This window comes from Leptolyngbya sp. FACHB-8 (assembly GCF_014695575.1).
Taxonomy (GTDB): Bacteria; Cyanobacteriota; Cyanobacteriia; order Elainellales; family Elainellaceae; genus Vacuolonema.
The window spans coordinates 1-115343 of record NZ_JACJOO010000019.1 but is presented as its reverse complement, the minus strand read 5'-3'; the positions used below and the strand labels follow the sequence as shown (position 1 = coordinate 115343).

The following is a 115343-nucleotide window of genomic DNA, read 5'->3' as shown; positions in this document are numbered from 1 at the left end:
CGAACGCGTGATCACCTCGCCAATGAACGCACCTATTTAGCCTGGATGCGAAGTGCGATCGCCCTCACCGGCCTCGGCGTCGTCATTGTACGCCTCCGCATTCTACGTCCGCCGATAGCTCCCCAACCTCCGGGTACTGGCTGGAAACTGGGCCTCGCGTTTAGCGTCGTTGGGCTGCTTGGTATTCTATTCTCCATCCAGCACTACTTCAGCGTACGCAACAGCATTGAATCCGATACCTACACCCCACCTGATCGAGAAGTCATTTTATCTGGGTTAGCCATTCTACTGCTTGCCATTGGGGTCATTTATTACGTCTTCACCGTTCCTCTCGCCTCTTTAGAAACTCTCCTCATTGATTGACCTCAACTTATCGCTTTGCTTGAGAATAAAGTACCTGTTTTTGAAAGGGAAGGCGGACTTCGTCCGCCTTCCCTTTCAAAAACAGGTACTTTATTCTGGGTACATCCCACTTTTGCAGGTGAGGTGGGCGATGGCCGCCTCACCTGCAAAAGTGGGATGTACCCCCTTTATTCCCTTGTGAATCCCTTAGCAAAAATTAGGTTTCTATTTTTTGTGCAAGATCTGGATTTATTTAACCTCAGTTCGGGTGAAGGGCTTTTTCGAGTGCCGCGCTTCGTGCGGCACTCGAAAAAGCCCATTATTGCGTGAGCGACGCGCACGCAATAATGGACGGTTCGGCTTATTCCGAACTGACGTTATTTACATCCCAGGCATATTACCCATCAACAACGATGGATTTAACATTCCAAAAATCATGGCGATGTGAGCCACCAGCAGGAAAAGCCCTACAAATACTGCATGAGCTCCCAGTTTCCATTCCTCGCTCTTCTTCCGCCAGATCGCCCCGATTTCTAACAATGCGATTCCCAGTAATGGAACAACCCCTAGCAAGTAAAAGCTAACTGCGATCACATCAATAATAGTTCGCCATTCACCCGCCATCGTAATAGGAATGACCGCTTTGGAGAACAGGTGCAGGAAAATGACCAGGAAGTAGAAACCAACAAAGATTCCCGCCAGTTTATTCACAGTGCGGACAGGGCTTTTATAATTTCGCGTAAACAGAATGTAGAGTTCGGAGATAGCGACTGTCTCTGCCAGAATAACGGGAATCGCCATGAAAACAATGAGGTTCCAGGGCTGATTAGAAGCGATCAGCTCCATGTAATGGGTCATATCCATGAGATTGGTTCCTTCATCAACAATGGCACCGTTGAGGGAAGCGCAGTTTACTAGCCTCTCGTAATAGATTCGGGGAACCGCTCTACCTCTGAACAGCGCTATCTTGACCTTAACCAAGGATCTTGAGGAACTTGTGAGGATTATTCTGATACCAATTCCATCTGAAGCGGTGCCCCTGAGGCTTTGTACCATGCTTAGGCATAGCACAGAGCATTAGGCACCGCTTCAGATGGAGAAGATATAAATGTCACCAAATCGGAGTAAGCTCAGGATCTCAGTGTAGTTCTCACAGAGTGCTTCAAATTCCCTTGCTTACCTTATGACTCCGCTAGAAATTCTTCTCCTCGCATCCATTTTTCTGGCCGCTAGCATCATCAGTGTCATTGCCGGAAGCACATCTCTGGTGACCGTTCCCATAATGTTTGTTTTTGGAGTTGAGCCTTCGACGGCGATCGCCACCAATATGTTCGCCCTCACCTTCATGAGCATCGGCGGCACACTCCCCTTTATAGGCAAAGGAGTCATCAATACAAAACGCCTTCCTTTATTAATCGGCTTAACCCTCATCAGTTCCATTCTGGGGGCATTATTGGTACTGATTATCCCTTCAACATCGATTCCCCTCGTTGTATCGATATCGATGATTGCGGTGTCAATTTTATCGGTCATCAATCAGAAAGCCGGACTCGTAACCGTTGAAGGGCAAACACCTTGTATTGCCGCCATTGCGGGCTATGTCGTCACATTTCTTCTGGGGATTTATGGCGGCTTCTTCAGTGGAGGCTATGTCACGTTATTGACAGCCGCCTACGTCATGTTATTTCGAATGAGATTTGTAGAGGCGATCGCTACCACCAAACTCATCAACGTTTTCTCCTCTCTGATCGCGACCCTTATCTTCATGCATCAAGGCATGGTTGACTACCCGTTAGGCGTTATTCTGGGAGCATCCATGTTTGTTGGTGGCCTCATTGGAGCCAATCTCACTCTCAAACTGAGTAACGCCTGGATTCAACGGATCTATCTAACCGTTATTGCCATCCTAATATGCGTCACTCTGCGCAATTACCAGAGACAAGCTGCAAGCTAAGGAGATTTCTGAGAAACAATATCCCCATTATTGGGGAAGTTCTTATCTGGAAATCTCCTAAGACAAAGACACCCGGCATTTTTAGAAACACCGGGTGTCTAATAATTAAGTGAAAGAAGAAACAACCCTTGCGTAGTCCGCTAATTTATTAAATTAGATCACCCACGAGTAACCTAAAACTTTAACAACTCAACATTCTACGCAAAGAGTTGGACGCGTTCGCCACTTGAAATCCGAGATGCGATTAGCTCAATGCATTGATCACATAATCAATGTAAGAGTTCAGCTCAACCGCTGCATCTCCAGACAAACCGTGATTGCCTTTGATGTACTTGAGCGCTTCGACATACCAGCTAGGAGACAGTTCAAAAGCGCTGTTGATTTCTGACAGACCCGCTACTAGGTAATCATCGATGGGGCCGGTACCGCCTGCCACCAGAGCGTAGGTGATGATCCGCAGGTAGTAACCGATGTCCCGCACGCACTTCGCGCGGCCCCGCTCATCCGAAGCGTAGTTTGGTCCCTGCAACTGGGTGGTGTAAGGGAACTTCTGGTATACCGCGTTGGCAGCTGCCTCCGCTAGGCTTTGGGCCTTACCGGAAAGCGCCTTTGCCGCTTCCAGCGAAACGGCCGCCTGCCGAAACCGACCAAATGCAACTTGAAACTCCGTGCTGCTCAGGAAGCGACCCTGGGAATCTGCAGAGGTTACAGCTTCGGTCAAAGGGGTCTTAGCCATTGGTCAACGATCTCCTAAAACGAGTTAATGGTGTGTAAATGAGGAATTAAAAGGAATTAGCCAACGGATGAAGATGCGCGATCAAAATAGGTTGCTAACTCAGAAACAATAGAGCTGCAATCGCCGCGCGTGATGTTATTGGTATCATTCACAATGGCAATGGAGGCTTCCTTCAGCTTTTGGATACCCGCTGCAACGGAACCACCCGGAACACCAAGGGCCAGGTAGGTTTCCCGTAAGCCATTGAGGGCGCGATCGTCCAGAACGCTGGCATCACCTGTGAACAGAGCATACGTAACGTAGCGCAGGATAATTTCCAGGTCACGCAGGCAAGCGGCTGCACGGCGGTTGGTGTAAGCATTGCCACCGGGTGCAATCAACTGGGGTTGCTCAGCAAACAGGCTGCGAGCAGCGTTCGCAACAATGGCTGCGGAGTTGCTGGAAATACGGTTTACCGCGTCAATCCGCTTGTTACCATCCCGTACCAGGTTAATCAGCCCGTCTAACTGCTCGTTGCTCAAATATGCGCCACGAACATCGGCTTGAGCAATAACCTTAGTAAACGCATCTTGAACCATGATTGTAATCTCCTAACGTTTTTTTGGTTAGTAATGGTGCATTTAAACCAATACTTTTGCAGGGGAGGGGATCGCCTTTCTGCCATTAAGAAACAAGGGGTTTATTAATCCCATGAATCTTTCCACATCAAATCGCCAGAAGTACTAATCCAACTTCTGAAAATAAGGTTTTAAGGAATGGGAAAAGGCTTAATAACGATTAAACAAAGCAGAGATTAGTGATGTCTAACTTGTTTCTGATCCCCACAAGCTATTTTTACAATGCTGACCCATTTCTTTCTATTAAAAAATGTTTAGAAGGCTTCGCTAATTTAAATTCTGTTTCAATTCAAAAGATTAATACAACTAATGAGCTTCCCTCCCTCCAATTAGTGAACCGGAATGTTTTGGTACACCGTATACAAATCATCAATTTTTCTGGTGAAAAAACTCCAATAGGCTAGATCATGACTCAATAAAATATAAGCTTGCACTAAGATATAGATTGAATTAATAAGAAAAACTATTCGAGTTATCTCATCATTAAAAGGGCGATCGCTCCCCACTTTCAACTTTATGTAACCATTGTGACTGCAAATACAAAAGCTTATAATCACAGCGTTTTAAGCTGTGAGACTTTGGATTTTCAATCCGTCTGAATGTTCTTTAGAGAAACATTTTGGCGATCGCCGTTAATAAAATAAACATTACAATTGTGCCTCTGAAAACATTTGTGATTTGAATAACCAATTTAGTTTAATCACTAACTGTCATAAGGCATTCTTTCCCCAACTTTTAAGTTTCCATGTCAATCTTATAAGTAGAAAACAAGGAAGCTTTATGGAAAAGGCCCAATCCTCTCTGGAGAGATCTCAGACTGATTCGCAAATTCAACCTTCCAGGGAAATACCCGGTGCAAAATCTACACGGAACCGAGCTAAAGATTCTTTTTTCACCGTTCTACAAGCAGATTTTCGAGCTATTTTCCAACGAGATCCTGTGGCTCGAAACTGGCTAGAAGTCCTTCTTTGTTATCCAGGCTTCCATGCCCTCTGTTTTCATCGCATTGCTCATAAATTACATAGAGCTCATATTCCGCTCGTGCCTCGCCTTATTTCTCAGTTAAGCCGATGGCTGACAGGGGTTGAAATCCATCCCGGCGCAACTATTGGGAAAGGCATGGTCATCGACCATGGCATGGGCATTGTTATTGGCGAAACTGCCATCATTGGTGACTACGGCTTGATCTATCAAGGAGCCACTCTGGGTGGTACGGGTAAAGAGAGGGGCAAACGCCATCCAACTTTAGGCAATCATGTTGTTGTAGGAGCGGGTGCAAAAGTTCTTGGGAATATCGATATCGGAAGCCATGTTCGAATTGGTGCTGGCTCAGTGGTGTTGCGCGACACACCCGACTACAGCACAGTCGTAGGGGTACCCGGCCGCATCGTGCGGCATAGCGGCCTGCACACCGAAGATTCCGACTACCCATACAAGCGTGACTTAGAAGCAGAAGTAATCGGGTTACTGTTTGAGCGGGTGAAGCAACTCGAAAAGCAGATTAACCAGCTACAACAATCTACGGCGATGACTGATCAAGTTTTGGATGGGAAGGGGGCGATCGCCAACTCTGATCACCTCATTCAAGACTTTCTGGACGGTGCTGGAATTTAGCCTTTCATGCACCATGAAATTATCTGTATCATTCATCAAAATCGTATATGCTGCAACTCTGATAGGACATTGCATGCAATGTCCTATCAGAGTTGCAGCGATCACCTGTTAGGATAAGCTTTCCAAAAATTGTTTGAGATGCGGCTGATCGAGACTAATCTCCAATTCTTTTGCCTTTTCAATAACGGCTTCACGGCCTAATTGTTGCTGAGTTGCCAGGGCAATCAGCGCTAAAGCTCCGCCCCGTGCTCCTGCTCCGCAATGGAAATAGATGGGAGTTGGTAATTCGTCGACCACTGACAGTACTTTTTCGGTCAGGCTCTCATCCGCTTCGTTTGGATTTAAGGGGATATTGGCATATTGCAAATTGTTAGCTTCAGCCTGTTCTTGCTCGTCGGGTAAACTACCGGTTTCACCCGGCGATCGCAAATTTACCACGGACTTATATCCCTGATTCGCCAGTTGTTTCAAAGCCTCAACACTTGGCTGACTGCCTGAGGAAAACTGATCACTGACCTTCTTGATCTCGCCCATAAATATCCTTCAACCAAGAATGTGCTTTAATTTCAACCGCATATTATCAGGGATAATCTTAACTGTATAGATATTCGTTATCGAAAACCGATACCATTTTTTAATGAGTAAACTTATTAGCTACAACCTCTGTGGGTGAGCATCTTGCTCGCCTAAAATCAGGGCGGGTAAGATGCTTACCTTACAAGATGACTACCTAAATACAGCAAGGGCTTTCGAAGTAGACTCCCTACAACACTTCCTGATGTAACTCTGGAAAGACTTTTGATACCTTACTCAACACATAATCCCCATAGGTGCCATGAAACTCATGCACACTGGTCTTATCCCAACGTTCTTCCTTATCCGCGTTGATCAGGTGCTCGTCCACCTCAATTGCATGGAGTTCAGCATCAAAACTGGGATCAAAGAAAAAGGGGAAAGATAGGCGATCGCGCCCTGACACATTTTTCACTCGATGCGGCGTCGAGCGATAGATTCCTCCTGTCAACCGTTCCAACATATCGCCGATGTTGCAGACAAAGGAATTGGAAATGGGAGGGGCATCAATCCAACCTCGCTTAGATTTGACCTGTAAGCCACCTGAATCATCCTGCTTGAGAATTGTGAGCAACCCATAGTCCGTATGCTCCCCAACGCCCCAAGATTGGCCTTGTGCTGCATCAGGAGGGTAGTTGAAGATGCGGAAAAGGATAAGGGGATCAGTGGTGTAGCGATCGCGAAAATAAGATGCTTCTAAACCCAGGCTCAGAGCAATTCCCCGCATCAATGTATGTCCCAATTCTGTCATCACATCCAGGTATTCTAAAATCGTTTCCCGAAACCCTGGAATGCCTGGAAACAAATTAGCCCCATGCATTGGTAAATCCTGCTGGACAGCCGGATGTGTGGTATCCAATTCTGAGCCAAAGTAAATCCCCTCTTTAAGGTCAGGCTTCCCAGAGGTCAGCTCACCACCTACGGGAAAAAAGCCCCGCCATGCACGCCCTCCAAGAGCCATACGGATTTGCATTTTTGCATCCAAATCTTGAGCAAAAAATTGATGGCTCAAATCCTCTAGGCGCTGTTGCAGTTGTGTATCAATACCATGCCCAACAATATAAAAGAATCCTGTATCACAGCACGCTTGCCGAATTTGTTCAGCCACTTCCCCGGATTCCTGTCCTGAAACCAGAGAAGCTATATCAATGATGGGAATTTGCGAAACTTCTATTGTTGACTTCACTTCCATAAATGCCACCCAGAATAACTCTATACACATACCTGTTTACGGTACAAGACAGTCAAATATAAGCAATCCCTCGAAGACTTTTCTTGAGTCTTCTACGACATAATCAACTAGTTAGAACCCTCGACAAAATGTTGATGAAATAGACACAAAATGAGCGCAAAATGAATAACTATTATGAACTTAGATTTTATCAGACTCAGTGTTCAGTGAAACTTCAAGAATAGCTAGAAAATAACTCAAAAAATATCCACTAAATGTTTTCCGGATCACTTGTATTTAAATTCTGAATCCGTTACCTTTAGCTCTACAAATTCATTCCCACATAAGCCGATTGGCTTATCGACCTTTCGGTAATACACATTTCACTAGCCCGGTTCTAAGCACATCAGCTTGCCTAGCAGCCCTGAAGGCTTTGGATATTCAGCCTTAGGCGAGCTTAGGCTTTTAACTGCTAAACACACTCAAGTTTTGATGTGGCTGTGATTCTGTGTCCTTTGGAGAAACCGCATCCTGGAGGATTTAACCATGGTAGATGTCAAGTTTGCATATTGGGTTCCCAATGTCAGTGGCGGCTTAGTCGTCAGCAAAATTCCACAAAATACAGATTGGACTTACGACTACAATGCCTGGTTGGCACAGACCGCTGAAGAGGTGGGCTTTGAGTATGCTCTCGCCCAAGCACGATTCATCGCCAGCTATGGAGCCGAGTATCAACTGGAAGCACTCACTACCGTTTCCGCTCTAGCTCCTGTCACCCAAAAACTTAAGCTCATTGCCGCCGTTCACCCCGGTCTGTGGCACCCCGGTGTTGTCGCTAAAATTGGCGCTTCCATCGATTTCCTGTCAAAGGGTCGGTTCGCCCTGAATGTGGTGAGTGGCTGGTTTAAGGGCGAATTTACCATTTATGGTGAGCCATGGTTGGAGCATGACGAGCGTTATCGCCGTTCCGAAGAATTTATTCGGGTGCTGAAAGGCTTGTGGACAGAAGATGAGTTCCACTTCAAAGGCGATTTTTATCGCATTAATGGTGGTTGGGTGAAGCCCCGCCCTGTCAACCAGAATCCCCACCCCGAAATCTTCCAGGGAGGTAACTCCAAAGCTGCTCGCCGCATGGCTGCCCGCGTTTCTGATTGGTATTTCATGAATGGCAACACGCTGGAAGGCGCACGGGAGCAGATTGAGGACATCAAAGCTCTATCCCGACTGGAAGGCCGTGCAGTGCCACCAAAGTTTGGATTGAACGCCTTCATCATTGTGCGCGATACCGAGAAAGAAGCCCACGATGTCCTGCGAGAAATTATCGCTCAGGCCGATCGTGAAGCGGTTGAAGGCTTTGGACAAGCCGTAAAGGAAGCAGGCGCATCCACCAGCGACAAAACCGGGATGTGGGCCAACTCTAGCTTTGAAGACTTGGTGCAATACAACGACGGTTTCCGCTCCGGTCTTATCGGTACGAAGGAACAGGTAGCCGAGAAGATCCAGCAGTTTCATGAAGCAGGCGTAGACCTGATCCTGGGTGGCTTCCTGCACTACACCGAGGACCTGCCTGCCTTTGGTCGCGATGTTATTCCGCTGGTGCATCAGCTCGAAAATCGCCGTCAGCCTGCACCTGAGTTGGTAACTGTGTAAGCCCAACTAATCCATCTTTTGCTATCGAATCCTCTACATAAGGACAATTCACCTATGACAACAACTTTGCCTATTGATGTCAGTGCCGAGCCAAAAGCGCATGTAATCCAGAGCGATGAAGAAGCGATCGCCATTGCCAAAGAACTCGCCGCTGAGTTTGCGAAGGAGGATTCGGTGCGCGATCGCGATCGCCGCCTTCCCGTCGAAGAAGTGAAGAAGTTTTCTCAGAGCGGTCTTTGGGGCATCATCGTACCCAAAGAATATGGTGGAGCAGGAGTTTCCAATGCCACCCTGGCCGAGGTGATCAAAATTATCGCTGAAGCTGATTCCAGCCTGGGTCAAATTCCCCAAAACCACCTCTACATGGTGGAAGCTATTCGTCTGGATGGTACTGAGGAACAAAAGCAGTTCTTCTTCGACCTGGTTCTTCAGGGCAAGCGGTTTGGTAATGCCTTTTCAGAAATTGGCACCAAGTCAGTAACCGATGTGCAAACCAAGCTGACCCCATCAGGCGACGGCTATGTATTGAATGGCCGAAAGTATTACTCTGCTGGTGCGCTGCTGGCCCACTGGATTCCCACCATTGCAGCCAATGAGGACGGCAATACCGTCGTTGCCTTCGTCGAGCGAGGTGCTGAAGGATTGACGCTGTTAGACGACTGGACAAGCTTTGGGCAACGCACTACCGCCAGCGGCACTACCATTCTCGAAAATGTAAAGGTGCAGGCAGACCATGTGATTCCCCACTACCTTGCCTTTGAGCGGGCGACGCCAATGGGTGCCGTCGCTCAAATTATTCAGGCTGCAGTTGATGTGGGCATTGCGAAAGCAGCACTGCGCGATACGCTCTATTTCGTCCGCAATCACACTCGCCCCTGGGTCGACAGCAACCAGGAGCATGGCTACGAAGATCACCTCACCCTCTACAACCTGGGTAACATTATTATCCAGGTCCATGCAGCGGAAGCTTTGCTAACCCGTGCTGGATTGGCGATTGATGCTGCCTATGAGTCTGGATTGGAAGAGGCCAAAGTGGTCGAATCCTCCATTGCGGTGGCAGAAGCGAAAGCTCTAGCAACCGAAGCATCCTTGCTGGCAACCAACAAGCTGTTTGAACTGGCTGGTACAAAATCGACTCTACAACAGTTCAACTACGATCGCCATTGGCGGAATGCCCGTGCCCACACCCTACACGACCCTGTGCGTTGGAAATACTATGCCATCGGCAACTACTACCTCAACGGCACCAATCCGCCTCGGCATCCCTGGTTATAGGCATTAGTAGCACAATCCATTCGGTGAGGGTATTTAAGCATGACACTCCCCCAGCATTCATCTACCGTAACGAGTAACGCAACCCAACTAACAGAAAATAGCTCGGTCATCAAAACAGCAACTCCCGTTCCCGAACTCCATCCCCAATGGCATAACGTTAACCTGGCAGAACTGTTGGCACAGCCCACAGCATTTCTCTCCATTAGCCAGAACAACAGCCTTTACAGCCCTCAGGGAGCGCAAGCTCGAGAAAAACAGTGGGAACGCCCCACCCTGGAAAATACCATTAAAGTTGCGACTGCCGCTCGTCGTGCAGGGGCAAAGTTTTTTTGGATTGGTTATGACATATTTCGGCAAAGTTATCCGAAAACCCCACTGGATGAGGCACAATACCGCACTTGGTATGAGCCCTACAAAGATTGGAGCGAGGAGAAAAAGCAGTGGGATGGGGCTCTGGTGGATGAGCTGAAAGCGCTCCAGCAACCTGAAGATGTAGAGTTCTTTGAAACTGCCCATCAGTCCTCTTTTATCGGCACAACCCTTCCGCTTTACCTCAACCGTTGGGGAATTCGTACACTAATCATCACCGGTATTCATTTGGATTGGTGCATTGAAGGTAATGCCCGTTCTGCACGAGATCACGGGCTAAATCCAATTGTGATTGGAGATGCGTCGGCTTGCCAGTTTCAGGAAGATGAACCAGCAGCATTACGGCGGATTAATACTTTCTTCGCTCCAGTCATTTCTGCGGATTATGCAGTGACATTGTTGGATCGGGCGATCGCCATCCGTAACTCTCGCACCAAACAAACTGAATTAAGCCTGACCAGTAACCAGTAGCCTTCCCCCTTTTGGAGAACTGCGGTGTACACCAGCCTCCTCCAGACACCAAAGGCAAACCCACACCCCCTAGCCCCCTCTCCTGGGGGAGGGGGAAACGGAAAAGCAGCTTACTGGTTACCAGAAAAGTTTTTCTGCGTGATCTCCCCCTGCTGAAAAAGGGCGGGAGGGCGGGTTTGAGCGCGATCGCTAGAACCAAATAACTTTTCCCTGGAGAAAGCCATGAGTATTGGAAACACAACCCTTCGGCAAAGCCTTTGGAAAAGCCAACCTTACAAAGGGATTCTATTCATTGGGCTCATTGCTGTTATTAGTTTGTTGTTTGAATTACTTTTAGGTCAAATTTTTCAACTGGATACTACATCTAAATTAATCTACATCACCATCTTTTTTGTATGGTGGTGGCATTTAGGGTTTTCATTAAATGGGTATCCGGGCGATCGCTTCTCCACCACTCGCCTCGGTCGCGGTACCATCAACTTAGTCATATTGCTGGTGTTGTCCTATTTGACTGGCGAAGCCTGGAAATACATTGCAGGTACTCCTATTCTGGCCGATACTCAAGTGGGGCAATGGGGACAAACCGCAATTGTTACCGCTGCTGCCAGTTTGTTCTTCTTTGATAATACGATTGTGACGAGCGATCGCACCCGTCATTGGGATCCCGTTAGTGGTTTTCTCAATATCTTTCTGGCTGTATTTTTTATTGCACCAGCCCTTACATTTCTTCCACAACTGTGGGGATTAGATCCGTTCTACATTCCCTGGTATTGGTATCCTACCTCTACTGTTTTTGGTAGCTTCTTTGAACGCTGGCCTTTGAATAACCTAAGTTTCAAGCAACCTCAGTTAGGCTTTGTTCACACAGGTGCTGTACTTTTGTTGACGTTAATCATGGCATTAGTCCTGAAGAAAATAGGGATTGATCTATTCACCACGACAACTGGCCCTACGTTTGCGGCAATCTGGACAACGGTCGGTTTAGGCTTACTCTGGCAATTTAATTTATGGCCGTTTACGCAACTCGTGCAACCCGCAAAAGGTATCATTACGTCATTGGCTAGTTTGTTTATTAGCATCGCCTTTTACGTGCTGACACTTTCGATATTTGGCGAAGCCAACATTATTGAAGGATTGTACTGGTGGTTCAATATTCTCTGGGTTCAAGTCTTTTTGATGGCTCCAGGGTTATATGACGGTATTGGCCTCTGGCAAGAACGCCGCTCCTAGCATACCTCCATAAAGGTGAATGCCATTTGGCTCTAGCATCAACCTACTCATGAACGGCATCCCCATGGAAGGGTGATTACCAGTGTTCGGGGTTCAACCGTTCTTTACGAAATCCATTCCTGCATCGCCTGAGCACCACTTTGAGCGGCCTCGTGTAATCTCTCTCACCCCCTTATTCCTTCTGCAATCCCCTGAACCTATGTTTGAGCAATTCATCCCAAGTACGGACTTAACGACAACAGTGGCTGAGTCCTCCTTTCTCCCAGGCACAAACCCGGTATTTGATCCCATCCCTGAAGCGATCGCCGCCCTCAGAGCAGGCCAAGCCGTTGTCGTTGTGGACGATGAAGACCGCGAAAACGAAGGAGACGTGATTTGCGCCGCAGAATTTGCGACTCCCGCCATGATCAACTTTATGGCGACCCATGCAAGGGGATTGATTTGTCTGGCAATGACGGGTGATCGACTGGATCAACTGCAACTTCCTCTGATGGTCAATCACAACACCGATACCCATCAGACAGCTTTCACCGTCAGCATTGACGCTGCGGGGGGCGGTACAGGGATTTCTGCACAGGATCGAGCACAGACGATTCAGGCAGCGATCGCCCCCCAAACCCGTCCCCAAGATCTGCGCCGCCCTGGACACATCTTTCCCTTGCGCGCCCAAGCAGGAGGTGTATTGAAGCGGGTTGGACATACAGAAGCCGCTGTAGATTTGGCACGGTTAGCGGGATTATATCCAGCCGGAGTCATCTGCGAGATTCAGAATCCAAATGGCTCCATGGCGCGGCTACCGGAGTTGGTTCGTTATGCCAAAACCCATGGGTTAAAGCTAATCAGCATTGCAGATTTGGTGCGTTATCGGCTGAAGACTGATCGATTTGTCGTGCGGGAGGCAATCGCCGCGCTTCCCAGTCAATTCGGTCAGTTCCAGGTCTATGGTTATCGAAACGCTCTGGATGGGACAGAGTCTACGGCGATCGTCAAAGGTGATCCCAGACAGTTTGCAGACAAGCCGGTTCTGGTGCGCATCCACTCTGAGTGTCTAACAGGGGATTCCTTTGGTTCTCTCCGGTGCGATTGTCGCCCACAACTACAAACCGCATTGCAAATGATTGAGGCAGAAGGCGAAGGCATTGTTGTGTACCTCCGCCAGGAGGGTCGCGGAATCGGGCTGATCAATAAGCTCAAAGCCTACTCCCTTCAAGATCAGGGTTTTGATACTGTCGTTGCGAATGAAAAGTTAGGCTTCAAACCTGATCAGCGAAGTTATGGTGTTGGTGCACAAATTCTCAAAGATCTGAACGTGCGAAATATTCGCTTACTCACGAACAATCCTCAAAAAATTATTGGCTTGCATGGTTGGGATTTGAACATTGTGGATCGTGTTCCCCTGGTGATCCCCGCCAATGATTTTAATGCACCTTACTTAGCTACCAAGGCTGAGAAGATGGGGCATCTTTTGCACGCCCAATAAATAACCAGGCTGGTTCCTAAAGCAGCTTTATGGACTTGCAGTATTACCTCCATAAAGCTGCTTTCTTATGTACGCTCTTATGTACATTCAGTCAGGTCTAATTAACCTCGGCTCGGGATAAGCTGAAGTGCCCATTTTGGCGTGCGCAAAGCATACGCCAAAATGGGACTTTCGAAGTGTTGCGTGTTGCGCAGCGCCCAAAACGATCTTTACCCGAACACAGCCTAAATTAACCCGATCGGTTACTCCTTCTCACCCAAAAGTGGGATTTCAACGGTTGTATTTGCCTCGTATGGTGGGCTGCACACCCTTGCTTAACACACAGCAATGTGAATTGTTACAGCGGCAACGCAGGATTACCGACATCAGGTCATAAACTATGGTTTTCCGGTAGGATTAGGGGAGATTCGGCGATCGCCTACCCCATTTCCCAGTAAAACTCTTTCTCGCCCCCAGACAATACGCCATCAAAGTCAGCCTCATATACTGGCAGGTCAGGTTTCTGCACCGCTTTAGTGGATTGGTTTGTCAGGAGTTCGTGCCTCACCGCAATGGCCAACCCCAAAAACACAAGATTGAGGATTATGAAACCACCATCTCACAGCCCTATTTCGACTCATCTGAACCGCCGCTTTTTCCTGGTTGCAGCAGGTTCCTTCGCTGCAACGACTCTGTTTGCCGGATGCGGCACCAACACTTCTGAATCTGCCTCCTCCGAAACCTCTTCAGGTGCCTCTTCAGCATCGGCAAAGCTGACGGTGGGAGCGACGCCCGTACCCCATGCTGAAATCCTTCGTTTTGTGAAAGACAACCTGGCCGCTAACGAAGGGCTAGACCTGGAAATTGTTGAGTTTACCGACTATGTGCAGCCCAATCTAGCACTCAATGACAAACAATTGGATGCCAACTTCTTCCAGCATGTTCCTTATATGGAAGACTTTGCGAAGGAACGGGGATTAGATTTGGTAGCTGTTGTGCCCGTTCACATTGAACCATTGGGCCTATACTCTCGTAAAATTAAGTCCCTGAGTGAAGTAAGTGACGGGGCACAGTTAGCGGTTCCCAATGATGCGACAAATTTGGGGCGATCGCTCAAACTCCTTCAAGACAACCAACTCGTGCAACTCAAGAGCGGTGTTGGCGTCGAAGCGACTTCCCAGGATGTTGAAGCTAACCCTAAAAACATCAAACTGGTAGAGTTAGAAGCCGCGCAGCTACCCCGCGCCCTCGATGATGTTGAACTAGCCATCATCAACGGCAACTATGCCATTGAAACAGGCTTAAATCCTACAAAAGATGCCCTTGCGTTAGAAAAGGCTGAAGGCAATCCCTATGCGAATATTCTGGCAGTAATCAAGGGACGAGAAACAGATCCCAATATCCAGAAGTTAGCAACATTGTTGACATCGCCTGAGACCAAAAAGTTTATTCAGGACAAATATCAAGGGGCTGTTATTCCCGCTTAAGCAAGCATTGAAAGAGTTGATTTTTCGTGTGCATCACACACGAAAAATCAACAACTATCATCATTTCACCGTTAATTCTATGAATAGGTGATTAGCTTCAGGGGTTCTAATCTTATGGGTTGGGCGTCTTACCTGCCCTGTTTGTAGACGGGCAAGATGCCCATCCCACAAGCCTCATATCCATCAAATAAGAAGCGTTGAAAAATCAATCTCTTGCAAGTCTTTTCCAGTGGAAAAAGCGATGATTTCAATCCGCGAGTTGCGTAAACAATATGGTTCCTTTGTCGCCCTGGAGAGTTTCAGTGAAGACATCGTTAAGGGTGAGATTTTTGGCGTGATCGGTCAGAGTGGTGCGGGAAAAAGTACCCTGATTCGCTGCATCAACCGCTTAGAAAAACCCACCTCGGGAAGCATTGTGGTCGATGGGCAGGATATTACCGCGCTTTCGGGGCCTGACTTACGGCGAGCGCGGCGACGCATTGGCATGATTTTTCAACATTTCAATTTGCTGAGTAGTCGCACTGCTGCTGAAAACATTGCTTTGCCGCTGGAGGTGATGGGATACAGTCGGCTCAAGCGGAAAGCACGGGTTGAGGAGCTACTTTCCCTGGTGGATTTAGAGGGAAAGGGGGATAACTACCCAGCACAACTTTCTGGTGGACAAAAGCAACGGGTGGGGATTGCGCGTGCGCTAGCCGCGAATCCTAAAGTGCTCCTATCCGATGAAGCGACCTCCGCACTTGATCCCCAAACAACGCGTTCGATTTTAGATTTGCTGAAGAACTTGAACCAGCAGATGGGGTTGACGATTCTGCTGATTACTCACGATATGGGGGTCGTGAAACATATTTGCGATCGCGTTGCCATCCTAGAACGCGGCAAAGTGGTTGAACAGGGGCGCGTTGTAGATCTTGCAGCCCAACCCAGTTCACGGCTCGCTCAAGACTTTTTTCCACGCCGGCAATATCACCCTCACCCCGGCACCGTGCTCGCGACCATCGCCTTCAATGGCACCACTGCAAATCAACCCATCATTAATACATTGATTCGCCAATATGACATAGAAGTCAACATTCTCAATGGTAGCGTCGAGACCATTGGAGGCGAATCGGTGGGGCAATTACAACTAGAACTTTCGGGGGCCGATGTTGCTTCAGCTCTGGAATATTTGCATCGTTTAGATATCGCCGTTGAGGTAGAAGATGGACGCTCAGCTTCTGAACAGCTTGTGGACAGCAACACTTGAAACTCTTTACATGGTGAGCATATCAGCCGTGCTGGCGGCAATTTTTGGCTTGCCCCTGGGGTTGCTGTTGGTGATGACAGCGCCACGCGGTTTTTTGCCAAACGCGACGATCAATCAAGCGTTGGGCTCGGTCGTGAATGCAGGGCGATCGCTCCCCTTCATCATCCTGCTAGTCGCCATCATTCCCCTGACCCGCCTCATCGTAGGAACCACCATTGGCAGCACAGCCGCCCTGGTTCCCCTGACCCTTTCTGCCATTCCGTTCTATGCCCGTGTCGCGGAGACATCCTTATTGGAGGTTGATCGTGGCCTCGTGGAAGCAGCAGAGTCGATGGGCTGCAACCACTGGCAAATCATCTACAAAGTGCTGATTCCTGAGGCGTTACCCTCCCTCGCATTGGGACTCACCATCATGGTCATCAGCTTAATTGGTTACTCGGCAATGGCCGGAGTTGTGGGTGGCGGTGGCTTAGGAGATCTGGCGATTCGCTACGGCTATCAACGGTTTGATACACGGGTCATGATCATTACCGTGGTGCTGTTGATCGTGCTGGTGCAAGTTGTGCAATGGATAGGGGATGCGATCGCTCATAACCTTCGCAAGCGTTAGTTATAGCTCTAGTAGGCTACGGCCTAAGTCCGTAACCTATTTTTCTGTGGGGGTGCTTCGCACCCCCACAGAAAAATAGGTTATCTATTTACGCCTCAGCGTACTAGAAGTCTTAAAAGTCAGCATACTGTGGAGGGCTGGCTCCAATCCGCTGAGTAATGCGCGGATATTTCACCTTCGGTTGAGGTTCTGCGATCGCTGTAATCTCCAGTTGATGCCACCAGTCATCCCCAAAATCAAACCAATAACCAAAGGGTTCTTCAATTTCCAAACCTAATGCTCCAATTTGAGCTTTAGAAGCATCCTCCGCAGGGGGGATACCCATGTCATCGTCGCCATCCATTACAAGCCCATACCGCTCAGCATTGGGGTCATTGGGTCGCTCTCCCCTGAGCTGAAACTCATACAGATGTTCTTCTTCTCGGTTGAATGCTTTAAAGATAATGGCATGGAGATCTGCCAATGTCTGATCACCCCGAATTTCAATCGTGCGAATCACCTGCGGGTTCTTATTGAGAAACTTATCCGTAACCGGGCCATCAATTAATATGACATCTATAACATAGAGAGCCTGAAGCGCTTCTGGAGAAGTGGCTTGCTTCTTCTTGGTAGCCTTGGTCTTGGTAGTCTTACGCGATGCAGGGCTACCCTGGGAAGAGATGCCTAGCACTTGAGCGGCGATCGCCTCACTATCCTCCTTATGCCCTGGAATATAAGGAATCAGCCCCTTGCGATAGGCCTCAACCTGTGCCCCCAACGGAGCACGCCGAATATCCATAATCAACCCATTCACTGACAGCATCCAAACCAAAGGATTATCGTCAATGCGACTGGGCAAACACCATTCAGGGTCAAACTGCTGCATCTTCAACGTGTCTCGCACCAGTTTCGACTTTCCCTGTCCTGTACTGGCCCCAATGCCAAACCATTTGTAGAGGTCCGCTGACGTGATGTGGGGGTTTTGAGAGCTGTCATAGAGGAAGTTAACCATGCCAATGGCATGGGCAATACCTCCCGCCCAGGTCTTGGCCTGTCCACTTTCGAGGGGGGAAGGCCGCTTACGGCACAGAGCTGCTGTGGCCTTACGAAAGAGCTGAGCATACTCATCATTGAGGCGTTGACGAGCAAATTCATCGGTCAGTGCAACAATGCTGTTGAACTTCTCTTCCATAGCCTTAGGCACATTTTCAGACTTCTGGGATTTTGCCATAACGCTGGTTTTCAGAAGGAACTTGGATACAGGAAGGTCAAAGACACAACTCCATTCATCCTAGTACGCTGAGGCGGAAATCCATCACCTATGTTTTGTGTGGGGTGCGAAGCACCCCACACAAAACATAGGTTGTGAACTTAGGCCGCAGCCTACTAGTGTTATATCAAATTCAGTTAGCAACCTATATTTATTCCATGATGGTCTTCCGTAGGGGACAGGTTTGTCGTTATTTCAACCACACAACCTACCCCATCATGCAAACGCGTTCTTGCCTGAGGGTGCGATCGCCCATCGCCTGTGAGGGCAGGTTTTGCCAAAGAGTTAATGACACAAGCAAGGATAGTCTGCTAGACCCGCCCCTACAGTTCATGATGGCGCTCGATCCTAAACGGATCCTACCAAAAGGAGAACTGCTGCGATTACAACCAGCGGTTCTCGTTATGAGCTTCAAAGCCAAGATTGCGCGCCCGACGGGCGCGCAATCTTGGCTTTGAAACCCGAAAACCGCTTGCCGAAGGCAAGCGGTTTTCGGGCCTAATTCCATACTGAGAATTGCTGGATTACAACATCCATGCATGGGAACACAGGTGCTTGTGCGTTATGATGCAGGGTTATATGGAAACCCGCGTTCTTAGCAAGTATGGTTCTGGAAACGCCAGATCAAATCACCCAACGCAACATTAGTTCTCGTTCAAAACGTGATTTTAATGCTGCCAGAAATATTTTTTTTACATTACTAGCGCTGCTGTTTCTCTCTAGCTTTTTTGTCATCGTCAGTGCCGGAGAACGTGGCGTTTGGATGCGATTCGGGAAGGTGCAGGAGCCGGTTCTTGATGAAGGTATCCATGTCATCATCCCACTCGTAGATACGGTGCAGAAGCTTAGCGTGCGGGTGCAAAGCCAGGAGATCTCTGCAGAAGCATCCTCTAAAGATTTGCAGGAGGTCTACACCGATGTTGCCCTGAACTGGCATATCAACCCGCCGCAGGCGAACCGGGTATTTCAAGAGGTGGGGGATGAGCAGGCGATCGTGTTGCGCATCATCAATCCGGCTGTTGAGGAAGTGCTGAAAGCCGTGATGGCAAAATACACCGCAGAAGAAATCATTACCCGGCGCGGAGAAGTGAAATCTGGAGTGGATGAATTGCTCACAACCCGCTTAAAACCCTATTACATAGACGTAGATGATATTTCCCTTGTCCATGTTCATTTTACGAACCGCTTTAGTGATGCCGTTGAAGCCAAACAAATTGCTGAGCAGGATGCAAAACGCGCGGAATTTGTCGCTCTGAAAGCATCCAAAGAAGCAGAAGCCAAGGTCAATTTAGCGCGGGGCGAAGCCGAAGCCCAGCGTTTGCTCAAAGAAACCCTCACTTCCGAATTACTACAAAAGCAGGCCATCGACAAGTGGAATGGCAGCCTCCCTCTGGTGATGGGCAATGACACCAACAAAGTGTTAGACATCAACGCGCTACTTCAGCAAGCCGCAGATGTGTCCGGTTCTCCCCGGCGTTGATGGTTGTCCCGTAGCAGAAGTTCTTGGAAGGCGATCGCCGCCCGGCTCTGAAACCGTTCCCGATGCCACACCATCAGTACGGGTTGGATAATATCCAGCACGCGATTACCGCGCTCGGCTGGTAGATGCAACACCTTAATAGCTCGCAACGTACCCAGTTTCAGTTCCTTTTGCAGCATCAACTCAGACACAGCAGCAGCACCCAGGCCTCCCTCTACGACAGATTTCACCATCTCACTGCTGTTCAAGATGAGTTCTACCTGAAGTTTAGAAGGTTCAATGCCCAGGTGTCTGAGCATGTCCTCAAATACCTGCTGCACACCAGAACCCGACTCCCGCATCACCCAGGAAGTTTCGCGCAACTCATCAACAACAATGGTGCCGCGTTTGTACCAGGGGTGAGAACGGCCTACGACAATCTGGATGCGATCGCTCCCTACCTCATCCTGCTTGAGCGTGCTTTGTAGCGACGCTTTGACACTACCCGTTACCAGGCCCAGGTCAAACCTCCCTGACACAGTACCCTCACCAATCTCCTCGGCATTCCCCAAAGTACATGTCACTGCAATACCAGGATGTTTTTGCTTAAACTGGCTAATCCAATTGGGTAGCCAGTAATTGCCAATGGTCAAGCTGGAGCCTAAGCGCACTTCTCCTCGCTTCAGGTTGTTTAGTTCCCGTAGACCCCGCTCCGTCAAAATCACTTGATCCAGGATCTTTTGGGCCTCCAGTTCCAGAAACTTCCCAGCTTCGGTAATTTCAATATGCCGACCAATACGGTGAAAGAGCTTGACTCCATACTCTTTCTCCAGAGTATTGATAGCTGCACTCACCGCTGGCTGTGTAATATAAAGCTCTTCCGCCGCACGGGTAAAGTGACGATGTTTAACCACCGCCAAAAAAATTCGGAGTTGTTCAAGGGTCATTCGTTACGGTTCCACGACGCTTAAGCCTTTCGAGTAAGGCTCCTTAACCACTGGGATAAATGTGATGAGGACCGCTATAGGTGTTGTATACGTACAACATCTATGCCAAATCTTTGCCAAACCAAGCTCAGCAAAAAACCGCCATAGCTGTACACATCTTTGTGGTTCAACCCGGAGCGACTCAGGGCCAAGGTTTGATCCTCTTTCACCGGATGAACATAATTTTGCTCATCCCATTAACGCTGGAACTTCATTGAGGAGATTATAGACGGACATTCAGTCTCTTGCAAAACTTAAATTTGAATTACAGCAATTCTCATTTTGAAATTAGGCCCGAAAACCGCGCGCCTTTGGCGCGCGGTTTTCGGGCATCAAAGCCAAGAGTTCACGCCCTACGGGCGTGAACTCTTGGCTTTGATGCCCATACTGAGAATTGCTGTTTGAATTACACTATACTTGCTCTACAGAAAAGATTATTTTCTCGTGTGTTTCACCTACGAGAAAATAATCTTTTCTGTAGCTACCAACATTAAAATTAGGCACAAGAGATAAATATAGAGCTCTGCTACACACCCATTTCTTGTATCTATCAACTCGAAAAAATGTTGTAATGAATTTCAAGTTTTTTGGCAAACCCTTTAAACATTTAAGTTAATTTCTATAGGGTATCCATAAAACAATCTGTGCTTCTTTTTGTAGGAGTGGTGGTCTCACTGCTACTCCCACAAAAAGAAGCACAGATTATTGAATAAACGATTCCTATGGAGCTAAATTCAAACAGCAATTGCTGCGGTTGTAGAACTCAGGAAGTAATTTTTCTACTTCCTGAAAGCTAAGAATTAACGTCATACAGAATGAATAAGGGTATGAAATAGAACTTTAGATTATAGTTTTACATTCTGTTTCATCCTCCTATTCCTTAACACCAAAGTAGTTTTCTTGGAAAGACATAGAAAAGCCATTTTTCAGACTCTACAACTACAATTTAATAGCGCTTTAACTTTGTCATTAAAAAAACACATTTAATAATACAGTTTTCCGGTGGGAGAATGCGGAAATCTCAGAAGCCTTGCTGGTGCGCCTTTGATGATTTCCTCATGACTTGAAAAGCTCATTAAATTTTGGTTTCTAAGGCTTGAATAAATTCAATTTATCATCTCGACAAGAAAGAGTATTTGATTCTATCGGTATGTCTCCATAGATTGAAATTGTGCTCTTTGCAAAATCCTTGCCGAGCAACTAACCCGCGTGCTTTGGGGCGGCCTATTTAAGGCGGTAAAGCCATTCGCGCTCCGCACGACGTTCCATTAACTGAGATTTGCCTGATGTCTAGTGATTTACCGATAACAGCAACTCGCAGTGCCCATGGCTTAAAACCAGAATGCCTTCCCTTTGGTGAAGTTTTGGCGCAATCGTTTGCAGTGATTGCACCCACCACAATTCCCGCCTCTAACATCGGCCTGGTTGTGGCTCTGGCGGGCAATGGCACCTGGCTTAGCTTTTTAATAGGGCTAGTGGGATTGCTGTTTGTCAGCATTAATATCAATCAATTTGCTAGCCGTTCGGCTTCGCCAGGTTCTCTCTACTCCTATATTGCCAAAGGGTTGGGACCAACCGCCGGAGTGATGTGCGGCTGGAGTTTGGTCCTGGCCTATTTATTTACGGGAATGTCAGTGCTCTGCGGCTTTGCCAATTTCAGTGATGTGTTGCTGAGCTACCTGGGAATCCACTTAGCTCCCATTACCTGGCTCACCATTGGCGCTGTTATTGCCTGGTACGCCGCCTACAAAGATGTGCAGCTTTCAGCCATAGCCATGCTATGGATGGAAGGCCTATCCATTGCACTCATTCTAGGACTGGGCTTTCTGATTTGGGCACACACCGGGTTTGCCCTGGATTGGTCCCAGTTGGCATTACATGACGTAACACCCGGTGGGATCGCTATGGGATTGGTACTCGTGCTCTTTGCCTTTTCAGGCTTTGAAAGCCCAACTTCCTTGGGAGATGAAGCAAAGGATCCATTGCGAACCATTCCTCGAGCCGTCATGGGCAGTGCCATTATGGCCGGGTTGTTCTTCATGTCGACTGCCTATATCGAAGTTCTCGGATTTCATAAGGCCGGTGTGGATATTGCTACAACTGAGGAACCTTTAGGCTTCTTGGCACACCACATCGGCCTGGGTTTCCTGGGCGATTTAGTCACCATCAGTGCCTTGTTCAGCTTCTTTGCCTGTGTCCTGGGAAGCATTAATCCAGCAGCTCGGATCTGTTTTACGATGGCACGCCACGGGTTGTTTCCCTCCATGTTAGGGGAATCCCATACCTTTAATCGCACACCTCATGTAGCCGTTACAGTTTGTTCCGTGCTGATGTTTTTGGTACCTGCGGTGTTGGCAATGGCTCATGTGCCCTTGTTTGCCACTATGGGATATTTGGGAGCGATCGCCAGCTACGGCTTCCTCACCGTTTATGTCTTGATCTCGATTGCAGCTCCAGTTTATCTACTGCGGTTGAACGTGTTGCGATCGCGCGATGTCCTATTTTCAGTGTTGGGGATTGCCTTCATGGGATTGCCCATTTTGGGAAGCATTGGCATTCCCGGTAGCCGCCTATTCCCCGTTCCAGAAGCCCCCTACAACTTATTCCCTTACCTGTTTCTGAGCTATCTCGCAGTGACCTGTGGATGGTTCATGATCCAACGGATCCGTTACCCACGGCTGGTGGGTATAATCGCAAGCCGCATTGACGAGATCCACGAGCGATTTGCCTTTGAGGCGGTAACCGTACCCTCCGTTATGGGCGAATCCACCTCTTTTCCAACACCGCACGATGATTGAGAAGTGAAACGATGCCTGACTTACTAAAAGCCATCTCAACAGGTTTTACAGCCTTTACGGCTACGAATCTAGACGACATCTTAATCCTGCTTCTGTTTTTCTCCCAGGTAAACAGTCTGTTTCGGCGGCGACACATCGTTGCTGGGCAGTATCTCGGCTTCGCGGCTCTGGTTGCCATCAGCCTTCCCGGTTTTTTTGGTAGCATGCTGCTGCCACGTCCCTGGATTGGCATGTTAGGCATCGTCCCTATCGCGATTGGGGCCAGCCGTCTGATATGCGCTGACGTTGAGGAAGACGAGGAAGACATTTTTCCCACCACCCAAAACTCGTGGATGGGCAGCCTGCTCTCACCCCAGTCCTACAGCGTTGCAGCCGTGACCTTTGCTAATGGTGGAGACAACATTGGCATTTATGTTCCACTCTTTGCCAGTAGCCAGGGAGCTAGCCTCATGGTAATTCTGGCAGTCTTCTTCACTCTGGTAGGTGTATGGTGTTTCACCGCCTATCGGTTAACCCAAGTGCCTGCGATCGCCGAGTCTCTCACCTATTACGGTAATCAGCTCGTCCCCTTCGTCCTCATTGGCTTGGGCATCCTCATTCTGCTTGATAGCCACACCCTGGAAAATCGCGGCTTAGCAGTACTAACCCTGGTTATTAGCGGGTTCTGCATTTTGCACCTGTTTCGCAGTGCAGGACGAACTCTGGCGCTTTCAGTACCCAAAGTCAAGGAAAATTAAGGAGATGTTATGACGCGTTAGATTTAATCATGGGCTGGATTGCTCAAGCTATCATCACCGCTGCCGCTGCATTTGTTGCCACAAATATCGATGACATTCTAATTTTGATGTTGTTTTTCGCGCAGGCTAATACAACCTTTCGCCCCCATCACATCGTCATCGGCCAATATCTCGGATTTGTGGCACTCATCCTGGCAAGCCTCCCCGGATTCTTCGGTGGGATGTTAATTTCTCAGGAATGGATCGGACTGTTGGGAATTCTCCCCATCATCATTGGCACCAAGCAGTTGCTGAGCTCTGAGGACGATGAGGCAGATGTACAGGGAGTGGCCTGTGAGCTAGAACCGGCCCTTATCAAACGCTCATTTCTAGGGAGATTAGTCAACCTCATTGACCCCCAGACCTACGGTGTCGCCGCTGTCACCGTAGCCAATGGAGGAGACAACATTGGCATTTATGTTCCACTCTTCGCCAGTTCAAATCTGGTGACTCTAGGCATAACCCTGAGCGTGTTTTTTGCATTAATTGCCGTGTGGTGTGGAATTGCTTATCGCCTAGCCCGTTTTCCAGCGATCGCCCATGTACTTACCCGTTATAGCCATTGGCTCGTTCCCTTCATACTCATTGGTCTGGGCTTGTATATTTTGATTGAAAACCAGACCTATCGGCTATTCGGTTTTGCATAGTTATTCTGTTCTGTTGTAGTGAAGGAAACTGTGATGAAAGTTCTCAAAGTTTTACTGATTGCCCTTCTCTGTTTCGTCAACTTACTGGTAGTGCGTCCGGCCCTCGCCGATCGCCCTCCTCTGACGGAAAATCCAGACTACGTTGAGATCACCAACGCCCTCACCAATCTGCTCCAGGCCAAGGAAACGAATACCCTTCCCAAAGGCATAACCCTGGCAGATGCAGATCAAAAAATTACTACCTTGCAATACCAGAAATACATCATGGAAACCGGCAAAGATACCATTTGCCGGAATGATACGACCCAACCCGTTGCCGTCTACGGCACTCCTGGCAAGAAATCCACCTCCCAATTTGAGCAGGTTCTCTATCTCCTGCCCGCAGGCGAAGAAACGGATGATGATTGGGCTTGCAGTGGCCTGTACGTGCCTAACGATGCCAAAGTGGATGGTTTAGATGCAGGCCGTGCTGCCGCCGTCAAAGTCCTCAGTGGTACTCAGCTGGTTTTAAACGAAAATCCTGATACGGGCGTCATTGAACTGAATGTTCCCCCGGCTGGTGTTTTCAAGGCTGGTGATGTGAATTGGGAAATTCCCGATCTGGCACAGGCTGATTTGGCTACGATTCCTGCAGCACCGTTAGATTAAAAACGAAGCCACCGGGTGTCTGCAAGACACCCGGTGGCTAAAACCGTCTACAGACTGTTAAAGAGTGTTGTCAAACATACCCATTTCGGCAATCCTCCAAGAAAATTAGATTTATTACCCAGGAGTTGGCATCTGAACGTTCTAGAGTTCTCTTTATTAGTATGGGTGGGGTCGTTCCTGGCAGGGTTTCTGGGAGCCCTCACCGGATTGGGGGGCGGCGTGGTAATCGTGCCATTGTTGACCTCTGTATTTGGGGTAGATATTCGCTATGCCATAGGTGCATCCTTGGTTTCCGTCATTGCCACCTCCTGTGGAGCTGCAGCAACTTACATTCGGCAAGGGTATACCAACTTGCGGTTGGGCATGTTTCTGGAAGTCGCAACAACCATCGGCGCGATCGTTGGGGCCATGCTAGCCACGATGATATCCGTTAAGCTCTTGACCCTGGTGTTAGCGATCGTGCTGCTGTACTCTGCTTATCTGGCCCAACAGTCGCGTGAGGAAGCGATCGCGGATCAGGCTGCGGATCCCCTCACTGATGAGTTGCAGCTTAGTAGTACCTATCCAACGCCAGATGGGCAAATGGCTTATCAAGTGTATTCTGTTCCTCTGGGCTTCAGTCTCATGTCTGTGGCAGGGGTACTATCGGGGCTGCTGGGTATCGGCTCCGGTGCGCTCAAAGTTTTGGCCATGGATCAGGTCATGCGGCTCCCCTTCAAGGTATCGACGACCACCAGTAGCTTCACCATTGGGGTCACCGCTGCCGTATCTGCTGGAGTTTACCTGTCTCGGGGCTATATTGATCCGGGTCTTGCAATGCCCGTCATGCTAGGGGTATTTCCGGGAGCCCTGTTGGGAGCGAAAGTATTGATGGGGACGAAGGTAAGTGTATTGCGGGTCGTCTTTAGTGTTGTTTTGGTTGTGATGTCCTTCAAGATGGTTTATAACGCGTTCGGAGGAGTGTGACGATGAATCCCCCCCTAGATCAAGTTCAGAGCATTTCCGTAGCACTCAAGCCTTCCTCCTCCGACGTGATTGCGGACCTGTCAGTAAGCTGTCAGGATTACCCAGCCGTACCAGTGGAAGGGCGATCGCGCGACCAAAAATTGGGGTTGTGGATTAGTAACCTATTGCGCTATGGCGTATGGCTCGCCAGTATTACTGTCTTCCTGGGTGGCATTCTCTACTTAATCCGCCATGGAATGGAACCCGTTGATTATCAAATTTTTCATGGTGAACCTGCAGCATTTTGCAACCCTTCCGGCATTGTAGACGCCGTTTTATCCGGTCGGGGACGAGGGATGATTCAGTTTGGGTTACTCATTCTAATCGCGACCCCTGTTCTTCGCGTTGTCTTGTCACTGCTATTTTTTATCTCAAAGCGCGACTTCAAATATCTTCTGATCACGTCTCTAGTGATGAGTGGCCTCATCTATAGCTTATTAGGGGCATATATTTAGGCAACGTTTTGAATAGCGTTTAACATGGCACAATTGTTAGCCTCCAACATGAATTGCAGGTCGCAATTCAGGATCGGGTTCAGCTTTTCGCAGCACTTCGCGGGTCACAACCGCAATATCTCCTTCTCCAAACAAAATGAAGCGCAACAAGTATTGAATGGGATTGCCTTCTACCCAACCAAAATAGGCATGAGGCAATTGACCAGTTTGGTCGCGAGCATAGAGGAGAATGGCGGCGATCGCATTGGGAACCGAAGCACTCTCAGCTCGCAAAATACGATATTCTCCAACCGTAACACCCCTAACCCGGATAACCTCTGCAAAATCGGATGCGTCAGCAATCTGAATTTCTAGAAATAGAACAGGCTCTGTGGCTGGAATATGATTGTCTTCCCGTACTTCCTTCTCCTTAAAGGAATATTCATCCTCATCCCCAGCATTCAGGCGATTAGCAATCAACCGTATTGTGTTTTGGCTTGCTTCGGCAATAAAGCAGCGAGCCGTTTCATCCATATCGACCTGTTCCACCCGCAACTCGGTTGATCGCCATACCCGTGAAACCAGAGAGGTAACAACAATCGTTCCAATGAAAAAGCCCGCAATTCTAATCCCTTCAGGTCGCTCAATAATATTGGTAATCGTTGTATAAACAAAAACTAAGGTAATTGCACTATAAGTCAAGGCCGCTCGTCGTGCATTCTGGCGACGAGATGATAACGTTACCGCTAATGCCGCAGAAGTCATGAGTACCAATACTCCTGTAGCGTAAGCTCCTCCCTGTGCTTCTACGTTTGCCTTGAAAAGGATGGTGACAACAAAAGCAATAGTAGTGTAGACCAAAACGAGCGGTCGCGTTGCTCGTGTCCAGTTTGGTGCCATGCCATATCGAGGTAAGTAGCGGGGCACAATGTTTAACAATCCCGCCATCGCAGAAGCGCCTGCAAACCATAGAATGGCGATCGTGCTCAAGTCATAGATTGTACCAAAAGCGCTTCCCAGGTAATGGTGGGCAATATAGGCTAGAGCACGACCACTGGCCTCACCACCTGTTTTAAATTCTGCGGGTGGAATCAGTAGTGTAGTCACCAGGCTACTGCTCAGCAGGAAAAAACTCATAATGAGTGCCGCTGTAGTCAGTAACTTTCGAGTATTGCGGATACGTCCTGTTGGGTATTCCTCCGTATCACTGCCGCTTCCTCTAACCAACGGCATCACGACAACCCCCGTTTCGAAACCCGACAAGCCAAGAGCCAGTTTTGGAAATAGCAGAACAGCTATCCCTATCATGGTTAACGGATTACTATGGCTGGTCAGCAGAGCATGCTGCCAGTCTGTAATGACAGCAGGTTGTGACAGGATGTGGGACACACCCACCCCGATTGTGATGAGATTGAGCAATAAGTACACACCGACCAGGAAAACGGCCAAGCCGATCGCCTCCTGAAATCCTTTGAGAAATACAGCTCCCAGTAAGGTAATGAGAACGAGGGTGATGGCGATCGCCTGCCCCTCCAGAAAGCTTGGTGCCAGAGGATTTTCAAGAATATGAGCGGTAGCATCCGCGGCTGAAAGCGTCATGGTAATAATGAAATCTGTCGCAACAAACCCCAATAAACACAGGACAAAAAACTTCCCTTGCCACCAGGGAAGGAGATGCTCCAGCATGGCAATTGAACCTTCCCCACGAGGACTTTGAGCCGCGATCTGCCGATAGATCGGGAGTGCGCCAAATAGGGTCAAGAGCACCAGAATTAAAGTCGCTAGTGGGGAAAGAGAACCTGCCGCCAGGGCTGCAATACCAGGCTGATAGCCCAATGTTGAAAAATAATCAACCCCTGTCAGGCACATGACCTGCCACCAAATATGAGTTGGATGTGAATGCTCTTTGGGGTAGGGGCCTTCCTTGGTATGCCTATCTTCCTCAAACAACCAACGCATCAATTTACGGTAGTTACTATTTGAGTTGATCGTGCGACCCATACCCCTACTCCTCATTGAGAGAGCTTATAGCTAGAACACAGCTCTATTACTGTAAATGGTCTAATCAGTAAGTGGGCGAAATTAAGCATAAAATCTCCAAAAGCTGTGCCGCCTGCAAAACAGGTGGCACAGCCTTTGAGGATTTTATGCTTAATTGAGTTGATCTACTTATCGCTTTTGACAGCTAATATCAAATCTCCAAGAACCCGGTTGAAAGGCTAATCTTTGAGCCAGAAAAACGTTTTACAACGAGATGAGACGGTTGTATTTATTTAGCTCTGTTCTTTTTATTAGTTTAGACGTATTTCTTAAGTGTGCACAAAGTAATTTCAGTGTCAGGATATTTTACATAATCACAGCAGTTCTCATTATGAGCTTCAAAGCCAAGATTGCGCGCCCGACGGGTGCGCAATCTTGGCTTTGAAGCCCAAAAGCCGCTTGCCTTCGGTAAGCGGCTTTTGGACCTGATTCCATACTGAGAATTGCTGACATTATCAAAAGCATCTACGTGCTAGGCAAAAAATGTCATGCTTCATCCAATACAGCCATTAACATCCCTAATTAATGATGGGGTGCCTCCCCCTTGACTTTAGAAGGAGACAGCATCGGTTTTACCAGCACACTAATACCGATCGCCCATGCCAGAGCCAGCATCCAACCCGCCACAATATCGCTGGGGTAATGCACCCCAAGGTAAACCCGAGTCCACGCAATCGTCACTACGTAAACCACCCCTAAAATGATGACCAACGGGTTCCAACGAGTCTTCCAGGTCAAAATTGTCAGAGCTGTGACCAGAAGAAAGCTCGTCATAGCATGGCCGCTAGGAAAAGAAAAATCAGAGGGTATCGGATAGCTTCCTTCCCAGAGACTCGGGCGGGCACGTCGCCATATCGTTTTGGCAACCACATTCAAAGCACCTCCGCCTCCCAAGGTCATGACGAGGTAGATGAGCGATCGCCACCGCTTCTGCACCACCAAGATAGGCACCAGGGTTAGGGTAAACGGTGCAACAATTTTTGCCGATCCCAAATGAGTGAGCCATGAAGCCGCCCGATCTAGACTTGCATCAGCGGATTGATGGATAGCCGTAATCAATGTCACATCCCAGGATAATCCACCTTCAAGACCCCATATTTTAAGGGCCAGTACCGCGAAGATTTGCAGCGGAATGTAGACTCCCAAAATCAGGTAGAGGAGCGATCGCCCGTTCGCCTGAAACCAGAGCTTGAGAAATTTGGAGAAACTTGTCAAACGAGTCATGCGGTATGGGCCAGTTTCCAACTCACCATTACTAAAATGACGTAAATCGCAAATCGTAACACCCTCTGAGGAGCGATTTGGCATAGCTTTGCTCCTAAAAGCACACCGGGGATAGAGCCAACCCAAATCGGAATGACAATGTTCCAATCCACAGTACCCAGAGTCAGATGCCCCAGAGAGGTCACGCTCAGCAAGATAGCGGCCTGGGTCAAATCGGTACCGACCAACTTCTGAGCATTCAACTGGAACAGGGCAATCAGCACGAGGGCAAACATGGAACCCGATGAAACACTGGTCATGCCCACAATACAGCCGAGGATGGCTCCAATGAAGATAGCGATCACCCGACCCTTACCAGTCTGCAAATCTAGCTTGGGTAAAGTGGGGAGCCGTAGAGACGGAGCTATCATCTTCAGAATTAACTGCACCAGGGCCACCAGAGTAATCATTAAAATGGCGAAGCCAAGTAAGCGCAGTAAAATCGCATCCAGATTAAAGCCTGACTGCCGTAACCTATGCAACAGCCCAACCCCTATCAAAGAACCAGGTACACTCCCAAAAGCCAACCATTTAACCGAGGGGATATCCAGAGTCTGCTGCCGCCAGTGCTTGATGCCTCCAACCACCTTCATTAAGGTTGCAGCTACCACGTCAGAGCTAATGGCAACAGAGGGCGGTACCTGAAACACCAGAATTAGCATGGGTGTAATGAGAGAGGCTCCGCCAATACCGGTCAGCCCAACCACGATACCAACGATAAAACTGAGTGAGGAAAGGAGCAGATAGTTCATGGGGTGGGAAGGGTGAACGGTTGATGACCAACTCCTACTAACGCGATATTCAACGGCTTACAGGAATTGGCACATTACGAAGAGAAAGCTAGAGGCACAAACAAGAAGTAGAGATAGAAGTTATCGATCGCCCCAAAACGGTAGCCATGCCTTTAGATCCAACCCGCCATTCTCAAAAGCGAACTGTGGGGTTTCCAAAATGTGGAAGTGGATGAGGCCCAAAATAAAAAGGGTGTAGACCGTCGAAGAGGCTACACCCGTCAGCAATTCCTTCTTAAAATTGCGTTCTTTTGCCTCCCCTTGCACCACATCGATAAGGCCCATTTGCATTAATAGGATGCCTAAAACATTGGAGAGCCAGTAGCCTGCGATCGCCGCTGGCAAGAATAGATGAGGGAAAAAGATGCTCACTAAGCAACCCACTCCATAAGCGACCGGCAGATTGAAAAAAATGTCATTCCACCAGGAGAGGGGCGAAAGCAAATACCCTACCACAAAGAAGAAGCTACCCCGCAAGCGTTTTAGCAGGGAAGGATAACCGACGCTAAGGGAATTAGGCTCAGTTGAGCCTAATTTACCAATTTTGGGCAACTCATTCATTAAATCTACGACAACTCGACGTATTTACCGGATTTTATCATTCCAGGCATCAAAATAGAGCAGATATAGATTTGCATTGCTTTAAATTTTATGCAAAATTGCATTGTAAATCATTTGAAATTTGCATCAAAAGCAAGAAATCTTACGATGGAGTCTAGACTTTGTCCGCAAGTCTCAGTTCGTTGTCGGAGCGATCGCTCTTTCGGTCAACAACTCTAAACATCCGGAGGGGGAGGTATAAGCTTTACTCACATCTCCCTCTCTTGAAGTGAGGCGGAGTTTAACATAGAGGTTCTTTTCCAAATCCCAGGAGCAGTAGATCACAAACGGGTGCTTTGAGCGCTTTGCAGCTTAAAGCACCCAAAACCCAAAGAAGAGGCGTGTGAAGCGTGCCTTTTTGTTGGATTTTGAGAGAATTTGCGATCTACTGAGGATAGATGTTTGTTGTAAGAGGGGAACTGAGCACCCTTCTTACAACAAACACCTACACACCCAAAACAGCACTCATGTGTTTTAGGAGGTTTCTGCATAAGAATCTACCCAGGATGTTGGTGCTTTGCCCGCTTCGCGGGCAAAGCACCAACATCCTGGGGGTAATTTCATTGTTGGAAACCTCCTTAGAACTTTTTAGAGAAGTTGATGTTCCGTACGCTTTGCCCACGGAACATCAATATCCAGGACAAGGTGAATTATGTTGCAACAGATGGAGTATAAGCCGCAGAGTTGCCTTTGATAGCATGGCTACGCTTGCCATCAATGCCAAACGGAACGTCGCCTGCAATGGTCACCCGTTGTACCCGCCGCAATTGCCCGTCATAATCATAGGTAGCATAATGCTGCGTCGAGCGGTTATCCCAGAAAGCTACATCCCCCAGTTGCCAATGCCAGCGCACTGTATTTTCAGGGCGCGTCACATAGCTTTGAAACATCCGAAGCAGGTCTGCTGATTCACTACTTGAGAAACCCTGAATTTTCTGGGCAAACCCACCAATAAACAGGCCACGCTCACCCGACTCTGGATGCACCCGCACGACCGGATGAAGGGTTTCATAAAGGGTTGAAATAAATGTTTTGTGATACTCGCTGGCTTCTGCTTCTGAGAGCGTACTGGCAGTCTCTATATAGTCGTAGTCATTGGTATGAACAGCCCAAAGTTGATCGGCCAGTGCCCGTAGGGGAGCAGGCAAATCTTGATAAGCGGCAACAGTATTCGCCCACAAGGTATCGCCTCCGGTAGACGGAAGCTCAAGGGTACGCAAGATAGAACCTAGGGGCGGCCGATCCACAAAGGTCACGTCTGTATGCCAATTGTTGGCGCGGGTTGCGGTACGCCCATAGTCAAGGTCAAGGATCTCGGGTTGATCCGTAACCGTGGGCAGAGTGGGATGGCCTTTCGTCAATTCACCAAATCGACGAGCAAAGGCAATTTGCCCTGGCCCATCTAGGGTTTGGTTACGAAAGAAAATCACCTTGTAACGGACCAGAGCCTCACGAATTTCAGCAATGACTTCATCACTAAGGTTAGCGCTCAGATTCAGCCCTAAAATTTCGGCTCCGATACGACCGGTCAATTGCTTAGTATCGAAGGATGAAAAGCTCATAAGTACACAGCCTCCAAAGGAAAAAGCTAGCCAAACTCTGGCTAAACTGATTAACCAAATGTTTTGGTTAACTAGCGGGTCTGGCTCATTAAGGCAATAGGTTGCAGCCGAAGAAACGAGTACCCAATACTTCCACTTCTGAAAAAAGTTGCTTTACCCCGTATATCACTGCTTCGCCATGAGCCTCACCATTCCAGGCAGTTCTACTCCACCAGATTTCTATAACCAGACAACTTTCTAGCCAGTTTGAGAATGGTGAGTAGCGTAAGCGGCGAGCTAGATTGCCATCGTTAATACGCGCTTGCGCATAAAAGTATGGCTGGAGCAAGAGATGTCATTTAGGTTTTTACTGAGCATCCTAGAAAGTTTACAGCTATCAGAAGAAACCTGGAAAAACCTGAATCCCCTATAAGTCGATTGACTTTCAGTATTTAGAGGATTCCTGTGCAAATTATCACACTGATTTAAGAAAAGCAAGAAATAGTTTTACGACCATTTTAGAAAAACCAGAGATCCAAGTCTTTTACGCCAGGCCTATTTAGCTAAACGTATTGTTTTTGCGCACAAAGTGCGCCAGGCCGCTTATTTACGATCATCTTAATTTCAGTTGCATTGCAATTCAATTTGAATACAATCTTGATTGAACTTTGTTTTGTTATATGCCATCATAGGCAGAAATAGGCTTACCCCAACCAGATATAGGCTAACCAGAATGAGCGCATTGACTGAAACACAAGCCAACCCAATTCTTTCGTTGCCCGTCGCTGCGCCAAGCAAGATGTTCTCTAGCCGAACATCGTTGCCCCTTAAGAAGGATCTGTACTGGTTGATCAAGTCAGGTGTCGTTCGGTCTATCTGTTATTTAGAGGATGGCAGCGTTGTTACCCTGGGTATTTGGGGCGCGGGTGACGTAGTCGGTGAGCCACTCTCGATGGCGCAACCGTTGATTATCGAAACAATCTCCAGCGTTCAGGTAGAACCCATTACTGCAACAGAATGGCAACCTCCAGCAGATGTACTGCTGAGTTATTGGCAGCAAACTGAAGCATTGCTACTCATTCGTGCCAATCGACGGGCTGATGCAGTGCTACAAGGAGTTTTGAAGTGGTTGGCCTGTCGCTTTGGTCAGCAAATCGAGCGGGGTTGCTTGATCAATGTGCGGTTGACCCATCAAGATTTAGCCGACCTCTGCGGCTTGACCCGGGTTACGGTTACCCGCCTACTAGGGCGCTTTGAAGAGGAAGGTTTGATTTACCGTTTATCCCGTCAGTTAGTATTAGCGCAAGAGTCGAAGCACTGGCACTACGAGATTTAAGAATTTCATCGGATGCTTGTGCAGGAGCGGTTCTAAAGACCCTCTCCTGCACATTCTTGTGTGTAATACTCGAATCTTTGATTTCACATGCCTAACTGACCTTTAAAGCAGACCCTAGCGGTACAGAAGTTTGTGATGCATGAATGTAAACAAATGCGGCTCGTTTCCTACCTGGCTCCAAATCTATTCTGGTTCTATAAGGCTGTCAGCGATGCTTTGCAGCGTAGCTTGAGGGTGGATGTACACATTGCCCAGGGGGAGTTTGATCCGTTAGATGATCCCGATTTGGAGAGCGATCGCTACGACCTTCTCTTCATTTGTGGCCTGCCTCTGATGCGCTTTGGGCAAACTGCCCCCCATCAACTAAAACCTCTGGTTGCCCCTGTGATGCAAGCAGAACGGTATGAGAACAATCCAATTTATTTTTCCGATGTGGTTGTGCGAGCCGACTGTGCATTGCACACATGGGAAGATCTGGCAGGAACTACTTTCTGCTACAACGATTTAGGATCGAACAGTGGTTATAACTTGATGCGTTATGAGTTACTAAAACAGGGGCAGGTGCAGGGCTTTTTCCGGCAGGTAATACAGTCCGGTTCTCATGGGCGATCGCTTCAATGGATTGTTGAAGGAAAAGCAGATTGTGCAGCCATTGATAGTACCGTTCTGGAACAAGCCATTCAAGATAAACCCGAACTTGCAAAACAATTGCGTGTGATTACCTCCCTTGGCCCTTCACCAATGCCACCGATCGCCGTTTCACAAAGGCTTGGGGAGCAAGTCATCCAAGCTATTCAAACAGTTCTTTTAGAACCCGATGTCATTCTCCGAGAACAGATAGAGCAAGCTAAAATTCAACGCTTTGTGCCCGTAGATTCGAATTTCTATAAGCCAATTTTGGAAATATACACAACCGCACATGAAATGGAAAGTTACCTGATTCAATCATCAGTATCTTGAAAGCATTAGTTCGGACAGTTTTTGTGAAACCCTTGATTTTGCGTGCGCTTCACGCACGCAAAATCAAGGGTTTCACAAAAACTGTCCAGAATATTGTTGAAAGGTGAAACCAAATTAATTCACAACAGATACACGCTATCAGCAGATGAGCTACGCCACCCACGATATGAGCGGCGTAGCCTTTTGGATTTTATGTTTCATTGAGTTGAGCGACTAACCATTGCAGTGATCAGCCGATGAGAACGATCGCCTTCATCGCTTCGCTGCAATTAAATGATTGGATACTTGAATTCTTGGATTACCGCTATTTTGCTGCATTAAAGCATGTTGGTAAAGCTGCTGGAAAAGAAGCCGTTGGGTATGACTGCCACCCAATTGATAGAGGTGGGGTAGTACGGGTTGAAGATAGGCGATCGCTCGTCCCCAATTACGCTTAGCGTAAAACAGAATTCCTTGAGCGGCAGGAAGGGCCAGGGTAAGCCAGAGATGTTTATGCGCTGGATTAAGGGTTTGAGCATAGCGTGCCATATCTTGCACCATTGTTTCTGCCAGAGCAAGTTCATTTCCCCGAGCCAGACCATAAACGTAATGCAAATCTTGAAATGGCAATGCATGCTCCGAGACACGGGCGCGGAGATGCTGTGCCAGGGCATCCCAGCGATCGCCCACATCTGCTCCAAGCAATTCCAGCCGCAACAGGAGGGAAACAGCACCTACCTGATCTTTCGGTGAATGTTGACGCGCACCACCCCAAACATGCTGGTCGTAAAGTTTTAGAACAGTTTGAGCATCACCCTGAGCTAGATAAAACAGGGCAACATGCCACCAATTATGGGTGTACAGCATCGAGTTGCAATGCTTCCAACTCTCCGCCACAGACTCCATCCAGGCAGCACCCTCGGAGTGGCGACCCTGGGCTTCGAGTACATGAGCGACGGCGTGGTGGGCCCAGGGATTCTGAGCGTGTAGTTGGGTTGCAAACCGCCCCATGGCTTCTGCCTGTTCCATCTGGTGGCATTGCTCTAAACCAAAGGCGATCATTCCGTAAAGATAGGGCAGTAACGGCTGGGTTTCGTAAAAGGGTAACGCTGCTTCAGCAATGCGCAGGAGGCGATCGCTATCTCCCTGATAAAAGTAGTGATACTGCCCCTGTTGCACTGACAACAAATCTTGGGGGAAAGCCTGGGCCAGGGCTTCATGGTAGGCGATCGCCTGCTCAATATTACCGTTCGACCAGGCCGTAATTGCTCCAATAAACAATTGCTCCCGTCGGGAAAGTTTGTGTAAATGACGCTGAGCCTGCCGGATATGGAGAATGGCCTGCACCCGATCCAGATGATTCTCCTGGCTGAGGTAGTAAGCGGCTGCATAGGCATGCGCGATCGCACACTGCGGATCAGCCTCAATGCCTTTAAGGATAACCGTTTCTGCGTCACGGCCATACTGAAGCGATTGCTCGATGTATGCATTGACAGCGGCGATCGCTTCAGGAGAATCCGTTGAGACTGGAAGTCCCTGAATATCATTCAGCATGTCTTTATTCCATGTGTTTACGACGATGAGGCGCTCACCGCTTGGCACTAACCCAGCGCTCCAGGGAGCTAGTCCACTGCTGGCCCAGTGAGTGTAGATGAACCATCAAAAGACTTATCAGAACAAAAGGGGCGATCGCTGCAATGACGACATAACCTCGCCCATAATGCCAGCGAGTTTTTAAGGGACGACGAGTTTTTTGACTAACAGGTGAATGAATATCCCCCAGGTCTTGGGCCAACAGTTGCAGGGATGTCATAGAGGCTCTCGTGGATAATTGTATTTTCCGGTAACTCGGTCGGCTTACCGTATTTATCTACTTATTACGATCTCACAACCTGAATTTTGTTACAAGTGTTTCAAAAAACATTTGAAAACTTTTTAAACAACAAACTTTTGCATCAAGCTAAAAGATGAGAGGTGCACAACACACCTCCCATCTTTGGATATATCTGAAAGTTGCCTGTGAGTTTTTTGGGCGCTTCACGCCCAAAAAACTCACCTTCAGAGCAGACCCTAGTAGGCTACAGCCTAGTCCGTGACCTATTTGTCTGTGGGGGTGCGAAGCATCCCCACAGACAAATAGGTTATATATTTACGCCTCAGCGTACTAGCCTATTTTGTTCCAGCGGCGATCGCAGATATGCCACTCAGCATCAATCCAATGCCAAGCCAATGAACGGTTGCAACCTTTTCGCCCAGCAGGAAAGCCCCAGTTACCGTTGTTGATAGAACCGTTAATCCGATAATGATGGGATAGGCAACGGACAAATTGAATTTGCCTAAAACAGCGATATAAAAAACTGTACTCAACCCATAGGCTAGAATGCCACCCAATAAGTAGGGGTTTACAGGATTTTGTCCTGAACCCAGTTTCAACAAGGCTTGAGCCAGGGTATTCAGTGCAACGGTAATGAGAACGAGTAATCCTGATAAAAGATAGAAAGGCATTATGGGTGAGAACCTTCGTAATAGCGAGGCTAAACGTCCAAAGTAGATAGTTCGAATAGAGAGTATTGCTACTCAGAAGCAGGGGAATACGAAACCTGTTCTAAATTCTGTAGAAGTCGCTGTATGACTATCACTCGCTAAACCTCCCTAATATCCTGCATGATCGCGATACCAGGCAACCGTTTGTGCCAAACCATCTGTTAGAGACGTAGCAGGTTTCCAATCTAGCTTTGCATAAGCAAAGGCAGTATCTGCGGTTCGCACCGTTTCGACGGGGCGATCGGGCAATGCACCAAACTGTGGCTGGATACGAGGGTCGACGTGTGCCACCAACTGTTCCACAACAGCACGGATGGAGACTAAATCCCCAGAGCCCAGATCAAAGGTTAAGCCTTCGATGCCGGGGGTGTGGGCGATCGCCAAAAAACCATCAATCACGTCATCAACATAAATCCAATCCACCAGGCGCAAGCCACTACCCAGCCGGGGTGCTTCGCCTCGTAGAAGGGACAGTGTGACTGAGGGGATAATCTTATTGGCGTTTTGCCGGGGACCGTAAGTCATAAAGGGACGGGCCAGCACAACGGGGGTCTGATAGAGCTTATGGAACATCCGGGAGTAAGCACCCCCAGCCCATTTCGATGCGGCATAGGGAGAAGCGGGTGTGATCTCCCCTGCTTCGGATTGTGGCTCCTCTAAGGAAGCTGTAAAAACGAGCCGCTGGCACCCCAATTCCGTAGCTGCCATTAAAAGATTGATTTTACTGACAAGCTGGCTGTGGAACGTGGGAAGCACCTGCTTCAGATCTGCCGCGCCCGTTGCATATCCGGATAGGTGAAATACGAGATCGGGTTTGAGGGTCCGGAAGAGTTGCTGGACCTCCTCCAGGCTTTCCAGGTTGGACTGCCACCAACGCAGAGAGCCACTATCCTGCTTCGGGGTGCGGGATAGAGCATGAACTTCAGCCCCTAACTGACTGAGGCGATCGCACAGGTGAGATCCCAAAAAACCACTGGCTCCTGTCACCAAAATGCGTTGTTGTGACAGGGAATCCAATGTGTTCGTCATAGAGGCATCCTTTTTAACCACTTAAAACCCGTTGAATCTGTTTGATGAAAAGGTTGAATTTTTGGGCGCTGCGAGCGTGAAAACTCAACCTTCTACCAGGGGTTCTTACACCTCAACCAGCAGACCCACCTGGAGCAAAGCATCTGCCGCCTGCTTGATGGTGTCAAAGGGCAGTTGCGATCGCTGTGCAATATCCAACAAGCTATAGCTTCCGTCGGATAAGTTCAGTACCCACAACAACGCCATCTCATTCAGTTGGGCTTCTGCCTGCCCTGCGACATTACGATAGAGACCGCGTTTACCCAACCGAGGTTCACACTTGGGATTCTGGTTCAGATAAATCCGGTCCTGATCGAGCACTTGCAAAACCGTAGCGCAAACCGAAAAAGAGGTGGCCAAATTCTCGGGGGTGACAAACTGTAGATTGTCAGCGGACGTATGGTATTCAGGGAAAGTGGCGTGAGGCGATCGCATCATGCAACCGACCGCTAAGTTGAACCCAGGTGAACAATACTGCCGCTCATCATAACCGTAGGGAATGAAATCAGTGATTTCGAAAGGATGCCCCGATTGCTCAAGCACATAAGCTGCAATCTGATCAATCGTCGTCTCTCCACGGCGGCTCTTTTTATAGGTGAACTTGCCTGAATCTCCAATACAGGTCAACACCAACCCATGTTTGATATTGGCAACTTTAGCTTCATTGAGCGCTAACCAGGTGATGGAGCCAATGGTTCCTGGGATAAAGAGAAAACGGTAGGAATAGTGGGGCGGTCGCTGGCTCAGCTGTTGTGCCAGAAATACCGCAATGGAAATACCCGAAAGATTATCATTCACCAGGGAAGGGTGGCAGGTGTGGCAGGAAATCAGCACCTCTTCGCGGCTTTCCCCAGGGATGTAGTATTCCCCATAGGTTAAATGACCATCCTCCAAGGATGAATCAATATAGACCTCATAGCTATCATCTTGTAATGACAAATACTGATTATGACTTAAACAAAAACCCCAATTTTCCTTGTAATAAGACGTTCTATAAGGAATCCACTCCGGGTAATCCGGAAGCGTAAATAAGTGGGGCCTGAGTTCATCCAGACTGACGGTTTGATGAATGGGTACGCTGTAGTTTAAGACGTGCAAATTGCAATTCTTAAAATCAACGACCTTCTCTCCCTTGGAGTTCTTGATATAGGCATCACGAATGTTCCATTCCTTCGGAACTGTCCAGTCAAACACCTCTGTTCCACTGGGCACTTCGTGTACCGTCAGTGGAATAGATTCCTGAAGAATGGATAGGGTTTCTCGTACCCCGTTTCCCGTAATGCTGCGGCAGATGGGATAAAGCCGAGTCATTAATTGATGCAGGGCTTGTCCTACATCCGAGGAGCTAAGCTGTCGCTCCAACTCGGAAACATCAAGACTGGGAAGGCTATTGGTTGGCGTCATGGTGCAATTCTAATTGGAACTGGAGGGTATGGAGGAGGTTTGTGGCAAGACAGGAGTAGCCGATTGCTCTGGGGCAGGCTGGGCATAATCCCGCACCGCACGCATTAAATCATTGGGCGTGCCAATATCGAGATAACCCGGACCTGGCAGGATTTCAGCTTCAACGCGGAGATCGTGGGCGATCGCTGCATGAATCACATCCCCCATGGGAATTTCAAACTTGGGTAATGCCTTTGTCTGGTGGCCTTCCTGTCGTACCTGTTCTAAGAGGGTGCGATCGCCCCCCAGTTGTTGGAGCAGTCGCGTTTCCAGATACTCATGCATAAACTCCGTGAAGGCAGGCGTCCAGACCGCAATGCACCAGCTATAGCAGGAATCACTTTGCTCAGGCTTTTCAATAATGGAGCGAACCCGGCCTGCTTCGTCAAAATCCACCATGCCGCCTTTGCGAGGATTTTCAAAGGGTAAAACGCCAACTACGACATCTGCCTCCGTCGCAGACTGACGGGCCAGCAAGCGAGAGAAGGCGTCATCGGGCTGAAACAGAATATCGGGAAAACCAATTGCCACCCGCGCATGCTTCACAAAGGGATAGGCCTGATCCAGCGTAAAGGGTGCACCATAGGGCAACCCCTGCGTCAGGTATCCCAGATTCATCCCCACCAAACTGCCATCTCCCAGATAGGCAGGAATATCCCACTTACCGGGACGCACGATCACATAACCTTTGCTGATGCCTGCCAATTGCATCTTTTCCAGTAAATAGTGGCAAACTACTTTGGGCCGCGTGGTGGGCGGGTTTCCCACAGTACGGAAGCCAATAGGATATAACTCTTTACTGCATGGCAGAGGGCTAATGCGCGTCGCCTGTCCCCCTGCGGGTAATAATCCGATAACTTCGTTTGTAGTCGACAAAGGATGGTTCATATCAACTTTTATACAGATTTCAAGAACGTTAGAAGGGGTTAATTTTTTATGGAATTAACCCACAAAAACCAACCCCTTCAACCTGTGTTTAGGCTGTTGTTAATTCAGGGGGTTGGTAAACCAAAACCCCATCCTTCTCAGTGCCATCATCATAGAGGGCAATCACATCATCAGGAACATTCGACAGGTCATCGGCTCGCAGGAAGTCACGCAATGGATGCCCTGTGCAAGAGGAATCAACATTGGGCGCACCTTGTTTGGCGATCAGATCGTCAAGGTGTACGGTCCTAAAATCAATGCTAAAGCGGGTATAACCCGAGGTATTCGGTACCGTTGAGTGCAGTTGTGCCGCCGAGAAAATGGTGACACCACCAGGCTTACTGACCACGCGGATTTGTGGATCAATTTCTACGGGTTCCTCGGGGTAGGGCTGAACCCGTGTATCTTTTTTGATGTGCTTGACCGCGCTCTGGCGACTGTTCTGATTCCACTGGTAGTAGTTGTAGCAGCTAGAGCTGTTCTTCACGGCCTGATCCCAATAGCGGGGATGAAATGCCATGACGTTATCAGGCTCCACGTCATAAATGGGAAACCACCAGTTCAACTGGTTAAGGGTTGCAGAATACCAGGTATCACGATGGGGGTGAAACGCAAAGGCAATCCCTGATGTCAGGTATCCATCGCTGGTGGCACTGCGCATTCGGGGCACATCGAAATAGGTTTTGGTGACATCACAGCCCAGGTCTTTCAGAACGCCCTGGACATACTTCTTGGAAGTGGGATGGTTAATAAAGAGAGGCTTTACCTTAGACAAGATAGCAGCGTATTCCTCGACGGATAGTTCATGCTGAGCCGTACGAGGGTCGTATGGATGGAAAGCTTCCTTGAGTAACTCGCGGGCAAACTCACAGAGAGCGATCGCACTCGCACAAGGGGCGTAGACAAAAATTTCCCCTTTGAAAAGGTGCGATCGTCTCGCATCATCATTCAGGGTTGAATCAAAGAAAACACTGGTCATGTTAGTAAATTCCAGGCGCTTTAAACAACAGGTAATAGAGCCAATAGATATTCGCTAGCGCGAATATCTATTGGCTCAGAGCAACTTTTATTCGTAAACCTGTACTTCAGGGATAGGCACTACGAATTTTCCACCCCAGTCCCGAATACCGGACATCTGTGTAATGATTTCCTCCTTGAGGTTCCAGGGCAGAATCAACACGTAGTCAGGTCTTGTTTCGTTAATCTTATCGGGGGCATAAATGGGAATATGGGTGCCGGGAAGGAACATTCCCTGTTTGTGGGGGTTACGGTCGACGGTGTAATCAATGGCGTCTGCTCCAACGCCGCAGTAGTTTAACAGCGTGTTGCCCTTTGCTGGGGCACCGTAGCCCACAATCGTCTTACCGGCCGTCTTAGCTTCAACCAGGAATTTTTGCAGCTTCCACTTCGTTGCCTTGACCTTTTCGCCAAAGGTCAGGTAAGTTTCTACCTTGTCTAGCCCTGCCTCAATTTCTTTCGCTTTAAGTTGGGTGACGCGATCGCTTACCTCTAAGCCAGGAGCATCACTATGCTTCCCATAAATTCGTAACGATCCACCGTGAGTGGGAATTTCTTCAACATCGAACAGGGTTAAGCCATGCTTTGCAAACACCTGTTCAACGGCCAGGAACGAGAAGTAGGAGAAATGCTCGTGATAAATGGTGTCAAATTGGTTCTGTTCAATGAGTTGTAACAGATGTGGAAACTCCATCGTCAAGGTGCCGTTTGGCTTCAAGACGATCTTCATCCCTGCCACAAAGTCATTCAGGTCGGGTACGTGGGCCAGCACATTGTTGCCCAATAGCAAATCTGCTTGCTTTCCCTTTGATACCAACTCTTTAGCGGTTTCAACGCCGAAGAATCTGACCAGGCTTGGAACTCCTTTCTCAAGGGCAACCTGAGCCACATTCGAGGCAGGTTCAATTCCTAGCACTGGAATACCCTTTTCTACAAAATACTGGAGTAAATAGCCATCATTGCTGGCGATCTCAATGACCTGACTGTTCTCGTTAAAGCCAAAACGTTGAACCATCAGATCCGTGTAGGCTTTGGCATGGCGTAACCAACTGTCAGAGTAGGAAGAAAAGTAGGAGTAATCGCCATCCCCAAAAATATGCTCGTGGGATTCAAACACATCCAACTGAACCAGTAGGCATTTCTCACAGATGTAGGTGTGCAGAGGGTAGAACTTTTCGGCTCGATTTAACTGTTCTACGCTCAAAATGTCATTAGAAATAGGAGAAATGCCCAGGTTAACAAACGTGTGTTGCAAAGGAAGTTCACAGAATCGGCAGCTGCATTGCGTCATGGTGGGTTAACTCCTACTTCAAGATTGCTACGGGTTTCACGGCTACGGGTATCAACGGTACTCACGAAATAGCTCGGAATGTAATGAAGGTAAAATGGGGGTGGAATGAGAAAAACTTCCATAGGTTAGACCTCAGTTTGTACGACTTCATAGGTTATGTAGACGTCTACAGAAACTGAAAGAAAAGTAGTTTACTGGTGCGAAGATTTCAGACTTAAAGCCACACCCAGTACAAATCAAAACAACAGCTAGAAGACAAACGCTGATCTCTTGGGAAAAAGTAGTCAACGATGTCCTTGCTATTAGCAAACGCTAGATGGCAAGAACGGCTCACAAAAACGGGGTCAACAAGGTACTCCAGAATTCTATGAACAACCTTGTGGCATTTTTTCCAGTAACTATTGGAGAAGTATGGATTGACTGGCACAAGTCTTTCAGAGATTCCAGCTACTTTCTGAAAAGCTGTATGAATAGCCAATGGGAAAGATTTCGAAGGCAAAAGTTATCAAAAGCCTGAATCCCTCCGGGTTAGGAGACTCACCATATAAGGGTGAAAGGGGATGAGTGCAGGTTATTCATCGAAATACCATGTCTCCATGATTTCCTAAAGGTGTATGCAGCACGTACATTACAAAAACGGAAACTCACCAGGATCAGAGAAACTTTAATCTGCGAGGATTGTTGCACAAGAGAATTCAGACAGCTATTGGAATAGGATCAGCTTTACTGGAGCTTTAAATTTTTGCACTGCATCAACCGTATTTCTACTCAAATAGACGTAGTTTTTAATCAACCCTCGGATAGAGATTGATAATGACTACGACACAGAAATTGAGTGAACGCATCCAGAAATAGGGTGAGTTTGGTTTTGACATGCACGCTATCCTGCAAGTTTTAGGATATTCAGAAACCGTTCATTCAAGGAAAGCTATTCTCAACTTCCCTGAGGAGGATTCTGGGATGGAGAAACGTACGGATTGATTTGAGGAAGTGAATTGAGTGTTGCAGCAGCTGATTCGAATTGCTGAATGTTATTCGCTGCGAGTGTGGCAACCAACAAACCAGCGAGCACAAGCGCTACAACACGAGCCCGGGTAAATACACTCCATGCCGCTACCAAGATCAATAACGGCAAAAAGTGGAGGGAATAGAGAAATGTTTCCTCTCCATAGATAAGATGCAACAATACCTGGCCCGCTAAAGATAAACCCAGAACAAGACGAAACTTGGTATGCTCTCGGCTCCTAAAGAACCCCCAAAATCCCAAACCCAGCAATGCCATCCACAGGCCTACGGCGATCGCCCCCCAACTACTCCCTGAACCCGCTGCAGACATCTGCGTCAGCAACAGCAGTAGCCCGGTTTCTGGATGCCAGGAATTAATCAAGAGTTGAGGAGCAGGCATCACAATCGTGTGGGCAAAGATAGACCGGAGAATAATAAACGGCCCTCCCGCAAACACAGGAAAAATGTATTGCAGCTCCTGGCCCAGTTCTTCGACTAAATAGCCCCGAATCGAAGGAATTACCATGATAACGGTGATGGCTGCAATGCCTAGAATAGCGGCCAGGGCTAGTGCCAAACGGAATAATTTTTGAAAGGTTGCAGATCCTTCTAACTGGCCTGCAATCCGTTCAATCCTGGGTAGGCAGAGACGAAACGCAATGTAAAGGGCGATCGCAAATCCAATATAAGTGAAAGGATGCAGTTGGAGAATTACCATAACCGCCACCGTAGCTGCCAGCACCAGGCCAGCACCTAAAATAAAGATGGCTCTCTGCCAGGAAAAATTAGCCAGGGTTGCAAAGATAGCAACCATAAAGTTTGTTAATGTGATCCCGACATTGAAAGCTCCACTCAGAGCAAACCAAACCCAGGAACGAACGTGCTGCTCTGATTGCAATACCAACCCCAGGGTCAATAAGTAAGCTAAGGAACCAAAGGGATACGTTTCTGGAACGGTATACCAGAAGATAAAGGATGCACTGCTAGCGCCCAGCAAAGTAAATAGGACAGCATCCAATAATCGAGCTCCAAGCCCCCGGAGTACCAGGAACATGGTCACGACCCATAACCCAGCGAGGGACGACATAACGGTTCTGGCAGCATGAATTGCATCCAGGCCTAGCAGACGCAGCAGTGTTGTTGGAACAAAGCCTAGGGGCGAGAAGGCAGGGTGGCTTTTGTCGTGGGCATAATGGCCTGTGTAATCGGTGATCATCTCAAACCGATAGGGCAAATCTCCTTGAAACCAGGCATCGACCCGTTTCTCATAAAAATATGGATCGATCAGGTTAGCACCCTGGTAGACCAAAACACCTAGGGCGATCGCCATGAGAACTCCAACAGCAATATCTACTCGTCGAGGGGTAGACGCTTCGGGTAGGGATAAGTTGGTGAGCTTAAGAAATGTCAAATTCATATCAGTACCTTGGTTAGATGCAGCTCTAGCTCTTAGGGGGGCTATTACCAAGCGACGGTAGAGACGATCTTTCGGGGGTCAGGGAGTCAGAAGATATGAAAACTTGGTGCAGTAAATGCGTTGGACAAGCGTGGACAAGTTAGGCGATCTGCAATTCAACAAAACCTTAGTAGCTTTGCTACTTACAGCTCAATAGCGAGAAGAGATGGGTAATTCCTAGAGGATTTCCATTTATATGGATTCCAACTCATCGTTCTGTCGTCTTAGAAGGAAACGAAGGCGATGCACTCTCTAACCAGGAAAAAACGAAATCAAGAAAAGTTAGGTATAAATCCTGATTCGTAACAAATAGTATTCACCAAGTATCCCGAGATAGTACTGACTTCACCAAAACTTTATACTTATAAAATCCGTATCTGCCGCACTTTATCTAAGTATTGACGTATAAATTTTTTCCTATTCATAAAGACTTACGGAAGAAAGGCTAGATAGCTGAATTCCTTGATTTTCTAATTCCAGCTCATGTTTACATTCTGTGCCTTACCTAACGTCAGTTCGGGATAAGCCGAACCGCCCATTATTGCGTGCGCGGCGCGCACGCAATAATGGGTTTTTTCGAGTGCCGCGCTTCGCGCGGCACTCGAAAAAACCCTTAACCCGAACTGAGGTTACCTAAACTCAGTTTCGGATAAGCTAAAGTACTCGTTTTGGCGTGCGCTGCGTGGCATTCGAAAATGCCCTTAACTCAAACTCAGGTTATCTAAAACCAAAACCCAGAATTGTTGTTTTTTCGTTGCTTCACAGCAAAAAACAACATCTGGGTTTTGGTAAAAGACGTGAACACATTTTGATCGTTACGTTAAAGTAACCAAAATTACCGAAGAAGATTTAAGCCAGTCAAGAAGAGGAGCACCAGCACAACCTTGCGGAAAAGAGCAGGGTTTAGCTGGCGAGCGATCGCTGCTCCCATACCCAGCCCCAAGATAAAAAGCGGTGTGGAATAGAGCGCATAGCGCCAGACTTCAGCCGTGTAGTTTCCCTGCAACAGGTGCACCACGATCGCCATCGCTGAATTAATCAGAAAGAAAGCAGGCAGGTTGCTGCGAAACATCTGAGGCGTCCATTTCTGACAATTCCCATAAAGCACTACAGGTGGCCCACCAACATTGTAGGCCCCTGTCAAGAGGCCAGCTAAAAAGCCAATGCCATAAACCCACGCCTGCGCTTTCAGTGGCGGCAGTGCCAGATTGCAGAAGTCGTACAGAACATAGGCAACAATGACGACTCCAAGCACCTGAATCGCCAGATGTTGTGGAACATGGCGGAGAGCCAAAACCCCTAATGGCATAGCAACCATACCTGCCAGAGAAAGCCGCAAAACCATCGGGCGATCAAACTCATGGCGGTAAAAGTACCACAGAATCCCATTGCTGAAGAGCGACATCACTGACACCAGAGGAACCGTGGTCTGCAAACCCAGTACAGTCGTGAGTAGTGATACTGCTATTAATGCAAAACCAAAACCGGTAATACTTTGGGCGATCGCCGCCAGGAAAATAATACCAACCACCAGAACACCATCAGGCATGATGGCTCCCAGGTAAATCATGAATCATAGTGATCCCGCTACAACTTTAGACTCCTGATTGTGCCATGGAACAGCGATGACAAAACCAGTCGCTGAACGAGCAATAATATTGACTTAACCTGTTTTTAACCTATCCTTAATAAGCGGTAGTTTTATGAAATTGCTGGAATTGTGATGTCTGGCAACGGGAGGGATGCCAATGCTCAAAACGCACGATCCGACCCATTTACTGGTTTTATTGGTGGGTGGGTCCATGCTGCTCCTCTATGGAGTAAAGCTTGTGACGGATGCCATGGAACGGGCATTGGGTGCACGGTTGCAGTTGACTATGATGGCCTTAGCAAGACGTCCCTTGGCGGCGTTTGGATCGGGTATTGTCGCTACCCTACTCACCCAAAGTTCTACGGCAACCGCATCCGTGATGATTGGGCTGGTCAGTGCCCAACTGGTTCCGTTATCGGCGGCTGTCGTGATGTTGTTAGGAGCCGCGGTTGGTTCAACGCTTGTTGTACAACTGCTGGCCTTTCACATTACAGACTATGCCCTTGAGTTTTTAGGATTGGCGGCTGCCCTGGCCCTATTGTCTCGGCGCACTAAATTGCAAGATGTCGGGCGGGGGGTGTTTAGCTTTGGGCTGGTGCTGGTCGGTCTAGCCATGATTGGCGAAAGCAGTACGCCGATCGCCGATAATGCCATCACTAATGCCATCATGCAATCCCTGGCGCAATCGCCGATCGTGCTCTTATTACTGGGGATATTGCTGGCAGCGGTATTTGTTTCGAGTATTGCAGCCATTAGTATCGTCATCGTATTAACGGCAGGAGGTGCACTGCCCCTGACAGGTGCGCTGGCGGTTATCCTGGGAGCTAACATCGGAACGACTCTTACACCATTACTGAGTGCGCTCAGTCAAAGCAACGTTGCAGGACGACGACTGGGGATCATTTATACCGGAACTCGATTGATAGGAGTGGCGATCGCCCTCCCTCTTCTGCACCCAATTGCTACGCTGCTCACCCATTTCATTCCACAGCCAGCCGCTCAACTATCCCTGGCCCATCTGGGTTTTAACCTTATCCTGGCGATTGTCTTTGCTCCATTGGCCAACAAGTTGGCCGATTGGTCAATTCAACTACTACCAGAACTCGGAGGAAGCAAAAAGCATGGGCCTCGTTACTTAGACCCCAATGCCTTAACCTTGCCTGCAGTTGCCTTGGGACAGGCGATGCGAGAAGTCTTACGGATGGCGGACCTCGCGACGGAAATGTTGCAACTCAGCATTCAGGCCTTTGATGAGAGCACAGAGAATTTACCCAAACGCATTGGCAAACTGGATGATCAACTCGACGACTTAGAAACTGCAATCAAAAACTATCTCATTCAATTAAATGATGAGACGTTGACCGATGAGCAAGCACAACGGGAATTATCCCTGCTGCATATCAGTACAGAACTCGAAGCCATTGGCGATATTATCGATCGCCAACTTATGCGGCTTGCTCGACGCAAACGACGAAAGCAAATTGCCTTTGCTCAACCCGAATGGAGCGATGTAGTGGCTTACCATCGTGAGGTGGTAGGGTTACTGCAACAGGTCTTAGCCGGGCTGGCTACCCAGGATGTAGCGATCGCCAATGAAGTTCTTTCCCATCGACAGCACCTCAACGAAATTAAACGGGATATTCATCTACGCCATCTACAAAATCTGACTTCTGGCACTCCTATCAGCCTCGATGCCAGCGCCATTCATTTAGAAACGGTGAATGCAATAGGGCGGATTCTTTCTCATACGTGCAGTATTGCTCGTGCTGTACAGGGCAACCTTTAATATTCAATAGCCGTTCCCATCTTCGATCAAGAGGCTGTCGCACAGATTGGAATTTCAATGATAAATTCTGTGCCCTGCTCAGGAATAGAAACACAGTGAAGGGTTCCCTTATGTTTTTCAACGATAATCTGGTAGCTGATGGAGAGGCCTAACCCAGTACCCTTACCTACGGGTTTAGTGGTGTAGAAGGGATCGAAGATGTGCGATCGTATTTCCTCACTCATCCCCGGTCCATTATCGGCAATGCGAATGGCAACCCATCCATCTCGGCTGACTTCTGTGCGAATGCGCACTTCACCGGGGTGGATGGCAGGCTGATCAACCGATCGCTCGTAGGCTTCATCCAGAGCATCCAAAGCATTCACCAAAATATTCATAAACACCTGATTGATCTGCCCCGCCAGGCATTCTACTTTGGGTAGCTCAGCATACTCTTTTACGAGCTGAATACCCGTAAGGGTAAATTGAGGACGGAATCGATGTTGCAAAATCAGCAATGTGCTATCCAACCCTTCATGGATATCGACAGGCTTCATTGCAGATTCTTCCAGGCGGGAGAAGTTACGCAATGACAGCACAATCTGACGAATGCGATCGGCTCCTACTTTCATGGATGTCAGGGTTTTGGGTAAGTCTTCCTGAAGAAACCCAAAATCAATATCCTTTAGATAATTCGCCACGAGAGGCGCAGGCTGAGGGTAGGATTGCTGATAATAACTGACTAACTTTAATAAATTGTCGACATAGTCATTCATGTAAACGATGTTGCCGTAGATGAAATTAACCGGATTATTAATTTCATGGGCAACCCCTGCCACCAATTGCCCTAAGCTCGACATCTTCTCAGTTTGGATGAGCTGGGTTTGGGTCAGCTGAAGCTCTCGCAGGGCTTGTTCTAGAGCTAAGGCCTTCTGGCGTTCTTTCTCTTCTACGCGTTTGCGATCGCTAATGTCTCGCACAATCACCAGAACCTCATCCTCCCCGCACACGGCAATCCGCGTTTCTTCTGCTTGCAGTTCTCCGGCGACTAAAAACTGATGTTCGTAAACCTGAGTTTCTCCCGTCTGAAGCGCTTTTTCAACATATTCCATCCGCTGCTGCGCCAGTGCAGGAGGCAGCACATCAAAGACTTTTTTGCCGATCACATCCAAGCCACCGAGAATGTGTCTGAAACTTTTAGCCGGAATAAAATCTAAATACACCCCATCTCGGCTCATCCGAATCATCAGATCGGGAAGTGCGTTGATTAAAGCTCGATTTCGTACTTCACTCTGGTATAAGGCATTCTCCACTTGTTTCAGGTTAGTAATATCCCGAACAATAATGAGTACCTCATCTTCACCACTTACGACCACCCGCACTTCTTCGTCCTGCACCTGGCCATTCGTGTTAAATCGTTGTTCATAGCGTTGAACTTCACCCGTTTCTAGCGCATTGTGAATGTGCTGCATCCGGGCCTGGGCTAGCTGGGGAGGCAAAGAATCATAGACATTCGTATTTTCTAAAAACTGTTCATTATTATGAACGGTGAAGCGATCGCGCCCCAGAATATTGAGATACGTCCCATCATTGCGAGTACGAATCAGCATATCGGGAATTGCCGCAATTAACGCACGATTTGTAGCTTCGCTCTGACGGAGGGCCGCTTCAGCTTGTTTGCGCTCGTTAATCTCCTGATGCAAGCGCCCCACTAGAGCAGACAACTCTCGGGTACGCTCAGCCACCCGCAGTTCCAGCACATTGTTTGCGTCTTCCAGGGCTTGGGCAGCTCTCTGAGCCTTTACCTCAGCTCGATGCTTTTCAATGGCAACACGGGCCAAATGGGTAGCCTGAGAAATGAGGTATCCATGATGTTGAGTTGGTCGACGGGGGTAGGGGTGGTAAATCGCAAAGGTTGCCAAAGGCTGCCCTTCCATACTCAGGATGGGGGTAGACCAGCAGGCTCGTAACCCATAGTTCAAGGCAACCTCACGCAGGTGAGGCCAGCGAAAGTCGGTACGAATATCGTCTGCGATGATGGAAGCTTTCCAGTAGACAGCAGCACCGCATGGCCCCGTCGCTGGAGCAACCGATATACTACCAATTTCCTCCCAGTAACGTTCTGGAAAACTGGGGGCCGCGCCCAGGTGTAATCGCTGGCCATCTTCATCGACCAACGCAAAGGAACAATACAAATCCTGCCCCTGGGATTCAACAAGCTGAGCAATCGATGCAAGGACTGCGGGCAGAATCGCCCCCTGGGCGATCATCTCTAGAACTTGGCTTTGTCCAGCCATGCCGCTCCCCTCCCTCATATCACGACACCCTTACGCGCTGTTATGCATGATATAGCGGCATGCATCACCATTAGGGACAAAACCGACAGCATGGATGATTTCACACCTCCCGTTTTCGTACCAAAGCAGCACATGCAGCCTGAACATGTTTCCTCACAATACCGACGATGGCTTGTATCCAACCTGCTCAGGGACAAACATGATCGTCTTACAGGATGCCCAGTTCGTGATGGAGAAACGCATTTTCTCAGTATGCTTCATGCGAAAAATATAATCTGCCAACATTTTTAGTGATACGAACAGAACCGTACAGAACACCTGTTGAATTTCGTTGCTCATTCAACAGGTGCTTTTCTTGGTGAAGTAGTGCCCGTGGAGCTAGCGAAGGAAGCTAGCTCTACGGACACTACAATGAACACTTTAGATTGGTTCGAAAGTGGGTTACTGGGCACTCTCCACCTTCAAATATGGTTTGATTTTCCCCGCGTAGGACATGAAACTATATGCCTGGAGGAGATGGCTACACGCTGATTCGCCAGGTGCGAGCCATGGAGTTGAAACAAGGCAGACCTATTCCTGCTGCCGCGATTACAGCATATTTGGGAGAGGATCGGGAAAAGGCTTTGGCTGCTGGATTCGAAGCTCATCTACACAAGCTGGCTCAACCCGATGAGTGGGTTGAGATAGTGGCGCAATTAGCTACAGCAATGTGCGGGTTGATTAAGTACGGTGGTGTGGGGCACTTCGTGCCCCACACCACCGTTGCTGTACTTAACGCACTCGCACGTTGCTATAGACGTAGTGGTAGGGATAAGGCTGAAGACTAAGAAAAGGGAACCTCTATCGGGCCCTCGCCACTGGTCAAATAATGATTGGACATTTCCCTCTCATAAAGGGCTGTTTTAGCAGTTATTTTTTATACGTTCACACGGGAAAAATAACTTCTACATACAGAGAAGCGAGTGGGGATAGGCGATCGCGCTTAGTATAACTTCACAACGAAACAATTTAGCTTGAACGTGCGGAAGAAGGCCAAGGGGGCGACATCGGGCTTTCTGTATACGTCGCTGCACGGGTTCGCGGCGCAGCGATCCATGTCCTCAGAAGAACGACTGATGCAGAAAATCTATTCCTGATCTGGCGGCTCGATCCGGAGGAACAGGAGGGGTACATCCCACTTTTGCAGATTGAAAACTCGGTTTTGTTAATGTGGCGGGCGAAGCCCGCCACATTAACAAAACTGGGATGCACCCAGCAGGAGGAAAGAAAGGGGAGTGATACAGTAAGAAGAAAAGAAGAAGTGGACAAAGACGTAGGAGGAAGCGCTCGCCCATTAAGGAGTTTACGTTACATTTTCCTTTGACTGACACCCATCAAACGTATCGTCCACACATCCGATTCGCTCATCAGCAATAACTGCCCGGTTCGGCACTATTTTGGCAACTCAAACACCCGTATCAGGACATCAGCCCATTCATTACCTCACGACCTTCCATGGCTCCCCCGGAAACCAATTCTGAATTTGAAGCCTTATTAGACTACCTCAAGCACAACCGGGGATGTGACTTGACGGGCTATAAACACTCGACTCTGATGCGGCGATTTCAGCATCGGATGCAGAGCCTCAAGATTGAGAGCTATAACAATTACTTACAGTATTTGCAACGCCATCCAGAAGAATACCGGGATCTTCTCAACGACGTTCTCATCAACGTCACCGGCTTTTTTCGCGATCACGATGCTTGGACATATTTAGCTGACGAAGTTATCCCAAAAATTATTGGTAGCAAAGAACCGGATGAACCTATTCGTATCTGGAGCGCAGGCTGTGCCGCAGGACATGAAATTTATAGCCTCCTGATCCTGCTGGCAGAAGCCCTGGGGATTGAGAATTGCCTGAAGCGTGTCCAATGTTATGCCACAGATGCCGATGAAGAAGCCATTCAACAAGCACGGCGGGCTACCTACAAGGAACTAGAACTGGCCAGTATTCCACCAGAGTGGCTCCAAAAATACTTCCATCCCACGCCCCAGGGTTATACCTTTCATCCAGCTTTACAGCACACAGTCATTTTTGCTTACCATGACTTGACTCAAGATGCGCCTATCTCCAAGCTTGACTTATTAATGTGTCGCAATGTACTGATCTATTTCAAACCAGAAATTCAAGCTAGGGTGCTAGTGCGCTTTCATTTTGGCCTGAAACATACAGGCTTCTTGTTTCTGGGTAAAACCGAGACTCTAGTACACCGCAGGCCAATTTTTACCTCATTTCACCATCAACATCGCATTTATACCAAGGCATCAAAGCTAGAAATTTCTGATTATCTATCAATTGCTCAAAAATCTTCCCCACAGAAGGCGCTCACGCCACCTACTCAAGAGCATGACTTCTGGCGTACTCTCTTCGAAACCAATCCTGCTGCCCAGCTTGCGATCGATCTCAATGGATGGTTAATCGGAGCTAACGAGCAAGCGAGCCACCTGTTTGACTTAACCCCGGAAGATTGGAACCGACCATTTCAAGAACTCGTTCCCGGGAAAATACTCCGCTCCCATATTTCAATTCAGGCCTTCTACCGCGCTCGATCTACCGTCTCACTGAAACACGTTGAGGGAGTCACCGCGAAAGGAATCAAATATTTTGATATTACAATAGCCCCCGTTTTCAACGCCCAAAGACAATTTCTGGGTGTTGCTATAACCTTTGCGGATAGAAGCGATTACCAACAACTGACGGAGAAACTGAGCAGCACCGAGGCCGAGCTGGACAAGCTCCGTGAAGCAATGCACACCACCCAGATGGAACTGGAAGCCGCACATCAAGAAATGCATCTTCTGGATCAAGACCCAACCTATTAGAACTCCTGCATCAATCATTGTGCAGCGAAGCGGTGCAACGATTGACGCAGGGGGTCTGTTGAATCGGAACGTGAGATGCCCCAGGGAGGCTAATAAGATAAGAAGATCGGTACTGCACACCCACCGATTCTTCAATGGCTGTAGCGATAGGGCTGATCAACCAGCGTTGATATAGCATCCACAGTCTTTTGCATGTTGGTGATGGGAAGTAGGTGGAAATTCACAACAGGAATGCCCATATAGCTGTAGTTGTTTTGGGTAGAGTGCAAGGAGAAGAGTCGTGCCACCTCCTGCCTCTCTTCTTGCTTCTAACAGCAATGACAAAGAGTATGGTTTGTACCGGAATGCAGGTTTCAATGCCGTGTCATAGCATTAGAACCTGCATTCCAGATTGGGATTGATTAGGGGTAGGCTATGAGAATGGTGATCGCCATAACCATAGGAACAGAAAATTGATCGCTTACTGACAAAAAAATTGTTAATTATTTTAGAATTTACGCTACAAGTAAGAAAGTACTCATTACATCAATTGCAAGATCAAGCAGACGTAAGGAGTCAACTATCCACCTATTGGACCCGCGAGAACAAATCTATGGCAGCCAGAAAAGGACGTGCACCTGTCGCCGCAAGTATCACTCAACAGTCCCTTGAGCAAGCGTCGACCGCATTGAGCCAGTTACCCGAAAAGCCCAAAACTCACTGGTCTTTGCGAGAAGCTATTAAGCAATTGCAGGGAACAATCAGTAGCGCGCTGTCCCGCGGCTATTCGCACCAAGAAGTTGCGGCAATGCTGGGTGAGCAAGGCATTCGTATTAGCCCAGCATCTCTCAAGTCCTATCTGGCAGCCAGCAGCCGTGAGGCAGGGATAGCACCCAGACGGCAACGGGTAGCCGCCAAAACAGCCAAAACCGAGGCCGTAACAACCGCCACCATTCCCGTTCCCGAAAGCACCCCCGAGGAAGCTCCCGCTCCCAAAAAGACGCGCAGCCCACGGACTGCCAGTAAGGCCCCCGCAAAGGCGAAAACCACAACATCCCCGAAAGCGAAAACTGCAACGCCTGCTAAATCCAAAACTGCAGATTCTGCAAAAGCAAAAACCACGACATCGACAAAAGCGAAAAAAACCACGACCGAAGCTAAGACCTCTCGCCCAGGGCGCAGGAAGGCCTCAACGGCCGCTTCTTGATTACCCATACGGTTAAAGTGAAAGGGCGATGTCGGACGATCGCCGTTCGTGATCCGATCTCCTGAAATTATTGACATCGCCATCCTTCATAGCATCTCGAAAAAAGCCTGCCACCTTCCGCGGTAGGCTTTTTTCTTGCAACACGATAGTAAAAAGAGGAGTAGGTTTTGGTTCAGAATTATGAGTAATATGTAGGTTTAAAGTGCTTTCCAGTCTCTTTCTATAGAAGCTTTGAGAGCATTTTCTCTTCCACTTTAATTCTCTTTGGGTAGCCGCATCATGTCAGAAGGAGCCAACCCGTGAACGTTCTTACTTTCAGTACGACCATCTACACGGGCGATACAATCCAGGGTATACCTGTCATCAGCCAGTTAGATGTAAGTGAACTGGAACCGGGAAAGAAGCATCGCTTCTATTTCCAGGGCGTACAAATGGGAACCGGCCAGCACTGGTATGTGCCCATTGTTGTCGCCAAAGGCATACATAGCGGCAAGCGCGTTGCTATGGTCACCGGCGTGCACGGTGATGAACTCAGCTCCATCGACGCTGTACAGCGCGTGATGGAACAGATTGACCCCTTGGAGATGTCTGGCACAGCGATCGCTCTCTACGGTGTTTCCCGTGCGGCTATTGAGTACACCCGTAGCCAATGGGCGATCGCTCAATGTGGAGGGTTACTCGTCGATTTTAATCGTGTATGGCCGGGGGATGAATTGGGTATTGATGCTCCGACCCGCCATGCCGGGCTGCTATGGAATCGGCTCTTCACCAACAATGTAGATATCGCGATCGATTATCACACCGTATCTACGGGCAGCGAGTTTTCTCTATTCATCTATGCCAATTTGCAACAACCCGAAATTCGACAAATGGCAGAACTGTTTCCAGTAGAGCAAATTAAAGATGACCCCGGTGAAGGCGGCACACTGGAACTCGCCTTTATCAATGCGGGGATCCCAGCGATGACAGTCGAAATTGGTGGCCCACGCTATTTTGATACTCACAAAATTGCGCTGACAGTCGAAGGAACCCTAAACGTCCTGAAACATCACGGGATTGTTGATGGGCCGATTGGCCGCACGTCCCAGGACGTTGGAACCTTCGTTGGGGATTCTTTTGAAACCATCCGCTCCGGCCATGGAGGCTTCCTGGAAATGCTAGTGGACGTAGGGGAACGGGTTGCCCCAGGGCAGAAAGTCGCTGTACAGCGCAATGCCTTTGGCGACATCGTTGCCGAATATCAAACAAGCGTGACTGGCCAAGTAGCGACCATTGCCCGAGATGCCATTAGCGAGCCCGGTGCACGTATCATGCAGATTCTATATAACAGTATGGAAAACCAATGGGGCAGTCCCCGGCTTGAGAAGTACTGTTAATATCAAATGTTTCGAGCGCTTGGCGCTCAAAACATTTGATAACGCCCTTCCATGCTACTCAGGCATCCTCAGTCAAGAAGGAACTGAGCACCTCTGATAGGGAGACGGCCTCTTCTTCGTGCATTCCCAAAGTTCCGGGTAACCTGACCGTTTGAATATTGGGTAGTGCTGCGAGGGCCTCCATTTCTGCTCTCGATTGGGGAGGAGATTGCTCACCAATGACCACCAGGGTTGGAATCGTCAGCGATCGCCCCGCTGCCAGAAACTCTTCCCGATGAGCCATCGGATCGAGGGTTCCGGTGACAAAAGCGGCAGGGGCAAACCGTCCGCCAGGCTGCTGAGTACTCTGGTATTTCTGCTGGATAAATTCGGGCGTTAGTTTGGCCTCGTTCACAAATACATGGCGACGGTACATGAACTTGAGGAAACCAGGAGTCGTATTTAAGCCGTAGAGTAACTGGCCCAGGCCAGGCGATCGCACTAACTCCCGCACGCCATCCCGCAGGGGAGATGGGGCACCCATGGCACATAATGGCCCCTTCCAGGTCGGAGCCACAAGTACCATTTTTGACCAGGAATTCGGCTGCTGCTGAGCTATGTGCATGGCATACCCAGCAGCATGCCCAGCGGCTACAACGCTAATGGGTTGGCTGAAATGAACACGAAGAAAATCGTGAAGCAGCTGATGATAGAGATCAGGGCGATAATCCAGTGCTGGCCGAGCAGATTGCCCGAACCCCAACCAATCCAGAGCAACCACCTGAAAATCTAAGGACAGTCGCGTAGCTAACCCCTGCATCTCAGAGCGGCTGGAAACCGTACTAAAGGCCGGTAGAAGGAGAACGGGTAGCCCTTCGCCACGAACTTCATAGGAAATACGATAGGGCTGTTCTTTCCACACCCACTCATAAATCTGCGGCGTCCCCCCAATTAGGGGGTCTTGAGTATTTTGTGTAGGACTTGTCAACAACATGATTTATCCAGAACTCTACAGAGTGGAGGTGATTGACAGCAGACCAAGGCACCTCCCAGACATACGACAGCCTTATAACCTAATCTACTCCACTCATCCTAAACGCTTATATGTGTACTTAGAAGTTGGGTGATCGCCCGCTCAATAACGACCCAATTGATGAAGAATGAACATACAAATCAGCACTTCATAAAATGGTGTAAGTTTAGTGTAAGAATATATTCAAGAAGCAAATATTCTCCCAATAAATTTGCTTTCTTGAAGAAATATATGAGAATCAGCAGGGTTTACAACTTGCCACTACGCCTGATATCAATAGACCATCTATAAAAGGGTTGCATAAGCTATGGTCAAAATATTCCAAACAAGAAATATTTTTTATCTTCTAATTCTATTGACAGAGAATGGGCTGACTAAGATTTAACTGACTCCTTTTGCCTGTAACGTTCATTGTCTAAAAAAACTATCATTGTCGCTCGTCCTGACTTCAGGCAAGGGCAAACTTAGACGATACCTTAAGGCGTAAAGTTGAGACAACAAATAACCCAATCTTACAAAGGGTTATTGTCATTTGAGCCTCAAAGTTTTATATGATTTTTGCTTTAAATTAGTTTCTAAAATATCTGCCAATTCTAGCAAGGCATGTATTATGTTTTAGACAGCGAGTTAAACTACTGACAAACTAAGCCAGTTTCAAAAAATGGAAACGTTAGCAAGCGAGTATAAACGGATTTAGCCGTGACCTCTTAGCTTCGCAGGTAGATTGAAGGGTAACCTGTCCCTACAGGTAGGTAAAAGAACCTCTGTTTAAAGTGGTATAAGGTTCTTTTACCGTTCTGGGCCAAATGATTCTTGCCTATCTACACAATTAGAGGCTGCTACGGTTGCATGAAGTAAGCACTTTGCCAAACAATTACTTCCCTAAAGACAACCGTGCCATGCAAACTGGTTCAGCAAAAAAGGGATAGGATATTGAGTGTTTCACACCTCATATCCCATCCCTTTTAGATTTAGCGTACTTGCATATTGCTATATTGTCTTATTTATCACCATTAGAACAGACATGACTGGGCTGTAAAAGAAGTACACCATTCCTAATCACGCCTGTTCTAAACAATTTTCCAGGCCTAAATCATTGCACAATAATTGCCTCGAGTTGCTCCAATAACTGTTCTATTTGCCGAGTTTTGTTCGGGTCTCTCCACAGTTTTTTGTTACCTCTGGCCTGTTTTACTGTAAGTGCAAGCCTTTGCTTAAGATCCATAGAAGCAACAGGTGGCCGAGTTTCGCTCTGGGTATCTTTAATGCGTTGCTTGATCTCAGAAAGGCTGAGGGAACGTTGTGCAGCCTCTTCTAATAGGACTTGGCGAGCTTCGTTATCTTTAATGCTGGCCAGTAAGATGCCTTTTGTATAATGGATTTTGCCGTGACGAATAGCGTCGAGAACTTCAGGGGGCTTCTTAAGCAGTGGCAGCCGCGTTGAGACAAAGGATTGCCAGGTAATACGGCCAAATGCATCAAAAATTTGTTTGACCACCTCAGCTTCTTCACTAACCAAAACGTTTTGGTTAGTGGTTCCCTTTGCCGCGTTGTTCATCCGGTAGAGTAGACTTACCACTTCTTCAGTATCGCACCCTAACTGAATTTCGATCATTCGTAGAGTGTTATCGAGTTCCTCAAGGGCGCTAAAATCCCGACGATTCGAGTTTTCCGAAATAGCTGCCTGAAATGCAGTACGGTCGTCCCAATCAAAAATTTTAACTGGGACGTTCTCTAACTGAAGAATCTCAGCTGCTTTGTAGCGGCGCAATCCGGCGACTAATTCGTACTTACTTTTCTGATAGGGATGGGGGCGTATCCATAAAGGAGAACAGATACCGTTTGGCTTAATATCGTTCAAAGCCCAACGATTTAACTCATCCAGGTCGTAATAGTGACGAACAGGCTTTCCATCAGGCACAAAGGTGAACGAGCAGAGAATCTCTTGCAAAGATATAGTCTTCTCGCTTACATCCTGAACTGCCTGAGTAATTTTTTGAACAGTCGTGTTACCAAAGACGAAGCTTAGTTCTTCGTTACTGGCGATCGCATCTTTTAGCTTTCGTCGAGTCATCATGATTCCGCTTCAAACAATTTCAAGGCTTCTATCAATAATTGCGAGTAAACATCCGAAACTATTCTGGGAGACTCACCCTTCATCCGAAAAACCGTACTGGCCTGGCCTGGAGCATCCTTAATGCACTGGCGATCGGGCAAGGAGGTGCTCAGTAAAGGCAGCAAACCATCTTGTAGAGCCTCTCTCGCTTCTCGCAGTAGAATGGTGTTGTCCTTCACAGCATTCAAATAAATCGCTGCTACAGGCAATCCTCCACGGATTTCCTTGGCCTGCCGTACGAATTGTACAATCTTGCCAGTGCTAGCCAGGTCTATCATGGAATCCCGGCACGGAATAAGCACGAGATCAGAGCGAATTAGAACAGCTTTCGTTACTTCACTCGCATTTCCGGGTCCATCAACAATCACAACATCATGAGACTTAGCTAATTTAGGCAGTTCGTCAAATAATGCTTCTGGATTGCTGATAACTTCATAGTTAAGCTTTAGCTCATTCATCCATTCTGAAGAACTTTGCTGGCCATCTGCATCTACAAGAACTGTTGAGTAGCCCTGTTTAGCAAACCAATCTGCGGCATGTACGGCTCCCGTCGATTTACCTGCACCACCCTTTTGATTTGCGAAAGCAACAATCTTAGGTAGTTTCGTAGGAAGGGCCACCGCCTTTTTTGTCTTTAGACGAGGCATAGGTTAAATAACCAAAAGATTTAGTTTGATATTAGCACTCCTCCGATCAAATGAATCATCTTTTTAACCAAAATGTTTTGGTTAAAAAGTGCCCAGCTACCGGGTAGCTTTTTAGTAGAATAGTTCACAAAAACGAGAAACCATCACTCTCAAGCTCGAACTCCTTTGGAAGCGTGAACGATGCTGTTTAACGTAATGATAGATTTATGCGCTCAGTAAAAGGGCAAGAGCTCTAAAATGCAGATTTTTTAGTGAGGTACAAGGCATCACGTTAAAAAATTCATGTTTTAGAAGTAATTTTATTTTTATCCATACTGAGCATGCGCAATAAAAAAGCTTCTGAAAGCAAGTTCATTCAAGCAAAGTTTTCACGACACACTCAGTCTCAATTGATTGGCGTACATTGGGCGATCGCACTCTAATGCCAACTCAATTTCAAGTTGTAGCTCATGTTGTGCGTTGGAAGACCGGAACATAAAGCGCTTTTCAAACGCTTAAAATCTGGTTGTTTTTGTGAGAGCTACGCAGAGTGCGTAGCTCTCACAAAAACAACCATGGTTAATTCAAGTGCAAAACGCTGTAAGTTACAGTTTTATACTGAGAAGCGATAGGATAACCAAGCGTCTTGAATAACACTTTAAAAGCACTGTTTGGGAAATATTTGAGACTTTAATACATTGCTCTATTCCAATCTCTTTTGTTGCTGTTCATACGCTTCCAATCAAGCTTTTAAGGAAGGCTTTGAACTTCGTTAGCAAAACACAAGATGCAACCTCCTTATGCGGAGCTAGAGATAAAGAGGTTCCAAGCAATGAATAGAAAAAGATATATTTTTATAGATTAAGTTGAAACGCTATTATTCCTAGAGGAGCAAAACTCTTCGATCAAGCGAACTATCATAGCAGTTTAAATAGGGGTCTTTGCACGTACTATACAAGTTTTGCCACCAAGGTTTCTGCGAAGTCAGGAAAGTGATGCTAAACCCGTTCCTACGAGTACTGGCTTACGTTCTCATTTGTTGTGGAGCCAAACTAGTTTAGTATTATTAGCCATCACCATCAAGGAATATTTTTAGACCTCTAAGAAATAACGCTAAAATTCTTCTCATTAATTGCTTCGTTATTTAGTAGGCTGTGGCCTAAGTTCGCAACCTATGTTTTTGTGTAGGATGCGAAGCAACCTACACAAAAACATAGGTGATGGATTGCCGCCTCAGCGTACTAGTAGCAGACAAAGCTGGCTACAGAAAACCACAGAAGCTACAACTCTAGCACTGAGCAAAATTTCGGAAGATTTTTAGCAACAAAATTCCTCTGTTATGTATGCCACCCTTGCTATGTGGGTAAACCATCCACATAGCAGGTGAATTATGCACAAATTTTCTCAGTAGAATTTTTAAGCTAACCCAGAGTATGTCTTATCAGATATAGTCTCATTAGACTCAAAAAGTACTTACACTATAATTACACTAAATAAACTCTATTGGAGCAGGCTTGGGCTGTAGCGGCCAATAAACCATAAACCAATACATTCGGCTGTAGATAACATCAGATCTTGAGCTAAAACGCAGAAGGGTGATTTCTTCGTCTCTCAGCAACGGAGAAATCACCCTTCTGCATCTCGGTTTTAGAAAAGTGCAAGATGTGAGTTCCTCACCGGGTAGAGCTGTGAGGGTTCCACCCAGCGAAATATCAAGGACACACGTGTGTTTCCTAAGAGCAAATGAGGTAATGGAGGGTGATCACCCTCCATTACCTCATAGACAAGAGAAACTGTGAGTTTCTTGGGAGTGGCTGATGAAGGATTAAACCTTCTGGCTCAATGCGTGGCAAGGCAGAAAACAGAAAAGGGCCTCCTAATGGAAGCTCTTTTTCTATGTCATTTATTGATTGCGATCGCCCAACAATTCTGCTTTAGTCTGCTGGATCTTCTCACCAAGCTCCTGACGGGTGTTTGCCTTCAGCAAATAACGCCAGACAAACCAGCTTGTGTAGGTCAGCCCAACAAGCTCAAGGAAAGGCGCAATGAGTGGAAGATGGTTAACCACATCCAGAATCGTGAAGACCAGTTGTAAGCCAATCAGGGCCAGGAAAACCCATCCCAAGTTAACCAAAACGGGTTGGTTTTTATTGAAGAAAGAACGGGCGGATTCCAGAGCATTCTCTAAATAGGCAGCAGGCTGGTTCTGGAAGGAACCCCAACTGTTGCTCGGAGCTCCAAAAGAAGGTTCATCAGAAACCCCAGGCTTCGCAGCGGGGGTGATGGGAGTAGGAGCCGTGCTGGAAAGCGGGGAAGTTTCGTAGTGGCGCAGTAAGTCAGCGGGGTCATCATAGATAGCGATCGCCCCCTGAAGCTGTTGATCATCAAAGCCACCAGAGCGCAGAGCAATCACACTGACGCCTGCTTTGTTAGCAGCCTCGATGTCATAAGGAGTATCCCCTAACATGACGGTGCGATCGGGTTGCAGATGAGCCTTGTTTAAAGCAGCCTCTACAATGTCCGGAGCAGGTTTCGTAGCATCCGCATCACTAGAGTTAGTAATCTCAGGAACCAAATCCTTTACCTGCGCAACATCAAGTAAAACATCCATTTCCTGATCACTGGCAGAGCTGGCAATGATCAAGTGCAAGCCATTATCCCGCAGCTTTTGAACCAGATCCCGAGCCCCCTGGGTTGGAGCCAGGGCATTGCTATATTCGTTTACGATCAACTCTCTGCGGTGCTGAGTAATCTGTTGGCCAACCCCTTCCTTGCTGGTCAGACCGGGTACTAAACGCGGGATAATTTGATCCCCCCCCATACCCATCATGGGGCGCACCTGTTCAAAAGGAATTTCGTAGCCAAAGGCAGCAAACGCTGCGACCCACGCCTGAGCGTGGGTGTCGTTACTTGCAACGAGAGTGCCGTCTACGTCTAAAATGACCCCTTCAATTGCCATAATTCAGACTCCTATTCACTATCCTCTAATGTGCGTTTGAATGTGTGCTAATCCAATCGCTAAAAGGTAAAGTTGTTTCCTCTAAAGGGGTCTTTCAATGGATGGATGTTTGACAGTATTTAATTAGCCAATTTTTACGGAAAGCTTTGATGCAGTCTATGTTTCACACGCGCCCGATGAATGAAAAAGGATTAACCATTAATCCAAAAGTCTTGAGAGTAAAAATCATCGCCGACGGGCTCAACAGCAAATCCTCCAAGCAGTAAGCCAAGCCAAACAGTAACCAGGCTCATGTGAGGATTCGTTTGTTGTAGATCCCATGCCAATGCGCTGAAATTAGCACCTGTGTGATGCTTTTGTAGCCAGGTGCGGATCAGCTGAATCCATTCGCTTACGTTTTCATCATGGGCAACTGATAACGCTTGTTCCTTCTCTTGTTGCGCCTTGGTTTCTTGCTCCAGCCAGTTTAGTACAGCCTGCTTTTCAACTTCACCGACAATTGGATCCTCGGGTTCGCGACGAGTGCGGGTTTGAGTGAAGCTTTCCAGGATGTCGTCCAGGTTGAGACTCATGGTTTGCCGCAAGAAGCCAGCTAACATATCGTCTGTCAGTAGCGGTTCCTCATCAAATTCGGGGCGATCGCTCCATCGCTCCTCCCAATTATTGAGTAACCACTGAGCCCGGGCGAAGTGTAGTTCAGCCAGTAGAGCGATCGCCTCCCCCGCAGCCCGGAGTTTTTCATCTCGCTCTAAACCCGCCAATTGCTGCTCCACCTCGCGCCACAACTGGGCCAGATTGGCGGATTCTGGATCGGCGATCGCAGCTTGAAGGCGGGGGAACTGAACCATCGCCGTTTCTTTATCACCTCGGCAACGTGGGGTTAGATGTGAAGAGCTTGCATTTACACCATGATATAGCGATCGCCCAGGGTAAGCGCATCGTCCTCTTGCGCCCAGCAATTCTCAGTATGGGCTTCAAAGCTGATTCGTGCCCTTCGGGCACGAATCAGCTTTGAAGCCCGAATAATAGCCCGTCTTAGCGGGCTATTTTCGGGTTGGATTCCAAAATGAGCATTGCTGTCTTGCGCCAGGCGTCAGGAGGGAAGATGTATGCCCCTCACGTTTCTAGGGCTTCATAGGGCAGGGAGTGAGCGGGCAGTCTGCCACAGGTAACTCCTTGGGTTCCGACTCAAAGCGAGAAACTTTGAACCTTTCGTGGAGTTGCGTTAACAACTGCTCGATGTAGTCGGCCACTTCGTTGCCCCGCATCCCGAGACAGTGAACCGCTTTAATGGTGTGTATCTTGGTGTCTCCTTGCCAAATTTCGGCGGCGATCGCATGCACAGGTGAATCTTTGCGATTGCGGTATAGCACCAGGACCGCTGCGTAATGTGTCGTGGGTGGGGGCAGCAATTCTAGAGGAGTGTCAGGATCACCTATCGGAGCGATCGCAACACCTCCCGGGTTGAGCTTGGCGGCTCTGCGCAGCCTGCGGCGAGTGCGATTGTCATCGTCTCGATGGCGATAATGGGAGCGGCGGCGATGACAATCGTACCCCCAGCCATTACGGTTCTCAGGGTTCCAGCAATTGTCACCCTCAGGACCATGAAGGGCGATCGCCTCCTCAACGGCGAGGGCAGCACACTGTTGACACTTTTGGTTGACGTGACGAGCCATGGCCTTGGAGCTAACTTTTTAGCGTAAGACTATTGTATTCGTGCCTGAAGCTTTCATTCGGGTCTGTTTTGAACAGGACTTACGCATTTGTGTTGTGGATGGGGTGCGAAGCACCCCATCCACAACACAAATACACTACGGATAGAGGACTCGCGTAAGTCCTATTGAAATGAAAAACCGATGGTTTTCTATGCGAAAACAAACCTGGCGCAGCAATATAGGGAGGGTGCTTTCTCACAACAACCAGCCACATGTTTGAAACGTGCTTCTATAGGCTTTGATGCAAGATTCGGTATAAAGAGAAGCAGTAGGAATCCTATCAGGGGTTACAAACCATAGCAAAAACCACCGTGCCACGACTTTTATTTTTGTGCGATCGCTATCCTCCCGATATGGGTGGCCTGGCTGCCAGTGCCGGGCGTATCAGTGCATCTCTATGCGATTTGGGGTTTGCGGTGGATGTCGTGGTGTGGAGCCGCCAACTGCCGGCAGGGGAAGTGCTGCCCCCCGATCCAGAATTAGCCCGCCGCCCTGACCGCCCGCAAATTTATCGCATCGGACGCTATCGTCAGTGGGATGCCACCCTTCCCCATACCTTAAATTTTTTGGAGGGGCTGCATAGACAGCATTCCTATGATGGGGTTTGGGGCCATTACCTGTTTCCTGGAGGATTTGTTGCAGCCTGGTTTGCCGAATTGCATCAATGCCTGAGTTTCGTCAGTGTACGGGGTAATGACCTGGATCGAGACTTGTTTCCCCCCGGAGACTTTGCCCGGTTGCAGTGGACGTTGGAACGGGCTCACCATGTAACGGCTGTAAGTGCAGATCTGGCCCACAAGGTGAAGTGTCTGACTCGCCGTGAAGATGTGAGGGTTCTGCCCAACGCCGTTGACACCGAGCGATTCGCTCCACCCAACGATGCCGTAAGGGTAGATTTGTCTAACTTACGAGCTGCACTGGGCATTTTGTCCAACGAGGTAGTGCTGGGCTTCGCCGGGGAATTGCGAGAGAAGAAGGGACAGTCATTTCTATTGCAGGCATTGACGGTAGTCAGGCAACATTACCCCGCTTGTCTATTGGTAATTGGTGATGTGCGGTCTTCCCAAGAAGCGGATTTATCCCTTTACCGAATGCATCAACCCAATAATGCAGACCGGGTGATTGTGACAGGACACCTGCCCGATGCGACAGCGGTAGCCCGCCATCTACAACTCTGTGATGTGTACTTACAACCTTCTCTGTGGGAGGGGATGCCCAATGCGCTGCTAGAGGCGATGGCCTGTGGCCGTTGTTGTATTGCCAGCGATGCCGGAGGCATTACCGATGTGCTGAAGCACGGGAAAAACGGTTTTGTGCTGCCCCGATCGCACCTCCCCCAGTTGGGAGAAGCCGTGCTGGAGTGGTTAATGCTGGATCGCGCCATTCAGCAGCAAGTACAGCAATCGGCCCGTGAGTACGTGTTGCGCTGTCATACTTTAGAGCGGGAGCGATCGCACTTACACGACCTGCTGACCCCACTCCTGTGATATATGGCATAAATCCTATCTTTCTACCGGTTTTTGAGGGCGTGAACTGTTGAAAGGCGAAGCCTTTCAACAGTTCACGCCAGAGGTCTTATGTTCCCAGCAACTCCTGGTAAAGCTGAATCAAGGGTTGGGTTGTTTGCGCCCAAGTGTAGTGAGCTTCAATGCGTTGACGGGCTGAGCTCGCCAATCGTCGGCGCAACTCCGGTTCCACCCGCAAACGGAGAAGAGCATCCTTAATCGCTTTGGGAGAACCCGGGCGCACAGCGAGAAAATGTTCATCGGGGTTACCCAGATCACGGATCACGGGCAAATCACTGGTAATAATGGGAGTACCTGAAGCCATTCCCTCCAGTACCTTGAGTGGGCAACATCCCTGCACCAGATTGCGGTCATTCAGAATCAGAGGAGCCAGAATTACGTCAGATTCGTGCATCCAGGTTACAACGCCCGATTGGGAAACCGGTTCGCGAAAGTGGACGGCATCCTCCAAGTCGAGCTTGTGGATTAAATGCTGCAAGTCTCGCCGTTGCCACGGGCGGATCAAGGCCAGAATATTGAGATCAGCAGGGTAATCTCGGCGATACAAGCTAAGGGCCTGGAGGGCGATCGCCAACCCCTGCCAGGCAGCGGCTGTTCCAAAATACAGCAAGTGTAGAGGAGACAACTCTGGAGTTGATTGGGGCGGTTGGTAATGAAAAATGTCTAAATCTACACCATTGGGGATCACCTGAATTTTTTCAGCAGGGGTGCCACGCCGCTGTAGATACGTGTGAGTGACGGAACTGGGGGTTATTACCCGATCTGCCGCTTCCAGGCAAAAGGCTTCCTGTTGCCGTAATTTCTGTTGAAGATCGCGATCGCCCGCAATTCGTGGATACCGATATTTCAGCTCAATGGAGGGTAACCCATTCACCTCAAAGACCAGATGTTGGGCCAGTTTTGCCTTACGCACCGCAATCGGAAACCCCTCATAGATAGAGCGGAAATGCACTACATCAAAAAACTGCCCCTGCCACCAGTCCAGCAGGTGCTTACGGAAGGTCATCACGCGGTCAATCAGGGTTGGGCCGGTGGCCGGGAGGGCAATATGCTGCACGCCAGGCCACCGTTCTGGATAGGTGATGACCTCTGCTTTCGGTGATATGGTCACCAGCTGCACCTCCCCAAAAGCAGCAGCCAGAGCCTGTACCAGGGCTTGAATATGAATAGCGGCTCCCTTTGGTGCCGGAACTATATCAAAGGAAATGTACGCAATCTGAGGAGCCATACTCTCTGCCACTGAATGGCCGATATGAACAATTATTACTCTGGATAACCGGAAAATACCGGTGGGTTATGAAGGAAGGGAAGTGGCGTTTTCAGGGGACGGAGGGTGGGGGTCTACAGAGGTACTGTAAAGGCAAAGGTGACTTCTGTTAACCCGGATTTAACCCCATGGGGGAATTTTGAGTATTGGGAGGTTGATCCGAAGGACAACAGGCTGTTTTTGTGACAGGGTTCTCGACCGCTCCACTGAAATTGTGGATTTTGCAAGGCATCGTGACCTGCATTCACCGTTTCAGCAAAACGGTCGTATTGATGTTGTGAGTGGGTTGCATGGCTAAGACAACAGAGGTGCAGGACCATGATCTGGTTGGCCTGCGAGAAACACCCGTATATCAAGCCGAAGCATCGGTACAGCACATTGTCTCGGATCTGAAACGAGTGGTGGCGCTGGATCAAACCATTGAACAGAAGCAACGAGAAATGACCCAATGGATGATTGGGTGTATTTTGGGGGCGATCGCCGTATTCATCGCCCTAATAGTGGCTTCTGGCCTTAGCTCAGCCATGACAATTGCCTTAGTCATCGTGCTGATTGGGCTGATCGGCGGCATCATCGTCACCAGCCGAAAACGCGGCCAATACGTTGCCATCAACATCCCCAACTACCGCTATCAGTTACTCCCTAAACTTCTCACCATGTTGGTGCGAGATATGGACAAGCAGGCTCCCGTCTCTACCCATCTTGTCCTCAACCCTCCACTCCGTATTCAGAAATGTACATTCGATGGACCCCATCCCCATCGCTCCGGATGGAATCTGAAACGCTATGACGATCAATGGCTCACGCTAGAAGGAGAGCTATTGGATCGAACCCGGTTTCAGCTGCTCTGTACAGAAAGTTGGGTGACGGCCGCAGGCTGGAAACGTGGACGCAGCGGTAAGCGAAAATACAAAACGAAATCAAAATCTAAGGGGTTTGAGCTGGCCCTGGCCTTGCGAGTACCCCGGAAAAAATATGGAGCCTTACCCGTACTTACCCCTGCCGCTCGAGAGGCAATCCAATTACCCAAAACTTGCAGCTTGAAGCGTCTAGAAGTGGAGGATAACAGCCTATATCTTCGGGTAAAAATGCTTCCCCCTCCGGAGAACCCTGACGTACAAGTGGAGCAACTTTATCAGGCCATCACCCTGATGTTTTTGAGCCTTTATCACATCCTGAATCTTGCCAAAGTTTTATCTGATGACAAGACGGAAGCCTCGTGAATCCGGTTCATTCGTCCAATGCCAAGGAGTTTTTGATGCGTTCGATGTTACGGGTATTGCTATATAGCCTGTTGGGTCTGATGCTGACGCTATTTTTGGGATGCAGTAGCGGTCAGAATGTCTCCCCACAGCCAGCTCCTACAACAGAGGTTTCCAGCGAAGCAGTTGCACCTCAAGCCAGCAAAGTAAAAGTAAAGTTTAAGCGCGAGGATGGCACGGAAGCCTTCTCGTTGGAGTTTCGGAGCGATGGAGCCAAACTCGAAGGAGCCAATGGTGATGAACTGGCACGATTTACTGTAGATGACAACCAAAAGGTAAAGGTCAAAAACGCCACTGATACGGCTTTGGCCTACATTGTCAGCGATTCTGACAAGTGGAAGGTAGAGAATGCAGACCAAACTAAAGAACTTTATATTCTGCGCCGCCAAAGTGATGGAGATTACAAGTTCGAAACCGGCTCTGATCAGGACATTTATCGGGTCAAACAACGGGATTACGGATTTGAGATTGAGACACCGGATAAGGTTTCTGTATACAAAGTGAAGCTGAAGGAAGGCAAACTCTCCCTGCGAGATGCCAGTGACCAGACCGTGCTATATACCAAAGACCCGTTAACGCCGATCGCCCTGGCCCCCTTTGGCTTCAAGGAGCTTACCCCAGAGCAGCAAGCGGGTTTGGCCTACGCTCTCCATCGTGCAGGGAGTTAACGGCTGTGCGAATTCAATTGCGCTGGGACGACCCCACTACTGGGCAACGCCAGCAACCATTCCTGGAAACTCCGATCGCGCTGGGGCGAGAATTTACGATGATGCCCGGAATGGTGGACGGGCAGCGCGTTTCGCGAGCGGTCATCGGCCATCCTCAAGTAGCCGAGTATCATGCCCTGATCACCGAGCAAGATGGGCAATTGCTGATTACGGATCAGAGTGGTATTGGGGTACAGCTTAAGAGTGGCTCCGTAACGGTGGGCAGGTTGGCCGATCAAAGCTCCTTTCAATTGGGGCCTGTTACGCTGCATGTAACCTTACCCGATGGAGCCGCTTCACCAGAGACAGCTTCTCTGGCAGCTTCAGAAAACCCTCTAGCCACGGGTGCCGCCCCCCTGAGTGCCGGTACAGATCCCACAGCAGAGAAGGGGTGCGATCGCAAAATCGGTTTTCTCTTTCAACGCCGTTGTGGCCGCACCGATCCCACAGGTTGTTCCTATTGTCAGGGAGGATTAGCGGGTCCAGATCATGATCCCTTTCAGGTTGAACATGGCTACTACCCAAGCTATGGCTATTACGGCAGGGGTTACTGGGGGCACACTTACTACAGTGACCGCGATCTCTACTCCTACAACCCCTACACCCGTAGCATTGATTTCAACGAATCCGATGTTTCCAGCTTTGAAGAAGAAGGCGACATGGATTTTGAGAATCGGCTGGATGCGAGTTGATGCTGGAGCAAGACGCTTCCTTTTAGTACTGGTTTGAAAAGTCCTGAAAAGGGTTGATGTTGCGTACGCAACATCAACCCTTTTCAGGACTTTTCAAACGGATTCTTAGATTTTTCGGGCGCTGTGTGTCTGAAAAATCCAACCTTTACGTTAAGGGGTGCCGATGCAAGCAGGATGGCTGATTTACGCGATGGGTGGCGGCTGGGGACATTTGAATCGGGCGATCGCCATTGCCCGTCCCCTTGCTCAGCATCACTCTGTTCACATCCTGACCAACAGCCCCTATGCCCCCTTCATGCAGTCTTACCTGTCTGTCCTTCCGAATCTGCAGTTTCATACCCTGGCACCAGATATTCCCCTAAGTGAGGCTTGTTACCAGATTTGGCGATGGCTCAAGACGTTACCTTACACCGGGTTATTGGTCGATACCTTTCCACGGGGGTTAGTGGGAGAACTGGCAGACCTGTTGCCTAAGTTGAGCGATCGCTCCCGCATCCTGATCCATCGGGATCTAAATCCCCGATATGTTGCATCTCACCATCTGACGGACTTTGTGCGATGCCATTACGAACGGTTATGGATTCCTGGGGAAGGAACGGCTGTTCCTTTCGCCACCTTGCCACAGGTGCGACAGAGTGCCCCCTGGCTGGTACGGCAACCCGGAGAGCTGGGCGATCGCTCCACCGCCTGTACCCTTCTGAATGTAGAACCACACGATCCATCGCCATTGGTGCTGGTGCTACTGGCAGGACAACCTGAGGAACAAGCATTCTTTGTGGCGTTGAGCGAGGCGATCGCTCATACCTTTCCTCAAGTCACCCTAAGGCTGCTAGCCCCTGAGCCACCCAAGGGAACACTGCCCTATCCATGGATTGCTCATTACCCTGCCATGGATGTGCTGTGGATGGCAGACGTAGTAATCGGCAGTGGGGGCTATAACACGGTCCATGAATGCATCGCTCTTAAAGTTCCTCTGATTGCGGTTCCCTGGAAGCGGCTGTACGATCGCCAGGCAATGCGGCTGAAGCGCCTGCAAAACAATAATCAAGACATGCATATTGCCTATTCCCTACCCGAGGTCATGAGTGTTTTGGAGTGGGTCTTGGCGACTGCACCAGCATCGCAACGGCAGATGCCACCAGACTTTGTAAATGGAGCGATCGCCCCCGAAGTCCTTCAAGATTTGTCCTCTTATATAACCTGAACAGGACTTATGCATCGTTGTTGTGGGTGGGGTGCAGAGCACCCCACCCACAACAACGATGCACTAGATATAGGGACTGAGTACACCTCACTTTTGCAGATTGAAAACCCAGTTTTATTAATGTGGCGGGCTTCGCCCGCCACATCAATAAAACTGGGATGCACCCTAGCGGACTTGGGTGAGTCCTACTAGTTCGGGTTAAAGGCTTATCTCAAATTGCGGTTAATACAACATAGAAACCGTGACTCATTCCTCAACCTTTAACCGCTTTCCCACATATCGGCTCTTCAGCTTGCCTGCATCTCGCCAATAGACATACCAGTAAGGGCCATGTAGCTTGCCATTTTCCCCAGCGCACTTACAACCCGCTTTGCCACAACGAATCCGCTCTAGCTGATAAAGACGAGCAGATGGCCCGATCCCTAGATGGCGAACCTCTATAATCTCGCGGCCCCTTGTTTTAACCGGAGGAGCGGGAGGCGATCGCTCTTCCAGGGTTTGAATTACAACACTCAGCTCATCCCGAAGTTGCCTGGCCTGCTCCAAGTCAAGAGCATAGAGAGTACGCCGCAGGCTATCAAAATTCAAGTCGAGGTTCATAGCTTCTTATGTACAGAAACTCTTCTTATGTACAAATTCAGATCTAGTGTTCATCGCTGATGCATGATGCGGTTGTGCTTCGGCTCATTTCCCTGTCATTCACTCTGCGAACTTAACCACGACAACCATTGACTTAACTCCTCATCACTTAATTGGGTCAGGCAATCTTTATGGAATTGTTGATGCAAACAGTCACACACCCGGGTATCCGCCCATCTCAAACGGGTGATTTGCGATTGAATAGCCGTCATCAGAGCTGAACGATTACCAGGCTCAGGAGGTAGGGATGACAACGAAGGATGACCTGGATCTGTGGGGAGAACACCCGGATTACGCTCCGCCCAAGCTAAAGCTTCAGCCACCAGAATTGGGTCACCAGAGTTCAGAAACTGCTGCATTCGAGCAATTTGCTGTTGCCTCGCCTGCTGAGATTGATGGTGACGATGCTGTTTCTGAGTCGACCGTAAGGTTTCTTGCAGGGATTGCTGTGTTGCTTTGATCTGAGACAACACTCTACGAATAAACGGAATGCCGTGTTGGGAAGAAGGAGCTCTATCACCTATATCACTCCCATTTTTAGGAGATTTAGGAGAAGTGCGATCGCTGAAACCCTTGCCCTGTAAGTTATCACCATCTCCCGTAGCTAATAAGTTTGTAGAACTGTGGCAGTTAGGTGCGCCTTTAGCGCAATCTAACTGCCCATCTCTATGAAGAGCCGGGGGGTTCGGGGGGTTTTCCACAGGTGTATTGCCAGATGCATTATCACCAGATGCATTGTCACCATGAGCTGGGTCTTGAGTGGGCTCAACTCCTAAATAATTGGGATGCCATAAATCTCGATGACGATACAGAGAAGCACCGCCGATTCCATATTGCAGTAATGCCTGAAACCGAGCGGTTGCTTTAGCTGGGAGTTTGTCTTGTTCGAGTAAGTCAGCGATGGCTCGTCGAATGCGATCGCGTGTTGCAGCTGATTGGCGCTGATTCCAGGAGGGCGATTGGTCAATCGCAGCCGTTAATTCGGGACCTCGTTCTTCGGGTTTTGGTTTTTGCGATTGGCTTCCGAAAGGAAAGTAGTGGCTATGTTCAATGCATCGAGCCCATTCCTCAGCCCGCTGTTCAATTTCATGTTGATGCCGACACCACTCTTGATAGCCCGGTAGTGCTTGAGCAGTTTCAACAATCTCCGCTACAAGCGCATCGCCCTGTAGTGGTTCTCCACCGGAAAGTAGGTGATGAAAGATATAGCACCGCATAGTAATACGGCCCAATAAACGATTGGTCTGTCCATATCCTGTCCAGCCCACCTCGATCTCAGCATTCAAATCGTTGATAAACTTTTCTGCTTTTCCAGAAATACCAAAGTGCTTCCGTTTAGCTTGTTTAATGATCCGTTTCAACGCATGACTATCAATGTCGTTGCGTTGTTGAGCCAGTTTCCAACGATTGACAAAGGTTTGCGTATCACTCCAAATAGGTTCCCAGGACTCATTGAGCAGGTAGGAACCGCTTTGTAGCGGTAATCGGTGGGCATTAAACAAACTGAGGTTCCCTCCCACTCCATAGGGTTTAGGATTTGGAAAAATCTCAAGTTGTCCGGCCTGGATTTTAAATCCAGCATTTTCTAAGAGGCAAGCGAGGGCGATCGCTAGCTGCCACGAGCTTTGCGCATTCTGAAACGGAAAGTACAAATGCAAGCCACCGCTGTAGCTAGAGGTGCAGGCAACATAATGAACCAAACCTATGGGTTCTAACGCAGCTGCAATCCGTGAGATAGCCAACGGGTCGTGTTTGGGGTGATAGCGACTCCCAGAGTCAATATCTAAAAGGCCATAGTTGGTTTCTGCACCAAAGCGAACACCATAGAGATAAGCCCCTTGTTGAATAAGGCGATCGCTCAATGGATGGCGGCTTTCAGTTCGCCATGCAGGCGTTTCACCTGGATTGGCATGGGGCGCAAAAATATAGTCAAACCTATGGGGAAACAGAGATAGAAATGCATCTCCCCATTCACGAACACTTTCAAACCGAATTGTATGGGTCTGTTTCATAGGGTTTATAGCAATCAGGATGCCTCCCAACCAGGGACTCGAAGCTAAAGCACGACAAACATACCCAGACAAAATTCCAAAGGGTGAGTTGCTGCATAGGCTATGCAGAACCAACCCCCTAGAAATTGAGGGGTCGCGCAAAAGTACAGACCAGCGGATACTATGCTGGCTGATGATTATGTTTGATCATTAAACAACCTGTTTTTGGCAAAGCTGAGTTAGTCAACCATCGGTATCTAAATAGTTCTTAGATTTGGCAATTAGAGCTACAACCCTTGATTTTGCGTAAGTTGCCAGATCTCTTTGTTGGCAGATCCTAGCGGCGAAAATTCAGTACTAAATTTTTTCGTAGCGCTATTCTAGACCTCTAGCAAGGCTTCCAGGGCTTTTGTTGTAGCATCCTAGAGCTCGATGGCAGCAGCCAACTTAATGTTTAGTGGCGTAGGGTGCTTTGCACCTTACACCACTAAACATAGGCAAATCCAGGTTGTCCAGTATTAGAGCTTTGAGCAAGAAGGAAGACTCTCGGAAATTTTTGTTATGGCATTCTAGAGCCTTGGTCAAATCTGTCAACGCAATGTTTTAGGATACTAGAGAACCTGTCAACTTTGTCAACGCTAGAAAAATAGGGTGTGTTGCAAGATTCTAGAGTGGCTTGTCAATTTGTCAATTCGAACCCTTAAGAGGCAGCAATTCTCAGTATGAGCTTCAAAGCTGAGAGTTCCTGCCCGAAGGGCAGGAACTCTCAGCTTTGAAGCCCGAAAATAGCCCGCCGAAGACGGGCTATTTTCGGGTTGGATTCCAAAATGAGAATTGCTAGGATTATCCTAAACGTTGCAAGATTCTAGAGTGGCCTGTCAATTTGTCAATCCGGTTCTACTGACCTGAAACCCATGATTGATCGAGCTGAGCGAGGTCAACAAAGCCAGAGCACAGGCACTCCATGTTGCTTGATACTAGAACAACAAGTCAATTTGTCAATCGACCTGTAGCTGCCGGTAAAATTGACAGATGTTGCTGGACTCTAGAACGACAAGTCAATTTGTCAATTTAGGAAAACGCTCGATTTCCCTAACCACCATATCGAGGCGAATGAGTGTTTGGATCGATAGTTGAGTGGGTTGGCGAGGGCATAGATGATCCCTTTCAACGCATCCAACTACAGGCTCAAAGTACTCCATCCTGTGGATAAAACCATAGAAGGACTTTTGGCCAATGCCTTGTAAATGAGGGAGAGTTGCCAGTTACTGAAAAGGGTTCCGGCACGTTGCCCATTCAAGAATTGACAAATGTAATAGGATTCTAGAATCCAGGTCAATTGTGTCAATTGTTAAGAAAGTTAAACTTTTGCCAAATTCTAGCTTTTATTGAGTCCTGAATTGACAACTAGAAAAATTACCAATTATTCAGTGTTTCAAGCGGTACTTGGGTCCCTCTCTGAGAGGGTATATCAGTCACTTGTCTAATATGTTTATCGATCCTAGTCAGAAAGTTACACGATCCTAGTCTTTAAAAGCAATGAGAAAGAGTAGGCGCGATCGCTAAAACCCATGCTAGTGAAGCTATCTAATTTTTTTAGGAAGTGGATGAAGGCGATCGCTCAGTCAAGTCTATTGACATTTATCTGGAAGATGATCCAGATCTTTCGATCTCGGAAGTATACTATGCCGATGTGGATAAGCTTTGCGTAAAACCCGTGACTCAGTTTAACAATCTCACTCTCGACTCAACATCCGTTCTGACTGAGCCGCTTGCCTCTGACCTTGCATCCATTGCGTTGAACCAACAACAGATGCAACAGTACGCGGCAAAGTTAAAAGCGGGTAAGTCTTTCCTCAATTTAGTGTTGGTCAACGTTGCCACCGGAATCAATCAGTTTCGATTGCATTTGGCAAATGCGCGATTACAGAACGATGCCGATGTTATCAACCTCTACGACGAAACTGAAAAAATCGGTGCTCTACAAAAAGAGACGATGATGCGGCTGGAACGTCGATTTCGTTCAGTCTTAAAAACCGATGAGTTCTGGGAACAATCTGCAAACTGGATATTAGTGCGGCTTGAACAATGGCGTCGCGAAGATTTAATGCCTGCTGACTGTGCTGTGGTCGGCATGTTGTCCCTGGAGTCTGGTGCTGATTTAACCGACAGTGATGAATGGCGTGAATCCCTCGTTGTTAGTGCTTGTGCCTTCCACACGGCCAGTCAGTGGTTACGCCACCTAAATTTGTCCGGCCACAGTGCAGCGGAAATTGACAAATTGTTGGGGCTAAAGTCCAGCCATGGAACAACGAGCCGTGAACCACTGTTTCAGGATACGGAAATGGAACGGGTTGCAACAGGGTATCCCATCCTGACAGGAGCTCAGGCACTCATCAATTCCCAATGGGAGGATGGAGAGTATCCCTACTGGAAAAAGCTGGTAGGGGAAGGCTTCATCCAGCACCAGATTGTACGCCAGAGCCCGTCTAGTCAACAGATTGAGTTAGTTCCTGGCAAAGCGGCCTGGGAAATTATTCAACAGTTTGGTCCAGAAGCAGCCTATGTATTTCTGATCTTTTCCTCTTACGCGACCGATTCAGAGGAGCCCTGGGCTGAGCAAATTCGGTTACGAGGTACAGATCTGATCCGCCTGTTCGGTTGGGATAAGCGTACCGATATCACCATCGCTCAAAAACTGAAGAAGATCGGACACTTGGTAGAACTGGTTTGTAGCCTTTCCGTTTTAGTCAAGAACATTAACATTGGAGCCAAGCGTTATAACGTTGAACGAGGTCCAATGTGGATTCTGGAGGGCTTGGGGTATGCGGGTCAACTAGCATTAACCATGGATATGAATCAGCCCGATTCACCGACGTATGAAGCGGGTGATCCGGATGAACTATATATAAAAGTACGTCCGGGAATCTGGACTGAAAAATTCCTCAATGCTAGTGATACTCACGCAAGAGAATCTCTCTTTCAATACGGCTATCTTGCGAAGAGTACGCTGCAAATCAACCCCTATCGTCAACGCTTAGCATCCAAGCTGGCTATTTTCCTGACTATCATGAGCCGCATTCGCGATGATGGCCGCTATGAAGTACAAACGCTGCTGGAACGGTTAGAACCAAAGGATTTACTAGATGCCCTGCGCAAGGATCGCCTGCGTCGGGTCAAATTAATCAATCAGTGGGATAGTGCATTGCTCACCCTCAAAGAATTGGGATGGGAAATCGGCTTTGATCCGGCCACTTATCCAGAGAGCATTCGCCCCACCTGGTCGCTGAATGAGGATGTGGATTCAGGCTATCGCCCACGTAATTGGCTATCTATATGGCTGAAAGCCATTGTTATTATTAAACCTTCTGTCAAAATTCAAGAGAAGCTAGGAGGCCATGCACCTATTGCCCTAAAGGCGTCTCGCGCGGTTCCCCAACCCCCTGCCTTGACGGGTGAAGCCATCAAGGCCGCTTTGGAAGCGAAGGGCATGACAAAGGCACAGCTGGCCGATACTCTGCAAGTTGATCGCTCCCTGGTCACCCGCTGGCTCAAAGGTCAGCGAACCATTCAGCCAAAGCACCTGAAGCAAATTAAAGCGTTACTGGGTGATTTTGATAACCAGCCGGATCAGGACTAGGGTATGTCTTAATGGCTGGAAGAGATATTTTTTGAGCACTTAGCGCACGAAGAAACACCTCTGAAAGATCCTAGTAGGCTACGGCCTAAGTTCGTTGCCTATTTTTTGTGGTGAGGTGCGAAGCACCCCACCACAAAAAATTAGGTTGTACACTTCTGCCCCAGCCTACTAGTCAGTCGTAATTTTCTTGCCTTACACAATCTTGTGAGGACCAGTTATTTTTGAAAGGCAACTTGGAACACAGCTTTTAGAAAATAATCCTCTTAGGACGTTTCTGCATAAGAATTTACCCAGGATGTTGGTGTTTTGCCCGCTTCGCGGGCAAAACACCAACATCCTGGGGGGTAATTTCATTGCTGGAAATCTCCTTAGCCCTAAGAACCTTGCATTTAACAACTTGCAATTCTTTTTGTGGGAGCGGTGGCAAAGCCACCTGCTCCCACAAAAGATGAGATTGCAGCCAAAAATAGGGCGAATAGGTCATTCGCCCCTGCACGCTTCCTAATTTGTGGCTTTAAGCATCAGGACGCTGTTTTAGCAGCTGAATCCGTCTTCTTCCGACGGCCTCGAGGGGCACCGGACTCAGTACCAGTTTTCTTTGTTTTCGCAGCGGGGGCTTTTGCTTTGTTAGCGGTGCGAGGACCAGTGCCCCGTCCCCGAGTCTTCTTAGGCGCAGGTGCTTCTTCAGCTTGGCTTTCGGGCGCGGGGGTAGGCTCAGGTGCGGGAGCTTCTTCGGGAGCAGCCGCTTCTTCGGGGGCACTCGCTTTGGCTGACGAACGTCGCCGCTTGGGAGCCGACGAACCTGCGTCACGATTGATCGCTGCTAGATAAGACTTGAGAGAAGCCGGGCTGATGCGAATACCTTGCTCGCCGAGCATTTCTGCTACTTCCTGGTGGGAATAACCCCGCTCTAGAGCTGCATTAATGGTTCCCTGCAATTGATTAACAGCTTCTCGAAGCGACCAGGAGGTCTTGGGTTTTTCAGGCAATCCCTCTAAAGCGGCGGACGCCTCGTCAATGGAATTTTGAGTGATGGTTGCGGCTGCGGGCGATCGCCCTCTTTTGGCTGCCATAGGTGTATTCTCGGATATCAAATAGGTGGATAGTTGATTTCTGCCCTCGTATTGAATCTTGCGATCACTCGTACGAGTCCTGCATTACTTTTAGCTTAAATTTGGAAGGAATTACCATTTATTTAGGGTCATCTGCGATTAATTCTTACTTTTGTCAGATTTCTATTACCCTGTTGTTCCCGTTGGCGCCTTTTACCTGTTGCTCGATGATATTGCTCAGGCTTGTATTTCTTCCGAATCAGGATGCACCCCACCTTCTATGGGAACTCGGGTGGGTCACGAAGTCAGCGACATCTTCATTCTGAACTGGTATTAAACTTCATTAATCTTCCGTTGCTGCGTTATATGCTCAAGCTTTCCTTGCCCCTACCCGATGCAGACATCCAGTTTTACCCCAACTTCTTGAATGTATCGGAGAGCGATCGCTTCCTGACAGAGTTGACTCAGCGTATTCAATGGCGGCAGGATGCTATTACATTGTTTGGGCGATCGCTGCTGCAACCCCGACTCACAGCCTGGTATGGAGATCCCGGTAAATCCTATACTTACTCAAATCTCACGATGATGCCAACCCCCTGGATACCACCGTTGCTTGATCTAAAAGTAAAGGCCGATGCTATCTCGGGCGTTGTGTATAACAGTGTGCTTCTCAACCTGTATCGGGATGGAAATGACAGCATGGGTTGGCACAGTGACGATGAACCCGAATTGGGACACAATCCAGTTATCGGCTCCCTCAGTTTGGGAGGAACCCGACGATTTATGTTGCGGCATCGGTTTGATAAAACCCTGAAGCATCAAGTGGAACTCACCTCAGGAAGTCTCTTACTGATGCGAGGGGCAACGCAACATCACTGGCAGCACCAGATTCCTAAAACCAAACGTCCCGTTTCACCCCGCATCAACTTAACCTTTCGTGTGATTGGCTAGTAGGCTGCCGCCTAAGTTTGCATACTATGTTTTTGTGTGGGGTGCTTCGCACCCCACACAAAAACATAGGTGATGGATTTCCGCCTCAGCATACTAGTCTTCTATCCAGGACTTTTTGAGGGGCCGTAGACCCCTCAAAAAGTCCTGGAATTTAATGTTTAGGTGTGGGGTTACCCCACACCTAAACATTGACGGACTGCTAGACCTTGCTTTCGGGATTGAATGTTTATACACGAGCGTACAAACAAAAACTCCTAGGATCACAAATGAAACAACCTGTAATTCCTTTTAGGGGAGTGGCTAAGCCGCCACTCCCCTAAAAGGAATTACAGGTTCAGGACTTACGCATTTTTGTTGTGTGATGTGCTTCGTATACCACACACAACAGGAATTTCCTAAACATAGAGAACTCGCGTAGCAGCTTTTAAGGCACGTCTTGGCCCCTATGGCATGGCTCCTTTTAGCCAGTAAGTCATCATCTCGCCTTTTCCTTTAACGCTGACCATGCCTCGGGGTTCAAACCAGTATTGGTCGCGCAAACGCTCATAGGTTGAATCGGTGACTTGAATGCCACCACTCACCCCACAGGATTCCATCCGGCTGGCAATATTCACTGTATCTCCCCACAAGTCGTAGCTGAACTTTCGGGAACCAATAACCCCTGCTACCACCGGGCCCGTGTGAAGACCAATGCGCAGAGCAATGGGTTGGTTTTCTCGGGCTGTAAACTGGATGATTTCCTGCTGCATATCGAGTGCCATTCGTGCTGCAGCTTCTGCATGATTGGGCTGGGGCTCAGGTAACCCCCCTGCAACCATATATGCGTCCCCAATGGTTTTGATTTTTTCTAACCCATGCTGTTCAGCCAATCGATCAAAGACAGAAAAAATCTGATTGAGTAATCCGACTAGCTTAATCGGTGACACCTGGCTACTCAGTTCTGTAAAACCGACAATATCGGCAAACAGAACCGTGACATCTTCAAAGTCATCGGCAATGGCGGCTGAATTCTGTTTTAGCCGCTCAGCAATTGATTGGGGAATAATATTCAACAACAGGCGATCGGATTTCTCTTGCGCCAAGCGCAGAGCCACTTCCGTATTTTTGCGCGTCGTAATGTCATGGAAGAAGACAGATACTCCATCATAGGACGGGAAGATGCGTACCTCTAACCATCGGTTGCTGGGTTTATAGAATTCTTCCAGAACCACATTTGTTTGGTGCGCTAATGCCCACCGAAATTTTTGCTCAAAGGTAGACCCAATCAACTCTGGCAGCACGTCCCAAATCACGTGCCCCAAAAGAAGATGCTTCTCCCGTTGCAAAATAGTCGCTGCTTCCTGGTTGATGTAGCTAAAGTGTCCCTGGCGATCGGTGGCAAGGAAAGCATCTGTCATGTGTTCCAGCAAATTGACGACCTGCTGGTCAGATGCTCGCAGTTTGGCTTCCGTTTCTTGTTGCTGTGTGCGTTGGTGTTCCAGACGTTTGAGATTCAGCCGGAGTTCCATTTGTGTCATGACACAGCGCCCTACCATCTGTAGTGCCTCAAGCTGAGCTGAGTTGAGGTGGCGGGGAATATAATCCATCACACAAAGCGTTCCCAATGGATAACCGTCGGGGGTGACCAGGGGATGTCCGGCATAAAATCGCAGGTTGGGATCGTTAGAGACTAATGGATTGTCGGCGAAGCGATCGTCATCTAAAGCGTCTTGCACCACCATCGGTTGCATGGGTTCGAGAATGGCATGGGAGCAGAAGGTCATTTCTCGCGGCAGTTCTGGCAGAGGTGTTCCCAGTTTTGACTTGAACCACTGCCGATGCGAATCGGTTAGGCTGATCAGCGCGATCGGTGTGCCGCAGATGTAAGATGCCAGACGAACGAGATCGTCAAATTCTTCTTCAGCCGCGCTATCCAAAATTTCATAGCGCTTCAGGGCAGTCAGGCGATCGCCCTCATTCTCAGGTCTTGCAGGGACTATAGAAGGGATATTTTTTCTGGGAGGCGGAATCTGTAAACTCTGCTCTCTGTTTCCTGGCTCTAGTCGGTTCGCTAACCCAAGTAGCCAATTGGCTAATGTCGATTGAGCTGTCTTGACCCATGCGCGTCTAGAGCGCTTTACCTTCTCTGTCACACGATATCCTGTTTCCACGGGCTCGAACTCGTACCTTTCTGCTAGATACCACTTCCAACCACCGACCTGAAGATTGCAAAGTAGGGTTTTCCTAAGTCATTGATGCCATTAGTATTGCCCGATTAGGGTCAAAATGTATCGTGCTTTACACAGTATTTTCCGATCTGATAGATGCGTGAGATGAATGTGGGGCGATGTTTCACATCTATTTCTCGGATCTACTAGATCGGAAGGGGTTATAAGATCACCCCCTCCAACGCTATTCGAACTCATGTTTGACCTGTTACGGTTTAAGAGTTCGTCAGGTGTCGCAGGAGTCCAGCGTTGGTTCAGTCATCCCAGCCTTCGGAACCGTCATCCCGCCAACCGCTGCAGCGGGTTCTAGAAAATCTCAAAACTTACCCCTGGCTCACCCTGGGGACGTTAGGGAGCGCTCTATGCTTAATTGCTGCTTATGCCGCTACGCCACAGCTATTTCGATGGGCGATCGACCAGGGGATTGCGGAGCAGAATTTAACTGTTGTGCTTTATAGTGCGGCGGGGTTGGTGGTGGCAGCGATCGCCCGTGGCCTCTTCAACTTTGGCCAAAGCTTCTGCGCCGAGGCTCTGTCTCAAAGTGTTGTGTATGACCTGCGCAATCGTATTTTTAGCAAAATTCAAAACCTCAGCTTTAGTTATCACGATCAATCGCAGACCTCACAACTGCTGACCCGTGTCACCAGTGACATTGAACAAATCCGTACCTTTCTCAGCACCAGTTTGATTCAGGTGATCAGTGGTTCGGTAACGTTGTTGGCGATCGCCGTGATCTTGCTGCTGATGAATTGGGAACTAGCACTCATCAGTCTGACCGTTGTGCCCATGTCGGGATGGTTGATGGCACGCTTCCTGCAACGCAATAGTCAGTTATTTCGCCAGGTACAAGAACAGCTCAGCGATCTGAACGGAGTGCTGCAAGAGAACCTGTTGGGGGTGCGAGTGGTGAAAGCCTTCGTGCGTGAGTCGGTGGAAACGGAGCGCTACACCAATCTCAATCATGATCTGGTGGCTGCGAACATGAAAACCGTACGGGCGATTCGTAACACCTTTCCATTTATCTTTCTACTGAGCAATTTGGTGACACTCGCCGTTATTGGCTATGGTGGCGCGGCCGTGATAGGGGGCCGCTTTTCGGTGGGAGAACTGGTAGCGTTCAACTCCTATCTCATCCTGATCTTACAACCCGTGTTATTAATTGGATTCGCGGCTCCGGCGATCGCTCAGGCCGCTGTCTCTGCTGAACGAGTTTATGAAGTGGTGGATGCCGAGATTGAAATTCGCAATCGCCCCAATGCGGCTCCCTTTACAACTTGTGGTGGGCGCATCACCTTTGAAAACGTCTCCTTTCGCTATCCGGGTGCCACAGTTCCTACCCTCTCCAACGTTTCTTTTGAAACCAAACCCAATGAGCTGATCGCGATTCTCGGCATGACGGGATCCGGAAAAAGTACGGTGGTGAATTTATTGCCCCGGTTTTATGACGTCACATCGGGAGCTGTGCGGATTGATGGGCGGGATGTACGCGACTTCACCCTGGAGAGTTTGCGATCGCACATCGGTATTGTTTTTCAGGAAACTACGCTGTTTTCAGGCACCCTGTTTGACAACCTGACCTATGCCAAACCAGAGGCTACGCTGGAACAGGTCATTGAGGTGGCAAAGGCTGCGCAAATTCATGACTTTATAATGAGTTTGCCCGAGGGCTACGACACAATTGTGGGCGAACGGGGGGTAGGTCTGTCGGGTGGGCAGAAGCAGCGGGTGGCGATCGCTCGCACCCTCCTCACCGACTATAGTGTTTTGATTCTGGATGACAGCACATCCGCTGTAGATGCCCAAACCGCATCCCAAATTCAAGCAGCTCTCGACGACCTGATGCGTCGGCGTACCTGTACCGCGTTTGTGGTAGCGCAGCGGATTAGTACGGTACGTACCGCTGACCGCATTTTGCTAATGGACAGAGGCCGTCTCGTCGCCCAGGGCAGCCATGAAGAGCTGATGCGTACCAGCCCTCTGTATGGGGTGATTTTGGAATCTCAGGTAAAGCAGGGTCAGGAGGTAATTTAATGATGCAAGCTGGAACCGATGCCAAACTCAAAGCCTCGACCCTGAGCCGTTTTCTCCAGTACTTTTTACCCTACCGGGATGAACTTCCGGTCGCGTTTCTACTCGTTCTGTTGGGTGCATCTAGCCTGTCTATTGGTCCGTTGCTGATTGGTTGGGCTATCGATCACCTGATTCTTCAGGGCAATTGGCCTGGATTGGTGCAACTGTTGATCTTTCTAGCCCTGATTTATGGCCTGGGGGTGTGGGCAACTCGCGGTCAAATCTTGCGCATGGGTTCGATCATGCAGCGCTTGCTGGGCCAGTTGCGGGAAGATATTTTCACTAAAATTCAAAGTTTGCCCGTCAGCTTTTTCGATCGCAGTGAAGCGGGCGATCTGATGAGCCGCTTAATTAATGATGTCAACACCGTAAATCAGGCATTCGGTCTCACCATTCCCCAGATGTTGGGCCAGACCTTCAGCCTGGTGGGCATCATTATTGCCATGTTTTCTATTAATGTGCCGCTTGCGCTGCTCAGCAATTTGGTGGTGCCCTTGATGGTATTTACGACCGGGTTCTTCTCGCGCTGGGCCAGACAGCGGTTCCGGGTTACCCGCGAGACCATTGGCGAACTCTCCGCCAAGTTAGAAGAAGACATTGGTAGCGTGCGCGAAGCTCAGGCCTTTAACCGCACCCAGCTCAACATTGAAGAGTTTGACAGCCTCAATGCTGCTAATCGTCGAGCCAATGTACAGGCGGTAGCTGTAACGGCAGCATTTTTACCTTCAATCGACTTTTTGAATACTCTTGCAACCGCAGGGGTAATGGCCTACGGGGGCTACCTGGCCGTGACAGGAGCCGCAACCGTAGGAATGGTTACGTCCTTTCTGCTATACGTGCAGCAGTTTTTCCGTCCCATTCAAATTCTGAGCCAGTTTTATACTCAGGCGCAGTCGGCTCTGGCAGGGTTGGATCGCATCTTTTTCCTGTTGGATGAGCCCGCCCAATTGCAGGACGCCCCTAATGCCTGGGAGATGCCACCCATTCAGGGGGAAGTCCGTTTTGAAAACGTGTCTTTTGGATACACCCCTAACCAGCGGGTCTTGAACGACGTCAACTTAATCGCGGAACCGGGGCAAATGATTGCCTTAGTGGGGCCCACAGGCGCGGGAAAAAGTACGATTATCAACCTGATTCTGCGGTTTTATGATGTGACGGATGGGGCCGTCAAAATTGATGGGTTGGATGTGCGGCGGGTGACTCAGGCCAGTTTGCGCCGTCAGATCGGGATTGTGTTGCAGGATAACCTGCTATTTAGTGGCACTGTGGCTGAAAACATTGCTTTTGGTGCTTCCCATGCCAGCCATGCAGAAATTGAAGCCGCCGCTCAAGCCGCCAATGTGCATGAATTTATCACGACCCTTCCCCAGGGTTACAGCACTCAACTGGGAGAACGCGGTGCTCCCCTCAGCCAGGGACAGCGGCAGTTGGTGAGCATTGCTCGGGCTGTGCTGGTCAATCCCCGCATTCTGGTTCTGGATGAGGCGACAAGCAGCATTGATACGCGGACAGAGGCATTGGTGCAGGAGGCGATCGCCCGTCTCCTCCAAAACCGCACGAGCTTTGTCATTGCCCACCGTCTCAGCACCGTTACCCAGGCTGATCAGGTGCTCGTCATCCAACAGGGCCAGATTGCCGAGCGCGGCACTCATGCCGAACTGATGGCTCGTCAGGGTGTCTATGCCAATCTCTATGCCCTCCAAATGGGAGCCGATTAAAACATCCAGAAGGGTGCATCCCGCTTGTGCAGATTAAAAACTTAGCTTTGCGGGTGTGGCAGGCAAGGCTTGCCACACCCGCAAAGCTTTCAGGGTAGGAGGCAGCGCCTCCCTACCCTGGATCTCCTGTGTGGGTTGCTCGCTTGGCTGTGCAACCTCTCGCACCCTCAAAAAACGATTCATACAGGCGGTCTGTTGAACAACGTTGTAATTTGAAGGCACCTAGATTGATCCATCAGCGTCTTGGATCGTAAATGCGAATGCATGAGGCACGTCTGGAAAACCGTAGATTGTTGTTCCAGTATCGTCGCTCTTCACATTATCTATGGCTAGAAATGTCAAATGTCTTCCTTTAAGCCTCATAAAGTTCTCTGGAAAATCAGCACTATTTTGTGTGTCAGTTCTGCGATCGCCACAAGTAGCGCACTTCAACCTGTTTTGGCTGCTGTCCTGGTAGCGCAATCGGTTCAAAACGCAGCACCCACCTGCCAGACTGAGCGGCAACAATCTGAAGAAGCCTTATTAAACATGGGGTTAGAGCAGGCAGAGCAGGCTATCACTAATGGTCGTATTGAGTATGGTTCTCAGCTCCTGGTGATGATCCTGCAACGTATCCGGGTGATGCCCAATGGCTCTGCCCGAATCGGTTTGCTGGAACGTCTGGTAGGGAGCTTGGGGGAAAATGTTGCCTACAGTAGCCCCCTCGACCGGCTGATGCAATCTGTCTCGCCTCAACAGCCTCAGGCCGCGATCGCCGTTCTATCGGCTGCTTTTGATGTCGCACAAACCATTAGCCCTAGCTACAGTGCATCTAAAACCCGTACCTTAACGGCTCTGGCGAACGATTACACCCAGGTGGGGCAGCCCGACCAGAGCGTTAATATTTTGGGACAGGCCATGATTGCCAGTAATACCATTCAGGGGGCCGAGCTGAAGGCGATCGCCCTGAATGGCATTGCCGAAGCGTATAAAAATGCCGGACAGTCAGATCTTGCAGCCCGTACCCTTGAGCGATCGCTACCCTTAGCCCAATCTATCAACGACCCCAACCCTTACCGCCGAGCTGCTGTGCTGGAACGGATTGCCAGCATTTACGAACAAATTGATATGCCCGATCGCGCCCTTTCCATCGCGCAATCCATCCCGGTGCCTGGATATACAGCCACAGTCATGGTGGCTGTTGCCGAACAGTACCGAGAAAAGGGGCAGGTTGGCCGGGCTCTGGAGGTGCTGCAAAGTTTGCCTACTCAGGATCGAGTGATCCCGCTGGCTGCGTTCGCCGGGCACCTTACGGCCCAGCAGCCACAGCAGGCCGATGAAATTTACGGACAAGCTGTAAGTGAGACGCGATCGCTGGGAACCGCTGATACGGCACTGGTGGCCGTAGCCCGACGTTATGGTGAGGCAGGTGGTCTGATTGCCAAGGCCGACGAAACGGTGCAAACGATCGCGGACCCGGCTGTGCAAGCTCCTGGGTTGGGGGCGATCGCTCTGCTCTATGCTCAGGCTGGCGAAGAAAACCGCGCTGAAACCCGACTGGGTCAGGCTATTGAAAAGCTGGGAACCATTCCGGATGTCAATGCCCAGAACTCGGCTCGTCAACAATTAATGGATCAGGTGGCTGAACGGGGACGCTATGACTATGGTGTGCGCATTGCCCAAACGATTCAAGCGGGGGAAGAAATACCCTTCGACCGAGTGGATGTATTGACGGCTCTGGGAGAACGTGCGATTGCTGATCAGCGCTATGATGCAGCTCTACAAATTACTAAACAAATTCCACCCAGTTTTGCCAGTTGGCGCGATAACTTGTTTTCAAAAACGGCTCGGGGCTTAGCACACCAGGGTGATATCGACGCCGCATTACCCATTGCCCAGGAAGCAAACGTTGATCTGGGATTTCAACCCCGGATTCTGGCCATCATTGCAGCTGAGTCAAAACTGCTGGGGCAGTCAGAACAATCGACAACGTTGTTTAATCAAGCGATTGCACAGGCTGCATCCATTGACGATGCCTCAACTCAAACGGCTGTTTTCGGGGCGATCGCTCAAGCTTACTTGACCTCTGGGCAAGAGGAACAGGCCATACAAATGCTGGATCAAGCCATTGCTGCCGCCCAAACTATTGAGGATAGTACTAGCCATACCTATGCTTTGCGAACACTGGCTGAGCAGTTAGCCTTTAACAAGCAACCCCGTGCGGCATTACGAGTCGCCGAGGCGATTCCGGAGCCTTCAGAGCGGCTAGCTAAAATTAATGAGGCGATCGAAAAAGCAATCCAGATGGGTGATTTCCCAACCGTTGAAACAGGAATCACTCGGTTGAATGACCCGGCATTGCAATCCTTCTGGTTTATCTCCTTATCCGATCGCTACCGCTTAATGGACGATCGCCCCCAAGCCGCTACTCTGCTCAATCAGGCATTTCAGGTGGCCCGTACCGTACCCGGAGACGAATCGCAAACGGTTATGATTCGCGGTGGTGAAGCACCTCTCAGCATGGAGGATGACCGCGATCGGGGGAGTTTGCTGGGGGCGATCGCCCTCAGATATGCCCAACTGGGTCAAATGTCTCAGGCTCGGCAAGTAATTCAAACTCTTCAAGATGCGAGGCTTCGGCAATCCTTACTGCAACAGGTGAACTGTTACCGTTAGGAGCCTGATAAGCATAATAGGATCTCCGGTTGAAGAACCTGATGTGCAGTGGCGCGGCGCATCAGGGTTCTTCAACCAGATTTGATGTAAGTTGTGTTATCTCAAGCCCTTAGTACCTTAAGGCTTATGTCCAGTTGCTACGGCGCTTTTCAAGCGCTTAAAATCCTGTTGTTTTGTGAGAGCCGCGCTCCGCGCGGCTCTCACAAAACAACCGTAGCTGATTCAAGCGCAAAGCGCTGTAAATAAAGCTATAGCAGTCGGGTGTGTCCGAGTTTTGCGAGATGAGTTGTGAGAAGTAGTGCGGACGAGGCCCGTGTTACTTCTCTTAGCTTATGTAAGATCCTCAGTAGATCGCAGACGAGCGTTTGAGTGTGTTTTGCACCTGGATAGCAATCGATAGACTGAAAGATGCATTAAGTAGATCGCAGACGAGCGTTTGAGTGTGTTTTGCACGCCCAAACGCTCGTCTGCGATCTACTGATTCTATCAGAAACGAGATGTGGAAACTTAGGTTTCACATCTCGTTTCATGACCTCATTTAGCAACACTATTTTTGCAGAGTTTCTAAGTATAGAAGATGGGGTAAATGGTGCTCCAATTCTATACTTAATCGATTTCTACGGAAGTGGAAAGTGTCTGTATTAGAGAAGATGCTCAATCAACGGCACAAGAGTGAAAGGTGCTTAATAATACATCTTGCGCTACACATACTGAATGTTTTTGTTTCGCGTTATAAACATAAGGCTTATAGCCCGTTACAAAAATTTTCCTCTGCTATAGAGTATAGATAATTTCAATTTTTCCTGTATTTTGAGAAAAATAAGAGGATTTGAATGGTAGCCAACTCTAATGTTAAATTTACAATCCGTTTCGAAGATCCTAATTTAGATGAAGAAGGGTTAGATGGGGAAGCCCGGCGCTTTCTCAATGAATTGAGAGATCTAGACGAAGTTGAAGCAGCTGATCGTGTTCTTGATCCCAATCCACCAGAAGGAAATAAAGCGTTAGGTGGCTTTTTGGTTGGAATTCTAAGTGCTGAAGTAAGTCCAACCAATATAAAAGCATTATGTAGATTTTTAGGCGATCGTCTTGGCGGAAAACCTATTGAACTTGTTGTAGAAGGCAATGGGAAAACACTGAATGTGAAGGCACATAGCCGAGAAGAATTAGATGCGGCTGTTGAAGCGGCTCGAAAATTTTTAGAAGCATAGGTTTAACCATGGCAAAAGTCGCTCTATTAATTGGTGTCAGCGAGTATGAACCAGGATTAAATGCACTTCCAGCGGCAGTTAATGATGTTGCCGCGATACAAGAACTTCTGTTAAATCCTGAAATTGGCGGTTTTAACAAAGCTGATGTATTGGTGTTGAATAACCCTGAGCGACAGGCCATGGAGGAGTCAATTGAGGCTCTCTTCGCAGGGCGTCATAAAGATGACTTAGTCCTGTTCTTCTTTTCGGGCCATGGAATTAAAGATGATGCCGGTCGACTTTTTCTAGCAACCCGTAGCACTCGTAAAACAGCCCAAGGAGACTTGATTCGCTCTACCGCTGTATCCAGCAACATCCTTCACGACTGTATGAACCGCAGTCGATCGAGGCGACAGGTGATTATTCTGGATAGCTGTTTCAGTGGTGCTTTTGCCGAAGGGCTATCTGCAAAAGATGATAATACAGTTGATATTCCGGCTCAATTAGGGGGGGAAGGTCGAGCAATTCTGACCTCTTCAAGCTCGACACAATATTCATTTGAGCATGGAGGCTCTGAGCTATCACTTTATACCCGTTTCTTGGTGGAAGGGATTAAAACAGGGGCCGCTGATCAAGATGAAGACGAAGTGATTTCTGTTGATGAACTTCATGAGTACGCCAGTCGAAAAGTTCGAGAAATTAGACCTCAAGCTAAACCCGAAATTTTTCCAGTCCGGGACGGTTCTAAAATTCGGTTGGTACGGGTGCCCCCTGGCGATCCCCACGAGAAATATCGTAAGGAAGTGATGCGATATATCCGCAGGGGAGAGCTTTCTCTCGTTGGTCGCAGAACGTTGGATTGGAAGCAAACCGAGTTGGGTTTGAGTAGTTCTCAAGCAAAGGCGATCGAGGACGAGGTTCTTGAGCCCTACCGCCAGAGGTTTCGAGCCAAACTTCGACAGTATGAGCAAGCGTTTTCTGACTTGCTGCTGCACCATGGGGCTATCAGTGAGGAGGATCGCACTGACCTGCAAAATCTCCAACAGGAGTTAGAACTCAGGAAAGAAGATACATTGCCGATTGAGGCAAAAGTTGATGCTCAGTTCAAAGCCCGGCAGCAGAAATTACAGACCTATGAGCAAGCGTTTTTAGAGGCTATTCATCAGGAGTATCCTCTGGGGCAAACGAAACGGAATGAGCTGCAACAGTTACTCTTGCAACTAGAGCTAGGGGATGTTGATGTAGCGTTGATTGAGACTCGAATTACTGCTGAAATGGAACGCTACCATCGTAACTTAAAGGTGTATCAGCAGAGTTTTGCGGCAGCTATTCAGGAACAGTTTCCTCTTACAGATGCGAAGCGCCATGAATTGCGGGAACAACAACAGAATCTGGGCCTAAAAGATATTGATGTTGCTCCAATTGAAGCAAGGATTACTACAGAGATCGAAAATTATCAGCAAAAACTAGATCAGTACCGACAGGCGTTCATCAATGCCACGCAGCGCCGCTACCAGCCCAGTGACACCGTTCGTACGCAGTTACAACAAACCAGCCAAGCGCTGGCTTTAAAGGAACCAGATGTCAGGGCGATCGAATCTGAAATTACAACTCAGATCAACCTCTACCAAGAAAATTTGCGGCAGTATGAACGGGAATTTATCCAGGCTGCCGAGCAGCAATATCCATTGAGTGGAATAACACTGCGAGAACTCAACCAACGTCAAACAGAGCTGAACTTGGCGGATGAGGATATAGAGGCACTTAAAACGCCTATTATCGCCGGTATTGAAGACCAATTGAAAAAGTGCCAGCAGTATGAGCAAGTCTTTTCAGAGTCTATTCAATACGAATATCCGCTAGTGGAAGAAACACGTGATGAGTTAAAGCGCTTTCAGAAAGTTCTGGGTCTTTCCGACAAAACCGTTGCTCATCTTGAGGGGAGGCTTCTATCCTCCAGGGATGTTCAAGGTACCTTAGGAGCGAAGAGTGCAGAAACAGACGCGATCGGGCTAAAGACATCTAACTCTCCTCCTCCGATTTCTCAAAGTCCTACAGTTCTAGAGGCACGAAAGCTATCAGAAAGGCGACCTGCGGAGCTAGCACAGCGCGTTTCATCGCTACCACGATCCCAAGCTACTCAGCCTTCTTCGAGCGCAACGATTGCTGAAATTTTTTCTCGAACGCCCAAAAAGATTTTCATATTTTCGGGATTGGCGATCGCAGGGCTCCTTCTCTCACTGGGTGTGTGGTCACTGACCCAATCTGAACCCAGTACCCAAACCCCCAATAACCTCCTCACGGCATCCGATGCCTCTCCCCAAACTCAGCCTGCTTCTCTCGAAGATCGCATGAGCTCCGGGAATAAAATTTTAATAAAAAGAGAGGGTGGCAATCCTGAAAAACCTGAGTTTGAGGTTGCCAAGGCGAAAGGAGCAGCCGCTATGGCAAAAGGAGACTATGAGGAAGCGGCCGCTGCTTTTACAGAGGCTCTTAAGAAATACCCAAATGCTCCAGAGACATTGATTTATCTCAATAATGCTCGGATTGGTTCCGAAAAATCCTACGAAATTGCTGTGTCGGTGCCAATTACGGGAGATTCTCCAGGCCGTGCTTTAGAGATGTTGCGGGGATTTGCCCAGGCCCAAAACGAAATTAATGAGGCTGGAGGCATTAATGGTGCGAGGCTTAAATTGAAGATCTTTGACGATAGTGATGACCCCAAAATCACTGAACAAGTTGCGTCCACGATTACTGGAGATCCAACCATTCTAGCTGTGCTAGGTCATTGGTCGAGTAATACGAGTTTGGCAGCCGTTCCGGCATATATTGCTGGGAAAATTCCATTTATTACTCCTGTCAGTACGACGATCGAACTTTCTCATCGTAGCCCCTATGTCTTTCGTACTAATTTGAATACGAGTACGGGAGGGAAAGCACTGGCAAATTATGCAGTAACTAAACTAAGGAAGACAAAAGTTGCAATCTTCTTTGACTCTAGAAGCCAGTACAGTAAAGAACTTGAGTCTGAGTTTAGCAAGGTTCTGGAAAAGGCAAGTGGCAACGTCACGAATCGGTTTGATTTATCCGATCAAAGTTTTAGTATTGCCAATAGTCTTGACCAGGCGATGGAGAAAGGAGCAGACGCTATTATGTTAGTCCCTGCACCTGACACAGTGAATGATGCTTTGCAGGTTATTACAGCCAATCGTGGTCGTTTATCTTTGATTGGAGATATCGCAAATTTATATACACCCAAAACGTTAGAAGTGGGTGGTGAAGAAGCGGTTGGGATGGTCATGGCTTTGGCATGGCATAGTGAGGCTAACCCTAATTCGGGGTTTTCTCACCGTTCCGTAGAGCTCTGGAAGGCACCTGTGAGCCATGCGAGTGCAACTTCTTACAATGCCACACAAGCAATCATAGAAGCCCTGAGACGACAGAAAAATCCGAGTCGTGAGGGTATTCAAGAGGCATTAAGAGCACCTAATTTCTTTGCCAATGGCGCTTCTGGAGACATTCGCTTTTCACCATCGGGGGATGCGAACACGGCGACTCAATTTGTAGAAGTTCGTCCGAAAAACAAATCCACATCGCCTACGAGCTATGAGTTTGCCCCTATCCCATAACGCATGGCCATTGATGCTAGGACGCAAGAACCGTGGAGGCTTTGCCTAATCGAGGAATACAACATAAAGGTCTCAGGCCTCAGGCATGATAGTATCGTCCGGTTTAGTTCAGGAACGTTGCGCGTGGAATACGATCGCCTCCTTGCTGGAATCAGCGATGTGAATCGAGTCAGCCAGGTTGCCGTAGCGCGTGCGGTGAATCAGACCCTGACCCTGCGTAACTGGCTAGTGGGTGCCTACATCATTGAATACGAGCAGAACGGTGTCGATCGCGCTGCCTACGGCACTCAACTCATTGAAACCCTGGCCAAGGATTTGAAGAAACAGGGCATTAAAGGTTTTGCTGTCAGTAATTTAAGGAATTTTCGACAGTTTGCACTGACATACCCGCATCTGGCTCAAGACACTCTGCTGCCACAACTCCTAGCCTCCGCTCGACTGCTACCTGCGGAAATTCACCAGACAGCGTCTGGTGAATGGGTGGTGGCTGAGATTCACCAGACAACGTCTGGTGAATCTCAAGGGTTGCGATCGCCCTCTCCTACAAATCCCTCTGGCCTTGCCTTTCCGTCACTCCAGAGTCGTGCAGAAACGGAGCCGCCCCTCCGGTGGCAGAATGCTGCCTATTACCAGAAGCTGTTTGTAACGCTGTCGTGGTCGCATTTGCTGGAGCTGTGTCGAATTGGCGATCGCCTCAAACGTGCCTTCTACGAACTGGAAGCCGTTAAAAGCAACTGGTCGTTTCGTGAAATGAAGCGCCAGATGAACAACATGCTTTATGAACGTATTGGGCTGTCGAAGGATAAAGATGCCGTACTCACACTCGCTCAACAGGGCCAACTTGTTGATAGCCCCCAGACTCTAGTTCGCGATCCCTACATTCTGGAATTTTTGGGATTGGCAGAGAAGCCCGTTTATACAGAAAACGACTTGGAGCAGGCACTTATCGATCACCTGCAAGAATTTATGCAGGAGTTAGGGCGTGATTTTTGCTTTGTAGAACGGCAGTTTCGTATGACGGTGGAAAGCGAGCATCATTATTTGGATTTGTTGTTCTACCATCGATCGCTTCAATGCTTAATTGCCATTGATCTCAAACTCGGCAAATTCAAGCACGACTATGCCGGACAGATGAATTTCTACCTCAACTACCTGCGCGAAAACGTCGCGTATCCCCATGAAAATCCTCCGGTCGGCATTATTCTTTGCGCTGAGCGCGATGCAGAAACCGTCCGCTACGCAACCGCTGGGCTCGACAATCAACTATTCGTTTCCCGCTATCTGATTGCACTGCCATCGGAAGATCTCCTCAAGCAATGGCTCCGCGAAGAACAGGAACGTTTAGAGGGTGTATAGCAGTCTTAGGACGTGAGAAGGGAAGGAGTGTGAAGCACTCCTTCCCTTCCCATGTAAGAGTATAGGGGTGGTGGCCGAACCGCATCGCACCATCAACAGACGAGTCCTGAGGATGTGGCGTATTAAATCCGCGAATTAAACGAAGCATAGGGTTTTAGCTCGGGTACTTCCCAACGGCTATACCAATCCTGGAGATAAGGCCGTAATTCGCGAGCCAGAGCCCGATAGTCGTCTCGGAATTCTGATGCATTCATCTGGTCGGCAATTTCCTGGGCGATCGCCCCCAAATCAAATCCTGTCGGTCGTCCATCCTGCAAAACAATTTTGCCATTCACAAAAACAGTATCAACGTCTGCTGGTCGAGCACGCATCAGGACAGCATGGAGTGGATTTGCTTCTGGGGCAATCCACGGAAAGGTGATGCGATCGCACTTCACCAGCACCAGATCTGCTTTATACCCCGGAGCCAGCTTACCCAAACTCTGTTCCTGCATCAAAAGCTTGGCTCCGCCTGTGGTCGCCATATGAAAAACATCCGCTAAGGTGGGAGCGGGAGCTTGCATTTGCGGAGTGCGATGCAGGCGAGCGGCCAGGCGCATTTCGGCAAACATATCTTCGTCATCCCCCAGGGCAGTGCCATCCATGCCCAGGCCCACGGTGATCCCTGCTTGAAGCAGGGCATTCAGGGGGGCAACCCCCGCTCGGAGGCGCAAGTTGGAACTGGGATTGTGGCTCACGGAGGCTCCCGTCTCTGCCAAAATTTCGATATCAGCTTCGCTGAGCCAAACTCCATGAGCCATGGAAAAACGGGGGCTGAGTACACCAAGCTCGTGCAGATGCGCGACGACAGATTTTCCGTAGAACTTTGGCCCCATTAAGTTCTCATAGAAGGACTCCACCACATGGGTTTGAATTCCAGTTTGCAAAGCAGCCGCTTTTTCAGCCACCTGGATCATCAGCTCATTGCTGACCCACTGTGGCCCGGGTGGCCCAAACCATACACGAATGTGAGGGTGGGATTGATAGCGTACGACTAAATCACTAATGAGGGCCAGATACTCTTCGGTGGATAGGGTTTGTTGAAAAGAGATCAGGGTTTGGACCCGCTGTTGTAGGGCGTCTGGTAACCCCGACACGAACGTATTGTCTTCAAAATGCACCAGGGTACTGGAGTAGCTGGCGCCTGGAGCCAGAGCCACTCGCATTCCAGCTTGCTCATAGGCGTTCAGTCTTGCTTGCAGATCATCCAGACAGGTATCTGGGGTGCCTGAGATAGAGACAACGTCCAATACGCTGGTTACGCCGCTTTGTAGAAGGTAGCTAGTGCTGAGCAGCGTTTTGAGGGTGGGGTCTTGCGATCGCAACCCAATCAACGAAAACAACCACAATTCCAAAAAGTCATCATCCACACCCTGTAAGGAATTGGGCACGCCATTGCTGTGGTGATGGGCGTTGATCAATCCCGGCAGAATCGCAAACTGGCTGGAACCGTGAACTTTGGCATCAGGATATTTTGTCTGTAGTGTTTCCCAGCTATCGACTTCTAGGATCGTGTCGTTTTGAAGGGCGATCGCCCCATCCACCCGCGTATCCTCTCCCGTGAAAACCCAGCGACCGCGCACCAGTTCTACAGACGTCATCGGCGTTGTTTCCTAAAGCAGTGTTTCTTCCCCTGAAAATACTACCTGCTACTCAGGATCGCGTATTTATTAACCTGTAATTCTTGTTGTGAGAGGGGCGGCTTTGCCGCCCCTCTCACAACAAGAATTACAGGTTATTTTGTTCGTGATCCTAAGAATAAAAAAGCTACGGGTGAACTGTCATAACCCGATAACGTAAGGTTAGGAGGTTTCTGCATAAGAATTTACCGAACATCTTGGTAATTTCATGGTTGGAAATCTCCCTATATAAAAATGCGTATGTCCTGGAGATAATAAGAAGGCGTCTGGTCTACATGACAAGATGAGATTGAACGTCCTTCAGAATCTTCGTGACCATGGCACCCCTAAGCTGGACAGAACTGGAAGCCCTCACCGACTTTCAGATTGATACCGTTAACGGCCCTACCAATGCTCAGGCTCGGCTCCGCCTCTTTGGTCACTCCGAGTCGGATGTGCGTGTGACCTTATATCGTGACAACCATGCCTGGTGTCCCTATTGCCAGAAAGTGTGGCTCTGGCTGGAAGAAAAGCAGATTCCCTATCGCATCGAAAAAGTGACGATGTTTTGTTACGGGGAAAAAGAGAGCTGGTACAAACGCAAGGTGCCTTCTGGCATGTTGCCTGCCCTTGAGCTGGATGGCCGTCTCATCACTGAAAGCGACGATATTCTGCTTGCGCTGGAGCGGGCCTTTGGGCCTTTGGGACAGGGGATGGGATCTCCGGCCGTGCTGCCTCTGCGGCGGCTAGAGCGTCTGCTGTTTCGAGCCTGGTGCAACTGGCTATGTTACCCAGCCTCATCCCCCCGGCAGGAACAACGCAACCGGGAGATATTTACTGAAACGGTCGATAAGGTTGAATACGCCCTCGCTAGCACTCCGGGTCCTTACTTCCTGGAGGAGTTCAGTACCGCCGATGTCGTGTTTACGCCCTATGTCGAGCGGATGTTGGCCAGCCTTTACTACTACAAGGGATATTCTCTCAAGGATAATCCTCGCCTGGCGGCCTGGTTTGAGGCCATGGAAAGCCGTCCTACCTACCGTGGCACTCAGAGCGACTTTCACACCCATGTCCATGACCTGCCTCCACAGATGGGGGGCTGTTGGGAAAATGGTGAACCTCAGATGCTCCAGAATAAAGCTCAGGTTGATCAGGGTCCCTGGTTTGGGTTGCCAGATGTCAATTATCCTGAGCCAGAAAACTCCCGCCAGGAAGCCCTCTATTACGTCCTCCGGCACCGCGCCAATATTGTTCGCGTTAACCCCGCTGACGATCGCCTCTTTGACGAGGCCTTGCGGTGTGCCCTGACCACGCTGATGACCGGCGAGGTCTGTGCCCCACCAACCGGGTCTGATGCGGCATTGCGGTATCTGCGCGATCGCATCAACGTCCCTCGCGATATGTCGATCTACGCGGCCAAACGATTGCGAGAAGCCCTGGAGAAAACCGCCGCTCTAGCAGGTGATGGACAGGGGACTCCTATCCCATTCAAACATCGTCGCGATCAGGACCCGGCGAACTTTGTGCGCCGGTAAGCACCGTCAGCCATCTAACAGGCTTGTTGTGGGTGGCGTGCGAAGCACGCCACCCACAACTTTATGCAACTGGTTGAATCAGTGTGATCAGTTGATCAAACTGGTAAGCTTCCACCCAGTGGGTTAGGGTTTGAATCAGTGCTGATTGCTCCGAGGGAATTTGGTTAACCAGCTCAAGGCAGGTTGCATCATCGCCCTGCATGGCCGCCCGATGAAGTTGCTCAATCCAACCGGCAGGCATAACAGTCAAATCCGCCGTATTGGATGGGTTCTCAGGGGCTTGGGGAAGAGATGAGGCACTATCCTCCGATGTTGAGCCCTCATGGACGTACTGTATGTCCAGATGTCGCGCCAGAATGTTGAGCAATTCTGCGTGCTGAAAGGGTTTGCTAACAAAATCATCACAACCAGCCGTCAGGCTTTCCTGGCGTTGTTCGGTAAAAGCACTGGCCGTGAGGGCAACAATTTTGGTTCTGGGTACGAATCTCTCACTGGATGGCTCGTGAGGTTCCCGTTCAGACAAGCGCGATCGCTCCTCAGCCCGTATCTGTCGGGTCGCCTTATAGCCGTTGAGGATCGGCATGTGCATATCCATAAAGATGAGATCCGGTTGCCATTGTCGCCAGAGGGCGATCGCCCCCTGACCGTTCTCCGCTTCCTGCACCTCAAACCCCAGTTCTGTCAGGAGCTGTCGCAGTAACAATCGGTTATTGACGTTATCCTCAGCAATCAGAATTCGATGGGTAATACAGTGAGGGGCCAGCCGTACAATTCCTCTCGGGAGCGGGTGAAACTCAGGTAGCTCAGGGGCTGCTTCCAGGAACGTTGCTGGAATGGAGAAGGCGAAGCAACTGCCACGACCGGGTTCGCTCCGTACGGTGATGTTGCCTCCCATTAACTGCACAAACTGCTTGCTAATCCGCAGCCCTAACCCCGTACCTTCCTGAGATTGTCGGCCTGTGTGAGTTTGCTTGAAGGCCTGGAATAAATCACCTAATTCATCCGCTCCAATACCGTAGCCAGTGTCCTCTACTTCAAACAGCAGCGTGCCGTGCCTCTGCGGGGAAGTAGACGGATAGCGTACCCTGGAAACCCGCAGAGCGACACAGCCTTGCTCGGTAAACTTGATAGCATTGCCCAGCAGATTAATCAGAACCTGTCGCAATTTATTTTTATCAATTTTGATGTAGAGCGGAATGTCAGCATCATAGGTAAACACAAGTTGCAACCCTTTGGATTGGGCTTTCAGGCGCAACATATCTTCCAGATTGTTTAGCAGCTGATAGAAATCACATTCTGTTTCGTGCAGGGTGACCTGTCCTGCTTCGATTTTGGACATTTCCAGGACATCGTTGATTAACCCCAACAGGTGCTCACCACTCTGGTTCACAATTTTGACCGAGCGGTGGTGGTCAGAGCTCAACGTGGTATCCCGTTGCATCAGTTGGGTAAAGCCCAAAATGGCGTTCAGGGGAGTACGAAGCTCATGGCTCATGTTGGCGAGAAACTCGCTCTTGGCACGGTTGGCTGCATCGGCAATATCTTTGGCGTAGCGCAGCTCTTTCGCTTGCTCCTGAATCTGGGCAAACAGCTCGGCTTGCTGTACGGCAACGCCCAGTTGGGTTCCGATTTGCAACACCATTTGAATCTCAGCAGATTGCCACTGGCGGGGTTCTCCATTCTGATAGGTGGCGAGTAGGCCCCACAAATGGTTACCCGAAAAGATCGGCACAATAATATAGGCGCGAGCTTGTAGGGCCTCCATCAACTCTAAATAGCAAGGGTCAAACCGTTCCTGCTGGACGTCGCTAACACAGCAATAGTCATTGTCGTTATAAAGCCCTCCTTTCCGCTCTTGCAGGTAGGTGTCACGAATCATGACTTCCGTGCCATTGAATTGGCGCATAATGCAATCGTTGCGATCGACGGTGATCTGACTCAGCACCGAGCGATCGCCCCTATTTCCCAGAATGGCTCCCCAGGAATCGCCTACAGACTCCTCTATAACCTGTCCACTCCAGTCGGGGTTGAATTGGTAGATCAGGACGCGATCGCACTGCACCACCTGCCGCAGTTCTTCGGTGGTGGTCCGAAAAATGGTTTCCAACTCCAGGCTTTCGTGCATTCGTTGCAGCATCCGTGCAGCGGCTCGCTCTCGTTCTGCGGTTTGGCGTAAGGCTTCCTCAGAAAGTTTGCGATCGATTCCTACGGCGATCGCACTGGCAATGGAAGCCATTTCCGTCAAAGTACGTTTTTCCAGAGGATGGCGGGCAAAAATTGCCATAACCCCCAGGAGGCGATTTTGAATGGTTAGGGGATAACCTGCAAACGCGACGATGCCTTCTTGCTCCGCCCAGGCGTGATCAGCAATAAAAGGGTCAGTTTTAACCTGGTTAGTCAGATGGGGTTGGCGATGCTTAGCAATCCAGCCAATCTTAAACTGCCCAACCGGAATGCGGCTGTGGCTACCGTTTAGACGGGTATACATCCCGGCACTGGCTTGTAGGACGAGCAGTTGTTTCGATTCATCCAGCATCCAGATGCGGGCAAAGGCGGCGTCCAGGTTCTTCTGGAGTGCGATCGCACAGCGTTGCAGCATATCCTGAATGGAGTCACCCTCGGTTAAGGCTGTGCCCACGTCAGCTCGCAGGGCGGCCAGTCGCATTTGCTGTAACTGTTCTGCTTCTACCTGTTTGCGATCGGTAATGTCGTAGACCATGCTCAGCAGACAGGCCTCCCCCTGGAGGTCAATCCTCTCAAAGGATGACATCCCTTCCCGCACTTCTCCTGAGCAGATACAGAACGGTGCATCTTGCTGCCAGGATTGGTGTTGCTTCAGGTGTTGAACCAGGCGATCGCGATCCTCAGCATTCACCCAAATCTTTAGCTCGGTGGAGGTACGACCAATCACTTCTTCCCGGCTGTAGCCAAACAACTTCAGGAAGCTGGAATTGACGTCCAAAAAACGCCCGTCTTGCAACGTAGAGATACTGCAAGCAATGGGGTTCGAGTGAAAGGCTTTAGAAAACTGTTCTTGACTCTGGCGCAATGCCGCTTCAACGCCAATCCGTTCACGAATTTCGCTTTCCAGAGCTAAATTTGCCGTAACCCATTCGGCAGTTCTGGCTTCCACCCGCGCTTCCAGTTCCTCGTAAGCACGACGTTTTTCATCCTCAGCCCACTTCCGCTGTAACTCCGTCGCAGCCCGTGCCGCAAACACGCTAAACAAAGCCTGGGTGCGCTCATCGGGGAAAAAGGGTTTGACATCGAGAACGCATAGATGCCCAATGGGCTGTTGATGGGCATCTAATAAAGGCACACCTACATAGCTCTCAGCATTCATTTCCTGGAGCAAGGGAGAGTCAGGAAACTGCTCCTGTATCTGTTCTGGGTAGGTGCAGACGGATGGGGTTTGCAGAGAGACGTCGCAGGGGGTGCCAGCTATTTTGTACTCAATATTGGCGACGAAATGATCTTCGGCCCACATGGCCAGAGTTCGCAATGTCTGGATGGGTTCGTCTACAGTTTCACAGACCAAAACGTAGCTTACCCCCAGAGCTTTCGCCAGGTTCTGTGCCAGTGCTGGGAAGAACGCGTCTCCCGTTACGCTAGAAGTGCCAGCCACGATCATTTGAAGAGTTTCTTCTGTGCGCTGCCGCTCAGCAATTTGTTTTTCTAATTCCTGGTTAATGGCTTCTAACTGCTCGGGCGTTTGCATCGCCAGAAATTGTGGTAGAAGCTCCAGCAGGCGCAGAGCTGTATAGCATGACACCAGTGCCGTCAAGGCCCGTTCTACCCCAGCAACCCAGTAAGCCGGGAACCAGAGTGTCCAGATATCAAATAAATGTCCGGTTCCACACAGGACAATGAAGGCACCAAATAGGAGGAATACATTGGAAAATGGAACGTTCTCCCGTTTCCGCACAAAGTAAATGAGCATGGCGGGGATGGAAAGGTAGGCGATCGCAATCAACGCATCGCTGACCACATACAACCCAACCAGTGGCGTTTGCCACAAATAACAGTGGCCATGGGGAACGTACTGGCTGGGAAACAGGAGACTTTTTACCAATTCCAACATAAATCTTAGTGAGGAGTCACGGGTAACAAGGTGATCAAAGGCCAACACCCCAGAATAAAAGCGTGCCCCGCCTTCATGGAGTGCTAACAGCAGGGCCGATGCATTCCCCTTTGAAACGTAGCTAAATTAAATTCTTACATTACGAAATGCTAAGTGCCAGCGTGAAATGCGCTGTTAAACCTTTAATTTCAGCATCTATTGCTAGATCCCGTTAGCTAGGACATCAGGATCGGATGGGGGCATTGCTCCCACCTGCTCCTGATGTCCTAACTAACCTCAGTCCGGGTTAAGGGCTTTTTCGAGTGCCGCACGGAGCGCGGCACTCGAAAAAGCCCATTATTGCGTGCGCGTCGCGCACGCAATAATGGGCGGTTCGGCTTATCCCGAACTGACGTTAACTAACGCGACAAAGGCTGTACAGGGAGACAATTGCCCTTTCAACAGGCTTAATTTCCTAGGGCTTACGCAAGTCCGCTATATCTAGAACACCTTTGTTGTGGGTGGGGGTGCAGAGCACCCCCACCCACAACAAAGGTGGGTAAGTCCTGTTTCTTTCAAGGTTTACGACTAATGGCGTTCCATTCCATTAATCCTCTATCTTAAGAGGGATTTTTACTGAAGATTAAGCAGGATTGAATAGAGGAAACCGTGCATATATACGGGCCTCCCCTCCATGAAGCGTGATACGACAGGCAAGTTTGTTCCCAATTGGGAGACTGAGACGAAGCAGCAAGTTTGCATCACATTAACCGCAACAGCTTGGCGATTCCTGGAAGAAGAAGCCCATCGACGTGGCATGTCGCGCTCAGAAGTTGTGGAAAACTTTGCCCGTGGCTTGAACGATGAGAATAACTTGCGGGAGCGGGAGTCGCGGTATCGCCGCCTGTTTGAGCACAATCCGCAGCCCATGTGGGTTTTTGATGCGGAAACCCTGATATTCCTGGATGTAAATGAAGCGGCCATTCAGCACTATGGCTATTCCAGAGATGAATTTCTGAGCATCAGTGTTTGCGATATTCGCCCCTCTGAAGAGATTCCTGCGCTTTTGAATAAGTTAGATAAGCTGTCGACAACGCCCCTAGCGCTGGATTACTCGGGTGTCTGGCGGCATCGTAAGAAGGATGGCAGTTTGATTGATGTTGAGATCACGGCACATGAAGAGACCTATTTAGGGAGACGGGCCTGGCTTGTTCTAATTAAAGACATCACGGATCAAAAACGTACGGAAATGGCTCTGCGCGAAAGTGAAGCCCGTTTTCGGCTAATGGCAGAGACCATTCAAGACGTGTTTTGGATGAGTGATTTTGGTGTTCCTCAAATACTCTATGTCAGCCCTGCCTATGAGCAGATTTGGGGACGCTCTCGGACGGAGATTTATCAGGATTACTCGCGCTGGGTTGAGACACTGCATCCCGACGATCGGGAACGGGTTCTGGCGATCGCCACCACTAGCCTGCATAAGGACGAGATCGAAAGTGAATACCGTATTGTTCGTCCCGATGGCTCGATTCGTTGGATACGCGATCGCGGTTTTCCTGTGCGCAATGAAGCGGGTGAAATTGAAAAAATCGTGGGCATTGCCCAGGATATAACCGATCGCCAGTTAGCGGTGGAAGCCTTAAAGCAGAGTGAGGCGAAGTTTCGGCGTCTGGTGGAAGTTAGCACCTTTGGGGTTGCGATGGGAGACTTTGACGGCAATGTGCTGTATGCCAATGATGCTTTGCTCAACATGATCGGCTATAGTCGCGATGAACTGGAGGCAGGACACATTCAATGGATGAACCTGACCCCTCCCGAACAGCTCTATCTTGACTTACAGGCAGTTGAGGAACTGCGGCAACGAGGGGTTGCCCAAGCCTTTGAGAAGGAATACATCCACAAGGATGGACACCGCGTTCCCATTATGATTGGTGCCGCGCTCCTGAATGAGCCCTATACCGAGCAGGAGCAAATTATTTGCTTTTACCTGGATCTGACCGAGTTAAAGCGGACGGAAGCCGCCCTGAGAGAGCAGCAGATTCTGCTCAGTACCATCCTCAAGCAAGCGGCCGATGCCATTATCGTTTGCAATGCTGAGGGCCGCATTACCTTTGTCAATTCCACAGCTCGACGGCTAGCCCAGCAAGACCCTGAGGAGTCGCTTCCGGATTGGAATTTGCTGAATTGGGGGATGGCTTACGACACCCAGGGGCAACCCATTCCACCGGAGGATTATGCTATTGCAAAAGCCTTGCGGGGAGAGGCCAGTAGTGCTTTTGAATCTCGCATGGTGCGGAGCGATGGCAGCTACTACGACATTCTCATTAGTGCAGCTCCTTTGCAAAATTCCAAACGTCAGATTATTGGGGCGATCGCAACGTTTGTAGATATTAGCGATCGCAAACGTGATGAAGAAGCTCTGCGTCGCAGTGAAGAACGCTTTCGTATTAGCCAAGAATTGTCGCTGGATGCCTTTACCATTCTCGATAGCATGCGGGATAAGACAGGGGCGATCGTGGATTTCATCTGGGCCTATGTCAATCCTAAAGCGGCTGAAATTCTCAGGCATCCCGTTGAAGATTTGATTGGACAACGGTTGCTGACGGTATCACCCAACAACGAGCTCAACCGTGAGCTATTCCAACGCTATCGGCAGGTGGTAGAAACGGGTGAACCCCATGATATTGAATTGCCCTACAACTTGGATGGGGCGACCGGATGGTTTCGCAACATGGCCGTTAAGTTAGGCGATGGCGTCGCGATCTCCTTCAACGACATTACCCAGCGTAAGAATGAGGAAGCAGAGCGGGAACAACTTCTGAAGCGGGAGCAGGCCGCCCGAGCTGAGGCCGAAAGGGCTAACCGTATTAAGGATGAGTTTCTGGCCGTGTTATCCCATGAGTTGCGATCGCCCCTCAACCCAATTCTGGGCTGGTCTAGCCTCCTGCAAAGTCAACAGCTCGATGCCTCCAGTACCAAACGTGCGCTAGCAACCATTGAGCGCAATGCAAAGCTACAAACCCAGTTGATCGACGACTTGCTGGATGTTTCCCGAATTCTGCGGGGTAAGATGGCTCTGAACATTCACCCGGTCAACCTGACGACGGTAGTGGAGTCAGCGTTAGAAACCGTTCAACTGGCGGCTGAAGCAAAGCATATTCACATCGAAACACATTTGGCTCTGGGCGAGCATTCTGTGTCTGGAGATTCGACACGCCTTCAGCAAATTGTGTGGAACCTGCTATCCAATGCTGTGAAATTTACCCCTCACAATGGGCAAGTCTGCGTGTATCTCTGCCAGGTCGATCAGGATGCGCAAATTCAGATAAAAGATACTGGAAAGGGCATCAATCCTGAATTTCTTCCCTATGTGTTTGACTACTTCCGGCAGGAAGATAGCAAAACGACCCGAAAATTTGGAGGGTTGGGACTGGGGTTGGCGATTGTGCGGTATTTGACAGAACTACACGGCGGCACAGTTCAGGCAGAAAGCCCAGGAGATGGACAGGGAGCTACATTCACTGTGCGCTTACCCCTGCTTCGGGGGCCAGCGAGATCTCGATCGGCTGGTGCAATAACAGCCCCTAATACTGACTTGAGCCAACTTCAAGTACTCGTTGTGGACGATGATACAGATATGCGAGAGCTGGTCTACGTCATTCTTTCCCAGCAAGGGGCGCAGGTGGTGATGGCAGCTTCGGCTATCGAAGGACTGGTGCAATTTGATTCCCAGCCTCCAGACATCCTGATCAGTGACATCGGGATGCCCGAGATGGATGGCTATTCGCTAATTCAACAAATTCGTAAGCGATCGCCCGAACGGGGTGGCGGAGTTCCGGCCATTGCCTTGACGGCTTATGCCGGTGAGTATGATGAGCAGCAGGCTCGACAGGCTGGATTTCAGCAGCATCTTGCCAAACCTGTGGAGCCTGAGGCCCTGATTAAGGCAATTGCTAGCTTGCTAGAGCAGAAATGAAGATGTGTATGTTGAGGCATACGTTTTAGCTTTATGCAGGGCGTCATGGTGTATTTAGAAGGATGAGAAGATCTAGCTTAGACGGGCGATCGCAACTGGCTTTCAACGTCATTGTTCCAAGCCTGTATAGCAATGTGCAAGTGCGTTAAGTACAACAACGGTGGTGTGTGGCACTTCGTGCCACACACCACCGTACTTAATCAACGTGCACAGCGCTATAGAAACATGTGTGTTGGAAGTGGGATGCGTCATACTTCCCCCATAACACAACTGCATCCGTCCTCTTTTTGTCCAGATTGATCACTTCATAGAAATATCTTGATCGTTTGAGAAACATACGGGAATGACACTGCATGTGATGTGGCTACTACATGTTTCTCGAACGGCTTTTTAAAAAAAGAAGAGAGTTCACACATAGGGTTTATCTTCTTCTTTTGCCCTAAAAAATAGCTTTAATATAAAGCGGTTGTCCGTAAACAGATTACACTGTGAATGTTGCTGTTACGAATAGCAGGATGATTATTACCACAGCAAGCTTCAAAGGTGGTGTTGCTAAAACTACCACGGCAATTCACATTGCAGCGTACCTGCAAGAACGAGGCGATACTGTTTTAATTGACGGCGATCCTAACCGCTCCGCTTGTCGTTGGGCAGAACGTGGATTAGCCAACAATCAACCCCTTCCCTTCAAGGTCGTCGGAGTAAACCAGGCCGCACGCTATCGCGCCTGTGAACACTTCGTGATCGATACTGAGGCTCGGGCCGAAGCCGAAGATTTGAAAGAGATCCTTGAGGGATGTGATTTATTGGTGCTACCCACAACCCCCGATACATTATCCTTAGATGCTCTGGTACAAACGGTTGAGCTGCTTCAGAAAATTGGAACTGGCAAATACCGAGTCCTGCTGACCCGAGTTCCCCCACCACCCCGGCGAGAAGGAGCGGATGCCCGAGATTTTCTGAAAGAGATGGGCTTTCCTGTATTTACTGGAAAAATTCGCGAGGCCGTCGCGTTTCAGAAAGCAGGGAATGACGGGATTTTAGTGCATAAGGTGAAGGGCGATCGCCGGGCTCGCATGGCCTGGAATGAATATTGCACGATTGGAAAGGAGATTATGCATGCCGCCGGAAAAGAGTAGCCGCTTCAAAACCTTAATGGCTGTGATTGGGAACAAGGGAGACAGTGCCACTGATTCCGTTGATACCGTTTCAGTTCCAATGGAGGAGCAAACTTCCAGGCCTCAAGCCGAAGCACAGGCTGCAACGTTAAACTCGGCACCCAAAATTGTATGGGTAGACCGCTCCAAAATTAATCGCGATCCCAGCCAGGCTCGACGGTACTTTGATCCCGATGAGCTGGAAAAAATGGCCAAATCGATGAAGGCGGTTGGTATTATTGACCCCCTTTCAATTCGGCCGCGACCCGATTCAAATGAATATGACTTATTAGCTGGGGAGAAGCGCCATCGCTCTGCGGAAATTGCCGAGCTCACTCAGGTGCCTTGCCGAATCTTTGAGGTAGATGACTTTACCGCCGAAGATATTAAAGCGATCTCGAACCTGCAGCGGGGGGATCTCAACAAGTGGGAGGAGACAAATGCAATTATGGGAATGCTTTGCCGCAATCTTCAGAAGTCCCCAGAAGAAGTAGTCAGCATTCTGAACCGGGCCTCTAACCAAAAACGAGGGCTTACGGACAACGTTGTCCGTAGTGAGGAATGGAGCATTATTGAAGACGTGTTTGATGTTGTTGGACGCCTAACCCCGGAGAGCTTCCGAAAGCATCGCGTTCCCTTGCTCAGGCTACCTGAACCGATTCAAGAAATTTTGCAACAGGGTCGGTTGAGTTATACCAAGGTCAACGAAGTTCTAAAAATCAAAGATCCCGTTCGTCAAAAGCAGTTGCTTGACGAGGCTGTGAAGCATAACCTGTCGGTGGATACGATTCAACAAAAGGTAAAATCCTTACGGCAACGTCATCAACAGGACGATGTTCCTGAGGCGATCTCGACTAAGCTGATGGCTGTGGTAAAAGCCATCAAGAAAACAAAAATCTGGAAAGACCCCAAGAAAAGTGCTCGCCTTGAAAAGCTGTTGCAGGAGATAGAAACCTTGCTGAGTTGACACCCGCCTAAAGACTCAGGTCTGAAACCCCCGTGGTAGGTACTTTGTTACAAGATACCTGCCGCAAGGCTTCCCTTCATCCAACTTACAGAAAATTTCTGGTACCCTAAAAGGCAATTATCACCGCGCCATAGGTTTGTGTGCCATGCAAATTCTCCATGGAACATGGATTCCCCAAGTAGGTGAGAACCGAGCAAAGGATGCATCAACGACTGAAGATTTTGTCCAGAAGGGTTCGTTCTATCTTTGGGTTGAAACTACAGAACGGCAGACGTTGAGTGCTAAAAGCCAACGCCATCCTCGCCAGCTGGTGTCGGAAGATTTAGCTGGAGTGCTCCACGATGATTTTGGAGTGCAATCTGGGGGCGATCGCCCAAATCTCGTAAACCTCATCGAACCAAAATACTTCCTGCTGCCAACCGTCAACAATGAACCGCTTCCCTCGTTGGAATTGTCCCGGTATCTGGAAGAAGAATTACCGGAGAACTTTGAGTGGCAGTACTGGCAAATAGACTGCTGTCCCACCGTAATTCGAACCAAAAACGGGGAACTCACAAATTCGGTTGTGGCTGTTCTCAATGACTTGCACTTCCTGGCCATGCACAACCTGGCTGATGTGCAGTTAGGCTCAGATTTATTGTTCTGGTTCCATTACACTCAGGCACTCAAACGAATTATTTATAAGGATCAATACATTCCAGCCCTGCGATACCGAGAATTGCCGCCTGTACCGCTAAAAGAGACAAAGTCTCGTGCCAAGAAGACCGCAACCGCTGCTAAGGCAACTTCCAAAAAGACGGCATCCACCCAGGCCCGTAAGCCACGAGGTAGCACAGCGACGTCAACTCGTCGCCGTTCGGCGGAGCTGGCAAGAAAAACAGCGGTGACCCAGACGATTGATGTGACCGCAACGACAGACTCTTCTAATTTTGAGATTTATCCCGCATGGGAGTTCGTTGGTGAAGAGTATGAAACAACAGTGCAACAGTATGTGGATTACATGCCGCTGATTTGTGTTGCCGGGTTTTCTAAACCCCAAGAAACGCCTTTGTTTTACGATCGCGAAACCCTGTTACGTCACTTTTCGGAATGCTTGTTAACCGACATTGCGACGCATATCCCTACCACGCAAGCTTACGAAAAAACAATTGCAGATTCTCTCCTCTATGCCTGTCTGCATCCATCGGGGCGGCCGTGGAAATCTGTCGACAAGCTGGAGCAGTACAAACAATGGCTGGCATGGCGCGATCGCATCGTTCGTACTCAAACTGAGCAACCTTTCTACCTTTGTTTTCAACTCCAAGATCCTCTTCAGCCAGAAGACCCCTGGGCGTTGCAATTGCAGGTAGCACCCAAAAGTGATCCATCCTTGCGAGTCGCCTTGCTGGACTACTGGCGTATGAAGCCTAAGCAACAACAACAGGTGAAAAAGCAACTGGGAAAGGACTTTGAACAACATCTGCTAACCAACCTGGGATACGCCGCTCGCATGTATCCAGAACTCTGGAAAGGGCTCGATACAGATCAGCCAGTTGGAATTTATCTGGATTTAAACGCGGCATTTGCATTTCTGAAAGAATCCGCTTGGGTACTGGAGAATGCGGGCTATAAGGTGATTGTGCCTTCCTGGTGGACACCGCAGGGGCGACGGCGGGCTAAAGTTCGTTTAAGGGCAAAGGGTAAGTCTGTGTCTGGGGGCAAGACGAAGAACAGCGCTTACTTCTCGCTTGAAACCCTGGTCGAGTACCAGTATGAATTGGCGATCGGTGATGAGCCTCTTACGGATCAGGAATGGAAACAACTGGTGAATGCAAAAACACCATTGATTAAGTTCCGAGGCCAGTGGATGGAGCTGGATCAGGACAAGATGCAGCAAATGCTAACCTTCTGGAAGGCTCAACAGCAGGAGAACCCAGAGTTGAGCTTGCTAGATTTTCTAAAACTGACAGCAGGTAATGAGGAGGAACTGGAGATTCAGGTCGATCGCCAGGATGTTCTATCTGACATGCTGAGCAAACTAAACGATAAAGGGCAACTGCAACCCGTAGACGATCCCGCTCAGCTTCAGGGTAATTTGCGGGAGTATCAGAAGCGAGGCGTATCCTGGCTGCAATATCTAGAAGAGATCGGCCTGAACGGTTGTCTTGCTGACGATATGGGTTTGGGAAAGACGATCCAGGTAATTGCCCGTATATTGCAGGAGCGAGAACTGGCCGGGAAAAACCGTATCAAAATTCCACCCACGCTGTTGATTGCTCCTACGTCGGTGGTAGGCAATTGGCACCGCGAGATCCAGAAGTTTGCACCAGTGTTACGAGCAACCGTGCATCACGGAAGCCAACGGACAAAGGAGAGCCAGGAGTTCAAGAAAACCTGCCGGGAAAATGACGTTGTTATTACCTCTTTTACCCTGGCGCGGAAGGATATCAAGTTATTCAGTGATATTCAATGGCACCGTGTTGTGCTGGATGAAGCTCAAAACATCAAGAACCCTAAAGCTGATTTGACCAAGTCTGTTCTAAAGCTCTCCGCTCCTCATCGATTAGCCTTAACTGGAACTCCTATCGAAAACCGATTGATGGATTTGTGGTCAATCTTCAACTTTCTCAATCCGGGTTATCTCGGAAACCAAACCCAATTTCGCCGGAATTTTGAGTTACCCATCCAAAAAAACAATAAGCCTCAACAAGCAGAAACGTTGAAGAAACTGGTCGAGCCTTTTATCTTACGCCGGGTTAAAACAGACCAATCCATTATTAAAGACTTACCTGACAAGGTTGAACAGAAACTCTACTGCAATTTAACCAAGGAGCAGGCATCACTTTATGAAGCCGTGGTCAAAGATGTTGAAGAAAGGATCCAAACGACGGAAGGAATTGAGCGAAAGGGATTAATTTTATCTACGCTGACAAAACTGAAACAAATTTGTAACCATCCCATGCAATTTCTTCAGGACGGAAGTGACTTTACACCGGAGCGATCGCACAAACTTTCCCGCTTAGACGAAATGGTACAGGAGGCGATCGACGAGGGTGAAAGCCTCCTGATCTTCACACAATTCACTGAAATTGGAGAAGCTGTCGAAAAGTATTTACGCCAAACTCGCCACTACAACACCTACTACCTGCATGGGGGCACCTCTCGTAAAAAGCGGGAGCAGATGATTAATGAATTTCAAGATCCTGAAACAGAACCTTCTGTTTTTGTCCTATCTCTTAAAGCTGGAGGGGTAGGTATTACGCTGACCAAGGCCAATCATGTTTTTCACTTCGATCGCTGGTGGAACCCTGCTGTTGAAGACCAGGCAACGGATCGTGCCTTTCGTATTGGACAGAAGAAGAATGTATTTGTACATAAATTTGTCGCGATCGGAACCCTGGAAGAACGCATTGACGACATGATCGAAGATAAGAAGAAACTAGCGGGTTCTATTGTTGGGGCCGATGAATCCTGGCTAACGGAATTAGATAATGATGCCTTTAGACAACTCATTGCTTTGAATAAGAGTGCTGTTATGGAATGAGGATTTCCCCACTTCTAATCTGTTCAACTTTTATGGCGAGGTCAGTTGAGAAATGAGTAAATTTAGTCGCAGTTGGTGGGGACAGAAATTCATTGCTGCATTGGAAGAGTTTACAGATTCAGGGCGCTTGAGTCGGGGACGTTCCTATGCCAATGGCGGCAAAGTTAAAAGCTTTGAAATAAAAGAGGGAACGGTAACTGCGCAAGTGAGAGGGTCTGTTAATCCCTATTTTGGAGTGTATAAAGAACCGCTTTACACCACAACGATTAAATTTCTGCCCATCAGTGCAGCAAAGTGGACAGCAGCGATCGCTCTCATTGCTTCCAAGGCCAGCCTCATCTCCCGCCTTCTACTCAACGAAATTCCCGACAATATTGAAGATTCCTTCGCAACTTTAGGATTAAATTTACTTCCCCGTAGTCGCAAAGATTTTAAGTCTAGCTGTTCCTGCCCAGACTACAGCAATCCCTGTAAGCACATTGCAGGAGTGCATTATATGGTTGCTGCTGAACTAGATCGTGATCCATTTCTTCTGTTTGAACTACGTGGCTTATCCCGCGAAGCCCTGCATCAAGAATTAGCTAAATCTTCTTTGGGTCAAGCGCTTGCTGCTGAACTTCAGCTTCAAAAGCGTTCGCCCCAGTCGGCTACTTCCTATTACACACGTCCCACTCTTCAAGCCGCCGATGACGTTGGAGGGCTGCGCAATTTCTGGCATGGAGCCCGACGTTTACCCCAGACTATAGAACCTTTACCTGAAGTCTTGGTTCCGGGAATTGCTGTCAGAAAACAAGGGGATTATCCTGCCTTCTGGACACGGGATAATTCGTTTATTGAAGCGATGGAAGATCTCTATGAACAGGCTAGGCGAAAGAGCCCAATATAGAGCAAGAGCATGGGTTTTAGGAGATGAAACTTTCATTTGCCTGGGAAATGAAGAATTTGAGTTTCAAACGTTGCTAAAGTAATCGCCATTCCACAATTGGATACTCAGAAGTGGTTTGTCCGTAAACACGTAGACAAACCACTTTTGAGTGTTCATGAGTTCTTGGCTAGAAGAGCGGCTCAACTAAAGTTGCCGTAGAGCTCAGTTTGTTTGTACATAAGAAAAGGCTTGTACATAAGAAAAGCGGCTGACTTTATACGATGAACCAATTTTTCATTTTGCCATTACGCCATATTGGTAAAGTAGGCAATTGGTCCGGAGTGTGAGTGGAGAAGGGGAATTTTCCCCTTCTCCACTCACACTCCGGAAACCGTAATAGAAGATTATCGTGCCCTGGCTTTCGTACTGCTTTGTCTAGGCTCAGTGAAATCAGTGCTGCATTGGGTAACTAGAGTGAGCTATGAATCTTGCCGTAGATAACTTGGGGATGCAGCCCTAAGGGTTGCTGCAATTACCCGTTACTAAAATTCCATACACTGCTACGACTACTCACTCTGCAGGGCAATTCCTGTTAAGGACCCTTTACTCGTTGATGCTATGTTCCCAATGGGTTTTACCGGAGTATCTCCTGACAAATGACACGGGTGCCCTAGCCATATCCAAATTAACCCGGCTCATTAGATCATGGGAATAAGACATCACGCGATCGCGATCGCTGCATCAAGGCTTTCGGTTTCAGGCAGGGAAAGGCTGTAGTCTTAATAGGAACATAGGTTCTATAGAAACCAGAAGGCCAGATCGACTATAGATAGGACGGAACTTGCTCAAAGTCAATCTGGTTTACTGAACTAGTAAATCTGCTTATCTACATGGAACATAGAATCTCTGCCAAGTAAGGGCCACAGAAATTGTTATCAGACCTGCTAATAAATGGTTTGTGAGCCCTAGTGCCTCGGACATAGCTGAACCACAATGGGTCGAAATAGTTGAGCCATAGTATGCCATTATGCCTGGTTAGAGTCAGTATCGATCGCTTTAACCAGGCATACCCTATTTCCTATCTGGATGTAGAAACCAAACCTCTGCGGGTGGCTTCTTTTAAACAATCCTTTAATATGTAGCTGTTCTGGTTACCAAGTAGAGCAGCATCGTACTCTTCCATAAGAATATCATCTGGCATGTAAGCCAAATCAGATGCAGGGCCATACCCCTGTCCTGCATTATGCTGAGACTTCAAATGGCTAACAAGAGAACGGAGATTGACCATAGAACTGCACATAATAGGTTGGTAATCTTAAGTTACCCAGCGCATATGAAGTAACAATGAAATAACCTTTAATTTCATTTAGAATTTTGAAAATTGGTTTTTACTTGAAGTTAGAGTAGGCTACACCTAGGTTGCTGCAAGCGATTTGCTTTACTCGTTCTATAGAAATGATCTGACGGGTGATCGTCTCCGGCTCGGTGAGCACCACTTGGTATCTATTCACAACCGTGACTTCACTGAAGTGTCCTAGCATTTGACCGTCTGCTTGCAACTACCTACTGCTGAAGCCTGTTCAGTAAAACTACTCCCAACCTCAACGATGCGAAGCGGTCTAACGCATCTATTTGCCAAAGGAACTAGGGCAATGGGCAACCGTTCCCTTGGTCAAGGGTTTGGGAATGAGGCCTTCCCAACCGAGGTCCTAGGCCCAGCTCATCATCTCAAAATAGGGATATTGCAAGCCTCTTGTGGCGATATTTCCTTCAATCCGAGTCTTATATCTCCCCTAAATCTTCAATCTGAATCTCTTAAGGATACAGAAGGGTTTCAAGGAGATTCAAGAAAAGCTGCATTTTTGGGAGGGGAGGGGGGTTTACAGAATGCTATGAGAGTTGCTATGTTAGTAAAGCGCTGGAAGAGGTGACCCACACATCAAGCGTCCTGAACAATAGCCAAGCGCTATGGGTAGTGAAAACATCCTTTAGTAAGTTCGGTTAAACTCACCACAAATGAGGAAGTTCAAGTTAAAGTGGGAAATGTGCCAAAGCGACGACTGCGGTACAGAGAGAACCTGGAAAAAGCAATAGTTTGAAAGCCAAGCGAAAACCAATCCTCGTTAAGAAACTACGAGATTGATTTATCAATCTCAAAACAGAAACAGGATTCCGAAGCTTGAAAAGTTTCGGAGCCAAGAGAGCCCAAATTCTCTAACTAATATGGAGAGTTTGATCCTGGCTCAGGATGAACGCTGGCGGTCTGCTTAACAC

General features: G+C 48.7%; 81 protein-coding genes and 1 pseudogene (1 of these 82 running past the window's edge). 44 read left to right on the top strand and 38 right to left on the bottom strand.

Annotation, left to right across the window (positions count from 1 at the left end):
* On the top strand, nt 1-363 hold the 3' portion of the coding sequence (locus tag H6F91_RS04895; RefSeq protein ID WP_190775466.1) for a DUF202 domain-containing protein. The gene continues 81 nt to the left of window position 1, outside the view; only the last 363 of its 444 coding nucleotides appear in the window; its start codon lies beyond the left edge, outside the window; it ends in the stop codon at nt 361-363.
* Between the two features lie 360 nt (nt 364-723).
* Here H6F91_RS04895 and H6F91_RS04890 read toward each other — a convergent pair whose 3' ends face one another.
* Entirely contained in the window at nt 724-1206 is a 483-nt protein-coding gene (locus H6F91_RS04890; protein WP_190789242.1) for a DUF6803 family protein, read from the bottom strand.
* A 319-nt stretch (nt 1207-1525) separates the two neighbouring features.
* Between H6F91_RS04890 and H6F91_RS04885 the strand changes: the two genes are divergently transcribed.
* Nucleotides 1526-2296, top strand: a complete 771-nt coding sequence (locus tag H6F91_RS04885; RefSeq protein WP_190775468.1) for a sulfite exporter TauE/SafE family protein — start codon at nt 1526-1528, stop codon at nt 2294-2296.
* 244 nt (nt 2297-2540) lie between these two features.
* Here the strand turns inward: H6F91_RS04885 and cpcA are convergent, their stop codons facing one another.
* Together cpcA and H6F91_RS04875 are read right to left on the bottom strand one after the other, a co-directional pair.
* Complete coding sequence (cpcA, locus tag H6F91_RS04880; RefSeq protein ID WP_190775469.1) at nt 2541-3032, bottom strand: phycocyanin subunit alpha; 492 nt, start codon at nt 3030-3032, stop codon at nt 2541-2543.
* Between the two features lie 56 nt (nt 3033-3088).
* Entirely contained in the window at nt 3089-3610 is a 522-nt protein-coding gene (locus tag H6F91_RS04875) for a phycocyanin subunit beta (protein WP_190775470.1), read from the bottom strand.
* Between the two features lie 819 nt (nt 3611-4429).
* Between H6F91_RS04875 and cysE the strand changes: the two genes are divergently transcribed.
* Nucleotides 4430-5263, top strand: coding sequence for a serine O-acetyltransferase (gene cysE, locus H6F91_RS04870; RefSeq protein ID WP_190775471.1), 834 nt, complete (start codon nt 4430-4432; stop codon nt 5261-5263).
* Nucleotides 5264-5371: 108 nt separating this feature from the next.
* Here the strand turns inward: cysE and H6F91_RS04865 are convergent, their stop codons facing one another.
* Entirely contained in the window at nt 5372-5797 is a 426-nt protein-coding gene (locus H6F91_RS04865) for a sulfur transferase domain-containing protein (protein ID WP_190775472.1), read from the bottom strand.
* Between the two features lie 229 nt (nt 5798-6026).
* Nucleotides 6027-7028: an isopenicillin N synthase family oxygenase gene (locus tag H6F91_RS04860; protein ID WP_190775473.1), complete on the bottom strand. Its 1002-nt coding sequence runs from the start codon at nt 7026-7028 to the stop codon at nt 6027-6029.
* A gap of 525 nt (nt 7029-7553) precedes the next feature.
* Between H6F91_RS04860 and sfnG the strand changes: the two genes are divergently transcribed.
* From sfnG to H6F91_RS04815, 8 genes and pseudogenes are all read left to right on the top strand, one after another.
* Nucleotides 7554-8657: a dimethylsulfone monooxygenase SfnG gene (gene sfnG, locus H6F91_RS04855; RefSeq protein WP_190775474.1), complete on the top strand. Its 1104-nt coding sequence runs from the start codon at nt 7554-7556 to the stop codon at nt 8655-8657.
* 54 nt (nt 8658-8711) lie between these two features.
* Nucleotides 8712-9932, top strand: a complete 1221-nt coding sequence (locus tag H6F91_RS04850) for an SfnB family sulfur acquisition oxidoreductase (protein WP_190775475.1) — start codon at nt 8712-8714, stop codon at nt 9930-9932.
* A 39-nt stretch (nt 9933-9971) separates the two neighbouring features.
* Nucleotides 9972-10772, top strand: a complete 801-nt coding sequence (locus H6F91_RS04845) for a cysteine hydrolase (protein WP_190775476.1) — start codon at nt 9972-9974, stop codon at nt 10770-10772.
* A 222-nt stretch (nt 10773-10994) separates the two neighbouring features.
* Complete coding sequence (locus H6F91_RS04840; RefSeq protein ID WP_190775477.1) at nt 10995-12002, top strand: hypothetical protein; 1008 nt, start codon at nt 10995-10997, stop codon at nt 12000-12002.
* 241 nt (nt 12003-12243) lie between these two features.
* A pseudogene (gene ribBA / locus H6F91_RS04835) lies at nt 12244-13470 on the top strand (bifunctional 3,4-dihydroxy-2-butanone-4-phosphate synthase/GTP cyclohydrolase II); the annotation flags it as partial.
* 596 nt (nt 13471-14066) lie between these two features.
* Nucleotides 14067-14948 carry a MetQ/NlpA family ABC transporter substrate-binding protein gene (locus H6F91_RS04825; protein WP_190775479.1) on the top strand — a complete coding sequence of 294 codons (882 nt, stop codon included), beginning with the start codon at nt 14067-14069 and terminating at the stop codon, nt 14946-14948.
* A gap of 241 nt (nt 14949-15189) precedes the next feature.
* Nucleotides 15190-16194: an ATP-binding cassette domain-containing protein gene (locus H6F91_RS28225; protein ID WP_190775480.1), complete on the top strand. Its 1005-nt coding sequence runs from the start codon at nt 15190-15192 to the stop codon at nt 16192-16194.
* The gene (locus H6F91_RS04815; RefSeq protein WP_190775481.1) at nt 16151-16804 is read left to right on the top strand and encodes a methionine ABC transporter permease; all 654 of its coding nucleotides are present in this window, start codon (nt 16151-16153) and stop codon (nt 16802-16804) included. The genes H6F91_RS28225 and H6F91_RS04815 overlap by 44 nt, the downstream gene beginning before the upstream one ends.
* Before the next feature lie 112 nt (nt 16805-16916).
* Here the strand turns inward: H6F91_RS04815 and H6F91_RS04810 are convergent, their stop codons facing one another.
* A complete protein-coding gene (locus tag H6F91_RS04810; protein WP_199307639.1) occupies nt 16917-18014 on the bottom strand; it encodes a plasmid pRiA4b ORF-3 family protein in 1098 nt (365 codons plus the stop codon).
* A gap of 643 nt (nt 18015-18657) precedes the next feature.
* Between H6F91_RS04810 and H6F91_RS04805 the strand changes: the two genes are divergently transcribed.
* On the top strand, nt 18658-19533 hold the full coding sequence (locus H6F91_RS04805; protein WP_190775482.1) for a prohibitin family protein: 876 nt from the start codon (nt 18658-18660) through the stop codon (nt 19531-19533).
* On the opposite strand, the gene H6F91_RS04800 is transcribed toward H6F91_RS04805, so the two are convergent.
* A complete protein-coding gene (locus tag H6F91_RS04800; protein WP_190775483.1) occupies nt 19494-20459 on the bottom strand; it encodes a LysR family transcriptional regulator in 966 nt (321 codons plus the stop codon). The two genes, H6F91_RS04805 and H6F91_RS04800, sit on opposite strands and share 40 nt — an antisense overlap.
* A gap of 1325 nt (nt 20460-21784) precedes the next feature.
* Here H6F91_RS04800 and H6F91_RS04795 point away from each other — a divergent pair.
* The 6 genes from H6F91_RS04795 (at nt 21785) to H6F91_RS04770 (ending at nt 26827) form a co-directional block, all read left to right on the top strand.
* Entirely contained in the window at nt 21785-23296 is a 1512-nt protein-coding gene (locus H6F91_RS04795) for an APC family permease (RefSeq protein WP_190775484.1), read from the top strand.
* A gap of 11 nt (nt 23297-23307) precedes the next feature.
* Nucleotides 23308-24033 (top strand): cadmium resistance transporter, encoded by a 726-nt coding sequence (locus H6F91_RS04790; RefSeq protein WP_190775485.1) that lies wholly within the window; start codon nt 23308-23310, stop codon nt 24031-24033.
* Nucleotides 24034-24062: 29 nt separating this feature from the next.
* Complete coding sequence (locus H6F91_RS04785; RefSeq protein ID WP_190775486.1) at nt 24063-24719, top strand: cadmium resistance transporter; 657 nt, start codon at nt 24063-24065, stop codon at nt 24717-24719.
* 33 nt (nt 24720-24752) lie between these two features.
* On the top strand, nt 24753-25367 hold the full coding sequence (locus H6F91_RS04780; RefSeq protein WP_190775487.1) for a hypothetical protein: 615 nt from the start codon (nt 24753-24755) through the stop codon (nt 25365-25367).
* 132 nt (nt 25368-25499) lie between these two features.
* Nucleotides 25500-26333: a sulfite exporter TauE/SafE family protein gene (locus tag H6F91_RS04775; RefSeq protein ID WP_190775497.1), complete on the top strand. Its 834-nt coding sequence runs from the start codon at nt 25500-25502 to the stop codon at nt 26331-26333.
* Nucleotides 26334-26335: 2 nt separating this feature from the next.
* Nucleotides 26336-26827, top strand: a complete 492-nt coding sequence (locus H6F91_RS04770) for a DUF1634 domain-containing protein (RefSeq protein ID WP_190775488.1) — start codon at nt 26336-26338, stop codon at nt 26825-26827.
* Between the two features lie 36 nt (nt 26828-26863).
* Here H6F91_RS04770 and H6F91_RS04765 read toward each other — a convergent pair whose 3' ends face one another.
* From H6F91_RS04765 to H6F91_RS04745, 5 genes are all read right to left on the bottom strand, one after another.
* Nucleotides 26864-28807, bottom strand: a complete 1944-nt coding sequence (locus tag H6F91_RS04765) for an amino acid transporter (RefSeq protein WP_190775489.1) — start codon at nt 28805-28807, stop codon at nt 26864-26866.
* A gap of 561 nt (nt 28808-29368) precedes the next feature.
* On the bottom strand, nt 29369-30070 hold the full coding sequence (locus H6F91_RS04760; RefSeq protein WP_190775490.1) for a phosphatase PAP2 family protein: 702 nt from the start codon (nt 30068-30070) through the stop codon (nt 29369-29371).
* Nucleotides 30067-30861, bottom strand: coding sequence for a sulfite exporter TauE/SafE family protein (locus tag H6F91_RS04755; RefSeq protein ID WP_190775491.1), 795 nt, complete (start codon nt 30859-30861; stop codon nt 30067-30069). The genes H6F91_RS04760 and H6F91_RS04755 overlap by 4 nt, the downstream gene beginning before the upstream one ends.
* A 120-nt stretch (nt 30862-30981) precedes the next feature.
* The gene (locus H6F91_RS04750) at nt 30982-31461 is read right to left on the bottom strand and encodes a hypothetical protein (protein WP_242035634.1); all 480 of its coding nucleotides are present in this window, start codon (nt 31459-31461) and stop codon (nt 30982-30984) included.
* 689 nt (nt 31462-32150) lie between these two features.
* Nucleotides 32151-33062 carry a TauD/TfdA family dioxygenase gene (locus H6F91_RS04745; protein WP_190775492.1) on the bottom strand — a complete coding sequence of 304 codons (912 nt, stop codon included), beginning with the start codon at nt 33060-33062 and terminating at the stop codon, nt 32151-32153.
* 712 nt (nt 33063-33774) lie between these two features.
* On the opposite strand from H6F91_RS04745, the gene H6F91_RS04740 reads away from it, so the two are divergent.
* On the top strand, nt 33775-34377 hold the full coding sequence (locus tag H6F91_RS04740; protein ID WP_190775493.1) for a Crp/Fnr family transcriptional regulator: 603 nt from the start codon (nt 33775-33777) through the stop codon (nt 34375-34377).
* Nucleotides 34378-34530: 153 nt separating this feature from the next.
* Entirely contained in the window at nt 34531-35337 is an 807-nt protein-coding gene (locus H6F91_RS04735) for a PhnD/SsuA/transferrin family substrate-binding protein (RefSeq protein ID WP_199307638.1), read from the top strand.
* Nucleotides 35338-35589: 252 nt separating this feature from the next.
* Here the strand turns inward: H6F91_RS04735 and H6F91_RS04730 are convergent, their stop codons facing one another.
* The 10 genes from H6F91_RS04730 to H6F91_RS04685 all read right to left on the bottom strand — a co-directional run bounded on the left by H6F91_RS04730 (nt 35590) and on the right by H6F91_RS04685 (nt 47616).
* Nucleotides 35590-36870 (bottom strand): tetratricopeptide repeat protein, encoded by a 1281-nt coding sequence (locus tag H6F91_RS04730; RefSeq protein WP_190773833.1) that lies wholly within the window; start codon nt 36868-36870, stop codon nt 35590-35592.
* A 34-nt stretch (nt 36871-36904) separates the two neighbouring features.
* Nucleotides 36905-37129: a hypothetical protein gene (locus H6F91_RS04725; RefSeq protein WP_190773832.1), complete on the bottom strand. Its 225-nt coding sequence runs from the start codon at nt 37127-37129 to the stop codon at nt 36905-36907.
* Between the two features lie 356 nt (nt 37130-37485).
* Nucleotides 37486-37821, bottom strand: a complete 336-nt coding sequence (locus H6F91_RS04720; protein ID WP_190773831.1) for an SMR family transporter — start codon at nt 37819-37821, stop codon at nt 37486-37488.
* A gap of 147 nt (nt 37822-37968) precedes the next feature.
* Nucleotides 37969-38889: an NAD-dependent epimerase/dehydratase family protein gene (locus tag H6F91_RS04715; protein ID WP_190773830.1), complete on the bottom strand. Its 921-nt coding sequence runs from the start codon at nt 38887-38889 to the stop codon at nt 37969-37971.
* 105 nt (nt 38890-38994) lie between these two features.
* Nucleotides 38995-40332 carry a DUF4910 domain-containing protein gene (locus tag H6F91_RS04710; RefSeq protein WP_190773829.1) on the bottom strand — a complete coding sequence of 446 codons (1338 nt, stop codon included), beginning with the start codon at nt 40330-40332 and terminating at the stop codon, nt 38995-38997.
* 9 nt (nt 40333-40341) lie between these two features.
* Nucleotides 40342-41247: a sugar phosphate nucleotidyltransferase gene (locus tag H6F91_RS04705; RefSeq protein WP_242035633.1), complete on the bottom strand. Its 906-nt coding sequence runs from the start codon at nt 41245-41247 to the stop codon at nt 40342-40344.
* A 100-nt stretch (nt 41248-41347) separates the two neighbouring features.
* Complete coding sequence (locus H6F91_RS04700) at nt 41348-42277, bottom strand: hypothetical protein (RefSeq protein ID WP_190773827.1); 930 nt, start codon at nt 42275-42277, stop codon at nt 41348-41350.
* A gap of 87 nt (nt 42278-42364) precedes the next feature.
* The gene (locus H6F91_RS04695; protein WP_190773826.1) at nt 42365-43606 is read right to left on the bottom strand and encodes a class I SAM-dependent methyltransferase; all 1242 of its coding nucleotides are present in this window, start codon (nt 43604-43606) and stop codon (nt 42365-42367) included.
* Nucleotides 43607-44540: 934 nt separating this feature from the next.
* Nucleotides 44541-46028 (bottom strand): hypothetical protein, encoded by a 1488-nt coding sequence (locus H6F91_RS04690; protein WP_190773825.1) that lies wholly within the window; start codon nt 46026-46028, stop codon nt 44541-44543.
* Nucleotides 46029-46902: 874 nt separating this feature from the next.
* Nucleotides 46903-47616, bottom strand: a complete 714-nt coding sequence (locus tag H6F91_RS04685) for a sulfite exporter TauE/SafE family protein (protein WP_190773824.1) — start codon at nt 47614-47616, stop codon at nt 46903-46905.
* A gap of 199 nt (nt 47617-47815) precedes the next feature.
* Between H6F91_RS04685 and H6F91_RS04680 the strand changes: the two genes are divergently transcribed.
* The gene (locus H6F91_RS04680) at nt 47816-49444 is read left to right on the top strand and encodes a Na/Pi cotransporter family protein (RefSeq protein ID WP_190773823.1); all 1629 of its coding nucleotides are present in this window, start codon (nt 47816-47818) and stop codon (nt 49442-49444) included.
* A 26-nt stretch (nt 49445-49470) separates the two neighbouring features.
* Here H6F91_RS04680 and H6F91_RS04675 read toward each other — a convergent pair whose 3' ends face one another.
* Nucleotides 49471-51720, bottom strand: coding sequence for an ATP-binding protein (locus tag H6F91_RS04675; protein ID WP_190773822.1), 2250 nt, complete (start codon nt 51718-51720; stop codon nt 49471-49473).
* Nucleotides 51721-52223: 503 nt separating this feature from the next.
* Here H6F91_RS04675 and H6F91_RS27510 point away from each other — a divergent pair.
* Both H6F91_RS27510 and H6F91_RS04665 read left to right on the top strand, forming a co-directional pair.
* A complete protein-coding gene (locus H6F91_RS27510; protein ID WP_199307637.1) occupies nt 52224-52547 on the top strand; it encodes a hypothetical protein in 324 nt (107 codons plus the stop codon).
* 667 nt (nt 52548-53214) lie between these two features.
* A complete protein-coding gene (locus H6F91_RS04665; RefSeq protein ID WP_190773821.1) occupies nt 53215-54582 on the top strand; it encodes a CheR family methyltransferase in 1368 nt (455 codons plus the stop codon).
* A gap of 131 nt (nt 54583-54713) precedes the next feature.
* Here the strand turns inward: H6F91_RS04665 and H6F91_RS04660 are convergent, their stop codons facing one another.
* Nucleotides 54714-54869, bottom strand: a complete 156-nt coding sequence (locus tag H6F91_RS04660; RefSeq protein WP_190773820.1) for a hypothetical protein — start codon at nt 54867-54869, stop codon at nt 54714-54716.
* A gap of 305 nt (nt 54870-55174) precedes the next feature.
* On the opposite strand from H6F91_RS04660, the gene H6F91_RS04655 reads away from it, so the two are divergent.
* Both H6F91_RS04655 and H6F91_RS04650 read left to right on the top strand, forming a co-directional pair.
* Nucleotides 55175-55768, top strand: coding sequence for a hypothetical protein (locus tag H6F91_RS04655; protein ID WP_190773819.1), 594 nt, complete (start codon nt 55175-55177; stop codon nt 55766-55768).
* 299 nt (nt 55769-56067) lie between these two features.
* Nucleotides 56068-57144, top strand: coding sequence for a succinylglutamate desuccinylase/aspartoacylase family protein (locus H6F91_RS04650; protein WP_190773818.1), 1077 nt, complete (start codon nt 56068-56070; stop codon nt 57142-57144).
* A gap of 58 nt (nt 57145-57202) precedes the next feature.
* On the opposite strand, the gene H6F91_RS04645 is transcribed toward H6F91_RS04650, so the two are convergent.
* The 6 genes from H6F91_RS04645 to H6F91_RS04620 all read right to left on the bottom strand — a co-directional run bounded on the left by H6F91_RS04645 (nt 57203) and on the right by H6F91_RS04620 (nt 65533).
* Entirely contained in the window at nt 57203-58117 is a 915-nt protein-coding gene (locus tag H6F91_RS04645; RefSeq protein ID WP_190773817.1) for an alpha/beta hydrolase, read from the bottom strand.
* Between the two features lie 1132 nt (nt 58118-59249).
* Nucleotides 59250-60233: a ParB/RepB/Spo0J family partition protein gene (locus H6F91_RS04640; RefSeq protein ID WP_190773816.1), complete on the bottom strand. Its 984-nt coding sequence runs from the start codon at nt 60231-60233 to the stop codon at nt 59250-59252.
* Nucleotides 60230-60919 carry a ParA family protein gene (locus H6F91_RS04635; RefSeq protein ID WP_190773815.1) on the bottom strand — a complete coding sequence of 230 codons (690 nt, stop codon included), beginning with the start codon at nt 60917-60919 and terminating at the stop codon, nt 60230-60232. Before H6F91_RS04635 ends, H6F91_RS04640 begins: the two co-directional genes overlap by 4 nt.
* A gap of 1882 nt (nt 60920-62801) precedes the next feature.
* On the bottom strand, nt 62802-63857 hold the full coding sequence (locus tag H6F91_RS04630) for an HAD-IA family hydrolase (protein WP_190773814.1): 1056 nt from the start codon (nt 63855-63857) through the stop codon (nt 62802-62804).
* 191 nt (nt 63858-64048) lie between these two features.
* Nucleotides 64049-64705 (bottom strand): hypothetical protein, encoded by a 657-nt coding sequence (locus tag H6F91_RS04625; protein WP_190773813.1) that lies wholly within the window; start codon nt 64703-64705, stop codon nt 64049-64051.
* A 276-nt stretch (nt 64706-64981) separates the two neighbouring features.
* Nucleotides 64982-65533, bottom strand: coding sequence for a hypothetical protein (locus H6F91_RS04620; RefSeq protein WP_190773812.1), 552 nt, complete (start codon nt 65531-65533; stop codon nt 64982-64984).
* 350 nt (nt 65534-65883) lie between these two features.
* Between H6F91_RS04620 and H6F91_RS04615 the strand changes: the two genes are divergently transcribed.
* Entirely contained in the window at nt 65884-67059 is a 1176-nt protein-coding gene (locus H6F91_RS04615; protein WP_190773811.1) for a glycosyltransferase, read from the top strand.
* Nucleotides 67060-67147: 88 nt separating this feature from the next.
* On the opposite strand, the gene H6F91_RS04610 is transcribed toward H6F91_RS04615, so the two are convergent.
* The gene (locus H6F91_RS04610) at nt 67148-68326 is read right to left on the bottom strand and encodes a glycosyltransferase family 4 protein (protein ID WP_190773810.1); all 1179 of its coding nucleotides are present in this window, start codon (nt 68324-68326) and stop codon (nt 67148-67150) included.
* A gap of 329 nt (nt 68327-68655) precedes the next feature.
* Between H6F91_RS04610 and H6F91_RS04605 the strand changes: the two genes are divergently transcribed.
* From H6F91_RS04605 to H6F91_RS04590, 4 genes are all read left to right on the top strand, one after another.
* The gene (locus tag H6F91_RS04605) at nt 68656-69588 is read left to right on the top strand and encodes a hypothetical protein (RefSeq protein WP_190773809.1); all 933 of its coding nucleotides are present in this window, start codon (nt 68656-68658) and stop codon (nt 69586-69588) included.
* Nucleotides 69589-69623: 35 nt separating this feature from the next.
* The gene (locus H6F91_RS04600; RefSeq protein ID WP_190773808.1) at nt 69624-70295 is read left to right on the top strand and encodes a hypothetical protein; all 672 of its coding nucleotides are present in this window, start codon (nt 69624-69626) and stop codon (nt 70293-70295) included.
* Between the two features lie 5 nt (nt 70296-70300).
* On the top strand, nt 70301-71026 hold the full coding sequence (locus H6F91_RS04595; protein WP_190773807.1) for an FHA domain-containing protein: 726 nt from the start codon (nt 70301-70303) through the stop codon (nt 71024-71026).
* A gap of 163 nt (nt 71027-71189) precedes the next feature.
* Entirely contained in the window at nt 71190-72230 is a 1041-nt protein-coding gene (locus H6F91_RS04590) for a glycosyltransferase (protein ID WP_190773806.1), read from the top strand.
* 246 nt (nt 72231-72476) lie between these two features.
* Here H6F91_RS04590 and H6F91_RS04585 read toward each other — a convergent pair whose 3' ends face one another.
* Nucleotides 72477-72830: a DUF6788 family protein gene (locus H6F91_RS04585; protein WP_190773805.1), complete on the bottom strand. Its 354-nt coding sequence runs from the start codon at nt 72828-72830 to the stop codon at nt 72477-72479.
* A 95-nt stretch (nt 72831-72925) separates the two neighbouring features.
* Nucleotides 72926-74881, bottom strand: a complete 1956-nt coding sequence (locus tag H6F91_RS04580; RefSeq protein ID WP_190773804.1) for a hypothetical protein — start codon at nt 74879-74881, stop codon at nt 72926-72928.
* Nucleotides 74882-76577: 1696 nt separating this feature from the next.
* Between H6F91_RS04580 and H6F91_RS28525 the strand changes: the two genes are divergently transcribed.
* Nucleotides 76578-78500 carry a helix-turn-helix transcriptional regulator gene (locus H6F91_RS28525; protein WP_190789240.1) on the top strand — a complete coding sequence of 641 codons (1923 nt, stop codon included), beginning with the start codon at nt 76578-76580 and terminating at the stop codon, nt 78498-78500.
* Nucleotides 78501-78786: 286 nt separating this feature from the next.
* Here H6F91_RS28525 and H6F91_RS27705 read toward each other — a convergent pair whose 3' ends face one another.
* Nucleotides 78787-78984 carry a hypothetical protein gene (locus H6F91_RS27705; RefSeq protein WP_206754900.1) on the bottom strand — a complete coding sequence of 66 codons (198 nt, stop codon included), beginning with the start codon at nt 78982-78984 and terminating at the stop codon, nt 78787-78789.
* 37 nt (nt 78985-79021) lie between these two features.
* On the bottom strand, nt 79022-79573 hold the full coding sequence (locus tag H6F91_RS04570; protein WP_190773802.1) for a hypothetical protein: 552 nt from the start codon (nt 79571-79573) through the stop codon (nt 79022-79024).
* Between the two features lie 345 nt (nt 79574-79918).
* Here H6F91_RS04570 and H6F91_RS04565 point away from each other — a divergent pair, with 345 nt between their 5' ends.
* Nucleotides 79919-80503 (top strand): alpha-ketoglutarate-dependent dioxygenase AlkB, encoded by a 585-nt coding sequence (locus H6F91_RS04565; RefSeq protein ID WP_199307636.1) that lies wholly within the window; start codon nt 79919-79921, stop codon nt 80501-80503.
* A gap of 443 nt (nt 80504-80946) precedes the next feature.
* On the opposite strand, the gene H6F91_RS04560 is transcribed toward H6F91_RS04565, so the two are convergent.
* Nucleotides 80947-82635, bottom strand: coding sequence for an adenylate/guanylate cyclase domain-containing protein (locus H6F91_RS04560; protein WP_199307635.1), 1689 nt, complete (start codon nt 82633-82635; stop codon nt 80947-80949).
* Nucleotides 82636-82959: 324 nt separating this feature from the next.
* Between H6F91_RS04560 and H6F91_RS04555 the strand changes: the two genes are divergently transcribed.
* From H6F91_RS04555 to H6F91_RS04530, 6 genes are all read left to right on the top strand, one after another.
* Nucleotides 82960-84741 (top strand): ABC transporter ATP-binding protein, encoded by a 1782-nt coding sequence (locus H6F91_RS04555; RefSeq protein WP_190773800.1) that lies wholly within the window; start codon nt 82960-82962, stop codon nt 84739-84741.
* Complete coding sequence (locus tag H6F91_RS04550) at nt 84741-86498, top strand: ABC transporter ATP-binding protein (RefSeq protein ID WP_190773799.1); 1758 nt, start codon at nt 84741-84743, stop codon at nt 86496-86498. Before H6F91_RS04555 ends, H6F91_RS04550 begins: the two co-directional genes overlap by 1 nt.
* A gap of 342 nt (nt 86499-86840) precedes the next feature.
* The gene (locus tag H6F91_RS04545) at nt 86841-89153 is read left to right on the top strand and encodes a hypothetical protein (RefSeq protein ID WP_190773798.1); all 2313 of its coding nucleotides are present in this window, start codon (nt 86841-86843) and stop codon (nt 89151-89153) included.
* An 833-nt stretch (nt 89154-89986) separates the two neighbouring features.
* Complete coding sequence (locus H6F91_RS04540) at nt 89987-90364, top strand: hypothetical protein (protein WP_190789239.1); 378 nt, start codon at nt 89987-89989, stop codon at nt 90362-90364.
* A gap of 8 nt (nt 90365-90372) precedes the next feature.
* Nucleotides 90373-93972: an ABC transporter substrate-binding protein gene (locus H6F91_RS04535; protein ID WP_190775837.1), complete on the top strand. Its 3600-nt coding sequence runs from the start codon at nt 90373-90375 to the stop codon at nt 93970-93972.
* Nucleotides 93973-94095: 123 nt separating this feature from the next.
* Nucleotides 94096-95328 (top strand): PDDEXK nuclease domain-containing protein, encoded by a 1233-nt coding sequence (locus H6F91_RS04530; RefSeq protein ID WP_190775836.1) that lies wholly within the window; start codon nt 94096-94098, stop codon nt 95326-95328.
* Between the two features lie 122 nt (nt 95329-95450).
* On the opposite strand, the gene H6F91_RS04525 is transcribed toward H6F91_RS04530, so the two are convergent.
* The gene (locus H6F91_RS04525) at nt 95451-96968 is read right to left on the bottom strand and encodes an amidohydrolase family protein (RefSeq protein ID WP_190775835.1); all 1518 of its coding nucleotides are present in this window, start codon (nt 96966-96968) and stop codon (nt 95451-95453) included.
* 356 nt (nt 96969-97324) lie between these two features.
* Between H6F91_RS04525 and H6F91_RS04520 the strand changes: the two genes are divergently transcribed.
* Nucleotides 97325-98521 carry a glutathione S-transferase family protein gene (locus H6F91_RS04520; RefSeq protein WP_190775834.1) on the top strand — a complete coding sequence of 399 codons (1197 nt, stop codon included), beginning with the start codon at nt 97325-97327 and terminating at the stop codon, nt 98519-98521.
* A 61-nt stretch (nt 98522-98582) separates the two neighbouring features.
* Here H6F91_RS04520 and H6F91_RS04515 read toward each other — a convergent pair whose 3' ends face one another.
* The gene (locus tag H6F91_RS04515; RefSeq protein ID WP_199307634.1) at nt 98583-102602 is read right to left on the bottom strand and encodes a GAF domain-containing protein; all 4020 of its coding nucleotides are present in this window, start codon (nt 102600-102602) and stop codon (nt 98583-98585) included.
* A gap of 673 nt (nt 102603-103275) precedes the next feature.
* Between H6F91_RS04515 and H6F91_RS04510 the strand changes: the two genes are divergently transcribed.
* From H6F91_RS04510 to H6F91_RS04490, 5 genes are all read left to right on the top strand, one after another.
* Nucleotides 103276-106557: a PAS domain S-box protein gene (locus tag H6F91_RS04510; protein WP_190775833.1), complete on the top strand. Its 3282-nt coding sequence runs from the start codon at nt 103276-103278 to the stop codon at nt 106555-106557.
* Nucleotides 106558-107072: 515 nt separating this feature from the next.
* Nucleotides 107073-107696 carry a ParA family protein gene (locus H6F91_RS04505; RefSeq protein WP_190775832.1) on the top strand — a complete coding sequence of 208 codons (624 nt, stop codon included), beginning with the start codon at nt 107073-107075 and terminating at the stop codon, nt 107694-107696.
* Entirely contained in the window at nt 107677-108681 is a 1005-nt protein-coding gene (locus H6F91_RS04500) for a ParB/RepB/Spo0J family partition protein (RefSeq protein ID WP_190775831.1), read from the top strand. Before H6F91_RS04505 ends, H6F91_RS04500 begins: the two co-directional genes overlap by 20 nt.
* A gap of 145 nt (nt 108682-108826) precedes the next feature.
* On the top strand, nt 108827-112204 hold the full coding sequence (locus tag H6F91_RS04495; RefSeq protein ID WP_190775830.1) for a DEAD/DEAH box helicase: 3378 nt from the start codon (nt 108827-108829) through the stop codon (nt 112202-112204).
* A 52-nt stretch (nt 112205-112256) separates the two neighbouring features.
* Nucleotides 112257-113090, top strand: a complete 834-nt coding sequence (locus tag H6F91_RS04490) for an SWIM zinc finger family protein (protein WP_190789238.1) — start codon at nt 112257-112259, stop codon at nt 113088-113090.
* The last annotated feature ends 2253 nt before the right edge of the window (nt 113091-115343 follow it).

Bases quoted from the DNA above. Each gene is read 5' to 3' on its own strand.
- H6F91_RS04890 (WP_190789242.1), bottom strand. From the start codon at position 1,206: ATGGATATGACCCATTACATGGAGCTGATCGCTTCTAATCAGCCCTGG.
- H6F91_RS04885 (WP_190775468.1), top strand. From the start codon at position 1,526: ATGACTCCGCTAGAAATTCTTCTCCTCGCATCCATTTTTCTGGCCGCT.
- cpcA (WP_190775469.1), bottom strand. From the start codon at position 3,032: ATGGCTAAGACCCCTTTGACCGAAGCTGTAACCTCTGCAGATTCCCAG.
- H6F91_RS04875 (WP_190775470.1), bottom strand. From the start codon at position 3,610: ATGGTTCAAGATGCGTTTACTAAGGTTATTGCTCAAGCCGATGTTCGT.
- cysE (WP_190775471.1), top strand. From the start codon at position 4,430: ATGGAAAAGGCCCAATCCTCTCTGGAGAGATCTCAGACTGATTCGCAA.
- H6F91_RS04865 (WP_190775472.1), bottom strand. From the start codon at position 5,797: ATGGGCGAGATCAAGAAGGTCAGTGATCAGTTTTCCTCAGGCAGTCAG.
- H6F91_RS04860 (WP_190775473.1), bottom strand. From the start codon at position 7,028: ATGGAAGTGAAGTCAACAATAGAAGTTTCGCAAATTCCCATCATTGAT.
- sfnG (WP_190775474.1), top strand. From the start codon at position 7,554: ATGGTAGATGTCAAGTTTGCATATTGGGTTCCCAATGTCAGTGGCGGC.
- H6F91_RS04850 (WP_190775475.1), top strand. From the start codon at position 8,712: ATGACAACAACTTTGCCTATTGATGTCAGTGCCGAGCCAAAAGCGCAT.
- H6F91_RS04845 (WP_190775476.1), top strand. From the start codon at position 9,972: ATGACACTCCCCCAGCATTCATCTACCGTAACGAGTAACGCAACCCAA.
- H6F91_RS04840 (WP_190775477.1), top strand. From the start codon at position 10,995: ATGAGTATTGGAAACACAACCCTTCGGCAAAGCCTTTGGAAAAGCCAA.
- H6F91_RS04825 (WP_190775479.1), top strand. From the start codon at position 14,067: ATGAAACCACCATCTCACAGCCCTATTTCGACTCATCTGAACCGCCGC.
- H6F91_RS28225 (WP_190775480.1), top strand. From the start codon at position 15,190: ATGATTTCAATCCGCGAGTTGCGTAAACAATATGGTTCCTTTGTCGCC.
- H6F91_RS04815 (WP_190775481.1), top strand. From the start codon at position 16,151: ATGGACGCTCAGCTTCTGAACAGCTTGTGGACAGCAACACTTGAAACT.
- H6F91_RS04810 (WP_199307639.1), bottom strand. From the start codon at position 18,014: ATGGCAAAATCCCAGAAGTCTGAAAATGTGCCTAAGGCTATGGAAGAG.
- H6F91_RS04805 (WP_190775482.1), top strand. From the start codon at position 18,658: ATGGTTCTGGAAACGCCAGATCAAATCACCCAACGCAACATTAGTTCT.
- H6F91_RS04800 (WP_190775483.1), bottom strand. From the start codon at position 20,459: ATGACCCTTGAACAACTCCGAATTTTTTTGGCGGTGGTTAAACATCGT.
- H6F91_RS04795 (WP_190775484.1), top strand. From the start codon at position 21,785: ATGTCTAGTGATTTACCGATAACAGCAACTCGCAGTGCCCATGGCTTA.
- H6F91_RS04790 (WP_190775485.1), top strand. From the start codon at position 23,308: ATGCCTGACTTACTAAAAGCCATCTCAACAGGTTTTACAGCCTTTACG.
- H6F91_RS04785 (WP_190775486.1), top strand. From the start codon at position 24,063: ATGGGCTGGATTGCTCAAGCTATCATCACCGCTGCCGCTGCATTTGTT.
- H6F91_RS04780 (WP_190775487.1), top strand. From the start codon at position 24,753: ATGAAAGTTCTCAAAGTTTTACTGATTGCCCTTCTCTGTTTCGTCAAC.
- H6F91_RS04770 (WP_190775488.1), top strand. From the start codon at position 26,336: ATGAATCCCCCCCTAGATCAAGTTCAGAGCATTTCCGTAGCACTCAAG.
- H6F91_RS04765 (WP_190775489.1), bottom strand. From the start codon at position 28,807: ATGGGTCGCACGATCAACTCAAATAGTAACTACCGTAAATTGATGCGT.
- H6F91_RS04760 (WP_190775490.1), bottom strand. From the start codon at position 30,070: ATGACTCGTTTGACAAGTTTCTCCAAATTTCTCAAGCTCTGGTTTCAG.
- H6F91_RS04755 (WP_190775491.1), bottom strand. From the start codon at position 30,861: ATGAACTATCTGCTCCTTTCCTCACTCAGTTTTATCGTTGGTATCGTG.
- H6F91_RS04750 (WP_242035634.1), bottom strand. From the start codon at position 31,461: ATGAATGAGTTGCCCAAAATTGGTAAATTAGGCTCAACTGAGCCTAAT.
- H6F91_RS04745 (WP_190775492.1), bottom strand. From the start codon at position 33,062: ATGAGCTTTTCATCCTTCGATACTAAGCAATTGACCGGTCGTATCGGA.
- H6F91_RS04740 (WP_190775493.1), top strand. From the start codon at position 33,775: ATGAGCGCATTGACTGAAACACAAGCCAACCCAATTCTTTCGTTGCCC.
- H6F91_RS04735 (WP_199307638.1), top strand. From the start codon at position 34,531: ATGCGGCTCGTTTCCTACCTGGCTCCAAATCTATTCTGGTTCTATAAG.
- H6F91_RS04730 (WP_190773833.1), bottom strand. From the start codon at position 36,870: ATGCTGAATGATATTCAGGGACTTCCAGTCTCAACGGATTCTCCTGAA.
- H6F91_RS04725 (WP_190773832.1), bottom strand. From the start codon at position 37,129: ATGACATCCCTGCAACTGTTGGCCCAAGACCTGGGGGATATTCATTCA.
- H6F91_RS04720 (WP_190773831.1), bottom strand. From the start codon at position 37,821: ATGCCTTTCTATCTTTTATCAGGATTACTCGTTCTCATTACCGTTGCA.
- H6F91_RS04715 (WP_190773830.1), bottom strand. From the start codon at position 38,889: ATGACGAACACATTGGATTCCCTGTCACAACAACGCATTTTGGTGACA.
- H6F91_RS04710 (WP_190773829.1), bottom strand. From the start codon at position 40,332: ATGACGCCAACCAATAGCCTTCCCAGTCTTGATGTTTCCGAGTTGGAG.
- H6F91_RS04700 (WP_190773827.1), bottom strand. From the start codon at position 42,277: ATGACCAGTGTTTTCTTTGATTCAACCCTGAATGATGATGCGAGACGA.
- H6F91_RS04695 (WP_190773826.1), bottom strand. From the start codon at position 43,606: ATGACGCAATGCAGCTGCCGATTCTGTGAACTTCCTTTGCAACACACG.
- H6F91_RS04690 (WP_190773825.1), bottom strand. From the start codon at position 46,028: ATGAATTTGACATTTCTTAAGCTCACCAACTTATCCCTACCCGAAGCG.
- H6F91_RS04685 (WP_190773824.1), bottom strand. From the start codon at position 47,616: ATGCCTGATGGTGTTCTGGTGGTTGGTATTATTTTCCTGGCGGCGATC.
- H6F91_RS04680 (WP_190773823.1), top strand. From the start codon at position 47,816: ATGCTCAAAACGCACGATCCGACCCATTTACTGGTTTTATTGGTGGGT.
- H6F91_RS04675 (WP_190773822.1), bottom strand. From the start codon at position 51,720: ATGGCTGGACAAAGCCAAGTTCTAGAGATGATCGCCCAGGGGGCGATT.
- H6F91_RS27510 (WP_199307637.1), top strand. From the start codon at position 52,224: ATGCCTGGAGGAGATGGCTACACGCTGATTCGCCAGGTGCGAGCCATG.
- H6F91_RS04665 (WP_190773821.1), top strand. From the start codon at position 53,215: ATGGCTCCCCCGGAAACCAATTCTGAATTTGAAGCCTTATTAGACTAC.
- H6F91_RS04655 (WP_190773819.1), top strand. From the start codon at position 55,175: ATGGCAGCCAGAAAAGGACGTGCACCTGTCGCCGCAAGTATCACTCAA.
- H6F91_RS04645 (WP_190773817.1), bottom strand. From the start codon at position 58,117: ATGTTGTTGACAAGTCCTACACAAAATACTCAAGACCCCCTAATTGGG.
- H6F91_RS04640 (WP_190773816.1), bottom strand. From the start codon at position 60,233: ATGATGACTCGACGAAAGCTAAAAGATGCGATCGCCAGTAACGAAGAA.
- H6F91_RS04635 (WP_190773815.1), bottom strand. From the start codon at position 60,919: ATGCCTCGTCTAAAGACAAAAAAGGCGGTGGCCCTTCCTACGAAACTA.
- H6F91_RS04630 (WP_190773814.1), bottom strand. From the start codon at position 63,857: ATGGCAATTGAAGGGGTCATTTTAGACGTAGACGGCACTCTCGTTGCA.
- H6F91_RS04625 (WP_190773813.1), bottom strand. From the start codon at position 64,705: ATGGTTCAGTTCCCCCGCCTTCAAGCTGCGATCGCCGATCCAGAATCC.
- H6F91_RS04620 (WP_190773812.1), bottom strand. From the start codon at position 65,533: ATGGCTCGTCACGTCAACCAAAAGTGTCAACAGTGTGCTGCCCTCGCC.
- H6F91_RS04610 (WP_190773810.1), bottom strand. From the start codon at position 68,326: ATGGCTCCTCAGATTGCGTACATTTCCTTTGATATAGTTCCGGCACCA.
- H6F91_RS04605 (WP_190773809.1), top strand. From the start codon at position 68,656: ATGGCTAAGACAACAGAGGTGCAGGACCATGATCTGGTTGGCCTGCGA.
- H6F91_RS04600 (WP_190773808.1), top strand. From the start codon at position 69,624: ATGCGTTCGATGTTACGGGTATTGCTATATAGCCTGTTGGGTCTGATG.
- H6F91_RS04590 (WP_190773806.1), top strand. From the start codon at position 71,190: ATGCAAGCAGGATGGCTGATTTACGCGATGGGTGGCGGCTGGGGACAT.
- H6F91_RS04585 (WP_190773805.1), bottom strand. From the start codon at position 72,830: ATGAACCTCGACTTGAATTTTGATAGCCTGCGGCGTACTCTCTATGCT.
- H6F91_RS04580 (WP_190773804.1), bottom strand. From the start codon at position 74,881: ATGAAACAGACCCATACAATTCGGTTTGAAAGTGTTCGTGAATGGGGA.
- H6F91_RS27705 (WP_206754900.1), bottom strand. From the start codon at position 78,984: ATGACCTATTCGCCCTATTTTTGGCTGCAATCTCATCTTTTGTGGGAG.
- H6F91_RS04570 (WP_190773802.1), bottom strand. From the start codon at position 79,573: ATGGCAGCCAAAAGAGGGCGATCGCCCGCAGCCGCAACCATCACTCAA.
- H6F91_RS04565 (WP_199307636.1), top strand. From the start codon at position 79,919: ATGCTCAAGCTTTCCTTGCCCCTACCCGATGCAGACATCCAGTTTTAC.
- H6F91_RS04550 (WP_190773799.1), top strand. From the start codon at position 84,741: ATGATGCAAGCTGGAACCGATGCCAAACTCAAAGCCTCGACCCTGAGC.
- H6F91_RS04545 (WP_190773798.1), top strand. From the start codon at position 86,841: ATGTCTTCCTTTAAGCCTCATAAAGTTCTCTGGAAAATCAGCACTATT.
- H6F91_RS04540 (WP_190789239.1), top strand. From the start codon at position 89,987: ATGGTAGCCAACTCTAATGTTAAATTTACAATCCGTTTCGAAGATCCT.
- H6F91_RS04535 (WP_190775837.1), top strand. From the start codon at position 90,373: ATGGCAAAAGTCGCTCTATTAATTGGTGTCAGCGAGTATGAACCAGGA.
- H6F91_RS04525 (WP_190775835.1), bottom strand. From the start codon at position 96,968: ATGACGTCTGTAGAACTGGTGCGCGGTCGCTGGGTTTTCACGGGAGAG.
- H6F91_RS04520 (WP_190775834.1), top strand. From the start codon at position 97,325: ATGGCACCCCTAAGCTGGACAGAACTGGAAGCCCTCACCGACTTTCAG.
- H6F91_RS04515 (WP_199307634.1), bottom strand. From the start codon at position 102,602: ATGTTGGAATTGGTAAAAAGTCTCCTGTTTCCCAGCCAGTACGTTCCC.
- H6F91_RS04510 (WP_190775833.1), top strand. From the start codon at position 103,276: ATGAAGCGTGATACGACAGGCAAGTTTGTTCCCAATTGGGAGACTGAG.
- H6F91_RS04505 (WP_190775832.1), top strand. From the start codon at position 107,073: ATGATTATTACCACAGCAAGCTTCAAAGGTGGTGTTGCTAAAACTACC.
- H6F91_RS04500 (WP_190775831.1), top strand. From the start codon at position 107,677: ATGCCGCCGGAAAAGAGTAGCCGCTTCAAAACCTTAATGGCTGTGATT.
- H6F91_RS04495 (WP_190775830.1), top strand. From the start codon at position 108,827: ATGCAAATTCTCCATGGAACATGGATTCCCCAAGTAGGTGAGAACCGA.
- H6F91_RS04490 (WP_190789238.1), top strand. From the start codon at position 112,257: ATGAGTAAATTTAGTCGCAGTTGGTGGGGACAGAAATTCATTGCTGCA.